Annotated in this window: 101 protein-coding genes and 1 pseudogene (1 of these 102 cut by a window edge); 36 read left to right on the top strand and 66 right to left on the bottom strand. The window is 59.4% G+C overall.

The annotated features are described in order from the left end of the window. The 3 genes and pseudogenes from ACP3TY_RS19995 to ACP3TY_RS20005 form a co-directional block, all read right to left on the bottom strand. Positions 1-405, bottom strand: a pseudogene (locus ACP3TY_RS19995) (Fic family protein) (its annotated part extends 690 nt beyond the left edge of the window); the annotation flags it as partial. Between the two features lie 709 nt (positions 406-1,114). Further along, on the bottom strand, positions 1,115-4,183 hold the full coding sequence (locus ACP3TY_RS20000; protein ID WP_212543960.1) for an efflux RND transporter permease subunit: 3,069 nt from the start codon (positions 4,181-4,183) through the stop codon (positions 1,115-1,117). Positions 4,184-4,189: 6 nt separating this feature from the next. Beyond that, positions 4,190-5,290, bottom strand: coding sequence for an efflux RND transporter periplasmic adaptor subunit (locus ACP3TY_RS20005; RefSeq protein WP_426618328.1), 1,101 nt, complete (start codon positions 5,288-5,290; stop codon positions 4,190-4,192). A gap of 94 nt (positions 5,291-5,384) precedes the next feature. On the opposite strand from ACP3TY_RS20005, the gene ACP3TY_RS20010 reads away from it, so the two are divergent. Further along, positions 5,385-6,020, top strand: coding sequence for a TetR/AcrR family transcriptional regulator (locus ACP3TY_RS20010; RefSeq protein WP_426618329.1), 636 nt, complete (start codon positions 5,385-5,387; stop codon positions 6,018-6,020). A 114-nt stretch (positions 6,021-6,134) separates the two neighbouring features. Here ACP3TY_RS20010 and ACP3TY_RS20015 read toward each other — a convergent pair whose 3' ends face one another. Then, positions 6,135-6,917 carry a class I SAM-dependent methyltransferase gene (locus ACP3TY_RS20015; RefSeq protein WP_426618330.1) on the bottom strand — a complete coding sequence of 261 codons (783 nt, stop codon included), beginning with the start codon at positions 6,915-6,917 and terminating at the stop codon, positions 6,135-6,137. A 92-nt stretch (positions 6,918-7,009) separates the two neighbouring features. Here ACP3TY_RS20015 and ACP3TY_RS20020 point away from each other — a divergent pair, with 92 nt between their 5' ends. Beyond that, positions 7,010-7,630 carry an energy transducer TonB gene (locus ACP3TY_RS20020; protein ID WP_159813050.1) on the top strand — a complete coding sequence of 207 codons (621 nt, stop codon included), beginning with the start codon at positions 7,010-7,012 and terminating at the stop codon, positions 7,628-7,630. A 3-nt stretch (positions 7,631-7,633) separates the two neighbouring features. On the opposite strand, the gene ACP3TY_RS20025 is transcribed toward ACP3TY_RS20020, so the two are convergent. The 7 genes from ACP3TY_RS20025 to ppc form a co-directional block, all read right to left on the bottom strand. After that, positions 7,634-8,326, bottom strand: coding sequence for an extensin family protein (locus tag ACP3TY_RS20025; RefSeq protein WP_426618331.1), 693 nt, complete (start codon positions 8,324-8,326; stop codon positions 7,634-7,636). Between the two features lie 2 nt (positions 8,327-8,328). Beyond that, a complete protein-coding gene (locus ACP3TY_RS20030; RefSeq protein WP_426618332.1) occupies positions 8,329-9,165 on the bottom strand; it encodes an isocitrate lyase/PEP mutase family protein in 837 nt (278 codons plus the stop codon). A 33-nt stretch (positions 9,166-9,198) separates the two neighbouring features. Then, on the bottom strand, positions 9,199-10,059 hold the full coding sequence (locus ACP3TY_RS20035; RefSeq protein ID WP_159813044.1) for a DUF72 domain-containing protein: 861 nt from the start codon (positions 10,057-10,059) through the stop codon (positions 9,199-9,201). Continuing rightward, positions 10,059-10,367 (bottom strand): hypothetical protein, encoded by a 309-nt coding sequence (locus ACP3TY_RS20040; RefSeq protein WP_053117564.1) that lies wholly within the window; start codon positions 10,365-10,367, stop codon positions 10,059-10,061. The genes ACP3TY_RS20035 and ACP3TY_RS20040 overlap by 1 nt, the downstream gene beginning before the upstream one ends. A 222-nt stretch (positions 10,368-10,589) precedes the next feature. Beyond that, positions 10,590-11,264, bottom strand: coding sequence for a tRNA (adenosine(37)-N6)-threonylcarbamoyltransferase complex dimerization subunit type 1 TsaB (gene tsaB / locus ACP3TY_RS20045; RefSeq protein WP_212543967.1), 675 nt, complete (start codon positions 11,262-11,264; stop codon positions 10,590-10,592). Between the two features lie 93 nt (positions 11,265-11,357). Continuing rightward, complete coding sequence (adk, locus tag ACP3TY_RS20050; RefSeq protein WP_400650166.1) at positions 11,358-12,008, bottom strand: adenylate kinase; 651 nt, start codon at positions 12,006-12,008, stop codon at positions 11,358-11,360. 300 nt (positions 12,009-12,308) lie between these two features. Then, positions 12,309-14,939, bottom strand: coding sequence for a phosphoenolpyruvate carboxylase (ppc, locus tag ACP3TY_RS20055; protein ID WP_426618333.1), 2,631 nt, complete (start codon positions 14,937-14,939; stop codon positions 12,309-12,311). A 213-nt stretch (positions 14,940-15,152) separates the two neighbouring features. Between ppc and ACP3TY_RS20060 the strand changes: the two genes are divergently transcribed. From ACP3TY_RS20060 to ACP3TY_RS20070, 3 genes are all read left to right on the top strand, one after another. Beyond that, positions 15,153-15,497, top strand: a complete 345-nt coding sequence (locus ACP3TY_RS20060) for a hypothetical protein (RefSeq protein ID WP_016983304.1) — start codon at positions 15,153-15,155, stop codon at positions 15,495-15,497. Positions 15,498-15,873: 376 nt separating this feature from the next. Continuing rightward, complete coding sequence (locus ACP3TY_RS20065) at positions 15,874-16,278, top strand: DUF4398 domain-containing protein (RefSeq protein ID WP_034154861.1); 405 nt, start codon at positions 15,874-15,876, stop codon at positions 16,276-16,278. 55 nt (positions 16,279-16,333) lie between these two features. After that, on the top strand, positions 16,334-17,122 hold the full coding sequence (locus tag ACP3TY_RS20070; protein ID WP_053117547.1) for an OmpA family protein: 789 nt from the start codon (positions 16,334-16,336) through the stop codon (positions 17,120-17,122). A 139-nt stretch (positions 17,123-17,261) separates the two neighbouring features. On the opposite strand, the gene ACP3TY_RS20075 is transcribed toward ACP3TY_RS20070, so the two are convergent. From ACP3TY_RS20075 to ACP3TY_RS20145, 15 genes are all read right to left on the bottom strand, one after another. After that, a complete protein-coding gene (locus ACP3TY_RS20075; RefSeq protein WP_426618334.1) occupies positions 17,262-17,591 on the bottom strand; it encodes a hypothetical protein in 330 nt (109 codons plus the stop codon). Next, the gene (locus ACP3TY_RS20080; RefSeq protein WP_053117543.1) at positions 17,588-18,493 is read right to left on the bottom strand and encodes an alpha/beta hydrolase; all 906 of its coding nucleotides are present in this window, start codon (positions 18,491-18,493) and stop codon (positions 17,588-17,590) included. The genes ACP3TY_RS20075 and ACP3TY_RS20080 overlap by 4 nt, the downstream gene beginning before the upstream one ends. Before the next feature lie 151 nt (positions 18,494-18,644). Further along, the gene (locus ACP3TY_RS20085; protein WP_172680080.1) at positions 18,645-19,895 is read right to left on the bottom strand and encodes a flavohemoglobin expression-modulating QEGLA motif protein; all 1,251 of its coding nucleotides are present in this window, start codon (positions 19,893-19,895) and stop codon (positions 18,645-18,647) included. A gap of 60 nt (positions 19,896-19,955) precedes the next feature. Further along, positions 19,956-20,510 carry a hypothetical protein gene (locus ACP3TY_RS20090; RefSeq protein ID WP_282358160.1) on the bottom strand — a complete coding sequence of 185 codons (555 nt, stop codon included), beginning with the start codon at positions 20,508-20,510 and terminating at the stop codon, positions 19,956-19,958. Positions 20,511-20,663: 153 nt separating this feature from the next. After that, positions 20,664-21,377, bottom strand: coding sequence for a TetR/AcrR family transcriptional regulator (locus ACP3TY_RS20095; protein ID WP_159813794.1), 714 nt, complete (start codon positions 21,375-21,377; stop codon positions 20,664-20,666). 105 nt (positions 21,378-21,482) lie between these two features. Continuing rightward, positions 21,483-22,985, bottom strand: a complete 1,503-nt coding sequence (gene lysS / locus ACP3TY_RS20100; RefSeq protein WP_016983551.1) for a lysine--tRNA ligase — start codon at positions 22,983-22,985, stop codon at positions 21,483-21,485. A gap of 111 nt (positions 22,986-23,096) precedes the next feature. Beyond that, a protein-coding gene (prfB, locus tag ACP3TY_RS20105; protein WP_102358477.1) for a peptide chain release factor 2 occupies positions 23,097-24,192 on the bottom strand; the annotation gives its coding sequence in 2 pieces (ribosomal slippage) (positions 23,097-24,119 and positions 24,121-24,192; 1,095 coding nt in all). A 209-nt stretch (positions 24,193-24,401) separates the two neighbouring features. Then, on the bottom strand, positions 24,402-25,403 hold the full coding sequence (locus ACP3TY_RS20110; RefSeq protein WP_053117527.1) for a response regulator: 1,002 nt from the start codon (positions 25,401-25,403) through the stop codon (positions 24,402-24,404). A 48-nt stretch (positions 25,404-25,451) separates the two neighbouring features. Beyond that, positions 25,452-26,462 carry a chemotaxis response regulator protein-glutamate methylesterase gene (locus tag ACP3TY_RS20115; protein WP_053117522.1) on the bottom strand — a complete coding sequence of 337 codons (1,011 nt, stop codon included), beginning with the start codon at positions 26,460-26,462 and terminating at the stop codon, positions 25,452-25,454. Further along, positions 26,459-28,729 (bottom strand): hybrid sensor histidine kinase/response regulator, encoded by a 2,271-nt coding sequence (locus tag ACP3TY_RS20120; RefSeq protein WP_426618335.1) that lies wholly within the window; start codon positions 28,727-28,729, stop codon positions 26,459-26,461. The genes ACP3TY_RS20115 and ACP3TY_RS20120 overlap by 4 nt, the downstream gene beginning before the upstream one ends. Further along, the gene (locus tag ACP3TY_RS20125; RefSeq protein ID WP_426618336.1) at positions 28,726-29,409 is read right to left on the bottom strand and encodes a chemotaxis protein CheW; all 684 of its coding nucleotides are present in this window, start codon (positions 29,407-29,409) and stop codon (positions 28,726-28,728) included. The genes ACP3TY_RS20120 and ACP3TY_RS20125 overlap by 4 nt, the downstream gene beginning before the upstream one ends. Continuing rightward, positions 29,406-30,677, bottom strand: a complete 1,272-nt coding sequence (locus tag ACP3TY_RS20130) for a CheR family methyltransferase (protein ID WP_426618337.1) — start codon at positions 30,675-30,677, stop codon at positions 29,406-29,408. Before ACP3TY_RS20130 ends, ACP3TY_RS20125 begins: the two co-directional genes overlap by 4 nt. Then, complete coding sequence (locus tag ACP3TY_RS20135; RefSeq protein ID WP_212543978.1) at positions 30,674-31,210, bottom strand: chemotaxis protein CheW; 537 nt, start codon at positions 31,208-31,210, stop codon at positions 30,674-30,676. Before ACP3TY_RS20135 ends, ACP3TY_RS20130 begins: the two co-directional genes overlap by 4 nt. Continuing rightward, positions 31,210-32,832 (bottom strand): methyl-accepting chemotaxis protein, encoded by a 1,623-nt coding sequence (locus ACP3TY_RS20140; protein ID WP_212543979.1) that lies wholly within the window; start codon positions 32,830-32,832, stop codon positions 31,210-31,212. The genes ACP3TY_RS20135 and ACP3TY_RS20140 overlap by 1 nt, the downstream gene beginning before the upstream one ends. 335 nt (positions 32,833-33,167) lie before the next feature. Next, positions 33,168-33,890, bottom strand: a complete 723-nt coding sequence (locus ACP3TY_RS20145; protein WP_426618338.1) for a tellurite resistance TerB family protein — start codon at positions 33,888-33,890, stop codon at positions 33,168-33,170. Positions 33,891-34,066: 176 nt separating this feature from the next. On the opposite strand from ACP3TY_RS20145, the gene ACP3TY_RS20150 reads away from it, so the two are divergent. The 8 genes from ACP3TY_RS20150 to ACP3TY_RS20185 all read left to right on the top strand — a co-directional run bounded on the left by ACP3TY_RS20150 (position 34,067) and on the right by ACP3TY_RS20185 (position 44,189). Continuing rightward, a complete protein-coding gene (locus tag ACP3TY_RS20150) occupies positions 34,067-34,981 on the top strand; it encodes a LysR family transcriptional regulator (protein ID WP_426618339.1) in 915 nt (304 codons plus the stop codon). Positions 34,982-35,082: 101 nt separating this feature from the next. Beyond that, the gene (locus ACP3TY_RS20155) at positions 35,083-36,570 is read left to right on the top strand and encodes a gamma-aminobutyraldehyde dehydrogenase (protein ID WP_426618340.1); all 1,488 of its coding nucleotides are present in this window, start codon (positions 35,083-35,085) and stop codon (positions 36,568-36,570) included. A 112-nt stretch (positions 36,571-36,682) separates the two neighbouring features. After that, on the top strand, positions 36,683-37,834 hold the full coding sequence (ydcS, locus tag ACP3TY_RS20160) for a putative ABC transporter substrate-binding protein YdcS (protein WP_426618341.1): 1,152 nt from the start codon (positions 36,683-36,685) through the stop codon (positions 37,832-37,834). A 268-nt stretch (positions 37,835-38,102) separates the two neighbouring features. Then, the gene (locus ACP3TY_RS20165; protein ID WP_159813813.1) at positions 38,103-39,140 is read left to right on the top strand and encodes an ABC transporter ATP-binding protein; all 1,038 of its coding nucleotides are present in this window, start codon (positions 38,103-38,105) and stop codon (positions 39,138-39,140) included. A gap of 16 nt (positions 39,141-39,156) precedes the next feature. After that, positions 39,157-40,077 (top strand): ABC transporter permease, encoded by a 921-nt coding sequence (locus ACP3TY_RS20170; RefSeq protein ID WP_426620506.1) that lies wholly within the window; start codon positions 39,157-39,159, stop codon positions 40,075-40,077. Continuing rightward, a complete protein-coding gene (locus ACP3TY_RS20175; RefSeq protein ID WP_008081601.1) occupies positions 40,067-40,891 on the top strand; it encodes an ABC transporter permease in 825 nt (274 codons plus the stop codon). The genes ACP3TY_RS20170 and ACP3TY_RS20175 overlap by 11 nt, the downstream gene beginning before the upstream one ends. A gap of 162 nt (positions 40,892-41,053) precedes the next feature. Further along, positions 41,054-42,478, top strand: a complete 1,425-nt coding sequence (locus ACP3TY_RS20180) for a gamma-aminobutyraldehyde dehydrogenase (RefSeq protein ID WP_053117490.1) — start codon at positions 41,054-41,056, stop codon at positions 42,476-42,478. Positions 42,479-42,704: 226 nt separating this feature from the next. After that, a complete protein-coding gene (locus ACP3TY_RS20185; RefSeq protein WP_007908950.1) occupies positions 42,705-44,189 on the top strand; it encodes an APC family permease in 1,485 nt (494 codons plus the stop codon). A gap of 58 nt (positions 44,190-44,247) precedes the next feature. Here the strand turns inward: ACP3TY_RS20185 and ACP3TY_RS20190 are convergent, their stop codons facing one another. From ACP3TY_RS20190 to ACP3TY_RS20200, 3 genes are all read right to left on the bottom strand, one after another. Then, entirely contained in the window at positions 44,248-44,805 is a 558-nt protein-coding gene (locus ACP3TY_RS20190; RefSeq protein WP_064120574.1) for a hypothetical protein, read from the bottom strand. 5 nt (positions 44,806-44,810) lie between these two features. Next, a complete protein-coding gene (locus ACP3TY_RS20195) occupies positions 44,811-45,392 on the bottom strand; it encodes a ComF family protein (protein ID WP_426618342.1) in 582 nt (193 codons plus the stop codon). Between the two features lie 443 nt (positions 45,393-45,835). Beyond that, positions 45,836-46,021 carry a hypothetical protein gene (locus ACP3TY_RS20200; RefSeq protein ID WP_008081608.1) on the bottom strand — a complete coding sequence of 62 codons (186 nt, stop codon included), beginning with the start codon at positions 46,019-46,021 and terminating at the stop codon, positions 45,836-45,838. A gap of 403 nt (positions 46,022-46,424) precedes the next feature. On the opposite strand from ACP3TY_RS20200, the gene ACP3TY_RS20205 reads away from it, so the two are divergent. Next, complete coding sequence (locus ACP3TY_RS20205) at positions 46,425-48,053, top strand: glucan biosynthesis protein D (protein ID WP_159813822.1); 1,629 nt, start codon at positions 46,425-46,427, stop codon at positions 48,051-48,053. Between the two features lie 207 nt (positions 48,054-48,260). Here the strand turns inward: ACP3TY_RS20205 and ACP3TY_RS20210 are convergent, their stop codons facing one another. From ACP3TY_RS20210 to ACP3TY_RS20220, 3 genes are all read right to left on the bottom strand, one after another. Next, entirely contained in the window at positions 48,261-49,367 is a 1,107-nt protein-coding gene (locus ACP3TY_RS20210; RefSeq protein ID WP_008081610.1) for an NADH:flavin oxidoreductase/NADH oxidase, read from the bottom strand. Positions 49,368-49,623: 256 nt separating this feature from the next. Further along, positions 49,624-51,333: a single-stranded-DNA-specific exonuclease RecJ gene (recJ, locus tag ACP3TY_RS20215; RefSeq protein ID WP_426618343.1), complete on the bottom strand. Its 1,710-nt coding sequence runs from the start codon at positions 51,331-51,333 to the stop codon at positions 49,624-49,626. 55 nt (positions 51,334-51,388) lie between these two features. Continuing rightward, on the bottom strand, positions 51,389-51,931 hold the full coding sequence (locus ACP3TY_RS20220; RefSeq protein ID WP_158835993.1) for a YaeQ family protein: 543 nt from the start codon (positions 51,929-51,931) through the stop codon (positions 51,389-51,391). Positions 51,932-52,077: 146 nt separating this feature from the next. On the opposite strand from ACP3TY_RS20220, the gene ACP3TY_RS20225 reads away from it, so the two are divergent. Together ACP3TY_RS20225 and ACP3TY_RS20230 are read left to right on the top strand one after the other, a co-directional pair. Further along, positions 52,078-53,277, top strand: a complete 1,200-nt coding sequence (locus tag ACP3TY_RS20225; RefSeq protein ID WP_212543987.1) for a CaiB/BaiF CoA transferase family protein — start codon at positions 52,078-52,080, stop codon at positions 53,275-53,277. Next, positions 53,204-54,184: a TIGR02285 family protein gene (locus tag ACP3TY_RS20230; protein ID WP_426618344.1), complete on the top strand. Its 981-nt coding sequence runs from the start codon at positions 53,204-53,206 to the stop codon at positions 54,182-54,184. Before ACP3TY_RS20225 ends, ACP3TY_RS20230 begins: the two co-directional genes overlap by 74 nt. Before the next feature lie 176 nt (positions 54,185-54,360). Here the strand turns inward: ACP3TY_RS20230 and ACP3TY_RS20235 are convergent, their stop codons facing one another. From ACP3TY_RS20235 to xerD, 7 genes are all read right to left on the bottom strand, one after another. Further along, positions 54,361-54,642, bottom strand: coding sequence for a DUF3509 domain-containing protein (locus ACP3TY_RS20235; protein ID WP_053117463.1), 282 nt, complete (start codon positions 54,640-54,642; stop codon positions 54,361-54,363). A gap of 164 nt (positions 54,643-54,806) precedes the next feature. Next, a complete protein-coding gene (locus ACP3TY_RS20240) occupies positions 54,807-55,214 on the bottom strand; it encodes a response regulator (RefSeq protein ID WP_159813832.1) in 408 nt (135 codons plus the stop codon). Positions 55,215-55,331: 117 nt separating this feature from the next. Next, entirely contained in the window at positions 55,332-56,678 is a 1,347-nt protein-coding gene (locus ACP3TY_RS20245) for a transporter substrate-binding domain-containing protein (RefSeq protein ID WP_426618345.1), read from the bottom strand. A gap of 119 nt (positions 56,679-56,797) precedes the next feature. Further along, the gene (gene thrC / locus ACP3TY_RS20250; RefSeq protein ID WP_426618346.1) at positions 56,798-58,207 is read right to left on the bottom strand and encodes a threonine synthase; all 1,410 of its coding nucleotides are present in this window, start codon (positions 58,205-58,207) and stop codon (positions 56,798-56,800) included. Between the two features lie 109 nt (positions 58,208-58,316). Next, positions 58,317-59,621, bottom strand: coding sequence for a homoserine dehydrogenase (locus ACP3TY_RS20255; protein ID WP_007908972.1), 1,305 nt, complete (start codon positions 59,619-59,621; stop codon positions 58,317-58,319). A 131-nt stretch (positions 59,622-59,752) separates the two neighbouring features. Beyond that, positions 59,753-60,484: a bifunctional protein-disulfide isomerase/oxidoreductase DsbC gene (dsbC, locus tag ACP3TY_RS20260; RefSeq protein ID WP_053117452.1), complete on the bottom strand. Its 732-nt coding sequence runs from the start codon at positions 60,482-60,484 to the stop codon at positions 59,753-59,755. A gap of 242 nt (positions 60,485-60,726) precedes the next feature. Next, positions 60,727-61,623, bottom strand: a complete 897-nt coding sequence (gene xerD, locus ACP3TY_RS20265) for a site-specific tyrosine recombinase XerD (protein ID WP_053117450.1) — start codon at positions 61,621-61,623, stop codon at positions 60,727-60,729. Positions 61,624-61,731: 108 nt separating this feature from the next. Here xerD and ACP3TY_RS20270 point away from each other — a divergent pair, with 108 nt between their 5' ends. Continuing rightward, positions 61,732-63,540, top strand: a complete 1,809-nt coding sequence (locus ACP3TY_RS20270; RefSeq protein ID WP_426618347.1) for a cation:proton antiporter — start codon at positions 61,732-61,734, stop codon at positions 63,538-63,540. An 85-nt stretch (positions 63,541-63,625) separates the two neighbouring features. Here the strand turns inward: ACP3TY_RS20270 and ACP3TY_RS20275 are convergent, their stop codons facing one another. From ACP3TY_RS20275 to ffh, 6 genes are all read right to left on the bottom strand, one after another. Beyond that, positions 63,626-64,039 carry an acyl-CoA thioesterase gene (locus tag ACP3TY_RS20275; protein ID WP_426618348.1) on the bottom strand — a complete coding sequence of 138 codons (414 nt, stop codon included), beginning with the start codon at positions 64,037-64,039 and terminating at the stop codon, positions 63,626-63,628. 145 nt (positions 64,040-64,184) lie between these two features. Then, a complete protein-coding gene (gene rplS / locus ACP3TY_RS20280) occupies positions 64,185-64,535 on the bottom strand; it encodes a 50S ribosomal protein L19 (RefSeq protein WP_003175895.1) in 351 nt (116 codons plus the stop codon). Between the two features lie 45 nt (positions 64,536-64,580). Next, positions 64,581-65,333, bottom strand: coding sequence for a tRNA (guanosine(37)-N1)-methyltransferase TrmD (gene trmD, locus ACP3TY_RS20285; RefSeq protein ID WP_159813841.1), 753 nt, complete (start codon positions 65,331-65,333; stop codon positions 64,581-64,583). Positions 65,334-65,335: 2 nt separating this feature from the next. Continuing rightward, positions 65,336-65,872 (bottom strand): ribosome maturation factor RimM, encoded by a 537-nt coding sequence (gene rimM / locus ACP3TY_RS20290; RefSeq protein WP_007908985.1) that lies wholly within the window; start codon positions 65,870-65,872, stop codon positions 65,336-65,338. A 5-nt stretch (positions 65,873-65,877) separates the two neighbouring features. Further along, the gene (gene rpsP / locus ACP3TY_RS20295; protein WP_045059142.1) at positions 65,878-66,129 is read right to left on the bottom strand and encodes a 30S ribosomal protein S16; all 252 of its coding nucleotides are present in this window, start codon (positions 66,127-66,129) and stop codon (positions 65,878-65,880) included. Positions 66,130-66,380: 251 nt separating this feature from the next. Continuing rightward, positions 66,381-67,757, bottom strand: coding sequence for a signal recognition particle protein (gene ffh / locus ACP3TY_RS20300; RefSeq protein ID WP_053117442.1), 1,377 nt, complete (start codon positions 67,755-67,757; stop codon positions 66,381-66,383). Positions 67,758-67,967: 210 nt separating this feature from the next. Between ffh and ACP3TY_RS20305 the strand changes: the two genes are divergently transcribed. The 3 genes from ACP3TY_RS20305 (at position 67,968) to ACP3TY_RS20315 (ending at position 71,698) form a co-directional block, all read left to right on the top strand. Further along, positions 67,968-68,780, top strand: a complete 813-nt coding sequence (locus ACP3TY_RS20305) for a cytochrome C assembly family protein (protein WP_159813843.1) — start codon at positions 67,968-67,970, stop codon at positions 68,778-68,780. Between the two features lie 12 nt (positions 68,781-68,792). Beyond that, a complete protein-coding gene (locus ACP3TY_RS20310) occupies positions 68,793-70,034 on the top strand; it encodes a transporter associated domain-containing protein (RefSeq protein ID WP_400755686.1) in 1,242 nt (413 codons plus the stop codon). 347 nt (positions 70,035-70,381) lie between these two features. Continuing rightward, a complete protein-coding gene (locus ACP3TY_RS20315) occupies positions 70,382-71,698 on the top strand; it encodes an MFS transporter (protein ID WP_053117433.1) in 1,317 nt (438 codons plus the stop codon). Between the two features lie 97 nt (positions 71,699-71,795). Here the strand turns inward: ACP3TY_RS20315 and purT are convergent, their stop codons facing one another. From purT to ACP3TY_RS20340, 5 genes are all read right to left on the bottom strand, one after another. Next, positions 71,796-72,977 (bottom strand): formate-dependent phosphoribosylglycinamide formyltransferase, encoded by a 1,182-nt coding sequence (gene purT, locus ACP3TY_RS20320; protein WP_007908992.1) that lies wholly within the window; start codon positions 72,975-72,977, stop codon positions 71,796-71,798. 100 nt (positions 72,978-73,077) lie between these two features. Beyond that, entirely contained in the window at positions 73,078-73,545 is a 468-nt protein-coding gene (locus ACP3TY_RS20325; protein WP_053117431.1) for a VUT family protein, read from the bottom strand. A gap of 132 nt (positions 73,546-73,677) precedes the next feature. Next, positions 73,678-73,893: a DUF1289 domain-containing protein gene (locus ACP3TY_RS20330; RefSeq protein ID WP_426618349.1), complete on the bottom strand. Its 216-nt coding sequence runs from the start codon at positions 73,891-73,893 to the stop codon at positions 73,678-73,680. Further along, the gene (locus ACP3TY_RS20335; protein ID WP_426618350.1) at positions 73,890-74,414 is read right to left on the bottom strand and encodes a gamma carbonic anhydrase family protein; all 525 of its coding nucleotides are present in this window, start codon (positions 74,412-74,414) and stop codon (positions 73,890-73,892) included. Before ACP3TY_RS20335 ends, ACP3TY_RS20330 begins: the two co-directional genes overlap by 4 nt. A gap of 45 nt (positions 74,415-74,459) precedes the next feature. Next, positions 74,460-75,059: a CoA pyrophosphatase gene (locus tag ACP3TY_RS20340; RefSeq protein WP_053117428.1), complete on the bottom strand. Its 600-nt coding sequence runs from the start codon at positions 75,057-75,059 to the stop codon at positions 74,460-74,462. Between the two features lie 147 nt (positions 75,060-75,206). On the opposite strand from ACP3TY_RS20340, the gene ACP3TY_RS20345 reads away from it, so the two are divergent. The 8 genes from ACP3TY_RS20345 (at position 75,207) to nagE (ending at position 84,847) form a co-directional block, all read left to right on the top strand. After that, positions 75,207-75,761 carry an NUDIX hydrolase gene (locus tag ACP3TY_RS20345; protein WP_053117425.1) on the top strand — a complete coding sequence of 185 codons (555 nt, stop codon included), beginning with the start codon at positions 75,207-75,209 and terminating at the stop codon, positions 75,759-75,761. Between the two features lie 74 nt (positions 75,762-75,835). Continuing rightward, positions 75,836-76,351 (top strand): L,D-transpeptidase family protein, encoded by a 516-nt coding sequence (locus ACP3TY_RS20350; RefSeq protein ID WP_008081650.1) that lies wholly within the window; start codon positions 75,836-75,838, stop codon positions 76,349-76,351. 267 nt (positions 76,352-76,618) lie between these two features. Continuing rightward, complete coding sequence (locus tag ACP3TY_RS20355) at positions 76,619-77,020, top strand: hypothetical protein (RefSeq protein ID WP_426618351.1); 402 nt, start codon at positions 76,619-76,621, stop codon at positions 77,018-77,020. A gap of 401 nt (positions 77,021-77,421) precedes the next feature. Continuing rightward, positions 77,422-78,153 carry a GntR family transcriptional regulator gene (locus tag ACP3TY_RS20360; RefSeq protein WP_426618352.1) on the top strand — a complete coding sequence of 244 codons (732 nt, stop codon included), beginning with the start codon at positions 77,422-77,424 and terminating at the stop codon, positions 78,151-78,153. A 30-nt stretch (positions 78,154-78,183) separates the two neighbouring features. Then, on the top strand, positions 78,184-79,290 hold the full coding sequence (gene nagA / locus ACP3TY_RS20365) for an N-acetylglucosamine-6-phosphate deacetylase (RefSeq protein ID WP_159813851.1): 1,107 nt from the start codon (positions 78,184-78,186) through the stop codon (positions 79,288-79,290). Continuing rightward, positions 79,271-80,293: an SIS domain-containing protein gene (locus ACP3TY_RS20370; protein ID WP_110721222.1), complete on the top strand. Its 1,023-nt coding sequence runs from the start codon at positions 79,271-79,273 to the stop codon at positions 80,291-80,293. The genes nagA and ACP3TY_RS20370 overlap by 20 nt, the downstream gene beginning before the upstream one ends. A 304-nt stretch (positions 80,294-80,597) precedes the next feature. Further along, a complete protein-coding gene (ptsP, locus tag ACP3TY_RS20375; RefSeq protein ID WP_426618353.1) occupies positions 80,598-83,111 on the top strand; it encodes a phosphoenolpyruvate--protein phosphotransferase in 2,514 nt (837 codons plus the stop codon). A 23-nt stretch (positions 83,112-83,134) separates the two neighbouring features. Beyond that, the gene (gene nagE, locus ACP3TY_RS20380; protein WP_426618354.1) at positions 83,135-84,847 is read left to right on the top strand and encodes an N-acetylglucosamine-specific PTS transporter subunit IIBC; all 1,713 of its coding nucleotides are present in this window, start codon (positions 83,135-83,137) and stop codon (positions 84,845-84,847) included. A 248-nt stretch (positions 84,848-85,095) separates the two neighbouring features. Here nagE and ACP3TY_RS20385 read toward each other — a convergent pair whose 3' ends face one another. The 3 genes from ACP3TY_RS20385 to purL all read right to left on the bottom strand — a co-directional run bounded on the left by ACP3TY_RS20385 (position 85,096) and on the right by purL (position 90,762). After that, positions 85,096-85,458, bottom strand: coding sequence for a DUF6124 family protein (locus ACP3TY_RS20385; protein ID WP_053117409.1), 363 nt, complete (start codon positions 85,456-85,458; stop codon positions 85,096-85,098). 1,090 nt (positions 85,459-86,548) lie between these two features. Then, on the bottom strand, positions 86,549-86,860 hold the full coding sequence (locus ACP3TY_RS20390) for a YqfO family protein (RefSeq protein WP_127925941.1): 312 nt from the start codon (positions 86,858-86,860) through the stop codon (positions 86,549-86,551). 5 nt (positions 86,861-86,865) lie between these two features. After that, positions 86,866-90,762 carry a phosphoribosylformylglycinamidine synthase gene (purL, locus tag ACP3TY_RS20395; protein ID WP_053117403.1) on the bottom strand — a complete coding sequence of 1,299 codons (3,897 nt, stop codon included), beginning with the start codon at positions 90,760-90,762 and terminating at the stop codon, positions 86,866-86,868. A gap of 285 nt (positions 90,763-91,047) precedes the next feature. On the opposite strand from purL, the gene mltF reads away from it, so the two are divergent. Next, the gene (gene mltF, locus ACP3TY_RS20400) at positions 91,048-92,508 is read left to right on the top strand and encodes a membrane-bound lytic murein transglycosylase MltF (protein WP_082341386.1); all 1,461 of its coding nucleotides are present in this window, start codon (positions 91,048-91,050) and stop codon (positions 92,506-92,508) included. 84 nt (positions 92,509-92,592) lie between these two features. Here mltF and pdxJ read toward each other — a convergent pair whose 3' ends face one another. The 8 genes from pdxJ to lptF all read right to left on the bottom strand — a co-directional run bounded on the left by pdxJ (position 92,593) and on the right by lptF (position 100,967). Then, a complete protein-coding gene (pdxJ, locus tag ACP3TY_RS20405; RefSeq protein WP_053117400.1) occupies positions 92,593-93,339 on the bottom strand; it encodes a pyridoxine 5'-phosphate synthase in 747 nt (248 codons plus the stop codon). 48 nt (positions 93,340-93,387) lie between these two features. Continuing rightward, positions 93,388-94,077 (bottom strand): DNA repair protein RecO, encoded by a 690-nt coding sequence (gene recO, locus ACP3TY_RS20410; protein WP_426618355.1) that lies wholly within the window; start codon positions 94,075-94,077, stop codon positions 93,388-93,390. A gap of 114 nt (positions 94,078-94,191) precedes the next feature. After that, the gene (gene era / locus ACP3TY_RS20415) at positions 94,192-95,094 is read right to left on the bottom strand and encodes a GTPase Era (protein ID WP_007909024.1); all 903 of its coding nucleotides are present in this window, start codon (positions 95,092-95,094) and stop codon (positions 94,192-94,194) included. Continuing rightward, complete coding sequence (rnc, locus tag ACP3TY_RS20420) at positions 95,087-95,776, bottom strand: ribonuclease III (RefSeq protein ID WP_053117395.1); 690 nt, start codon at positions 95,774-95,776, stop codon at positions 95,087-95,089. The genes era and rnc overlap by 8 nt, the downstream gene beginning before the upstream one ends. 183 nt (positions 95,777-95,959) lie before the next feature. After that, positions 95,960-96,814, bottom strand: coding sequence for a signal peptidase I (gene lepB, locus ACP3TY_RS20425; RefSeq protein WP_053117392.1), 855 nt, complete (start codon positions 96,812-96,814; stop codon positions 95,960-95,962). Between the two features lie 5 nt (positions 96,815-96,819). Further along, on the bottom strand, positions 96,820-98,619 hold the full coding sequence (lepA, locus tag ACP3TY_RS20430) for a translation elongation factor 4 (protein ID WP_016986097.1): 1,800 nt from the start codon (positions 98,617-98,619) through the stop codon (positions 96,820-96,822). Between the two features lie 172 nt (positions 98,620-98,791). Further along, positions 98,792-99,853, bottom strand: coding sequence for an LPS export ABC transporter permease LptG (gene lptG, locus ACP3TY_RS20435; RefSeq protein WP_053117389.1), 1,062 nt, complete (start codon positions 99,851-99,853; stop codon positions 98,792-98,794). Next, entirely contained in the window at positions 99,846-100,967 is a 1,122-nt protein-coding gene (gene lptF / locus ACP3TY_RS20440; protein WP_426618356.1) for an LPS export ABC transporter permease LptF, read from the bottom strand. Before lptF ends, lptG begins: the two co-directional genes overlap by 8 nt. Before the next feature lie 308 nt (positions 100,968-101,275). Between lptF and ACP3TY_RS20445 the strand changes: the two genes are divergently transcribed. The 3 genes from ACP3TY_RS20445 to ACP3TY_RS20455 are packed head-to-tail and all read left to right on the top strand — an operon-like array spanning position 101,276 to position 103,659. After that, positions 101,276-102,766 carry a leucyl aminopeptidase gene (locus tag ACP3TY_RS20445; protein ID WP_426618357.1) on the top strand — a complete coding sequence of 497 codons (1,491 nt, stop codon included), beginning with the start codon at positions 101,276-101,278 and terminating at the stop codon, positions 102,764-102,766. Positions 102,767-102,826: 60 nt separating this feature from the next. After that, positions 102,827-103,255 carry a DNA polymerase III subunit chi gene (locus tag ACP3TY_RS20450; protein WP_053117380.1) on the top strand — a complete coding sequence of 143 codons (429 nt, stop codon included), beginning with the start codon at positions 102,827-102,829 and terminating at the stop codon, positions 103,253-103,255. A gap of 8 nt (positions 103,256-103,263) precedes the next feature. Then, on the top strand, positions 103,264-103,659 hold the full coding sequence (locus ACP3TY_RS20455) for a DNA polymerase III subunit chi (RefSeq protein ID WP_426618358.1): 396 nt from the start codon (positions 103,264-103,266) through the stop codon (positions 103,657-103,659). Between the two features lie 4 nt (positions 103,660-103,663). Here the strand turns inward: ACP3TY_RS20455 and ACP3TY_RS20460 are convergent, their stop codons facing one another. Then, entirely contained in the window at positions 103,664-106,624 is a 2,961-nt protein-coding gene (locus tag ACP3TY_RS20460) for an RHS repeat-associated core domain-containing protein (RefSeq protein ID WP_426618359.1), read from the bottom strand. A 194-nt stretch (positions 106,625-106,818) separates the two neighbouring features. Here ACP3TY_RS20460 and ACP3TY_RS20465 point away from each other — a divergent pair, with 194 nt between their 5' ends. Both ACP3TY_RS20465 and rlmF read left to right on the top strand, forming a co-directional pair. Continuing rightward, positions 106,819-109,665 (top strand): valine--tRNA ligase, encoded by a 2,847-nt coding sequence (locus ACP3TY_RS20465; RefSeq protein ID WP_426618360.1) that lies wholly within the window; start codon positions 106,819-106,821, stop codon positions 109,663-109,665. 225 nt (positions 109,666-109,890) lie between these two features. Further along, positions 109,891-110,910, top strand: coding sequence for a 23S rRNA (adenine(1618)-N(6))-methyltransferase RlmF (rlmF, locus tag ACP3TY_RS20470; RefSeq protein WP_426618361.1), 1,020 nt, complete (start codon positions 109,891-109,893; stop codon positions 110,908-110,910). A 191-nt stretch (positions 110,911-111,101) separates the two neighbouring features. Here rlmF and ACP3TY_RS20475 read toward each other — a convergent pair whose 3' ends face one another. Next, positions 111,102-111,383 carry an HU family DNA-binding protein gene (locus ACP3TY_RS20475; RefSeq protein ID WP_003221909.1) on the bottom strand — a complete coding sequence of 94 codons (282 nt, stop codon included), beginning with the start codon at positions 111,381-111,383 and terminating at the stop codon, positions 111,102-111,104. Between the two features lie 521 nt (positions 111,384-111,904). Here ACP3TY_RS20475 and yejK point away from each other — a divergent pair. Both yejK and ACP3TY_RS20485 read left to right on the top strand, forming a co-directional pair. Continuing rightward, positions 111,905-112,909 carry a nucleoid-associated protein YejK gene (yejK, locus tag ACP3TY_RS20480; RefSeq protein ID WP_053117368.1) on the top strand — a complete coding sequence of 335 codons (1,005 nt, stop codon included), beginning with the start codon at positions 111,905-111,907 and terminating at the stop codon, positions 112,907-112,909. After that, a complete protein-coding gene (locus ACP3TY_RS20485) occupies positions 112,909-113,259 on the top strand; it encodes a glutaredoxin family protein (RefSeq protein ID WP_053117366.1) in 351 nt (116 codons plus the stop codon). The genes yejK and ACP3TY_RS20485 overlap by 1 nt, the downstream gene beginning before the upstream one ends. Before the next feature lie 99 nt (positions 113,260-113,358). On the opposite strand, the gene ACP3TY_RS20490 is transcribed toward ACP3TY_RS20485, so the two are convergent. From ACP3TY_RS20490 to ACP3TY_RS20500, 3 genes are all read right to left on the bottom strand, one after another. Continuing rightward, a complete protein-coding gene (locus ACP3TY_RS20490) occupies positions 113,359-114,294 on the bottom strand; it encodes a glutathione S-transferase family protein (protein WP_053117363.1) in 936 nt (311 codons plus the stop codon). Positions 114,295-114,378: 84 nt separating this feature from the next. Next, complete coding sequence (locus ACP3TY_RS20495) at positions 114,379-114,681, bottom strand: GIY-YIG nuclease family protein (protein ID WP_008083651.1); 303 nt, start codon at positions 114,679-114,681, stop codon at positions 114,379-114,381. A gap of 39 nt (positions 114,682-114,720) precedes the next feature. After that, positions 114,721-115,191, bottom strand: a complete 471-nt coding sequence (locus ACP3TY_RS20500) for a nuclear transport factor 2 family protein (protein WP_053117357.1) — start codon at positions 115,189-115,191, stop codon at positions 114,721-114,723. Positions 115,192-115,343 lie beyond the last annotated feature (152 nt).

The following is a 115,343-nucleotide window of genomic DNA, read 5'->3' on the forward strand; positions in this document are numbered from 1 at the left end:
CTCATCCTCAATCAAATCATTAAGCAAATAACTGCAATGCGCCTGCTCTCCAATTTGCCGAGTCATGTAATCCAGAGCGGCAAAAGTCGTCTGCCGATCCACCAACGACAACGTGATCTGCGCCAACGGCGTCAGCACATATTTGCCCCACTGCACCGGCTCGCCCAACGGCAACAGATTGACGTACTGCGCCACCCGCGCCTTCTTGACCAACGCCCAACACACCTTCACATCCAACCCGGACGCCCAGCGATAACGCAACGCCTCGAAAGGCAGATAACGGCCCTGATCATCCAGCGGCTTGAGCAACGTCAGATAATCCGCCAGACGCTGCTTGTGTGGCGAGCGCAGCAGAAGATTGAATACGGAATCGGATCGGCCTTTGAAGACGGGTGGGTTTTTCATGAAAGGGTGAACTCGAGGCGGTTGAAAACAGACGCTGGAGTACAACACCCGAGGGGGGAAAGGCTCAATATCGGAGGTTTCTGAAAAAGATGTAGGAAGGAAATAGAGGCAACTCAGGCAGAGATTGGTCGGCTGTCAGGCCGCCTTCGCGAGCAGGCTCGCTCCCACAGTTGGATGGTGTTGAATCAGACAGAGCATGGTTGGCTGGCAGGCCGTTATCGCGAGCAGGCTCACTCCTACAATTGGATGGTGTTGAATCAGACAGAGCATGGTTGGCTGGCAGGCCGCCTTCGCGAGCAGGCTCTGCTCCTACAAAAGCAGGATCAAAAGATCGCAGCCTTCGGCAGCTCCTACAAGGAATCGTGGCGCACCCACGCCAACCACTAGGCCGAGTGTCAGCTCGCCTGCTTTTGATTTTGATCTTAGAGCCCGTCGGGAGGCTGAGTGGAGGGATTCATACGGGGAAAGCATCGAGAGGAGGTGCAGCGAAGCAAACCGTAGGCGATGCCCCCGGATGAACCCGGAGCGAAGGAACCCGAGCCTTAGCGAGGGCCGGACGTCAGGGCACAGACCTTTGGTTCCTTTGGGGCGTTTGCCAAAGGGACTCGCCGTAAGGGCGAAACCGCCAGCCGCAACCCCCGCAAAAACGGATATTCACAAAGAACACCCAGAACATGGTCGGCCCGAAGGCCGCCAAGTAACCGAAAGATCAAGCCTCCCGCCGAACCCTGAACCAAGCCGCATACAACGCCGGCAAAAACAACAGCGTCAAAGCCGTAGCCACAATCAACCCGCCCATAATCGCCACCGCCATCGGCCCAAAAAACACACTGCGCGACAACGGAATCATCGCCAACACCGCCGCCAGCGCCGTCAACACAATCGGCCGAAACCGCCGCACCGTCGCCTCGATAATCGCCTGCCAAGGCCCAAGCCCCGACTTGATATCCTGCTCAATCTGATCCACCAGAATCACCGAATTGCGCATGATCATCCCCGACAACGCAATCGTCCCCAACATCGCCACAAACCCGAACGGCTGACGGAACACCATCAAAAACAGCACCACCCCGATCAACCCCAGCGGCGCCGTCAAAAACACCATCGCCGTGCGCGAAAAACTGCGCAACTGCACCATCAGCAACGTCAGTACCACCACGATAAACATCGGCACCCCGGCATTCACCGACTTCTGCCCACGCTCGGAATCCTCCACCGTGCCGCCGACATCCAGCAAATACCCATCCGGCAACTCCGCGCGAATCGGATCGAGCGTCGGCATGATCTGCTTGATCAACGTCGCCGGCTGCTCCTTGCCATAAATGTCCGCGCGCACCGTTACCGTCGGCAACCGATTGCGGTGCCAGATAATCCCTTCCTCAAAACCATATTCCAGCGTCGCGACCTGCGACAACGCCACACTGCGGCCGTTATCCGTCGGCACCGCCAGACTCGGCAACAACGACAACTCGGTGCGCTCATGCACCGTGCCGCGCAGCAGAATCTCGATCAACTCGTTGTCTTCGCGGTACTGACTGACACTCGCGCCGGTCAGCGAACTCTGCAGAAACTTCGCCAGATTGGCCGTGCTCACACCGAGCGCCCGGGCACGATCCTGATCGATGTTCAGGTACACGACTTTGCTCGGTTCCTCCCAATCCAGATGCACGTTGACCACATACGGATTCTCGCGAACCTTGGTCGCCACTTTGCGCGCCAGCGCACGGACTTCTTCGATGTGTTCGCCGGTGACGCGGAACTGCACCGGGTAACCCACCGGCGGGCCATTCTCCAGACGCGTGACCCGCGAGCGCATCGCCGGGAATTGCTCGTTCAATGTGCTGATCAACCAGCTGCGCAGCGCTTCACGCTCCTCGATGGTTTTCGCCAACACCACAAACTGCGCGAAGCTCGCCGCGGGCAACTGCTGATCCAGCGGCAGATAGAAACGCGGCGAACCGGTGCCGATATACGCCACGTAATTATCGATGCCGGCGTGATCCTTGAGCATCGCCTCCAGGCGTTTGACCTCACCGGTGGTATTGGCCAGCGATGCGCCTTCGGCCAGTTTCAGATCGACCATCAATTCCAGTCGATTGGAGGCCGGGAAGAACTGCTGCGGAACGTAACGGAACAACATTACCGAAGCGATAAACAGCCCCACCGTCAGCACGATCACGGTTTTACGGTGCACCACACACCACTCGACCAGCCGCCGAACACGCTGATAAAACGGCGTGCCATACGGATCCGGCTGACCATCGCCCGTGCCGTGTTTGGCGGCGTGAATTTTCGCCAGATCCGGCAGGAGTTTTTCCCCCAGATACGGCACGAACATCACCGCCGCCACCCACGAAGCGAGCAGCGCGATGGTCACCACCTGAAAGATTGATCGGGTGTATTCGCCGGTGCCCGACTGCGCAGTGGCAATCGGCAGGAACCCGGCAGCGGTGATCAACGTACCGGTGAGCATCGGGAACGCGGTGCTGGTCCAGGCATAACTTGCCGCGCGGATGCGGTCGAAACCCTGCTCCATTTTGATCGCCATCATTTCCACGGCGATGATCGCGTCGTCCACCAACAGGCCCAGCGCCAATACCAACGCGCCGAGGGAAATCTTGTGCAGACCGATGTTCAGGTAATACATGCAGGCGAAGGTCATCGCCAACACCAGCGGAATGGTCAGCGCCACGACCATGCCGGTGCGCACGCCGAGGGAGAAGAAGCTCACCAGCAAGACAATTGCCAGCGCTTCGACCAACACCTGGACGAACTCGCCGACCCCGGTTTTCACTGCCGCTGGCTGGTCGGAAACCTTGCGCAACTGCATGCCGGCCGGAAGGTTTTTCTGGATCCGCGAGAACTCCACTTCCAGCGCTTTACCGAGCACCAGAATGTCGCCGCCGTCCTTCATCGCCACGGCCAGACCGATCGCATCCTCGCCCATAAAGCGCATGCGCGGTGCCGGTGGATCGTTGAAACCACGGCGCACATCGGCGACATCGGAGATGCGGAACGTGCGATCACCGACACGGATCGGGAAGTTTCTTATCTCATCGACTGTCTGAAAATTCCCCGACACCCGTAGCTGCAATCGCTCGCTGCCGGTTTCGAAGAACCCGGCGGTCGATACGGCGTTCTGCTCTTGCAGCGCCTGTTGCACCGCCGCCAACGGCAAACCGAGGGTCGCCAGTTTGACGTTGGATAACTCGACCCAGATTTTTTCGTCCTGCAAACCGAGCAAGTCGACCTTGCCGACATCCTTGACCCGCTGCAGCTGGATCTGGATGCGGTCGGCGTAATCCTTGAGCACCGCGTAGTCGAAACCGTCGCCGGTCAGCGCGTAGATATTGCCGAACGTGGTGCCGAATTCATCGTTGAAAAACGGCCCCTGAATATCCGGCGGCAACGTGTGGCGGATGTCGGCGACCTTCTTGCGCACCTGGTACCAGAGGTCGGGGATTTCCTTGGAATGCATCGAGTCGCGGGCGATAAACGTGACCTGCGATTCACCGGGGCGTGAGAACGAGACGATGCGCTCGTACTCACCGGTTTCCATCAGTTTCTTTTCAATGCGTTCGGTGACCTGGCGCGAGACCTCCTGCGCGGTCGCACCCGGCCAGCGGGTCTGAATGACCATGGCTTTGAAGGTGAACGGCGGGTCTTCACTCTGGCCGAGTTTGGTGTAGGACAACGCGCCGACGATGGCCAGCAAAAGCATCAGGAACAGTACGATCTGGCGATTACGCAGCGCCCATTCGGAAAGGTTGAAGCGCATCGGGACTTACTCCTTGTCCGCCAGATTGACCACACGGTTGGAGCGATCCACCGGACGCACCTGCTGACCTTCCAAAAGCACATGCACGCCGGCCGCCACCACCCAGTCGCTGGCGTTCAAGCCTTCAAGCACCGGCACGGTTTTTTCGCCGAACGGGCCAACGCGCACCGGGGTTTTCTTCAACGTGTTGTTGCCGTTGACCACCCAGACGTAGGTCGCACCGTTTTCAGCGGTGAGTGCCGAGAGCGGCACCGCCAGCGACACGGCATCGGCCGATTGCACAAACACACGAGCGCTCTGGCCCAGTTCGGCCGGGACTTTGCCGGCGGTGAACGAAATGCGCGCGGCAAAGGTGCGCGAGCGTGGATCGGCGGCGGGCGACAGTTCGCGAATTTGTCCGGCGAAGCGCTGATTCTGCTGCGTCCACAATTCGACGGACACTGGCTGACCGACCTTGAAGCGGCCGAAGCTTTGCTCGGGCAGGCTGATCAACACCTCACGCTCGCCATCGGTGGCGAGGGTGTACACGGTCTGTCCGGCGGCAACCACTTGGCCGACTTCCACCGAACGCTTGGCCACCACGCCGTCCTGCGGCGCACGCAGCACCGCGTAACTGGCCTGATTGGTCGAAACGTTGAATTCAGCTTTGATTTGTTTGAGGCGGGCTTCACCTGAGCGGTAAAGGTTTTCGGCATTGTCGTAAGCCGAGCGGCTGACCATCTGCCGATCCATCAGGGTCTTGTAGCGATCGCGTTCGGCGCGCACCAGATTGAGATTGGCTTCGGCGGCGGCGACTTGCGCACGGGTGGCTTCCAGTTGCAGGCGCACGTCTTGCGGATCGAGTTCAGCGAGCGGTTGATCGGCCTTCACGCGCTGACCTTCATCGACCAGTCGTCGGCTGACTTTGCCACCAATGCGGAATGCCAGATCAGGTTCGTAGCGGGCGCGCACCTCGCCCGGATAACTTTCCATCGCCTGCGCCGAAGGCTCTGGCTGCACCACCATGGCCGGTCGCACGGTGACTTGCGTCACTTCTTCCTGACCGCACGCTGACAAAAGGAACGCCAGACTCGCTGGCAACGCACAGGACAACGCATGGCGGAACATGGTGACGGACCTTTCGCTAATGGTGCTTGGAATAATTATACTGGCGGGTATGTTATTAATAGCAAACTCACCAGTCCAGTATTAAAAGCGAAGAATGTCGAACAATCTTTCAGCTCCAAACGGCCCGGGCCGCCCCAAGGATCTGGCCAAGCGCCAGGCGATCCTCGACGCGGCGAAAATTCTGTTTCTGAGTCATGGCTATGCCAACACCAGCATGGACGCGGTCGCCAGCGAGGCTGGCGTGTCGAAGCTGACGGTTTACAGCCATTTCAACGACAAGGAGACGCTGTTCTCCGCCGCCGTGATGGCCAAATGCGAGGAGCAATTACCCACATTGATCTTCGAATTGCCGGAAGGCATCGCCGTGAAAAATGTGTTGCTGAACATTGCCCGAGGCTTTCATCACCTGATCAACAGCGATGAATCGGTGAACCTGCATCGTCTGATCATGGCGCTGGGGGTGCAGGATCCGAAGCTTTCACTGATCTTCTTCGAAGCCGGCCCACAGCGCATGGTGCAAGGGATGGAGCGGCTGCTGACGCGCATCCACGAGACGGGCGCGCTGAGCATCGACCTGCCGCGTAATGCGGCCGAGCATTTCTTTTGCCTGATCAAAGGCGCCGGGAATTTCCGGCTGATGTTTGGTTGCGGGGAGCCGTTGAGCGAAGAGGCTGCGGAAAGCCATATTGAGGAAGTGGTGGGGTTGTTTATGCGCGCTTACAAACCTTAGCTTTTGCGCTGTTTGGGCTGGCCCTATCGCGAGCAGGCTCACTCCTACAGTGGATTTGTGTGCACCACAGATCAATTGTAGGAGTGAGCCTGCTCGCGATAAGGGCGACGCGGTTTAAGGCTTGAGCGCTTTCTTCGGGTAGATATCGTAGCGGCTCGATTTGCCATCCAGCGCATGGCTCGGTTTCGGCCCGTCAATGCACGGCGCCTTGCGCGGTCGTTTGACCACCACCCGGTGCGTCGCCAGTGCCAGCGCCGCCTGCAACAGCGCCGGCGCATCCGGATCATCGCCCACCAGCGGCCGGAACAGACGCATCTCCTTCTTCACCAGCGCAGTCTTCTCGCGGTGCGGAAACATCGGGTCGAGATAAATCACCTGCGGCGCCTCACCTTCCCAGTTCTGCATGACCTCGATGGAATTGCCCTTGAGCAGCTTCATCCGCGCCACGATCGGCGCTACTTCGAAATCTTCCGCACCACGCGCCAGCCCATCCTCCAACAGCGCGCCGATCAGCGGCTGGCGCTCGATCAGGCTCATCTCGCAACCCAGACTGGCCAGCACAAACGCATCCTTGCCCAGCCCCGCCGTCGCATCCAGCACGCGCGGGCGCACGCCTTGCGCGACGCCGACAGCCTTGGCGATCATCTGACCGCTGCCGCCACCGTATAAACGCCGATGCGCCGCGCCGCCCTCAACGAAGTCGACCCGCACCGGCCCCGGTGCGTCCGGGCCGAGCTGTTGCAGCTGCAACCCCTGCTCGCCGACCTGCAAGGCGAACTCGCCGTCAGCCACCTCGCGCGGCAGACCGAGACGCTCGGCCCACTGCGCAGCTTGCGCTTCAAACGTCGCGCCGAGGGATTCGACATGGATGCGGCAGGCCGCGGGTTGCTCAATCATGGAAAACACGCTCAAAAATTCAAGGAGCGGCAAAAACCGCCGATAACTCATTCAACGCACATTTTGCCAGAGCTGAGCGTCAACCGAAAAAAATGTCAGGCATTCTTCCCACATCGATTGGCTACATTTCGCCCCATGGCGACTTTAGCCGTCAAAACACTCAAGCACTGAGCGGCGTCAGTCACCTGTGGCAGGATTTTTTTGCCCAGGCGCTGGCCGAGCAGACGAGTGATGTGGTGCCGGCCTGCGGCACGTTTCCACCGGTTGACCTGAGCAGCAGCGAAGAGCCGACCGTCGGCAGCGACCTGCACGCGCACATCGTCAGCCAGCGCGAATGCGATGTGGTGGAAACTCAAGTGCGTCCGCCAGAGCCGCTGTTCCTGCCGATTGCCGAATTCGAAACCGAGTTGCTCGACAAGCCGTTCCCACCGTTCCCGGCAGAAGAACTGAAAGCGCAGCAAGAGCAGCAGGATTTCGACAGCAGCTGGGTTCGCCCTGTGGTTATCAACAACGGCCAGCCAATGCCAGAACCGGGCCCGGCGCCGCAGAAAAAGCCTCTGTACCTGCCGATTGCCGAGTTCGACCTCGACCTGATGCAGAAACCATATCCGCCGTTCCCGCCGGAAGAAATCGTCGAGCAACAGAAGGCGCTGGACTTCGATAACGGCTGGGCACGCCCGATCGTTCTGCAGAACCTGCGCCTCGCCGCGTAACCTCTAGCGACACACGCTCCAGCGCCCGACATCGACATGAAAGTGATTGCGATGGGCAGCGTTGTAATCCGGACTCAACACCACACTGAACGCTTCGCAGGCGCCGTCGCGCACCTGCCGTAGAAATTTCGCGTCCTGATTTTGCTTCGGCCAGTCCTTGAGCACGCTGATGCTGCGCCCGTCAGCCAGACGAAACCCGGCGATGTCCAGCGCATCGGCGCTGGCATGACGACTGAGTGCGCCGCTCTCGCGGTTGTAGACATTGCGGCAAGCGAAACTGCCGAGGTGGTCGAGGCGCGTGACCTTCTGGCCATAGATCGATTGAGCTGCCGGTTGCAACGTGTGGTGTTCAAACATCGCGTAGGCCACCGCCAGCGGACAACTGGCGAGGAAACTGCTGCTCAGCGCCACCTCACCGCCCTGCACGCGCAAGGCGCCGATCAGCGGGCACTTGGCGTCGGGGCTGTCGGATTGCCGGGTGACGCGCAGATCTGAACTGCTCAATGCCTGTGCACAAAGTTCTGGATCACTGCGCAAGCGCATCAGCTTGTAACCGGTGAGCCAATTGGGCGCGGCTTTCACGTCCAGCGGCGCCCACGGATTCCACTGCGGCGGCACCGCCAGCCAGCCGCGCCAGACACTGAACGCGGCACCGCCGATCATCAACAGCACCAGGCAAAATATCCATCGCCCCATGTTCAGCCTTTGAAGAACTGATTGGCTTTGGCGTACGGCATCGACTGCGAGGTGAAGCCGAACGTGCCGGATTGCTGGATTTCTTCAGCGGCGCGGAAGAACTCGCCGAACGCCGCCAGCGCCAGTGCCGAACCGGTGCTGATGCGGCGTACGCCCATGTCCTGCAATTCCTGCACGGTCAGTTTCAAACCGCCGGACATCAACACGTTGACCGGTTTCGGCGCCACCGCACGTACCACCGCCAGCACTTCTTCGGCGTTGCGTAAACCCGGCGCGTACAGCACGTCGGCGCCAGCGTCGGCGAAGGCTTTCAAGCGGCGGATGGTGTCATCGAGGTCAGGATTGCCGTGCAGATAGTTCTCCGCACGCGCGGTGAGAATGAAAGGAAATGGCAGCGTGCGCACGGCAGCGACGGCGGCTTCGATGCGCGCGACGGCATGTTCGAAACAATAGATCGGCGCATCCGGGCGGCCCGTCGCGTCTTCGATCGAACCACCGACCGCGCCCGCTTCGGCGGCACGCAACAAGCTTTTCGCGGACTCGGTCGGGTCATCAGAAAAACCGTTTTCCAGATCCACCGCCACCGGTAAATCGGTCGCAGCGACAATCGCGCGGACGTTGGCCAAGGTCTCTTCAAGACTCAACGCACCATCGGCCTTGCCCTGGGAAAACGCATAACCGGCACTGGTCGTGGCCAAGGCCTGATAGCCGAGGCTGGCGAGCATCTTCGCCGAGCCTGCATCCCACGGATTGGGAATGACGAAGACTTGCGCACGCTCATGCAGCGCTTTGAAGGCGTGGGCTTTACGGGTTTGTGCTTGAAGGTCAAAGGCGTCCATCGGCTGGCTCCCGGGCAGGAAAACGAATCCGCCTCAGAGCAGACCAAGTTGCTCGGCGGCGGGTTCTCTGTATAGCTCAGGCAGCGGTGGCAGGCCAGGCAAACGTTGCATCAATTGTGCGTGAAAACGTTGCGCCAGCTTCGCCGCCAACAGGTTGTCGGCGGTGTGCAGGAAGATGTACGGCGTGCGCCCCTCTTCGATCCACTCGGCGATTTTCGCCACCCAGGGCACGAGGAAGGTGTCGTTGGCTTCAAGCTCCGGATGGCCGATGAAGCGCACCTGCGGGAATTGCGTGAACGCCGCGGGGCGCGTCGGCACGCGGGGCTTTTTTGATTGCGCGTGGATCACCGAGGATTCGGTCGACAGGCAACTGAACAGCGCACGCGGATCAAGGCAGATGCGCTCGACGCCACGGTCGAGCAGCAAGCGATTGAGCAGGCGTTCGCTCTCACCCTTGGCGAAGAACTGTTCATGCCGCACTTCCACCGCCAGCGGGCAATCCAGCGCATCGATGAACGCCGCCAGTTCCGGCAGCCGATGTGGCGTGAAGCTTTTCGATAATTGCAGCCACAACGGCGAAACACGCTGACCGAGGGGTTTGAGTAATTGCAGGAAGGTTTCGGCGGCGGTCAGTTGCTCGCGCAAGTCGCCGCTGTGGCTGATGTCGCCGGGGAATTTGGCGGTGAAGCGAAAGTGTTCGGGCATGACTTCGGCCCATCGCTGCACAGTGGCCGGCGACGGGCTGGCGTAGAAGGTCGTATTGCCTTCGACGGCGTTGAACACTTGAGAATAGAGACCGAGGAATTCAGAGGTTTTTGCGTCTACCGGGTAGAGATACTCGCGCCAGGCGTTTTCGCTCCAGGACGGGCAACCGAGGTAGTAAGGCAAATCCATTAGATGTACAGATCGAGGCCCAGCACGTCTGCATCCCAATCGACAAAACCGGCAGTGCTCAGGTAGCTGGCGAGGGCCATCGCTACGCTTTTGCTCATGGCGCGGTGGTAAATCATGTCTTGTTGGCGGGCGGGCAGATTGGCCAGGCGTTGTGCGGAAGCTTTGGCAGCGCGGGCGGCCAGTTGCTCTTCAGTCGGAAATTCCAGCTCGCCGTCGATATCGTCGACGGATTCATCCACGGTCACATTGCCTTTGCGAGGCTTGCGCTTGATGGGATAGGACTGAGAGGAGAGGCCGTCTATACGCATAAATTCATGCTCGGTATCGATGATGGCAATTTAGCGGCACCGGGCCGACTTAGCAAACTGCCGAGTGATAACTAGAACACATAAAGCGCAAAAGGTTTAAAGCGAGGGGCTGGAAACTGACGATTGGTGTTTTGAAAATCAAAAGATCGCAGCCTTCGGCAGCTCCTACAGTTGGAATGTGATCCCTGTAGGAGCTGCCGAAGGCTGCGATCTTTTAAAGGCTCAACGAGCCTTGGGGGTGGCGACTTTGTCGCGCAGATAAACCGGTTGTGCGTCATCTGCCGGGATCGACTCGCCGCGCTCCCAAGCGAAGCGCGCCAGAGTCAGCAAGTCTTCAGCATGAGGCAGCATGCCCGCATCCGAGCCCGTCAGATTGACGGCAATACGCTCGGCATACCCCCAACCGGTGCCGGCACCAAACCAGTCGCCACTGGCATCCGCCGGCAGCGCGACCACTTCCGGCGGCAGCACCGCTTCGGCACCGACCAGACGCATCTCCCCCGCCGTCTCGCGGTAGCAGCCCCAATACACTTCATCCATGCGCGCATCGATGGCCGCCGCGACCTGGCTCACACCATGCTCACGCAACGCACGCTGCGCCAGCACCGCCAGGTTGGACACCGGCAACACCGGGCGATCCAGCGCAAACGCCAGGCCCTGCACCACACCAATGGCAATCCGCACACCGGTAAACGCACCCGGCCCGCGACCGAAGGCGATCGCATCGACCGCTTGCAACGTGGTGCCGGCGTCGGCCAGCAGTTGCTGAATCATCGGCAGCAGCTTCTGCGCGTGCAGGCGCGGGATCACCTCGTAATGGCTCGTGACCTTGCCGTCATGCAGCAAGGCAACGGAGCAAGCTTCAGTCGCGGTGTCCAGGGCCAGCAAGGTGCTCATCGATGTTTCCAAAACAGGGGTGGGAAAAAGTGCGTCAGTATAAACAACTACGGCCCGCAAGCGGGCCGTGGATGATGCTGCGATTCAGACTTTTCAGCTCAGCGCTGCCAGCACCTTGGCGGTGATTGCATCAACCGAACCAACGCCTGGAATGTGGCTGTACTTCGGCTTGCCAGCATTTTTGGCGGACAGGTTCTGATAGAACTCCACCAGCGGCTTGGTCTGCGAGTGGTAAACCGACAGGCGATGACGCACGGTTTCTTCAGTGTCGTCCTTGCGCTGTACCAGCTCTTCGCCGGTGATGTCGTCTTTGCCAGCGATTTTCGGCGGGTTGTAGACGATGTGGTAAACGCGGCCGCTGGCTTCGTGAACACGACGACCGGCGATGCGTTGAACGATTTCTTCGTCTTCAACTGCGATTTCAACCACAGCGTCCAGCTCGACGCCGGCGGTAACCAGTGCTTCCGCCTGCGGAATGGTGCGCGGGAAGCCGTCGAACAGGAAGCCGTTGGCGCAGTCAGCCTGAGCGATACGATCTTTTACCAGTGCGATGATCAGGTCATCGGACACCAGGCCGCCGGCATCCATGATGCTCTTGGCTTGCACGCCCAGCGGAGTACCGGCCTTGACCGCTGCACGCAGCATGTCACCGGTGGAAATTTGTGGAATGCCGAATTTTTCGGTGATGAACTTTGCCTGAGTACCTTTACCGGCCCCGGGAGCTCCCAGCAGAATGACGCGCATTAGATGTGCTCCTCAATTTTTTTATAAAAAGCTTTTACAAAACAAAGGATTCGCCTCTTGGGACGAATCCTGAAAATACGGGACGTGGCCGCAGAAACGGCCAAAGGCTGATCAAGATACACAGCAGGCTGCGCCCACACAAGACGCCAAAAGTCGGAGAAACCTTCGCCCGCCGCGACCCTGCGACGCGGTGACCCAAGTCGCAACCCCATCATTAACTGTCGCCTGGCGGCACTTTCACCCGTCAGGCAAAGCGGCAACCGACGCCTGTGGCCGGTGCCGCATGTCGCCACAAAATCGTTAGCCGGTGTTGCGCAAACCGGCGGCGATCCCCGCCACAGACACCAGCAACGCCTGTTCCACCGGGCTGCCCTGCTCGACATTCTGCTGCCGTGAACGGGCCAGTAACTCGGCCTGCAATAGATGTAGCGGGTCGAGGTAAGTATTGCGCAGACGGATGAATTCGAGGGTGTCCGGGCTATGCGCCAGCAGCTGCGACTGACCGGTCAGACCAAGCACCACCGCGCACGCCTGCGACAATAGGTCGCGTAACTGCGCGCCCAACGGCAGCAAATCCGCCTCGACCAGACGCTCGTCGTAGGACAACGCGATGTCCGCGTCGGCCTTGGCCAGCACCATTTCCAGCATGTCGATGCGCGTGCGGAAGAACGGCCATTGCTCGCGCATCTGCCCGAGCAACTCGCCTTCGCCGCGCTCCAGCGCTTTGCTCAATGCCGATTCCCAGCCGAGCCACGCCGGCAGCATCAGCCGCGTTTGCGTCCAGCCGAAGATCCACGGAATCGCCCGCAAACTTTCGATGCCGCCCGCACGGCGTTTCGCCGGACGACTGCCGAGCGGCAAGCGGCCCAACTCCTGCTCCGGCGTGGACTGGCGGAAATACTCAACGAACTGCGGATTCTCTCGCACCACCTGACGGTAAGCACTGACACCATCGGCCGCCAATTCGTCCATCAGATGGCGCCATTCCGGCGTCGGTGGCGGCGGTGGCAGCAACGTCGCTTCAAGCACCGCTGCCAGGTACAGATTGAGGTTTTGCTCGGCGATGTCCGGCAGGCCGAATTTGAATCGAATCATTTCCCCCTGCTCAGTGGTACGGAAACGCCCCGCCACCGAACCCGGTGGCTGCGACAGAATCGCCGCGTGCGCCGGGCCACCGCCACGGCCGACGGTGCCGCCGCGACCGTGGAACAGCAGCAATTCAACTTGCTGCTCACGGCAGATTTCCACCAAGCGTTCCTGCGCGCGATATTGCGCCCAGGCCGCTGCGGTGGTGCCGGCGTCTTTGGCCGAGTCGGAGTAACCGATCATCACTTCCTGCGGGCCTTGCAGCCGTGCACGATAGCCCGGCAGCAGCAACAGCCGCTCCATCACCGGCCCGGCATTGTCGAGGTCGGCGAGAGTTTCGAACAGCGGCACCACGCGCATCGGTCGCAACACGCCGGACTCTTTGAGCAGCAGTTGCACGGCGAGCACATCGGAAGCGGCGCCAGCCATGGAGATCACGTAGGAACCGAGCGAAGCGCCCGGTGCGGCGGCGATTTCCTTGCAGGTGTTGAGCACTTCGGCGGTGTCGGCTGACGGTTTGAAGTGCGCCGGCAGCAATGGCCGGCGATTAGTCAGTTCTTGCGTGAGGAAGCGGATGCGCTGTTCTTCATCCCAATCTTCGTAGCGACCGAGGCCGAGGTAGTCGGTGATTTCAGTCATCGCCGAGCTGTGCCGCGACGAATCCTGACGCACATCGAGGCGCACGAGGAAAAGGCCGAAGGTCACCGCGCGACGCAGGCAATCGAGCAACGGCCCGTCGGCAATCACGCCCATGCCGCATTCGTGCAGCGAGTTGAAACACAGTTCCAGCGGATCGAGCAGATCGCGATTGTTGCTCAGCACATCGGCTGGCGCAGGCGTTGGCGCGGTCAGTGCGGCGTGTGCCCAATTGCGCGTGGCACGCAGGCGTTCACGCAGTTGTTTAAGCACCGCGCGATACGGTTCAGCGCTGTCGCCCGCCTTGGCTTTGAGCGCATCGCTGGCCTGCTGCATCGACAGCTCGGCCGCGAGATGATCGACATCGCGCAGGTACAAATCGGCGGCCATCCAGCGCGCCAGCAGCAACACTTCGCGGGTCACTGCGGCGGTGACGTTGGGGTTGCCGTCACGGTCGCCGCCCATCCACGAGGCGAAGCGAATCGGCGCAGCTTCGAGCGGCAAGCGCAGGCCGGTCGCTTCAAACAAAGCCTTGTCGGCCTTGCGCATATGGTTGGGAATCGCCTGCCACAGCGAATGCTCGATCACCGCGAAACCCCACTTGGCTTCGTCGACCGGCGTCGGTCGCGTGCGGCGGATTTCTTCGGTGTGCCAGGCTTCGGCGATCAGCCGTTGCAGAGTGTTTTGAATTTGCTCGCGTTCGGCGCTGGTCAGGTCGCGATGATCCTGCGCGGCGAGTTGCGCGGCGATTGCGTCGTACTTCTGGATCAGCGTGCGTCGCGCCACTTCGGTCGGGTGCGCGGTCAGCACCAGTTCGATTTCCAGTCGCGACAGCTGGCGGGCCAGCGATTCAGCGCTGTGGCCTTCGTTGCGCAAACGTGCGAGCAACTCGGGCAACACGCGGGATTCGAACGGCGCCGGCTGCGACTCTTCGCGCCGATGAATCAACTGATACTGCTCGGCGATGTTCGCCAGATTGAGAAACTGGTTGAACGCGCGCGCCACCGGGAGCAATTCGTCCTCGCTCAATTGATTGAGGCTGGCGCTCAGTTCAGCGTCCATCGAGCCTCGGCGATCGGCCTTGGCGCCCTTGCGAATCTGCTCGATCTTGTCGAGGAACGCCTCGCCGTACTGGTCTCGAATCGTATTGCCCAACAGCTCTCCGAGCAGGTGAACGTCTTCGCGCAAGCGTGCATCAATATCGGTCATCAGCAATTCCCCAGCAGTAATCCGGACGGCTTAGAAACGAGTGCATGACCTAGAGAGTGCCGCTCTGCGCCGCTTCTTACAAGCATCCGACCAAGGGACTTTAAACCTTGTGGCCGAAAGCTAGTCTCAACAGTATGCCGTACAACGGCTTGCCGCCGGCCCCGGCGGACACTCACCCAGACCTGCCATGAGCAGGTGCGAAATGAGGTCATCATGAAAATTCGTGAACTCGCCCAGCATTGGGAAGAAAACGCCAAAGGTCGCCTGACTGACACTGGCTACACGATTCATCTGGACGTTGAAGCGGCTGCGCGACTGGCCGCGATTGCCGAGATGTACCCCAAACGGCATGCCGAAGAATTGCTCGGCGAACTGATTGGCGCAGCGCTTGAAGAGTTCGAAGCGAGCCTGCCGTATGTGAAAGGTTCGACGGTGGTGGCGACGGATGAGGAAGGTGATCCGCTGTACGAGGACGTCGGGCCTACGCCGCGTTTTCTGGCGCTGTCGCGGCGGCATTTGCATGACCTCTCGGCTGTTGAAGGCAAGCAAAAACACTGACCCAACACACATCAAACTGTAGGAGTGAGCCTGCTCGCGATAGCGGTGTATCAGTCAAAATTGATGGTGACTGGCACACCGCTTTCGCGAGCAGGCTCACTCCTACAGGGATCGTATTTCAATTTGAAAATCGTGTGTTACCTGGCTTCTAAAACCCCGCGCGTACCGCTCTATCCCGCCAAAGTTCCCGCTTTAGAGCCTTGTCCATTCAGTCAAAAATTATTTTGGCGATTAGCCATCTTTTCTGAACTTTTGAAAAATCACTCCGGTCGGAACCTGTAACCACGCCTGGAACGAGCGTTTCAAAAACGCCTTTCACACGACGCTTTTCGGCTCCTCGACCAGGATGGATTTAGATGTTTTCAGGAGATGCCTAATGGAGTTGAAGACCATGAAAAACCAAACCTCGTTTACCCACCTGCGCGGTCTGAAACTGGCTGCTCTGGCGATCGGCACCAGCTTCGTTCTGGCCGGTTGCGCCGGTAATCCACCGACCGAGCAATACGCCGTGACGCAATCGGCCGTGAACAGCGCCGTCAGCGCTGGCGGTACCGAGTTCGCAGCGGTCGAGATGAAGCAAGCGCAGGACAAACTGAAACAAGCCGAAATCGCCATGCATGACAAGAAGTATGACGAGGCCCGCACCCTGTCCGAGCAAGCCGAGTGGGACGCTCGCGTAGCCGAACGCAAAGCTCAGGCAGCCAAGGCTGAACAAGCCGTGAAGGATTCCCAGAAAGGTGTTCAGGAACTGCGTCAGGAAAGTCAGCGCACCGTGCAATAAGCGCGCATCCCGACCGCAAAGCTGAAACTTTTATCGATAGAAAGGACGACAAATTATGCGTAAGCAACTGATGATCCCAGCTCTTCTGGCCGCAAGCGTTGCCCTGGCTGCCTGTTCCACTCCGCCTAACCCGAATCTGGAAAACGCGCGCACCAACTACGCCGGCCTGCAAGCCAACCCGCAGGCGAGCAAAGTCGCAGCGCTGGAAACCAAAGACGCCAGCGATTACCTGGACAAAGCCGACAAGGCTTATCTGGACAAGCAAGACGCGGCCAAGGTTGACCAACTGGCTTACCTGACCAATCAGCGCGTAGAAGTGGCCAAGCAGACCATCGCCCTGCGCACCGCTGAAAACAACCTGAAAAACGCCGCCGCCCAACGTGCTCAAGCGCGTCTGGATGCCCGTGATCAGCAGATCAAACAGCTGCAGGACAGCCTGAACGCCAAGCAGACCGATCGCGGTACGCTGGTGACTTTCGGTGACGTGCTGTTCGCTACCGATCGTGCTGACCTGAAATCCAGCGGTCTGGTCAACATCAACAAACTGGCGCAGTTCCTTCAGGAAAACCCGGATCGCAAAGTGATCGTCGAGGGTTACACCGACAGCACCGGTACTGCCAGCCACAACCAGACCCTGTCTGAGCGTCGCGCCAACTCCGTGCGTACCGCACTGGTGAAAATGGGCGTCGATCCAGCGCGCATCGTCGCTCAGGGTTATGGCAAGGAATACCCGGTTGCCGAGAACAGCAACGCTTCGGGCCGTGCGCAAAACCGTCGTGTGGAAGTGACCATTTCCAACGACAACCAGCCGGTTGTGCCACGTTCGGCTGTTAGCTCGAACTAAGCTGTAGGCTGTAACGCAAAAGCCCCGCCTGAGTGATCAGGCGGGGCTTTTTTTCAGATCAAAAGATCGCAGCCTTCGGCAGCTCCTACAGGGAACGCATTCCAATGTAGGAGCTGCCGAAGGCTGCGATCTTTTGCTTTTAAGGCTGGAGTTTTTGCGGGGTCTCTTCACCCATGCAGCGCACGGCTTTTTTCTGTGCGTTGATCAGCACACCGGTCAAACCTTTCTGCTCGGTATCAAACAACACCAGCACGCCATCAATGCACTGCGCCACTTGCGCTGCCGGCTCCAGCGAGACTTTGTAGTCTTCACCGGGAACGGTCTTGAGCATGGTGAATTCGTTGAGCAGCAACGCATCCTCGGGTTTGGCGAAGTGCAGGTAACCGTAGTACCACAGCGCCCCGACGGTGCCGAGGATGCTGCAGATACCGGTGATGATCAGCGGGATGGCGTTGCGTTCTTCAATCATTGCGGACTCTCATCTTCAGAATTCGGGGGTGTCGGGTAATTGGGGATTTCACCGAGGCGGCGCAGGCCGTTGAAATGTTCGGGATCTTCCAGATAGCGCAGCATCACCTGGCGCCACACCGGGTCGCCGAAGGTTTGCACATGGCCGCCGCGAGTCAGTTGCAGCACGCGCGGTGGCGGCGCAGCTTGATACAGACGGATGCCGTTGGAAAGCGGAACCAGCGGATCGTCGATGCTGTGGAAGATCAGCTTCGGCACGCCATTCAGCTGCGGCATCGAGTTGATCGCACTGTCGCCATCCGGCACCAGCCACGACAGCGGTACCTGGAATGGCCAGGTCAGCCACGACGTGCTCAGCGCGTATTGGCCGACGCTGCGGTAACTGGCGGGCACGCCATCGAGCACCAGCGCTTTCAGCTGCTTCTGCCGCTCCGGATGCTGCACCAGCCAATGCACGGCCATCGAACCGCCAAGGCTCTGGCCGAGCAGCACCAGCGGCTTGCCTTTGACCTCGGGTGCCTTGTCCAGCCAGGCGAACGCGGCGTCGATGTCCTGATAGATCGCCGGCAGGCTCGGCTCGCCCTCGGACAAGCCATAACCGCGATAGTCGACCAGCAGCACTTGATAGCCGTTCTTCGGCAACCACCAACTGCCGCCCAAATGCATCGGCAGGTTGCCGCCATTGCCGTGCAGATGCAGGACGGTGCCTTTGACCTCGACGCCGGGCTTGGCCGGTAGCCACCAGGCGTTGAGCTTCAAGCCATCGGCGGTGACCAGCGTGACGGTGCGGTATTCGAGCTTGGCTTTTTCCGGGGTGAAGATCTGGCCCGGTTCGGGGTAGAACAATAACGAGCTGCAACCGCTGAGGGTCAGGAGCAGGCAGAAAATGCCGAGGATTCTCATCCGGTGAAACCTCGCAGAATTAGGGAAAACAAGCACCAATCATAACTGTGGGAGCGAGCCTGCTCGCGAAAGCGGTGTGTCAGCCAACATTAATGTTGAATGTGAAATCGCATTCGCGAGCAGGCTCGCTCCCACAGGGCATGTCAGTTGTTCAGAGGATATTGGAGTAATCCGCTTCGATCCGGTCCAGGCTCAGGTGATTGAGGAAGTTGGAGAAGCACATCCACGCCGACAACGCGTTCAAATCGCGGAACTGATCCGGCAAGTACTTCGGCGCCACCACCAATCCCTCATCCACCAACTGACGCAAGGTACGCATGTCTTCCAGCGTGGTCTTGCCGCAGAACAACAGCGGGATTTGCTCTAGCTTGCCCTTACGCACGGCCAACTGAATGTAGTTGTAAACCATGATAAAGCCCTTGAGATAGGACAAGTCTTTGGTAAATGGCAGCCCCGTCGGCGTCGATCCACGGAACACGCGGCTGGCGTTGCCGTAACTTTCCGCCATCTCGAAGCCCTGCTCGCGGAAGAACTCGAACACCTGCAAAAAGTCCGCGCCCTCCTCGACCATGTGAATCGCGCGGGTGCGGTTGGTCAGTTTGCGCAGGCGGCTCGGGTAGGAGGCGAAGGTGATGATTTCCATCAGGATCGCCAGGCCTTCCTGGGTGACCGTCGACGACGGCGGGCCTTTGGAGAGGAAGGTGCAAATCGGCTGATTCAAACCGTTGAGCGTGGTGCCGACGTGTACCAGCCCTTCGTGAACTTCCAGCGCGCGCACGTCGCGATCGTTGAACATCGCATCGGTGCGGATCTTGATGTAATCCGCGCCCGCCGCCGCGTCAGCGACGATGCCGTCGGACTCGAACACGCGAATGGTTTCCTCGGCCTCGCCAAAAACCTTGTTCAGACGCGTCTGCAACAGGTGCACGGCGTCTTTGGCGGTGAGGGTTTTCGGCTCGTCCTTCAGATCGCCACGGCCGTCAATGTTATTGAGGTAATCGGACATCATCAGGCCAAGGTCGGCCAGGGTCGGGTCGCCGGCGTGGAACGCATCCGACGCGGCGCCATACAGCTCTTGAGAGATCAGACCGAAATCCTCGGTGCCGCGCGCTTCGAGCATGCGCACGACCATGCGGTACTCCTTGCACATGCGCCGCATGATCTGCCCGACCGGGTTGAACTGACCGAGCTGGCGGGTGATGTCGCGCTCGATGTTCTGGAATTCCAGTTTGACCTTGCTCGAATCGAAACTCAGTGGCCGATTGAGGTAGTAGTCGCGGTCGATCGCCGGCATTTCCTTGCCTTTGGCCTTGAGAAACCCCTTGCGGATGTTCTCGTCCCACTTGACCGCGTCGAGGACACGGATCGGCGTTTGCGCCAGCACAATGCGGTCGGACAACATGCGTATCGTCTGCTGGTAATCGTCCACCCGAAACTCCTGTAGATACGTGACGTACTGAATTTATTTGGCGCGGGCCTGGCGCTGGTAGCGCACGGCCTCGACGAAGACATCGGAATTGGCCGGATCATCGAGGTAAGCAAAGACCTTGTCGAGGCTGCTGTCGACCTGCACGCCGTCGCCATCGTCGGTCTGGAATGGCTGACCGTCGAGGGCTTTTTGTTTGATCGCTTGATTGATCTGTTCGAGATCGAGGTTGTAGACCACCAATTCGTGTTTGTCGGTGAGCTCGAAACCGGCGATGGTGAAGTGGCCGCCGTACTGCGCCGGGACTTTCGCCGACAGGTACCAGCGGTTGCCGTGGCGCGAGACGGTGAACGGATAGGCTTCGCGCTCGCGGGGTTTGGCTTTGAAATACGTGACCGCCTGATAGCGATCATTGCCCAGGCGCGTCAGCTCGAGGTTCATCGGTTCACCCCAGGCATTGGTGCTCGACCATTTGCCGAGCAGGCCTTTGGGCGCCGGCTCACTGGCGGTCAGCGGCTCCTTGAACGTCACCAGACAACCACTGAGCAGCAGGAACGACAAGGCGATCAGCACGCTACGCCAGGCTTTCATTCGATACTCCCTATGAACATACGGCCTTCAAATGAACACTGCCCCCTGTGGGAGCGAGCCTGCTCGCGAAAGCGGTGTGTCAGCAACAAAGATGTTGAATGTCTGACCGCATTCGCGAGCAGGCTCGCTCCCACAGGGTGAAGCAACAGCCGATTACACCGACGCAAGCACCAGGTGCATGTAGCGCGTCAGAATGCCGAGCATGTCTTCTTCGGCCAAAGGCTCGGCTTCGTTGAGCAGGCCCTGATATTCCATCCGTCCGATAATCGCCGTCAACACCTTGGCATCTTGCTGCGGTTCACGCGAGCCCAGCACCTGAAACAACTGGCAGGTGCCCTGCAACAGAATCTGCTGATGCGAGCGCACCAGAATCGCCAGCCCCGGGTTAAGCAACGCTTCCTGCCGGAACGCCTGCTCGGCCATCAAATGCTCGCGACGGTTGACCAACTGCCGGTGCACATAGTCGGCCATCAACCGCGCAATATCGTCCGCCAGTTGCGAACGCGACTCCGGGCTGCCATCACCGCTGACGACCATCTCACGCAACAGGCCTTCGTTGTTGTTCCACAACTTGGCCATGTATTCAGCGCTACGCTCGACATATTGCGCGAAGGTATCGGTGAGCAGATCATCGATGTCCTTGAAGTAATACGTGGTCGCCGACAGCGGCACACCGGCCTCGGCCGCCACCGCACGATGACGCACGGCGCGCACGCCATCACGCACGACAATGCGCATCGCCGCGTCGAGAATGTCCTGTCGACGCTGCTCGCTGCCCTGTCGGCTGGCCTTGCGACCCTGGTACTGAACACTTTCAGCGACCGCAGTGGCGATACCCGCTGCACCTTCTTGAGCTATTGCACCCATCACGACCGGACTTCCTCTGCTAATTCCAAAGTAACCAATTGATACATTTGTACCAGACAGGCAATAAAAAGCCGCCTGTTTTAGGCGGCTTTTTAACTGAAACGTTTACGCTTGCGGTCGCATGTGCGGGAACAGGATCACATCGCGGATCGACGGTGAGTTGGTCAGCAACATCACCAGACGGTCGATGCCGATGCCTTCACCGGCCGTTGGCGGCATGCCGTACTCCAGCGCGCGAACAAAGTCGGCGTCGTAGTGCATGGCTTCGTCGTCGCCGGCGTCCTTGTCGGCCACCTGCGCCATGAAGCGCTCGGCCTGGTCTTCCGCGTCGTTCAACTCGGAGTAGGCGTTGGCGATTTCACGGCCACCGATGAACAGTTCGAAACGATCAGTGACGTTCGGGTTGTCGTCGTTGCGACGGGCCAGCGGCGACACTTCGAACGGGTACTGAGTGATGAAGTGCGGCTGTTCCAGCTTGTGCTCGACCAGTTCTTCGAAAATCATCACCTGCAGCTTGCCCAGACCTTCGAAGCCCAGCACCTTGGCGCCGGCCTTCTTGGCGATGGCGCGGGCCTTGTCGATGTCGTTCAGATCATCGGCAGTCAGCTCAGGGTTGTACTTGAGGATCGAGTCGAACACCGACAGACGCACGAACGGCTCGCCGAAGTGGAACACCTTGTCGCCGTACGGCACGTCGGTGCTGCCCAGAACCAACTGCGCCAGCTCACGGAACAGTTCTTCGGTCAGGTCCATGTTGTCTTCGTAGTCGGCGTACGCCTGGTAGAACTCCAACATGGTGAATTCTGGGTTGTGACGAGTCGAAACGCCTTCGTTACGGAAGTTGCGGTTGATCTCGAAAACCTTTTCAAAGCCACCAACCACCAGACGCTTCAGATACAGCTCAGGCGCGATACGCAGGAACATTTCCATGTCCAGCGCGTTGTGGTGGGTTTCGAACGGTTTGGCCGCTGCGCCGCCCGGAATGGTCTGCAGCATCGGCGTTTCGACTTCAAGGAAGTCGCGCTTCATCAGGAAGCTGCGGATGTGCGCGATCACTTGCGAACGCACGCGGAACGTCTGGCGCACTTCTTCGTTGACGATCAGGTCAACGTAGCGCTGACGGTAGCGCTGTTCGGTGTCGGTCAGGCCGTGGTGCTTGTCCGGCAGCGGACGCAGGGATTTGGTCAGCAGACGCACGCTGGTCATTTCAACGTACAGGTCGCCCTTGCCGGAACGCGCCAGGGTGCCTTCGGCGGCAATGATGTCGCCCATGTCCCAGGTTTTCACCGCGGCCAGGGTGTCTTCCGACAGGGTTTTACGGTTGACGTAGACCTGAATGCGACCGGTCATGTCCTGAATCACCATGAACGAGCCGCGGTTGAGCATGATGCGACCGGCAACCTTGACCGGGATTGCAGCCTCTGCCAGCTCTTCCTTGGTCTTGTCCGCGTATTTCTTCTGCAGATCTTCGCAGTAGTTTTCGCGACGGAAGTCGTTCGGGAAGGCGTTGCCCTTGGCGCGCTCGGCAGCCAGCTTTTCCTTGCGCAGGGCGATCAGGGAGTTTTCTTCCTGTTGCAGGGCTTGCGGGTCGAGTTGTTGGTCGCTCATGTCTTTAGATATTCCATCACAGGTTCGTTACCCCCGGCGTGGCGCCGGGGTTCGCGGGCAAGCCTTGCTCCTACAGGGTCGCGTATTACCGCGACCACTGCAGAGCAGGCCTTACAGCCCTGATTTCAGGCTGGCATACAGGTATTCGTCGATGTCGCCGTCGAGTACCTTGTCGCAGTCGCTGCGTTCGATGTTGGTGCGCAGATCCTTGATCCGCGACGCATCGAGCACGTACGAGCGAATCTGGTGACCCCAGCCGATATCGGACTTGGTGTCTTCCAGCGCTTGCGATGCGGCGTTGCGTTTCTGCATTTCCTGCTCGTACAACTTGGCCCGCAGCATTTTCATGGCGGTGTCCTTGTTGGCGTGCTGGGAACGTTCGTTCTGGCAGCTGACCACGGTGTTGGTCGGTACGTGAGTGATACGTACGGCCGAGTCGGTGGTGTTTACGTGCTGACCACCGGCACCCGAGGAACGATAGGTGTCGATCCGCAAGTCTGCCGGGTTGATTTCGATTTCCACCTTGTCATCGATCTCTGGCGAGACGAAAACCGCGGAGAACGAGGTGTGACGACGGTTGCCGGAGTCGAACGGGCTCTTGCGCACCAGACGGTGTACGCCGATCTCGGTACGCAGCCAGCCAAAGGCGTATTCGCCCTTGATGTGCACGGTCGCACCTTTGATACCGGCGACTTCACCGGCCGACAGTTCCATGATCGTGGCGTCGAAACCGCGTTTATCCGCCCAGCGCAGGTACATGCGCAGCAGGATGTTGGCCCAGTCTTGCGCTTCAGTGCCGCCGGAACCGGCCTGGATGTCCAGGTAGGCGTTGTTCGGGTCCATTTCATGGCTGAACATGCGGCGGAATTCCAGCTTGGCCAGATTTTCCTCGAGACGGGCCAGTTCGGCGACGACATCGCCCACTGCGCCTTCGTCGTTTTCTTCGACGGCCATGTCCAGCAGATCGCGGCAATCGGCCAGGCCGGCGTTCAGTTCATCGAGGGTGTCGACGATCTGCGCCAGCGCCGAACGCTCGCGGCCCAGCTCCTGGGCGTATTCAGGTTTGTTCCAGACACTCGGATCTTCAAGCTCGCGATTGACTTCAGTCAGACGCTCATGCTTTTGATCGTAGTCAAAGATACCCCCGAATAGTTTCGGAGCGCTCGGACAGGTCCTTGATGGTGTTCAGGATCGGGTTGATTTCCATGACGGGCAGCACTCGTTGGCGAACTTTTGAAAGCCGGCGAGTATAACGTAATCAGGCTGTGACGGCAGCCCGTCTGGCGGGTGTGGCGGCGATTCACTTGGCGCCTTTCACCTGTAGGAGCCGCCGAAGGCTGCGATCTTTTGACTTTGATTTTAAAAACAGATCAAAAGATCGCAGCCTTCGGCAGCTCCTACAGGGGATTGCGGTGGTTATTCGATCCCGACTTGGTTACGGCCATTGTTTTTGGCCAGATACAACCCGCGATCTGCCGCCGAAATCAGCAACCGGCAATCCGTGCCCGACTGCGGCACCATGGTCGCCAGACCAATGCTGATGGTCAGGCTTACGCCTTCCGCCGGGGTGTTGTGCGGGATTTTCAACGACGCCACGGTCTGCCGCAGCTTCTCCGCCACCAACCGCGCCCCGCCCGGCGAGGTGTTCGGCAGCACCAGCGCAAACTCTTCGCCGCCATAGCGCGCCGGCAAGTCCGACGGTCGCGCACTGGCGTCGCGGATCGCCGTTGCCACTTTGCGCAACGCTTCATCCCCTTCAACGTGGCCAAAACTGTCGTTGTAGGACTTGAAGTAATCAACGTCGATCATCAGCAGCGACAACTGGCTCTGATCGCGCAGCGAACGGCGCCATTCCAGTTCCAGGTATTCATCGAAGTGGCGGCGGTTGGACAGCCCGGTCAGGCCGTCAGAGTTCATCAAGCGTTGCAGCACCAGATTGGTGTCGAGCAACTGCTGCTGACTGACCCGCAACGCGCGATACGCCGCGTCCCGCTGCAGCAACGTCATGTACGAGCGCGAGTGATAACGGATGCGCGCCACCAGTTCGATGGTGTCCGGCAGTTTCACCAGATAGTCGTTGGCCCCGGCCGAGAACGCCGCGCTCTTGATCAGCGGGTCTTCCTTGGTCGACAGGACGATGATCGGGATGTCCTTGGTCGCCGGGTGATTGCGGTATTCGCGCACCAGGCTCAGGCCGTCGAGGCCGGGCATCACCAGATCCTGGAGGATCACTGTCGGCTTGATCCGTACCGCCTGGGCGATGGCCTGATGCGGGTCGGAGCAGAAGTGGAAGTCGATGTTTTCCTCATTCGACAGCCCACGGCGCACGGCTTCGCCGATCATCGCCTGATCGTCCACCAACAACACCATGGCGGCGTTTTCGTCGGTTTTAATGTCGTCGATCTGTAAATCAGTCATGGGCGGTCACCTGAGTACTGCGGGGGCCAGGATTGCGGATAAATCGGTTCATTTGGGGAAAATCTCCAGCAATCGTGGCGCTATCTTTTCCAAGGGGCGGATTTCTACGGCGGCATCGATCGCGGCGGCGGCCTTGGGCATGCCGTACACCGCACTGCTTTGCTGATCCTGCGCGATGGTCAGATAACCCTGTTGACGCAAAAGCTTAAGCCCTTGCGCGCCGTCGCGTCCCATCCCGGTCAACAAAACCCCGACCGCATCACCGTTCCAGTAGCTGGCGACGCTCTCGAAAAACACATCGATCGAGGGCCGGTAGATCTCGTTGACCGGTTCGGCGGTGTAGGCCAGCGTGCCGTTCTTGAGTAAACGAATATGGTGGTTGGTGCCGGCCAGCAACACCGCGCCGGCCTGTGGCGGCTCGCCTTCGCGGGCCAGACGCACATCGAGGCCACTGGCGCTGGCCAGCCATTCGGCCATGCCGGCGGCGAACACCTGATCGACGTGCTGCACCAGCACAATTGCCGCCGAGAAGTCCCGCGGCAGGCCTTTGAGCAAGACTTCCAGCGCCGCCGGGCCACCCGCCGATGAACCGATCGCCACCAGTCGCTGGCGCGAGCCCGAACTGCGCGGAGGTGTCGGTGCCGGGCGCGAGCGCGGTGCCTTGTCGCCGATCAGCCAGCCAATATTAAGGATCTTGCGCAGCAACGGCGCGGCGGCTTCCCGTGCGTCTCCGGCACCGAGGGCTGGGGTGTCGACCACGTCCAGCGCGCCGTGGCCCATGGCCTCGAACACGCGATGGACGTTCTGCTGGCGATCAACCGTGACAATCACGATCGCGCACGGCGTTTCGGCCATGATCCGCCGTGTGGCTTCGACGCCGTCCATCACCGGCATGATCAGATCCATGAGGATCAGATCCGGGGTGTTTTCGGCGCACAGTTGCACCGCCTCGGCGCCGTTGCGGGCGACCCAGACCACCTGATGCGCCGGCTCGAAGGCCAGCGCACGGCGCAGCGCCTCCACCGCCATCGGCATGTCGTTGACGATTGCGATCTTCATGCCCGCGCTCCTCCGATGAGCTCGACCACTGCGTCGAGCAGGGCGTCGTCATGAAAACTGGCTTTGGCTAAATAATAGTCCGCCCCGGCGTCCAGTCCACGGCGGCGATCCTCTTCACGATCCTTGTACGACACAACCATCACCGGCAGCGATTGCAGACGGTTGTCGCGGCGCAGCAAGGTGACCAGCTCGATGCCGTCCATGCGCGGCATGTCGATGTCGGTAATCAGCAAATCAAAATCCTCGGAGCGCAGGGCGTTCCAGCCGTCCATACCGTCCACCGCCACCGCAACGTCGTAGCCGCGATTGAGCAGCAGCTTGCGTTGCAACTCGCGTACGGTCAGCGAGTCGTCGACTACAAGCACGCGTTTGCGCGCCGCTTCCACAGCCTGATTGCCATGGCGGGCGATGCGCTCAAGGCGCCCGGTGTTGAGCAGTTTGTCCACCGAACGCAGCATGTCCTCAACGTCGACGATCAACACCACCGAACCGTCGTCAAGCAAGGCGCCGGCAGAGATGTCCTGCACTTTGCCCAGACGTTCGTCGAGTGGCAAGACCACCAAGGTGCGCTCGCCAATGAAGCGCTCCACGGCCACGCCATAAATCGCGTCGCGCTCGCGGATCACCACGACTTTCAGGGTTTCGCCGCTGTTCTGGCTGGCCGGGCGATTGAGCAATTGACTCGCCGCAACCAGCCCGACATGCCGGCCTTCGTGCCAGAAATGCTGGCGACCTTCGACCTGCACGATGTCTTCGGGCTCCAGATCGCACATGCGTTCGATGTGCGCGAGCGGAAAAGCGTAGGCCTCCTCGCCGACTTCCACCACCAGACTGCGCACCACCGACAGGGTCAGCGGCACCTCCAGATGGAAGCGACTGCCCTCGCCCGCCGTTTGCTCCAGCTCTACCGCGCCGCGCAACTGGCGCACCATGTGCTGCACCGCGTCGAGGCCGACGCCACGGCCGGAGACTTCGGTGACCGTGTCGCGCAGGCTGAAACCGGGCAGAAAGAGGAACGTCAGCAGTTCTTCTTCGCTCAACTGCGCAGCGGTTTCGGCTGGGGATAACTGCCGTTCAATAATGCTGCGGCGCACCTTTTCCAGATCGACGCCATTACCGTCATCGCTCAGCTCCAGCACCAGCAAACCGGCCTGATGCGAGGCGCGCAGACGGATCAGGCCTTCCTCGGATTTGCCCTTGAGCAGGCGCTGCTCCGGGGTTTCGATGCCGTGATCGACCGCGTTGCGCAGCAAATGCGTTAGCGGTGCTTCGAGTTTTTCCAGCACGTCGCGATCGACCTGGGTCTTCTCGCCTTCGATCTCCAGCCGCACCTGTTTGCCGAGACTGCGGCCCAGATCACGCACCATGCGCACCTGACCGGTGAGCACGTCGGCAAACGGGCGCATGCGGCAGGCCAACGCAGTGTCGTAAAGCACTTGCGCGCGCTGGCTGGCCTGCCAGGCGAACTCGTCGAGTTCGGCGTTTTTCTCGCTCAGCAGTTGCTGCGATTCGGCGAGCAAGCGCCGCGCGTCTTCCAGAGCTTCCAGCGCTTCAAGGCTCAGCGCGTGTTCCTTGAGGTGCACGTTGAGGTTTTCCAGTGCGCGCAGGCCGTTGTTCTGCATGCGCTTGAGGCGCTGCATGGTCGCCAGATGCGGCTTGAGGCGCTGGGTTTCGACCAGCGATTTACTTGACAGATCGAGCAGGCTGTTGAGGCGTTCGGCGGTCACGCGCAGCACGCGTTCGCCACCCTCGGTGGTGCGTCGGCTTTTCTGTGGCGTCGGTTCTGGCGTTTCAACCAGCGGTTCGAAAGCAGGCGCAGGCGGCGCTTCGAGTTGCAACTCGGCCATCACCGGCGCAGCGACGGCAGTTGGCAGTGCTGACGGATCGAGCAACTGCCCCATCAAGGCCACGTACGCTTCGATATCGCGCGGTTGCGGCGCATTCGCCGGCGTCGCAATGCGCATCAACAGATCGGTGCCCTGCAACAACGCATCGATGTGTTCCGGGCGCAACAGCAATCGGCCTTCCTGCGCGCTGACCAGACAATCTTCCATCACATGGGCGACGCTGACGCCGCTGTCGATGCCGACAATCCGCGCCGCGCCTTTGAGCGAGTGCGCGGCGCGCATGCACGATTCGAGTTGATCGGCCTGGGTTGGATTGCGTTCCAGCGCCAGCAGCCCGGTGCTGAGCACTTGGGTCTGCGCTTCGGCTTCGAGGCTGAACAGCTCCAGCAAGGAGGCGTCGCGCATTTGCTCGGGGGTCATGTGAGGCTCCGGGTCACGGCGGACAGCAACTGTTCTTCATCCAGCCAACGCAGGCTGCGACCGCGAAATTGCAAAACGCCTCGGGTGTATTTGGCACTGGCCTGCACCCCGGATTGTGAGGCGGCATCGAGGATGCGCTCGTCGATGGCATGAATGCCGTCGACTTCATCCACCGGCACCACCACCGGCCCGCCATGGGCGGCGATGATCAGCATGCGCGGCATCACCCGCCCGGTGCTGACCGGCACGGCATTGGCGTCCAGATCAAGCAACTCAACCAGCGACAGACACGCCACCAGCGCGCCGCGCACGTTGGCCACGCCAAGCAAGGCCCGTGAGCGCTGGTGCGGCAACGAGTGGATCGCCTGCATCGGCGCCACTTCGACCAGACTGCGCGTTGCCAGCCCAAGCCATTCTTCGCCGAGACGGAACATCAGCAACGAACGGGTTTTGACGTCGGTTTCAACCACGCTGGCGACCGGATCGCGCTCATCCTGCTGCAACGAGTAACGGTCGAGCAATCGCGTGGCGGCGGCGGAATACACCGCGCAGTTGCGGCAATGAATGTGTTCTTCCAGCAGCGGACAGGACTTGTCGCCATGGATGCCGATGCGGTTCCAGCAATCGTCGATGGCCCGGGCGTCTTCGTGGGTGACGTTCAAGGTGTCGGACGCGATCATCGTTTGCGCTCACTGTCGGCGGTGCGGCCGCTGCGGGCGGCGCGCTCCTGCAATCGTCTGGCACCGGCGCTGTCACCCTGGGCCTGCAGCAATGCGGCCAGGTGCATCAGCGCTTCGGGGTGTTGCGGTTCAAGGTACAAGGCTTTGCGGTAGAAGCCTTGGGCTTCAAGGGTCAGGCCGGCAACATCGCTGAGCAGGCCGAGCCAGTAAAACACTTGCGCCACCGGTTCGTGGCTGCGCAAATACTGTTCACACGCGACGCGGGCCTCGGCACTTTTGCCTTCGTTGGCCAGCGCGGCAATGTTCGCCAGCAGCGTTGCCGCGTCCGGGTTGGCGCTGGCGCGGGTGGTCGGCATTGGCGTCACTGCGCTGAACGGCCGATTGCGTACCGGCGTTGGCGGCGTGTTGCGCGGCGGTGGGCTGATCGGCAACGTGACCGGTTTCGGCGTCGGCAGTGGCTCGGGATGCGGATCGCTGTGACGACTGAACGCGAACGACTGCGGGATGCCGATCGAACGCATGCCCAGACGCCCGAGCAGACTGCCCTCGGCCGGGCCGATAAACAGCACGCCGTCGTCATGGGTGAGGCGTTTGAGCACTTCGAACACTTGCTTCTGCGTCGCTTGGTCGAAATAGATCAGCAGGTTGCGACAGAACACAAAATCGAACGGCGGATCGCTGGCCCACAACGTTGGATCAAGCACGTTGCCGACCTGCAAACGCACCTGCTCGCGAACGTTTTCGTTGAGCAAATGACCGTCCTGTTGCGCACTGAAATGGCGCTCGCGATAAGTCAGTTCATCGCCACGAAAGGAGTTCTTGCCGTACAGCGCGCGCCGGGCTTTTTCCACCGACAGCGGGCTGACGTCCATGCCGTCGACTTTGAATTGATGCGGTTTGAGCCCGGCATCGAGCAACGCCATGGCAATCGAATAAGGTTCTTCGCCGGTCGAACACGGCAGGCTGAGGATGCGCAGCGCACGCATGTTGTTTAACTCGCCAAGGCGTTTGTGCGCCAGTTTGCCCAGCGTCGCGAAGGATTCCGGGTAACGGAAAAACCACGTTTCCGGGACGATCACCGCTTCGATCAGCGCTTGCTGTTCATCGCGCGAGCCTTGCAGCAACTGCCAGTACTCTTCGGCGTTGGCCGCTTGCGACAACGTGGTGCGTTGACGCACCGCACGCTCGATGATCGCCGGGCCCACCGAGGTCACATCGAGGCCGATGCGCTCCTTGAGGAAGTCGAAAAAGCGCTGATCGCTGCTCATGGCTGCCCCTCGAACTGCGCCGGACTCAGCGGCGGATCGGGGAACAGCAAGGCGCGCACGCCGTCATCGAGCAAATCGTTGACCCGCACCCATTGCACCAGCCCCTGCGCATCTTCGCGCACCGGGCCGAGGTACGGCGCCTCTCGATTGTCGAGGCCGTACGGCTGAAAATCCTGCGGGTTGCAGCGCAGCGTGTCGGTGGCCTGTTCGAGAATCAGCCCGAGCCATTGCCCCGGCTGCGACTCGTCCGGGCGGTAATGCACCAGCACCAGTCGCGTGCTGGTGCGCGCCTCGGCCGGTTGACCGAATGTCAGCGCGCTGAGGTCAATCACCGGCACCACCGCACCGCGATAGGCGAAGACCCCGGCGACCCATTGCGGCGCCCGTGCGATCGGTTTCAATGGCAGGCGCGGCAGCACTTCCGCCACCTCGGTCGCGCGCAACGCGTAACGTTCGCTGCCAATGCGAAACAGCAGGAACAACGCCTGCTTCGCCACCGGGGCAACGTTGCGTTTGGCGATGATTTCGCTCATCAGACTTTAAATCGCGAGACGCCGCTGCGCAGCCCGACGGCCACCTGGCTCAGTTCGTCGATGGCGAAACTGGCCTGACGCAACGATTCGACGGTCTGGCTGCTGGCATCGCCCAACTGCACCAGCGCGTGGTTGATCTGCTCGGCGCCGGTGGCCTGCGCCTGCATGCCTTCGTTGACCATCAACACGCGCGGCGCCAGCGCCTGCACTTGATGAATGATCTGCGACAACTGCTCGCCGACCTGCTGCACTTCGGACATGCCGCGACGCACTTCTTCGGAGAACTTGTCCATGCCCATCACACCCGCCGACACCGCCGACTGAATCTCGCGCACCATTTGTTCGATGTCATACGTGGCGACCGCAGTCTGATCCGCCAGACGGCGCACTTCGGTGGCGACCACGGCAAAACCACGGCCGTATTCACCGGCCTTCTCGGCTTCGATGGCGGCGTTGAGCGAGAGCAGGTTGGTCTGGTCAGCGACTTTGACGATAGTTACCACCACCTGATTAATGTTGCCGGCCTTCTCATTGAGGATCGCCAGTTTGGCGTTGACCAGATCGGCGGCGCCCATTACCGAGTGCATGGTGTCTTCCATGCGTGCGAGGCCTTGCTGGCCGGAGCCGGCGGCCACCGAAGCCTGATCGGCAGCGGTTGAGACTTCAGTCATGGTGCGCACCAGATCGCGCGACGTGGCGGCAATTTCGCGGGAGGTCGCGCCGATTTCGGTAGTGGTCGCGGCGGTTTCGGTGGCGGTGGCTTGCTGCTGTTTGGAAGTGGCGGCGATTTCAGTCACCGAGGTGGTCACCTGCACCGATGAGCGCTGCGCCTGGGACACCAGCGACGTGAGCTCGGTCATCATGTCGTTGAAGCCGGTTTCCACCGCGCCGAATTCGTCTTTGCGGTCGAGGTTCAGGCGCGAGCTAAGATCGCCGGTGCGCATGATTTCGAGGATTTTCACGATGCGGTTCATCGGCGCCATGATCGCGCGCATCAACAGCAGACCGCACAAGCCGGCGGCCAGAACGGCGACCAGCAGGGAAATGATCATGCTGACTTTGGCGGCTGCCACAGCCTCATCGATATTGGCCATGGCCTGATCGGCGACTTTTTTGTTTTCGCCGATGATGTCGTTGAGCTTCATGCGGCCGGCGTACCAGGCTGGCGTGAGTTTCTCGTGGAAAACCTTGATCGCATCGGCTTCCATGTTGCGTTTGTGCAAGTCGAGCACCACGTCCTGAAGTTGCAGATAGGCGTCGTGATACTTCTCGAACGCGGCGAACTCGCGGCGATCCTCGTCGGTCGCCATGGTCTTGCGGTAATTTTCCATCTGCTCCAGCAGGCGCGCCTCGAACGACTTGTAATCGGCCTCGTCTTCGCTGCTGATGCCCTGCCCTTCCTTGAGCCCCAACAGTTCCTGAGTCTGCAAATAGCTGTCGACCCACGCGCCGCGAATCATCGAGCTGTAATAAACCCCGGGAATCGCGTCGTCGCGGACACTGTTTTCACTGGCTTCGATCTTCAACAGTCGCGAATAGGAGAGCACCACCATCAGCAACATGATGGCGATAATCACCGCAAAGCTCGCCAAAATGCGTTGGCGCAACGTCCAGTTCTTCACAGTGATTCCTCGTGCCTAGGTCGAAATGCGGGGAGTATAGCCGAGGGCGGTGTTTCATTTATAAGACGCTTTTTAACCCCCGGGCCTGCCCGAGTAGTTGGGCGAGAGGCTCTGGGTTAGGACTGTCCGACAATCAGGGGTGGCCGTGCCAGTGCTGAAATGGCAAAAAGAGGCGGCGCAATGGCCATTACGCAGATGACTGGGCTGCAGATGCGATCAACTGTAGGAGCCGAGCTTGCTCGCGAAAGCGGTGGATCAGTTGCCGATGATGTTGGCTGACACACCGCTATCGCGAGCAAGCTCGGCTCCTACAAATTTCAACTGCGTTGCGAGATTTAGGTCAACGCCTGGCGCACCTGCTTCTCCAGTTCGATTTTCAGACCGGGCTCCAGCTTCAACTGTCGCGCCAGTTCATCCAGATACGACTTCTCCATGAAGTTCTCTTCGTCCACCAGCATCACACTGGCGATGTACATCTCGGCGGCCATTTCCGGCGTACTCGCGGCGCGGGCGACGTCGGTGGGATCCAGAGGTTTGTTGAGTTCAGCGTGCAGCCAGTGTTGCAGTTCCTGATCGTTGTCGAGTTTGGTGAATTCACCTTCGATCAACTGGCGCTCACGATCATCGATGTGGCCGTCAGCCTTGGCGGCGGCGACCAGTGCTTTGAGAATCGCCTGACTGTGTTGTTCGACTTGCGCCGCTGGCAGGCGGTCGATCGTCTGCGGTTCAGTTTGCGGCGCGATGCCTTTCTGCGCGTTGTAGTTGCCATAAGCCTTGTAAGCCAGCACACCGAGCGCCGCGAGGCCTCCGTAGATCGCGACTTTGCCGCCGACCTTACGCACTTTTTTGTTACCGAGCAGCAATCCCATCGCGCCAGCCGCCAGCGCTCCGCCACCCGCGCCTGACAACAGGCCGCCGAGGCCACCGGAGCCAGATGCGCCACCGAGCAAGCCGCCCAAGCCTCCACCGGACAATTTGTTCTGCGAACCACCGGCCTTGTTCTGCAACAGATCCTGGCCGGACTTGAGTAGTTGATCGAGCAATCCACGGGTGTTCATGTTCCGCCTCCAAAACAGGGGTTATCCGGATCTATAAGGCCTCCAGCCTAGTTCGAAAGTGCCCGTGACCGGCCTGCGAGTGTGCTTCCAGATGTTGCTCGCTGCCCGCAGGCCTTCGTGAAAATAGATATACACTCAGATCCATCTATAAAAACCGCCCACCGGGTATTCCCGTCATGATGACCCTGCGTCAGATTCGTCACTTCATCGCTGTGGCCGAGACCGGCTCGATCTCCGCCGCCGCGCAAACCGCGTTCATTTCCCAGTCAACCCTGACGTTAGCGATCCAGCAACTGGAAGAAGAGATCGGCGTCAGCCTGTTTAGCCGTCACGCCAAAGGCATGACCCTTACGCACCAAGGTCATCAATTCCTACGTCAGGCGCACCTGGTTCTTGCGACTGTGGACAACGCCAAACGCAGTCTGCAACAGAGCACCGACCAAGTTGCCGGGCAGTTGATCGTCGGCGTGACCAGTCTGGTTGCCGGTTATTACCTCGCGGATCTGCTCACCCGTTTTCAGCGCGCCTATCCCAACGTCGAGATCCGCGTAATGGAAGATGAGCGCCCGTACATCGAGCATTTGCTGGTCAGCGGCGAGATCGACGTTGGCGTTTTGACCCTCTCCAATCTCGAAGATCGCCATGCCTTGCAGACCGAGGTACTGACTCATTCCCCCCATCGTTTGTGGCTACCGGCGCAGCATCCATTGCTGGAACACGACAGCATCAATCTCGCCGATGTCGCCCGCGAGCCGTTGATTCAGCTAAACGTCGATGAAATGGATCGCAATGCCCAACGCTTGTGGCGCGGCGCCGGCCTGCAACCAAAAATCACCCTGAGAACCGCGTCCACCGAGGCCGTACGAAGTCTGGTCGCCGCCGGTTTGGGCGTATCGATCCAGCCAGACATGACCTATCGCCCTTGGTCACTCGAAGGCGACATCATCGAAGCAAGACCGATTGCCGACTTGAATCAAACCCTCGACGTCGGCCTGGCCTGGCGCCGTGGCACCGCGCGCCCCGCTCTCGTCGATCCATTTCTCACTGTGGCCCGTGAGCAACCCCACGGCGGGCGCAAGCCATCTATTTAATCGAATGCTGCCTTCAGTATTTAGAATTTGTCGACCTCGGAGCCGCGCACTAGTCTTGCTGCATCTATAAGACGGTCGGCTCCCGATATCAGGGAGCAACAATGGCCACACAAGAAAAGAGAACGCGGAAAATGGCTGGCGCGCAGACCCCGATGTGTACCGCGTTGTTGATCGACGGCGAATTGGTCGCCGGGGAAGGTTTCGTCGAGCCGATTCTCAACCCGGCCACCGGTGAAATCCTCACCCACATCGCCGAGGCCAGCACCGAGCAAGTCGAAGCCGCCATCCTCGCCGCCCACCGCGCCTTCGCCGAATGGTCGCGCACCACGCCGCAGCAACGTTCGAACCTGCTGTTGGACATCGCCAACGCCGTCGAAAAACACGCCGATCACCTTGCCCGCCTCGAATCGCTGAACTGCGGCAAGCCGTTGCACCTGGCGCGTCAGGACGATTTGACCGCGACCGTCGATGTCTTCCGGTTCTTCGCCGGCGCCGTGCGTTGCCAGACCGGCCAGCTCAGCGGCGAATACCTGCCGGGCTACACCAGCATGGTGCGCCGCGATCCGATTGGCGTGGTCGCCTCGATTGCGCCGTGGAATTACCCGATCATGATGGCCGCGTGGAAAATCGCCCCGGCCCTCGCCGCCGGCAACACGCTGGTGTTCAAGCCGTCCGAACACACACCGCTGTCGATCCTCGCCCTGGCGCCAGCGCTGGCCGAAATCCTCCCGCGCGGGGTGATCAACATCATCTGCGGTGGCGGCGAAGGCGTCGGCAGCCATTTGGTCGGCCACGCCAAAGTGCGCATGGTCTCGCTGACCGGCGATATCGTCACCGGCCAGAAAATCCTTCAGGCCGCCGCGAAAACCCTGAAACGCACGCACCTCGAACTTGGCGGCAAAGCTCCGGTGATCGTCTGCAACGACGCCGACATCCAGGCTGTGGTCGAAGGCGTGCGCACTTACGGCTACTACAACGCCGGGCAAGACTGCACCGCCGCCTGCCGGATCTACGCGCAGGCCGGGATTCACGACAAATTGGTCGCAGAGCTTGGCGCCGCCGTCAGCAGCCTGCGTTTCGCCGGCAAACGTGATGCCGACAACGAGATTGGCCCGCTGATCAGCACCCGCCAGCGCGACCGCGTCGCCAGTTTCGTCGAACGCGCCCTCGGTCAGCCGCACATCGAACGCGTGACCGGTGCAGCGGTGCACTCCGGTGCCGGTTTCTACTATCAACCGACGCTGCTAGCCGGTTGCAAACAGAGCGACGAAATCGTCCAGCGCGAAGTGTTCGGCCCGGTGGTCACCGTGACTCGCTTCGACGAGCTCGCGCAGGCCGTCGACTGGGCCAACGACTCCGAATACGGCCTCGCCTCGTCGGTGTGGACGCAGAATCTGGACAAAGCGATGCAGGTCGCCGCGCGTCTGCAATACGGCTGCACGTGGATCAATAGCCATTTCATGCTCGTCAGTGAGATGCCCCACGGCGGGCTGAAACGCTCCGGTTACGGCAAAGACTTATCCAGTGATTCGCTGCAGGACTACAGCGTGGTGCGGCACATCATGGCCCGGCATAGCCGGGAGCTTTAAGCGGCGAGCTACAAGCCGCAAGTTAAAAGCAAATCCGCTGTGTCTTGCAGCTTGGGGCTTGCAGCTTGCGACTACTCTTAACAGAAATCTAAAAAACGAAGAGGTGTGTCTCATGTTCGTGCACAAGACCGCACTGCTCAGTGCAATCACCACGGCCCTGCTGGCCAGCGCCAGCCTGCAAGCCGCCGAGCCGTTGAAGGCCGTCGGCGCCGGCGAAGGTCAGCTGGATATCGTTGCGTGGCCGGGCTACATCGAACGTGGCGAGAGCGACAAGGCCTACGACTGGGTGACCGGTTTCGAGCAGGAAACCGGCTGCAAGGTCAACGTGAAGACAGCGGCCACCTCTGACGAAATGGTCAGCCTGATGGCCAAGGGTGGTTACGACCTGGTCACCGCGTCGGGCGATGCCTCGCTGCGATTGATCGTCGGCAAGCGTGTGCAACCGATCAACACCGCGTTGATCCCGAACTGGAACACCCTCGACCCGCGCCTCAAAGACGCGCCGTGGTACGTGGTCAACAACCAGACTTACGGCACCCCGTACCAGTGGGGCCCGAACGTGTTGATGTACAACACCAACGTGTTCAAAACCGCGCCGACCAGCTGGAACGTGGTATTCGCCGCGCAGGATCTGCCCGATGGCAAGCCGAACAAGGGTCGCGTGCAGGCCTATGACGGCCCGATCTATATCGCTGATGCAGCGCTGTATCTGAAGTCGACCAAGCCTGAATTGGGCATCAAAGACCCGTACCAACTCACCGAAGATCAATACAAAGCCGTGCTCGATCTGTTGCGCGCGCAGCAGCCGCTGATCCACCGCTACTGGCATGACACCACGGTGCAGATGAGCGACTTCAAAAACGAAGGCGTGGTGGCGTCGAGCGCGTGGCCGTATCAGGTCAACGGTTTGATGAACGAGAAGCAGCCAATCGCCTCGACCATTCCGAAAGAAGGCGCCACGGGTTGGGCTGATACCACCATGTTGCACGCAGAGGCCAAGCACCCGAACTGCGCGTACAAGTGGATGGACTGGTCGCTGAAACCGAAAGTCCAGGGTGATGTGGCGGCGTGGTTTGGTTCGTTGCCGGCGGTTCCGGCGGCGTGCAAGGACAGCGAATTGCTTGGCGCTGAAGGTTGCAAAACCAACGGTTTCGACCAGTTCGACAAGATCGCCTTCTGGAAAACCCCGCAGGCTGAAGGTGGCAAGTTTGTGCCGTATAGCCGCTGGACGCAGGACTACATCGCGATCATGGGCGGCCGCTAGCTCTCGACAACGACGCGGTCTGCTCCCTTTCCCCCCTCGCCCCCTTGGGGGAGAGGGCTGGGGTGAGGGGGTAGCTTTTGACTTTGCTCTTGATCTCAGAGCAATGGCCGAAACCGCCACCCTCACCCCCCGCCCTCTCCCGGAGGGAGAGGGAGCTAAAAGCAATCTCAGCGCCCTGCACACCTCCTGTAGGAGCTGCCGCAGGCTGCGATCTTTTCGACGCACACACGAATTTTTTTGAAAGCCCGCTTTACCGGAGCACCGCACCATGACGCTTGCAGTCCAGTTCACCAACGTTTCCCGGCAGTTCGGCGACGTAAAAGCCGTTGACCGGGTTTCCATCGATATCGAGGACGGCGAGTTCTTTTCCATGCTCGGCCCTTCCGGCTCGGGCAAAACCACCTGCCTGCGCCTGATCGCCGGGTTCGAACAACCGAGCGCCGGTTCGATCCGCATCCACGGCGCTGAAGCGGCTGGTCTGCCGCCGTATCAACGTGACGTCAACACGGTGTTTCAGGATTACGCGCTGTTCCCGCACATGAACGTGCTCGACAACGTCGCCTACGGATTGAAGGTCAAAGGCGTCGGCAAAACCGAACGGCACAAACGCGCAGAAGAAGCCTTGGACATGGTCGCCCTCGGCGGTTATGGCGCGCGCAAACCGGTGCAATTGTCCGGCGGTCAGCGCCAGCGCGTCGCCCTCGCCCGCGCCTTGGTCAATCGTCCGCGCGTGCTGTTGCTCGATGAGCCTTTGGGTGCGCTCGATCTGAAACTGCGCGAGCAAATGCAAAGCGAATTGAAGAAGCTGCAACGCCAGCTCGGCATCACTTTCATCTTCGTCACCCACGATCAAACCGAAGCGCTGTCGATGTCCGATCGCGTCGCCGTGTTCAACAAGGGTCGCATCGAACAAGTCGACACGCCGCGCAATCTGTACATGAAACCGACCACCACATTCGTGGCTGAATTCGTCGGCACCTCGAACGTGATTCGTGGCGATCTGGCGCGTGAAATCAGCGGTCATCCGCAGCCATTTTCGATCCGCCCCGAACACGTGCGTTTCGCCGAAGGCCCGCTGGCCAGTCACGAAATCGAAGTCAGCGGCCTGCTCCACGACATCCAGTACCAGGGCAGCGCCACGCGCTATGAATTGAAGCTGGAAAACGGCCAGACCCTGAGCATCAGCCACGCCAACAACCAGTGGATCGACAGCAGCGCACAACACCAGACCGGCCAGCGCCTGAGCGCGCGTTGGGCGCGGGAAGCGATGATTCCGCTGCATGACACCGTGGCGAGCGGGGTTTGATATGAGCACGCTCGCGATGACCTCATCGCCGCCGTTGCGCCGGTTTTCCAACCTGCTCTACCGCAAGCCGAACCTGTATCTGTCGATGCTGCTGGTGCCGCCGCTGCTGTGGTTCGGCGCGATCTATCTTGGCTCGCTGCTGGTGCTGTTGTGGCAGGGTTTCTACACCTTCGACGACTTCACCATGGCGGTCACGCCTGACCTGACCCTGGCGAATTTCGCCGCGCTGTTTCAGCCGTCGAACTTCGACATCATCCTGCGCACGCTGAGCATGGCCATCGTCGTGTCGATCGCCAGCGCCATCGTCGCGTTCCCGATTGCCTACTACATGGCGCGCTACACCACCGGCAAGACCAAGGCGTTTTTCTACATCGCGGTGATGATGCCGATGTGGGCCAGTTACATCGTCAAGGCCTATGCGTGGACGTTGCTGCTGGCCAAGGGCGGCGTGGCGCAATGGTTCGTGCAGCACTTGGGATTGGAGCCGGTTTTGCAGTTCATCTTGGGGATTCCCGGGGTGGGCGGCAGCACTCTGTCGACCTCGCATCTGGGGCGATTCATGGTGTTTGTGTACATCTGGCTGCCGTTCATGATTCTGCCGATTCAGGCGTCGCTGGAACGTCTGCCGCCGTCGCTGTTGCAGGCCTCCGCTGACCTTGGTGCGAAGCCGCGTCAGACCTTTATGCAGGTGATTTTACCGCTGTCGATTCCGGGGATTGCCGCCGGTTCGATTTTCACGTTTTCGCTGACCCTGGGCGACTTTATCGTGCCGCAACTGGTCGGGCCGCCGGGGTATTTCGTCGGCAGCATGGTCTACGCGCAGCAAGGTGCGATTGGCAATATGCCAATGGCGGCGGCGTTCACGCTGGTGCCGATCGTGTTGATCGCGATTTACCTGTCCATCGTCAAACGACTGGGGGCTTTCGATGCGCTCTGATTCTTCATCACAAGGGCATGCCTCTCTAGGCCTGAAAATCGCAGCCTGGGGCGGGTTGGTGTTTCTGCACTTTCCGATCCTGATCATCTTCCTTTACGCCTTCAACACCGAAGAAGCCGCGTTCAGCTTTCCGCCGAAGGGCTTCACGTTGCACTGGTTCAGCGTGGCGTTTTCGCGGCCGGATGTTCTGGAGTCGATCAAGCTTTCATTGCAGATCGCAGCCATCGCAACGTTGATTGCGATGGTGCTCGGCACGCTCGCATCGGCAGCGCTATACCGCCGCGACTTCTTCGGCAAACAGGGCATTTCGCTGATGCTGATCTTGCCGATTGCGCTGCCGGGGATCATCACCGGGATCGCACTGCTGGCGACGTTTAAAACCCTGGGGATCGAGCCGGGGATGTTCACCATCATCGTCGGCCACGCAACCTTCTGCGTGGTGATCGTCTACAACAATGTTATCGCCCGCCTGCGCCGCACTTCGCACAGTTTGATCGAGGCTTCGATGGATCTCGGTGCCGATGGCTGGCAGACCTTTCGCTTCATCATCCTGCCGAACCTCGGCTCGGCGTTACTGGCCGGCGGCATGTTGGCGTTTGCGCTGTCGTTCGACGAAATCATCGTCACCACGTTTACCGCCGGGCATGAGCGCACGCTGCCGTTGTGGCTGCTCAATCAACTGAGCCGACCACGGGATGTGCCGGTGACCAACGTCGTCGCGATGCTGGTGATGATGGTGACGATGCTGCCGATCCTTGGCGCGTATTACCTGACGCGCGGTGGCGAAAGCGTCGCCGGCAGCGGCGGCAAATAACCGAATAACCACAAACCCAACCGCGTGTAGGAGCTGCCGATGGTTGCGATCTTTTGATCTTGATCTTGATCTTGATCTTCAACAGCAACATCAAAAGATCGCAGCCTTCGGCAGCTCCTACAGGGGTTCGGTTTCGGCAGAACAATAAAGAGGACAACAGACATGCAAACCAAACTCTTGATCAACGGCCAACTGGTCAACGGCGAAGGCCCTGCGCAACCGGTGCTCAACCCTTCGCGTGGCGAAGTCCTGGTAGAGATCAACGAAGCCACTGAAGCCCAGGTCGATGCCGCCGTGCGCGCCGCCGACAACGCCTTCGCCGACTGGTCGCAAACCGCGCCGAAAGACCGCTCGCTACTGTTGCTCAAACTCGCCGACGCCATCGAAGCCCACGGCGAGGAGTTGGCCAAACTCGAATCTGACAACTGCGGCAAACCCTACAGCGCCGCGCTCAACGACGAGATTCCGGCGATTGCCGATGTGTTCCGTTTCTTCGCTGGCGCCAGCCGTTGCATGAGCGGTTCGGCCGGTGGTGAATACCTGCCCGGCCACACCTCGATGATCCGTCGCGACCCGGTCGGCGTGATCGCCTCCATCGCGCCGTGGAACTACCCGCTGATGATGGTCGCCTGGAAAATCGCCCCGGCGCTGGCCGCCGGTAATACGGTGGTGCTCAAGCCGTCGGAACAAACCCCGCTGACCGCGTTGCGTCTGGCCGAACTGGCGTCAGAAATCTTCCCGGCCGGTGTACTCAATCTGGTGTTTGGTCGTGGGCCTACCGTTGGCAGTCCGCTGGTCACGCATCCGAAAGTGCGCATGGTCTCGCTAACCGGCTCCATCGCCACGGGCGCCAATATCATTTCCAGCACTGCCGACAGCGTTAAACGCATGCACATGGAACTGGGCGGCAAGGCGCCGGTGATCATCTTCGACGACGCCGATATCGATGCAGCGGTGGAAGGTATTCGCACGTTTGGTTTCTACAACGCCGGGCAGGATTGCACTGCCGCGTGCAGGATTTATGCGCAACAGGGCATCTACGACAAGTTCGTCGAGAAGCTCGGCGCGGCGGTCAGCAGCATCAAGTACGGCTTGCAGGATGATCCGTCGACTGAGCTGGGGCCGTTGATCACTGCACAACATCGCGACCGTGTTGCCGGGTTTGTCGAGCGTGCTGTGGCGCAGTCGCACATTCGTTTGATCACTGGCGGCAAGGCTGTTGATGGCAATGGTTTCTTCTTCGAGCCGACCGTGTTGGCCGATGCGCAGCAGGACGACGAAATCGTTCGCCGCGAAGTGTTTGGCCCGGTGGTCTCGGTGACCAAATTCACCGATGAAGCGCAGGCGCTGGAATGGGCCAACGATTCGGACTACGGCCTCGCCTCCTCGGTGTGGACAGCGGATGTAGGACGCGCGCATCGCATGTCAGCGCGTTTGCAGTACGGCTGCACGTGGGTGAACACGCACTTCATGCTCGTCAGCGAAATGCCCCATGGCGGTCAGAAATTGTCCGGTTACGGGAAGGACATGTCCATGTATGGGCTGGAGGACTACACCACGGTTCGGCATGTGATGTTCAAGCATTAACGGCGAAAAGATCGCAGCCTGCGGCAGCTCCTACATGATGGACGCCGCTCCCCTGTAGGAGCTGCCGCAGGCTGCGATCTTTTCCGCGACACACGGATGATGTCGGCGATTCACCACCAGGCTTCACCGAAACCAAAACAACAACTACCGAACCGGACGGCGCCTGCATGGCCCCGCCACGGCCTCGGCCATCCGAAATCTGCCGATTTCACGGAGCAAAACACACATGAGTTCCTCACCCGATCTCGCCACAGCCGTTGCCGACAGCGATGCCGAACAACTGCGCAAACTGGGTTACACCTCGAATTTCAACCGCAGCATGAGCCTGTGGGAAAACTTCGCTTTGGGCTTCACTTATCTGTCACCGGTCGTAGGGGTTTATACCCTCTTCGGCCTGTGCCTCGCCGCCGGCGGCCCACCGATGTTCTGGGCCTACTTGCTGGTGGGTTGCGGCCAATTGCTGGTGTGCCTGATCTTCGGCGAAGTGGTTTCGCAGTTCCCGATTTCCGGCGGTGTTTACCCTTGGGCGCGCCGGTTGGTCGGTAAGAAATGGGCATGGATGGTCGGCTGGATTTACTCCATCGCCCTATGCGTGACCATCGCTGCCGTTGCGGTCGGCGCTGGCCCGTACCTGGCCGCCATGCTCGGTTTCGAGCCGAGCAACAACACCAACATCGTCATCGCCCTGGTGCTGACCCTGTTCGCCACACTGGTCAACCTCAGCGGCACCAAAGTGCTGGCGCGCATCGCCATGTTCGGTTTCCTCTGCGAACTGGTTGGCGCGGTGATCGTCGGCGTCTATCTGCTGGTATTCGAACGTCACCAACCGCTCAGCGTGCTGTTCAACACCTTCGACATCAGCGTCGACGGCTCGTACCTGCCGGCTTTCCTCACCGCGTCGTTGGCGGGGATGTTCCTCTACTACGGCTTCGAGGCCTGCGGCGACGTCGCCGAAGAAACCCCGAACCCGAGCGCGAAAATCCCGGTGGCCATGCGCATGACCATCTACATCGGCGGCATCGCGGCGATGTTCGCCTGCCTGGCGCTGATCCTCGCCGTGCCGGACATGCAAGCGGTGATCAACGGCACAGACAAAGACCCGGTCACTACCATACTCAACAATGCCTTCGGCCCGGTCGGTTCGAAAGTAGTGATGGGCGTGGTGATGATTTCCTTCATCTCCTGCGTCATCAGCCTACAAGCAGCGGCGAGCCGTCTGCTGTACTCCTACGCTCGCGACGAAATGGTCATCGGCAGCCGACTGCTGAAAAAGATTTCTCCTACAACCCAAGTACCGGTTGCCGCACTGTTCGTGTCCGGCGTCCTGCCGGCCCTGATCATCGCCCTCGGTTTCTTCCTGCAAGACGCCGTGGCCACCATCGTCAGCTTCGCCGCCATCGGCATCTACCTCGCGTTCCAGATGATCGTACTGGCCGCGCTGTACGCCCGCAGCAAAGGCTGGAAACCGAGCGGCAAATTCACCCTCGGCGCATGGGGCTGGCCGGTGAACATCGGCGCGCTGGTGTACGGCGTTGGCGCAATCATCAACATGGCCTGGCCACGCACACCGGATGCGGCGTGGTATGTGAACTATGCGATGGTGTTGAGCACGGCGATCGTGATCGGTTTGGGGCTGGTTTATATGTGGATTGGCAAGCCGTATGACCATGGCAAGGCCCCGGCTGGGGATGCGTGGAAAGTGAGTCGCTAAGAGCGTTTGATCCCGGCACCGACAAGGTGCCGGGGTTGAGGCAAGCCGTGAAACGTCATCAAAAAGAAAGCTCTGCCTGATCGTGCTTCAACAGGGAAATACGGTCGAACAATTTGATTTTTTCATTGGCTTTTTGCTTGGCGTGATCGGACATGAATGCAATCAATTCTTCGAGCTGACTGACGTCTCCGACCACTTTGAATTCCTTTTCCTTGTTGACGAAAACAAGCGACTTCTTCTTTCTCGACAACAGTTCAATGACGTTACTGAGCGTACCGGTGCTCTTTGCGTCCCAGATCATCAAACCGTAGTCAGCTGCTTCGGCCATGACGACGTCTTTCTCGGTGAAGAAGGCTCTCGACCCCTTGGAATGCTTGGAGTCGACTGTTCTGGCGGGCCACTGTCCAAGGTTATTCCTCGGAGCAGAACCGCTGCAGAACACCGTGGTTCTGGATCGTTCGAGACTCAGCAGGTACTCCTGAATGGAGGTATCGGCGCCACCTGCATCACCAACCACCACCTCAAAATCTGACGCGACGATATTATTGATGCGCTCTTTAACCTTCGGATCAAGGTTCTTGATGTTGATAGAGCCAGCAATAAATACAGTGGTCATTGAATTCACTTCCAAGTTAGCGCTGCGACGTAAATTTTCCCTACTTTCGGATATTTACGCAGAACAGCGCAGGCCGCGTCCATCGACGCTCCGCTATCAAACAAATCATCTACAACCAAAACATTCCAGCATCCATCGGTGGTGATTTCATCATTGACAGTGAAACTGTCTCCAATCGCGGCAACCTTGTCGGCCTTGGAATGTAAATCCTTCAGCGACTTTCCCGTGGTCGCTTTTCGAAGCAAATCCGTGAAAACCGGCCGACCGATAATTCGTCCCAACGCCAGGGCAACTTCAGTCACCGGTTGTCGCTGACGAATACTTGAAGCGGGCATAGGCACTACAAACCCGACCTGGTTCAGTTTTGGGAACACATTTGTCGCTACTGCCTGGGCAAGTGGACTGACCTGAGTCCAATCCTTCTGGTATTTGAGCTGGTAGGTCGCCTCACCAATCTCAGTACGCTGATTATCGAAGCATGGGTGTCCGCGATCATCGTTGCCAAGAAAGGTACTACTTACCATGTGTTTGTCCAGCACCCAGCCCTGATCCCATGGGCCGTTGATCTGCTTGAGAGACACCTTCATTGAATTCTCCTTTATTCGTGACAATCCTTTGAACCCTGAAACCAAGGGCCGAGCATCTGCAGCGATGCGCAAGATTCAAACAAATAACGGAAAAAACACAGGTTAGGGGTGGTCTCGCTGGTGCCAGTGCAAAAAAAGGCATTTCCTACAGAGACGACCCTTAGAGATGGATCCCTTTTCCTACAGAAGGTATCGACAGAGCCGACTTGGTGTCATACATGATCAACAGTTAGGCTTCTTCTCACCAGTCAACGGCCCGAATGAAAAAACCTGTGGCGAGGGAGCTTGCTCCCGCTTGGTCGCGTAGCGGCCCCTCTTGTAAAAAAGCAGGGTACTGCTGCGCAGTCCAGCGGGAGCAAGCTCCCTCGCCACAGGTTCATTAGAAGGTTGATTGATCTGTCCACCGTAAAAGCCAAATGGCTTTCACGGTGCCCACCCCAGCGTTAAAACCGCGAAACACTCCGCATCGCATCCACCAGATACCGCATCGCAATCCGGTCACTTTCCGAAAGCTCGCGATAGCGCTCCACCAGTTTCAGTTCCTCAGAGCTCAACCGACGCCTTCTGCGTCCGCTGCCCAGGCAGGGGAAAATGCCCAGCATATCGGTGATGCCTTGTATTTTTGCCATGGACGATGTCCTTCTCTAGTACTGCAAAGAATTGCTTAAACACCACATCGCCCTGCCCCTTACAGCAGCGCCGTGTGCCCTGCCGGCCAAATGGATCGCGCCGGCCATGCCCATAGAATAGAAATAAATTCGCCGCTGAAAAGCGGTTTTTAGAGTAATTAGTCAAGAAAAGCAGATATGCCGTGTAAATCAGAACGTCCTGTCAGATTTTTAACCGACATGTCTTGTTTCATTGACACACTGGCGCAGTGAATCAACGAATTTTGCATTGCGAGCGAACCGTTTAAGCTAGCCGGCATCTGTTTATAGTCCGTTGCGTTTGGCCGAAGGCTTGTCCGAACCGTTATTTCTGATCCAGCACGTGCCAGGAACGGCGCGGGATTGCACACGACAGGTTGTATTTATGCACCGCAGGAATTTGCTCAAAGCGTCCATGGCCATTGCGGCTTACACCGGTCTTTCGGCCACCGGCTTGTTGGCGACCCGTGCGTGGGCGGCCAATGGTGGCGCCGCCGATGGCGAGGCGCAGGCGTTTGACTTCGAAGCGCTGAAGCGCCAGGCCAAGCAACTGGCTGGCAGTGCCTATCAGGACACTAAACAGGTGCTGCCGCCGACGCTGGCGACCATGACGCCGCAGAATTTCAACGCGATCCGCTACGACGGTAATCATTCGTTGTGGAAGGAAAACAAGGGCCAACTCGACGTGCAGTTCTTCCACGTCGGCATGGGTTTCCGCCAGCCGGTGCGCATGTACAGCGTCGACCCGAAGACTCGTACCGCGCGTGAAGTGCATTTCCGCCCGGCGCTGTTCAACTACGAGAACACCTCGGTCGACACCCAGCAGCTCAAGGGCGACCTGGGTTTTGCCGGCTTCAAGCTGTTCAAGGCGCCAGAACTCGATCGCCACGACGTAGTGTCGTTCCTCGGCGCCAGTTATTTCCGTGCGGTGGATGCGACTGGCCAATATGGCCTCTCCGCGCGCGGTCTGGCGATCGACACCTACGCCAAGAAGCGCGAAGAATTTCCTGACTTCACCAAGTTCTGGTTCGAGACCCCGGATCAGAACGCCACGCGTTTTGTGGTCTACGCCCTGCTCGACTCGCCGAGCGCCACCGGCGCTTACCGCTTCGACATCGATTGCCAGGCCGAGCGCGTGGTGATGGAGATCGACGCACACATCAATGCGCGCACCGCCATCGAGCAACTGGGCATCTCGCCGATGACCAGCATGTTCAGCTGCGGCAACCACGAACGGCGCATGTGCGACACCATTCACCCGCAAATCCACGACTCGGATCGCCTGGCAATGTGGCGCGGCAACGGCGAGTGGATCTGCCGTCCGCTGAACAACCCGGCGACTCTGCAATTCAACGCGTTTGCCGATACCGATCCGAAAGGTTTCGGTCTGGTGCAGACCGACCATGAGTTCGCCAACTATCAGGACACCGTGGACTGGTACAGCAAGCGTCCGAGCCTGTGGGTAGAACCGACCACCGCATGGGGCGAGGGCTCTATCGATCTGCTGGAAATCCCTACGACTGGCGAGACGCTCGATAACATCGTCGCGTTCTGGACCCCGAAAAAACCGGTGGCTGCCGGTGATTCGCTGAACTACGGCTACAAGCTCTACTGGAGCGCTTTGCCGCCGGTGAGCACGCCGTTGGCGCGGGTGCAGGCGACCCGTTCCGGCATGGGTGGTTTTGTTGAGGGTTGGGCACCGGGCGAGCATTACCCGCCGGTCTGGGCACGTCGTTTTGCTGTGGATTTCACGGGTGGCGGCCTTGATCGATTGCCACAGGGCACCGGGATTGAGCCGGTGGTGACGTGCTCGAACGGCAAGGTGCAGGATTTCAGCGTGCTGGTGCTGGATGACATCAAGGGTTACCGGATTCTGTTTGACTGGTACCCGACCAGTGACAGCGTTGAGCCGGTGGAGCTGCGGTTGTTTATTCGCACCAACGATCGCACGTTGAGCGAGACGTGGTTGTACCAGTACTTCCCGCCGGCGCCGGATAAGCGCAAATACCCTTGATGATGTAGCGCCTACACGGGCCTCATCCCCTGTAGGAGCTGCCGAAGGCTGCGATCTTTTGATCTTGTTTTTAACAAGCAAAATCAAAAGATCGCAGCCTTCGGCAGCTCCTACAGGGGGTCATGTCAGCGGATTGGCGCAAGGAAATCAGAAAAAAACCCGCCGGTTCAATGGCGGGTTTTTTATTGGCTGGTAACGGAGCGTCAATCAATCGCGCAAATCAGACTCATGAATCGGCTGATCCCGATGCGTCGCACGCTGATACTGCGCCGGCCACACCGCTTTGCGCCCCCCGAGATCATCGTCGGCGTGCAGCGGCCAGTACGGATCACGCAGCAGCTCGCGGGCGAGGAAGATGATGTCGGCCTGACAGGTGCGCAGAATGTGCTCGGCCTGCGCCGGCTCGGTAATCATTCCCACGGTACCGGTGGCGATGCCTGACTCTTTGCGTACTCGTTCGGCGAAGCGCGTCTGATAACCCGGCCCGACGGGGATTTCGGCATTCGCTGCGGTGCCGCCCGACGACACGTCGATCAGATCCGCGCCAAGCGTGTGCAGCCGCCGCGCCAGCTCCACGGTTTCATCCGGATTCCAGCCGTCCTCCACCCAGTCGGTGGCTGACACGCGGACAAACAACGGCAACTCTTCCGGCCAAACCGCCCTCACCGCTTCAGTCACTTGCAACACCAGACGAATACGATTTTCAAACGAACCACCGTACTGATCCCGGCGTTGGTTGCTCAGCGGCGAGAGAAATTGATGCAGCAGATACCCATGCGCCGCATGCACCTCAACTACACTGAAACCCGCCTTCAGCGCGCGTTTCGCGGCATCGACAAACGCCTGGATGACGTCGGCAATCTGCCCTTCATCCAGCTGTTTCGGTTGCGTGTGTTGCGGGTCAAATGCAATCGGCGAGGGCCCGACCGGAGTCCAGCCGCCGTCATCGGGTTTAACGCTGCCATGCTTGCCGAGCCACGGCCGATGGGTGCTGGCCTTGCGCCCGGCGTGGGCCAGTTGAATGCCGGCGACCGCGCCTTGGGAGGTAATGAAACGGGTGATGCGTTGCAGCGGCTCAATTTGTTCGTCGTTCCACAGGCCAAGGTCTTCGGCGGTGATCCGCCCGTCGGCAGTGACCGCCGTGGCTTCGGTGAATACCAGACCGGCGCCGCCCACCGCGCGACTGCCGAGGTGCACCAGGTGCCAGTCGTTGGCCAGGCCGTCGACGCTGGAGTACTGGCACATCGGCGAGACGGCGATGCGGTTTGGAAGGGTCAGTTGGCGAAGGGTGAAGGGTTCAAGCAGCAGACTCATGGGGCACCTCTCAAATCAGTGGGCAGGCTCCAGGGTTCTGTTTGAATAGTCGACGAGTGACAGGAAAAAGGTGCAGCACCCGCCCCCGCGGGCAAAAAATTCGACAAGACGTCACAAGGCCAATCAAGCAGTGCTTAGAGCCTAGTCGACAACGGGGGATCGGGGGAAATTCAAGAAAAGATCGCAGCCTGCGGCAGCTCCTACAGAAAAGCGCATTCCCATGTAGGAGCTGCCGAAGGCTGCGATCTTTTGATCTTCAGCGCGGTTCGATATGGGCAATCATCAACTGAACGGTCTCATTACCCCGAAACTCGTTAACATCGAGCTTATAGGCGAGCTCAACCCACTTGATCGTCGGATTCGGCCAGATATCCCGGTCAATCCCAAACGCGATGCCATCCAGCTTCACCGAGCCACACTCGCTCTTCAGCACCACTTTCAAATGCCGCTCACCGACCACCCGCTGTTCAACCAACTGAAACACCCCGTGAAACAGCGGCTCAGGAAAATGCTGCCCCCAAGGCCCAGCGTGGCGCAGAGCGCGAGCCAGTTCGAGGTGGAATTCTTCCACCGCCAGCGTGCCGTCCGAGAGCATGCGCCCGGTCAGATCTTCCTCGCGAAGTTGCCTACGCACCTCAGCGTCAAAGGCCTCGGCGAAAAGCAGAAAATTCTCTTGCGGCAAGGTCAGACCGGCGGCCATCGCGTGGCCGCCGTACTTGGCGATCAGGGTCGGATGCTGCGCTGCAACAACGCTCAGCGCATCACGAATATGGAAGCCCTGCACCGAACGCCCCGAGCCCTTGAGCAAACCATCACCGGCATCAGCGAAGGCAATGGTCGGACGGAAGTAACGCTCTTTCATCCGTGACGCGAGAATACCGATCACGCCTTGGTGCCACTCCGGATCGAACAGGCACAGACCAAACGGCATCGACTCCACCGGCAAATCCTTGAGCTGCGCCAGCGCTTCACGCTGCATGCCCTGCTCGATGGATTTGCGATCCTGGTTCATACCGTCCAGTTGCGCGGCCATTTCCCGGGCAACGTTGGCGTCGGCAGTGAGCAGGCATTCGATGCCCAGGCTCATGTCATCCAGACGCCCGGCAGCGTTCAGGCGCGGGCCGACGATAAAACCGAGATCGGTGGACGTGATGCGAGTGGCGTCACGCTTGGCCACTTCAAGAATCGCTTTGATCCCCGGCCGTGCGCGACCGGCGCGAATGCGCTCCAGGCCTTGGTGCACCAGAATCCGGTTGTTGGCGTCCAGCGGCACCACGTCGGCAACGCTGCCCAGTGCCACCAGATCAAGCAGTTCACCGATGTTCGGCTGCGGCTTGTTCTCGTACCAGCCGAGGCTGCGCAAACGCGCGCGCAACGCCATCAACACATAGAAAATCACCCCGACGCCGGCCAGTGCCTTGCTCGGAAACTCGCAGCCAGGCTGGTTCGGATTGACCAGCGCATCGGCCTGCGGCAGCTCTTCGCCGGGCAAGTGGTGGTCGGTGATCAAGACCTTGAGGCCAGCCTTTTTTGCCGCCGCAACACCTTCGACGCTGGAAATACCGTTGTCGACAGTGACCAGCAAATGCGGCTCGCGAGTCAAAGCGACTTCGACGATTTCCGGGGTCAGGCCGTAGCCATATTCAAAGCGGTTCGGCACCAGATAATCGACGTGCGCGGCACCGAGCAAGCGCAAGCCAAGCATGCCAACCGTGCTGGCCGTCGCGCCGTCCGCGTCGAAGTCGCCGACGATGAGGATGCGCTGGCGTTGCTCCAGCGCCGTCACCAGTAAGTCCACCGCCGCATCAATGCCCTTGAGCTGCTGAAACGGGATCAACCGTGCCAGGCTCTTGTCCAGCTCTGCCTCGGACTGCACGCCCCGCGCCGCGTACAGGCGGGTCAGCAGCGGCGGAATATCACCGAGAAAAGGCAGAGTTTCGGGCAGTAGGCGAGGTTCGATGCGCATGGGGTGACGGAGACTTCTCTTTAATACGTGGGATTAATCAGCTACAGGCGCGGGATCAGTCGCGCTCACCTTGTAGCCATTGCAACTGGACTTCGTGCTGACCACGGTCGTCGGTGACGAAGATCGTCCCTTCACTGATCATCACGTCCCACTTGATAACGCGGGGCATGTCCTTGGCCAAGGTCTCCAGCACTTCCTGCGGGACGGCGGCGATGTTGACGTTTTTCAGATTCTTGATCGCCGGGATCACTTTGGTTTCCCAAACGCGCAGGCTGCCGTAGGCCAGCAGGCTGGTGCGCTCGGTGCGACGCGAGCACCAGGTCAGGCGATCGGCGTCTGGCTGGCCGACTTCGATCCAGTGCAGAACGCGATCGTCCAGGCTCTTTTCCCACAGCGCAGGTTCGTCCACGTCTGACAGACCGCGACCAAACGACAACTGCTCGTTGTACCAGAGGGCGTAGGCCAGCAGCCGCACGGTCATGCGTTCTTCGGTTTCCGAAGGGTGACGGGCGATGGTCTGCTTGACGCTCTCGTAGACACTGCGGTCGAGGTCGGTGAGGTTCAGTTCAAATTTGTAGGTAGTGGACGGCTGGGCCATGAACGGGCTTCTTGATACGAGGAAAGGCGGCAAGTCTAACCGATGCGGTAGGCAATCATCGAATTGATGGCGATCAACCTGCGGCGTCTGACAGCCGGCTATGTTAAAACGCTGTATCCGCACAGCCTTGTCCTACAGGATTCAGCATGCCGTTTTCCAACAAGCCGCTCAGCGGTGTGAAAGTCATTGAATTGGGTACGTTGATTGCCGGGCCGTTTGCCTCGCGTATTTGCGGCGAGTTCGGCGCTGAAGTGATCAAGATCGAATCGCCGGACGGCGGTGATCCGCTGCGCAAATGGCGAAAAATGTATGAAGGCACGTCCTTGTGGTGGTTCGTGCAGGCGCGCAACAAGAAGTCGCTGACGCTGAACCTCAAGCATCCTGATGGCCTGGCGATCCTGAAAAAACTGCTCAGTGAAGCCGACATCCTCATCGAAAACTTTCGCCCCGGTGTCCTGGAAAAACTCGGCCTGAGTTGGGAAACCTTGCACGCGCTGAACCCGAAACTGGTGATGGTGCGCCTGTCCGGTTTCGGCCAGACCGGGCCAATGAAAGATCAGCCAGGCTTCGGCGCGGTTGGTGAATCCATGGGCGGTTTGCGCTACATCACCGGTTTTGAAGACCGCCCGCCCGTGCGCACCGGGATTTCCATCGGCGATTCGATTGCCGCGCTGTGGGGCGTGATCGGCGCACTGATGGCGCTGCGTCATCGCGAGGTCAATGGCGGGCTCGGCCAAGTGGTCGATGTCGCTTTATATGAAGCTATTTTCGCGATGATGGAAAGCATGGTGCCGGAGTTCGATGTGTTCGGGTTTATCCGCGAGCGCACCGGCAACATCATGCCCGGCATCACGCCGTCCTCGATCCACACCAGCGCCGACGGCAAGCACGTGCAGATCGGCGCCAATGGCGATGCGATCTTCAAGCGTTTCATGTTGATTATCGGCCGCGAAGATCTGGCTAATGACCCGATGCTGGCCAGCAACGACGGGCGCGACAGTCGCCGCGACGAGTTGTATGGCGTGATCGATCGCTGGGTCAATTCGCAGCCGCTGCAAACGGTGCTCGATCTGCTTAATCAGGCCGAAGTACCGGTCAGCCGTATTTTCAGCGCCGAAGACATGTTCAGCGACCCGCAATACCTCGCCCGGGAGATGTTCCTGTCCGCCAAGTTGCCGGACGGCAAGGACTTCAAGATGCCGGGTATCGTGCCGAAACTTTCCGAGACGCCAGGCAGTTCCGAATGGGTCGGGCCGACGCTGGGTGAACACAATGCGCAGGTGCTCGCCGACCTCGGTTACGACGCACAGCAGATCGCTAGATTGCGCGAAGACGGAGCCATTTAAGCTGAAAAACCTGCATCCCTCAGACGCCAACCGCGCTCACCAATGGTGGACGTGGCGTCTGTTCGGCCTGTTGTTTTTGCTGGCCTCGCCAACGTGGGCGCAGGCGAAGCCGACGTTGATCTGGTTGCTGCGCGATTTACCGCCGATGACGATCTTCGAAGGACCGAAAAAGGGTCAGGGGGTGATCGATCATTTGATGCCGCAACTGATTGCCGGCATGCCGCAGTACGAACACAAGATCATGCGCGTCAACCGTGCGCGTGGTCTGCAGATGCTTCACGAAAACCCCTTCGCCTGTGACCCCGCGCTGCTGTGGAACAAGGAGCGCGCGCAGTGGGTGGCGTATTCGATTCCGGCGATTCGCGCTGTAGCCAATGGCCTGGTGGTGCGTCAGAAAGATCGCGCGGTGCTCGAACCGTATCTGGTGGACGGCGCGGTGGATTTTTCTGCGCTGCTGGCCAGTGGTGAGCGAAAAGTCGGCGTAGTTGCCGAACGCAGTTACGGCGAATACATCGACGGACTGTTGCGCCACGCCCCCAGCGGCGCATTGACCCCGCACTACGGCAATGATGCATTGAGCAATTTGCTGTCGATGCAGCGGCTGAACCGATTACAGGTGGTGCTCGGTTATTGGCCGGAAATTCGCTATCAGGCGAAACAGGCACAAATTCCGGAAGATGAGCTGGAGTTCTATTCGATTCGCGGCACCGAGAAATATCTCTCAGGCTATGTCGCTTGTTCCGACACCACGCAGGGCCGTCAGGCCATCAGCGAAATCAACCAACTGCTGCGCACCCTGCCCCACGAGCATTTGAATCAACTCTACGCGGCGTGGCTGGATCCCGAACGACAAGCGGATTATCTGCAACAGGCGCGGACATTTTTCGAGCAGCAAGCCGCGCAATAGGCAAACGCCAGACAAAAGAAACCCCGAGAAGTGGGGAGACGACTCGGGGTTAAACGTGGCCTACATAAAGACCAGTAGCAGCAAGCGACAAGCACCGGAGCACAATGCTTGATCCTGCTGTTACTGGGTCTGACTGACAGGGATGCAGGAAGGTTCCCACAAAAAATATTTCATCTTTACAGCGTCGGACGTTTATCCAGCGCTGCGTTGCGCAATGCCGCGATCACACAGGGTTCCAGCCGTCCTTCGGCAATCAGCACGTCACGGTGCAGGCCGTCGACGACATCGGTCAGCAAGCGTTTGTCGCTCAATTGCGCCTGATTGAATTCGCGTTCCACCACAATGGCGCCGTTGCTGTTCTTCAGGGTCACCAGGCATTCGCCATGGCTGCCGCGAGGGGTCAACGTCACTTGATACGGGCTCAGAGCCTCACCGAGCAATAGACTGATACTTTCCATCTCGATCTCCACTCAATAGTCCGAAAACACAGTGCCTGGGGCGTGTTCACAATAAATGACCACCGGCCCGAGAAGAAAGTTCTGCCTGCGATTGCTCCATCCCTGGAGCCTTACCGGTCTATGGAGCATGCACGGCGAAGATGACAGTAAAAATACCCGGCGTTTCAAGCCCCGACAGGCTGATGCAAAGCGCTGAGGTATTGATCAAGCAAACCGCGCATCAACACCGCCGAAACCGGCGTTTGCAAGCGTCCGAGCAGTTGCAGCTCATGCGCGTGCAGCAGCGTTTCAAGGTCAGTCAGCAGGCTCGGCGCCACGTTGCCCAGCAGAATCAATGCGCGTGATTGCTCCTGCCGGGTCAGATGATGGATCAACGCCAGGCCATCGCCTCCCTTGAGTTGCGGATCGCAAATAGCGATATCGATGACGCCGCTTTGCTCCAGCGAACCCAAGGCCGAACCCAGCGACGGCGCGGTCAGTACGTTGTAGATGCCGATGGCGTTGAGCATCTGGTGCAACGCCATCAACTGGAACGGATTGTGTTCAAGGATCAGGACTTTGAGCGAGCGCATAGGCGACCTCTGCAACGGCGGGTGCGGACTCTCACCGCAGACACCGTTCACTCTAGGGCAGCCGTCCTCAGCCTCCCATCGGAAAAGGCCTCAGGGGTTATAGGACTTTTCCCAAACTCAGTGCAGACGTCGGCTCATGTCTGTCCAGCCACCGAGCAGTCCGCGCAGTTTTCCGTCGGCGCTGTAAAACGGCACCGTCCATTGGTAGATCTCCCGCGAGCCGTTTTTGAATTGCAGTTGGCGCCGGCAGAATCGCGTCTTGCGCGTCTGCAACTGCGCCATGAATTCGTCGTGAAGCATGCGCGACGTGATCTGTGGCAGGGCATCAACCTCCATCAGCGAGCGTCCCTGAACCTGATCGAAACGAATGTCGAGCGCCTCCTCATAACTGCGATTGCACATGATCAAGCGACCCAGCAGGTCGCGGACGAACACCGGATCGGGCATTGAATTGATCAACGCATGCTGAAACGCCAACTGGTCGCCGAGATCTTTTTCAGCTTCAGTGCGTTGCCTGATTGCCGCGCGCAATCGGCGATTCCAGACCAGCGACAACAGACCGAACGTGCCAATCACGGCCATCGCCCAACAGCCCCAACTGGCGATGCGCTGCCACACAGAGGGCACCCGCAGCGGGGAAACACCGTCGAGCCATTTGAGCCGAATCGCGCGCAACTCCTCCGGGGGAAAAGCCTCAAGCGCCTTGTTGAGGATGCTCAACAACTGCGGCTGGCCCTTGCGCACCGCCAAGTGATCTGCCTCCCATTTTCCTTCGAGCAAATCGCCGACCCTGAGCAATCCGGAAGGAAACAGCTGCGCGCCAATCTCGTTTTCAATCGTGGCATAAGCCTCACCGCTTTCGACCAACGCCCGTGCTTCGGCATAGGTTTTCACCGAGCGGATCTCAATGGCCGGATAGTCTCGGCGAATGATGCCTTCCAGCGCGTGCCGGGCCGGCAGCACCAGTACACGTTTGGCCAACTGCTCCAGCGACTGAACCTGTGCTTCGCCAACACGCCCGACAAACACCCAGCCCGCACCGCCAAAGGCATGACTGAAATCGAGGAACGCCTTGCGCTCATCGCTCATGGCCAGCGTGGTGCTGATGTCCGCTTCACCGCGCCCCAGCCGTTCGAGCAGGTGGTCGGTGGAGAAAGACTCTTGATGCACAAACTGCAAACCGGTCATCGCGCTGATACGCTTGAGCACATCACTGTTCAGGCCGTTCCAGTGCGCATGTTCATCCTGGAACAGGTACAGCGGATACTGCACGGACGCGACGATGACACGCGGATTGTCGCGGATCCATTGCTGCTCTTCTGCGTTGAGCTCGATGGGCTGAACCTTGCTGACGCCAGCGTCATGCTGCATCAGTTGCGCCGCTACCCCCCAGCGCATGAACCCCAGCATTGCCAATAAAAACAGCCAGCACAGGGCTGGCTTCAAATCTCTGGAAAACCACATTGCCACTTCCTTCGTGATCAACTCACCCGTCCTTCGTGGGTGAAAACCCGAGCAGTGTGGCAGCAGAAACAAAAAAGCCCGTCAGGAGACGGGCTTCAAAATGTGACAGCTTTTGCGGCTTACAGCGGCTTGCCGCGGTTGCCATGCTCGCTGACAAAGGCTTGCACGGCTTTCAGCTCGTTTGGCAGAACGGTGCAGCGCTCATTTCGCTCAAACAAATCAGAAAGATGTGCAGGTAGTTCGAGCGCTTTTCCTACACCGGCTTTCTCTACGGCTTCAGGGAATTTCACCGGGTGAGCGGTGCCCAGGATCACCATCGGGATATCCAGGCTGCGACGGCATTCACGCGCAGCTTTAACACCGATGGCGGTGTGCGGATCCAGCACTTCGCCAGTCTGCTCGTAGACTTCAGCGATGGTTTCGCAAGTCTGCGCGTCATCCACGGCCAGCGAATCGAACAGCTTGCGCGCTTCGGTCCAGCGTTCTTGCTCGACGCTGAAACCGCCGCCCTGCTTGAACGAATCCATCAGACCGGCGATTGCTGCGCCGTTGCGACCGTGCAGGTCGAACAGCAGGCGTTCGAAGTTCGACGAGACCATGATGTCCATCGACGGCGACAGCGTGGCGTGCAGGGTGTCCTTGACGTACTGATTGCCGCTCATGAAGCGGTGCAGGATGTCGTTGCGGTTGGTGGCGACGATCAACTGGTTGATCGGCAGGCCCATGTTGCGCGCCAGGTAACCGGCAAAAATGTCGCCGAAGTTGCCGGTTGGCACCGAAAACGACACCGAACGCGCCGGTCCGCCCAACTGCAGGGCGGCGTGGAAGTAGTAAACGATCTGGGCCATGATCCGCGCCCAGTTGATCGAGTTCACCGCGACCAGACGCGTGCCTTTAAGGAAGCTCTGGTCAGCGAAGCTGTTCTTGACCATTTCCTGGCAGTCATCGAAGTTGCCTTCGATGGCGATGTTGTGGATGTTCTCGCCGAAGATCGTGGTCATCTGGCGACGCTGCACTTCCGACACGCGCTTGTGCGGGTGCAGGATGAAGATGTCGACGTTTTCGCAGTGCTTGCAGCCTTCGATGGCGGCCGAACCGGTGTCACCGGAAGTAGCGCCAACGATCACTACGCGCTCGCCGCGTTTTTCCAGCACATAGTCGAGCAAACGACCGAGCAGTTGCAGGGCGAAGTCCTTGAACGCCAGGGTCGGGCCGTGGAACAGCTCCAGCACCCATTCGTTGCCGTTCAGCTGACGCAGCGGCGCCACGGCGCTGTGGGCGAACACGCCGTAGGTTTCTTCAAGAATCTTTTTGAAATCGGCATCCGGAATGCTGCCGGTGACGAACGGGCGCATCACCCGGAAGGCCAACTCGTGATACGGCAGGCCGGCCCAGGAAGCGATTTCTTCCTGGGTGAAACGTGGCAGGTTTTCCGGAACGTACAGACCGCCGTCGGTCGCCAGACCAGCCAGCAGGACGTCTTCGAAATTCAGGGCCGGTGCCTGGCCGCGGGTACTGATGTAACGCATAAGGGCAAACCTTCGGTTTGGGCTTCAAGCTACGAGCTACAAGCTGCAAGTAAAAGCCAGACCGCTTTTCTCTTGCCGCTTGCAGCTCGAAGCTTGCAGCTGCTTCTATTTAGTTCAAGTGCTCGACGCGGATCCGTACTACCGGACCATTCACGCCGGCCAGCGCTTCGAGGGCGGCGATGGCATCGTTGATGCGCTGCTCGACCACACGGTGGGTCAGCAGGATCATCGGCACCAGACCGTCGTGTTCCTCGACTTCCTTCTGCATGATCGACTCGATGTTGATGCCGCGCTCCGAGAGGATGCTCGCCACTTGAGCCAACACGCCCGGATGATCCTTGGCCTGAATGCGCAGGTAGTAAGCGCTTTCGCAGGCTTCGATCGGCAGAATCGGGTGGGCCGACAGAGAGTCCGGCTGGAAGGCCAGGTGCGGCACACGGTTTTCCGGATCGGAGGTCATGGCGCGAACCACGTCGACCAGATCGGCGATCACCGACGAAGCGGTTGGCTCCATGCCGGCGCCGGCGCCGTAGAACAGCGTCGAACCGGCGGCGTCACCGTTGACCATCACCGCGTTCATCACGCCGTTGACGTTGGCGATCAGGCGATCGGCCGGGATCAGCGTCGGGTGTACGCGCAACTCGATACCGGCAGCGGTGCTGCGCGCCACACCGAGGTGCTTGATGCGATAGCCCAGCGCTTCGGCGTAGTTGACGTCAGCGGTGGTCAGCTTGGTGATGCCTTCGGTGTAAGCCTTGTCGAATTGCAGCGGGATGCCGAACGCGATGGAAGCCAGAATCGTCAGCTTGTGCGCGGCGTCGATGCCTTCAACGTCGAAGGTCGGATCGGCTTCGGCGTAACCCAGTGCCTGCGCTTCGGCCAACACGTCTTCGAAGGTACGACCCTTCTCGCGCATTTCGGTGAGGATGAAGTTACCAGTGCCGTTGATGATCCCGGCGACCCAGTTGATGCGGTTGGCGGACAGGCCTTCACGGATCGCCTTGATCACCGGAATGCCACCGGCCACGGCCGCTTCGAATGCGACGATCACGCCTTTCTCGCGAGCCTTGGCGAAAATTTCATTACCGTGAACGGCAATCAGAGCCTTGTTCGCGGTGACCACATGCTTGCCATTCTCGATGGCCTTGAGTACCAGCTCGCGGGCAACGGTGTAGCCGCCCATCAGCTCTATAACGATGTCGATCTCAGGGTTTGTGGCCACTTCGAAGACATCGTTGGTAATCGCAATACCGGTCGTCTGGAACTGAGGCTTTGGCGTGCGCATGGCAATTTGTGCCACTTCGATTCCACGCCCGGCACGACGAGCAATTTCCTCGGCGTTGCGCTGAAGTACGTTGAAGGTACCGCCACCGACGGTGCCTAACCCACAGATGCCTACTTTGACCGGATTCACTGTGAACTCCCCATAAAACGGCCGACGCTGGGTCGGCCGGAAAACAACCGCGTGCTCGCGGCTCTCTATTGATGGCCCGGCAATGTTGCTGCCGGACCATGATCGTCAGCGGCTGACCGTGACGATGCGAATTACTTCGCGCCCAGCGCCAGTTTGGCGACTTGTGGCGCAGGCTGGTAGCCCGGAATGACTTGTCCGTCGGCCAAAACGATGGCCGGTGTACCGTTCACGCCAATCGACTGACCCAGAGCGAACTGTTTGGAAACCGGGTTCTCGCACTTGGCGGCCTTGATTTCCTTGCCATCGACCATTTTGTCCATGGCGGCTTTCTTGTCTTTCGAGCACCACACGGCTTGCAGTTGCTCGTCACCCGGCGAACCGAGGCCCTGACGCGGGAACGCAACATAGCGCACTTCGATGCCGCGCTTGTTCAGCTCAGGCACTTCGGCGTGCAGCTTGTGGCAGTACGGGCAGGTGGTGTCGGTGAACACGGTGATATGCGATTTGGTTTCGCCGATGGCCGGGTAGACCACGGTTTCGGCAACCGGAATGGCGTTGACCAGTTTGGAGACGCCCAGGCGTTCGGTTTTCTCGGTCAGGTTGACCGGTTTGCCGTCCTTGAGCTGGAACAGGTAACCCTGAACGATGTACTGGCCATCGGCACTGGCGTAGAGCACGCGGCTGCCTTTGAGTTTGACTTCGTACATGCCTGGCAACGGGCTGGCATTGATGCTTTCTACCGGAACCTCGAGTTCGAGTTTTTCCAGGCTTTGACGAATCGCTTTGTCGGCCGCGTCATCGGCGACGGCAAAGGTGCTGACCAACGCAATGGCTGCGGCGGCGAAAATCTGGGTCAGACGCATGAGAACTCCTGAAGGCGGACAAATGGAACGATCAGAACGCCCGTGCCGGAACACCGGGTCATAACCGTCCATCGTGCAAACCGGCAAAGCCTAACACATAAGGCCACGGTGGCCGAATGCGCCTGTCGCCACTCATCACACCTGCTGTATGTAGGAGCTGCCGCAGGCTGCGATCTTTTGATTTTGTTTTTAAGATCAAAAGATCGCAGCCTGCGGCAGCTCCTACACGGGGAGGTATGGAGTTAACCGCGCGGGTGGTGTTTGGCGTGCAGCTCTTGCAGGCGGGCGCGGGCGACGTGGGTGTAGATTTGTGTGGTGGAGAGGTCGCTGTGGCCGAGCAGCATCTGCACCACGCGCAAATCCGCGCCATGGTTGAGCAGGTGCGTGGCGAACGCATGGCGCAACGTATGCGGCGACAACGACTTGCCAATCCCCGCGACCTTGGCCTGATGCTTGATGCGGTGCCAGAACGTCTGCCGGGTCATCTGCTCGCCGCGCTGACTGGGGAACAGCACATCGCTGGGCCGCCCGCCGAGCAGTTCACCGCGCCCATCGCGCATGTAGCGCTCGACCCAGACAATCGCTTCCTCGCCCATCGGCACCAGCCGCTCCTTACTGCCCTTGCCCATCACCCGCAACACACCCTGACGCAAGTTGACCTGTTCCAGCGTGAGGCTGATCAATTCGGTCACCCGCAGGCCGCAGGCATACAACACTTCAAGCATGGCGCGATCACGCTGACCGATGGCTTCGCTGAGATCCGGCGCCTTCAGCAGCGCTTCCACGTCAGCTTCCGACAACGACTTGGGCAGTGGCCGACCCAGCTGCGGCATTTCGACACGTAACGTCGGGTCGACAGAAATCATCTTCTCGCGCAGCAAGTAGCGATAGAAGCCACGTACGCCGGAGAGAAATCTCGCCGTCGAGCGCGGTTTGTAGTTTTGCTCAAGCCGCCAGGCCAGATGATCGAGGATCAATTCGCGACCGGCATTGATCAGCTCGAGATTTTTCTCCTGCACCCAGCCGTTGAACAACGCCAGGTCACTGCGATAGGCGTCACGGGTGTTGTCGGACAGGCCTTTCTCCAGCCATAAAGCGTCGAGGAATTGATCAATCAGCGGGTGGTCAATGGCAGCCATGGGCACTCTGCACGCACACGCAAAAGCGCTGTACGCAAATAGAAAATGAACAGTAATAATGCGCGCTAGTCTTTCACAGCGCGCCATTTCAAGGAACAGGGAGCTTCAATGAACGAGCAGCAAATCCTATTGGCATTCGGTGGCATCGGTGTCGCCGCATTGGGCTGCCAATGGCTGGCATGGCGCCTGAAGCTGCCGGCGATTCTGTTTCTGCTGGTAACGGGGATTTTGGTCGGGCCGGTGTTGGGCCTGCTCGATCCACAGGAAATGTTCGGCCCTCTGCTGATGCCGCTGGTATCGCTGGCGGTGGCGCTGATTCTGTTCGAGGGCAGCCTGACGCTGCACCTGTCGGAATGGAAGGAAATCGGCAGCGTCGTGCATCGTCTGGTGACCATCGGTGCGCTGTCGACCTGGGTCGTCATCGCCGTCGCCACGCACTATCTGCTGGGTTTCGACTGGATGCTGGCCATCCTCTTCGGCAGCCTGACGCTGGTCACCGGCCCGACGGTGATTGTGCCGATGCTGCGCGTGGTGCGGCCGAAATCTTCCATCGCCAACATTCTGCGCTGGGAAGGCATCGTCATAGACCCGATCGGCGCCCTCCTCGCCGTTGTGGTTTACAGCTTCATTATTGCCAGCACTGAAGGTCATGGGCTCAAACAGAGTCTGTTTACGTTTGGCGGGGTGATTCTGTGTGGCGCAGTGTTCGGCGTTGTCGGTGGCTGGCTGCTGGGGACGGTGATCCGCCGGCAATGGCTGCCGGAGTACCTGCATAACCTCGCGTCGCTGGCGGCGGTGCTGGGGATTTTCATTGCCTCCAACGAGGTGATGCACGAGTCCGGTCTGCTGGCGGTGACGCTGATGGGCATGTGGCTGGCGAATATGAAAGGCGTAGACGTGCGGCACATTTTGCACTTCAAGGAAAACCTCAGCGTGCTGCTGATTTCCGGGTTGTTCATTTTGCTCGCGGCGCGTCTGGATTTGTACGCGTTGATGGGCCTCGGGCCGTTGGTGCTGATTCTGTTGGTGGTGATTCAGTTCATCGCCCGACCGCTGAACGTGCTGCTCAGTACGGCCGGTTCGAGCCTGAGCTGGCGCGAGCGTGCGCTGCTGTGCTGGATCGCGCCGCGCGGAATTGTCGCGGCGGCAGTGTCGGCGATTTTTGCGATTCGTCTGCACGAGGCCGGACATGAAGGTGCGCTGCTGCTGGTGCCGCTGACGTTCGCGGTGATCATCGGCACGGTGGTGCTGCAAAGCGCGACGGCGCGCCCGTTGGCACGTTTGCTTAAGGTGGCCGAGCCGGCGCCGAGCGGCTTCCTGATCGTCGGTGCCAATGGCCCGGCACGCGAGCTGGCCAAGTCGCTGCAGCAATTGGGCAGCCGGGTATTGCTGACCGATTCAAGCTGGGAAAACATTCGTGCGGCGCGCATGGAAGGTTTGCCGACGTACTTCGGCAATCCGGCCTCGCAGCATGCCGATGCGCATCTGGATCTGGTCGGGCTGGGGCATTTGCTGGCGCTGTCGCCGTCGGGTGAGCTGAATACCTTGGCGGCGATGCGCTTCCGTCATGACTTCGGGCATCAGCGCTTGTTTGGCTTGGCGAGTGGTCAGGAAAGCCGTCGCAGTGACAAGCACCGGGCGAGTCTTGAGCATCGTGGCAATCAGTTGGGCAGCGAAGCGTTTACCTACGCGAAGCTGGCCAGTCAGATCGGCCAGGGGGCAGAGTTGTACAGCACGACGTTGACGGATGGATTCAGTTGGGATGATTACCGGGCGCTGCATGGTAATCGCGCGACGTTGCTGTTTATGCGCGATGACAGCGGCTGGGTGCATGTGGTGACGCCGGAGACTGTCGTGAAGCCGGGGTCGGGGTGGACGTTGTTGGCGTTGATTCAGCCTGAGGCACAACAGGCTTAAAAGCAAAAGATCGCAGCCTTCGGCAGCTCCTACAGGGAAACGCATCACATGTAGGAGCTGCCGAAGGCTGCGATCTTTTAAAAATTCAAGCTGCAAAACCCGGCAGCACCGGCACCGGGCGCTTGTCGTCATCAATCGCGACAAAGCTGAACTGCCCGTGGATCGCCTTCTCGCGACCATCACAGCTCATGCTTTCAACAAACACTTCCACCTCAACCATGAGGCTGGTGTTGCCGACCTTGATCACCTTGCCCACTAACTCAACGATCGAGCCTGCCGGGATCGCGTGGTTGAAGTCGATGCGGTCGGTGGACACGGTCACCAGCGGCAAGCGGCAGAAGCGTGTGGCGGTGATGAACGAGACTTCGTCCATCCACGCCAGCGCCGTGCCGCCGAACAGAGTGTTGTGGTGGTTGGTGGTCGGCGGGAAGACGGCTTTGGTGACGCGGGTCACCGAGAGTTCGGTGCGGCGTTCGATTTCCTGGTCGCGGGTGGTCATGTCGGGCAGCTCGTAAACAGTGGATTGCGGATCGAAAGCAAGATCAAAAGATCGCAGCCTTCGGCAGCTCCTACAGAGGATCGGTGAAATTCGGGCAACAAAAAAGCAGCCCGTAGGCTGCTTTTTTCTGCATCGGAAGCTGGACTTAAGCCAGTTTTTCCTTGATGCGAGCTGCTTTACCCGACAGGTCGCGCAGGTAGTACAGCTTGGCTTTACGTACGTCACCGCGACGTTTAACAGCCATGCTGTCGATCTGCGGGGAGTAGGTCTGGAAAGTACGTTCTACGCCAACACCGTTGGAGATTTTACGAACGGTGAACGCACTGTTCACGCCGCGGTTACGCTTGGCGATTACAACGCCTTCGAACGCTTGCAGACGGGAACGATCGCCTTCCTTCACTTTCACCTGAACGACAATAGTGTCGCCTGGGGCGAAGGTAGGGATTTCTTTGGTCATCTGCTCTGCTTCGAGTGCAAGGATGATTTTGTTGGTCATGCTGTGCTCCTAAGGTAAATCGTTCGATCTACCATCGATACGTTGTTAACTATCGTCCCGCTCGCGGATGTATTCCTCGAGCAGCTTCTTCTCTTCTCCAGAAAGCGAGCGGCTTTCCAGAAGATCGACGCGTCGTTCATAGGTCCTACCAAGGGACTGCTGTAAACGCCAACGCCGGATATGCGCGTGATTGCCACTTAGCAACACGTCGGGAACACGCTGATCCGCATACACCTCAGGTCGGGTGTAGTGCGGGCAATCCAGCAGACCATCCGTAAAGGAATCTTCCTCGGCGGAGTCCGCATGCCCTAAAGCTCCAGGCAGCAGTCGTGTAACCGCATCGATCATGACCATTGCCGGCAGCTCGCCGCCAGACAATACATAGTCACCAATCGACCACTCTTCATCGACATGAGCATCAATAAAACGCTCGTCAATGCCTTCATAGCGGCCGGCAATCAGGATCAATGCATCCGATTGTGCCAACTCGCGTACCGCCGACTGAGTCAGTTGACGGCCTTGGGGGGACAGGTAAATAACCTTCGCCGCCTCCCCGGCTGCTGCCTTGGCCTGAACCAGAGCATCTTCCAGGGGCTTGATCTTCATCACCATGCCCGGACCACCGCCAAACGGGCGATCGTCCACAGTGTGATGCCGATCCGTCGTGTAATCCCGCGGGTTCCAACAGGTCAGCTGCAAGAGCCCCTGTTTGACCGCTCGACTGGTGATGCCGTAGTCGCCGATGGCGGAAAACATCTCGGGAAACAAACTGATCACTTCTACGCGCAATTTAGCCACGCTTAGAAGTCCGCATCCCAATCCACCTTCATCTCGCCCGCTGCCAGATCGACTGCCAACACACACTGCGCCGTATAGGGCAGCAAGCGTTCGCGATCATCCAGGCTGCCAGCGCAAGGCTTGACTACCATTACATCATTGGCGCCGGTTTCCAGAAGATGATCGACTTTCCCGAGCATTTGCCCCAGTTGATCGATGACCTTCAGACCTTCCAGCTGGTACCAGTAGTACTCGCCGTCGGTCAATTCAGGGAACAGGTTGCGCGGCACGCAGATCTCATAACCGGCCAGAAGACGAGCTTCTTCACGATCATCAAGACCCTTGAGCTTTGCGACCAGGAACTTATCGCTCCCGCGTCCACTGACCAGCTCGACCTGTTTGACATTGCCTTCGCGCTTGAGCGTCCAGGTTTTGTACTGCAACAGGTTTTCAGTCGGATCAGTAAAGGAATAAACCTTCACTTCGCCGCGAACGCCATGAACAGAATAAATTTTGCCGATAACGATCAAATCATCAGCAACAGCTGGCGTCGCGTTCATATTGCTCAGGCCGCAGCCTTTGCAGAGTCCTTCAGCAACTGAGCAACACGCTCAGAAGGCTGTGCACCAACGCTCAGCCAGTAGGCAACGCGCTCTTGGTTCACGGACAGACGAACTTCCTGACCACGGGCAACAGGGTTGAAGAAACCAACCTGTTCTTTGTGGGAGCCGTCACGCGGGTTACGCGAGTCGGTTACGGTCAGGTGGTAAAACGGGCGCTTTTTGGAGCCGCCAAGGGCAAGACGGATTGTTAGCATGTGAACATCGTTCCTGTAGTCGGTGCTGCAAATCTAAATGCACAGCGGGCATGGGTGCCCGAAAGGCCGCATATTCTAAGGAATATCCGGACTTTTGCAAATGACTTTTTCCGGCGCCTATGGCAAGCCGTGCAGATCTGCATATAGAGCCGTCGATAAAAACGGCCGGTCAGCTCCCGCCGTGTGCGGGTTTGCTGTTGATCCTGCGTCCTTGCAGGGTCTGCGCCGGTGCGACGACCGGCGCGGATTCTTTACATTTTTGGCATGCCGCCGCCGGGCAACATGCCGCCCATGCCGCGCATCATTTTCGCCATTCCGCCTTTCGCGGTGAATTTCTTCATCATCTTTTGCATCTGCTTGTGCTGCTTGATCAAGCGACCGATGTCCTGCACCTGAGTACCGGAACCCATGGCGATACGGCGTTTGCGCGAACCGCTGATCAGCTCAGGGTCGCGGCGCTCGGCCGGGGTCATGGAGTTGATGATGGCTTCCATCTGTTTGAATTGTTTCTCTGCGGCGTTCTGGGCATTGCCCATTTGCGACAGGTTGACGCCGCCGATGCTCGGCAGTTTATCCATGAGGCCGCCGAGGCCGCCCATGTTCTTCATCTGTTGCAGCTGATCGCGGAAGTCTTCGAGGTCGAAGCCCTTGCCCTTCTTCAGCTTCTTGGCCAGTTTGTCGGCCTTGTCTTTGTCGAGGGTCGCTTCGGCCTGTTCGATCAGGCTGAGCACGTCGCCCATGCCGAGAATCCGCGAGGCGATACGCTCAGGGTGGAACGGATCGAGCGCTTCGCTCTTCTCGCCCATACCGATGAACTTGATCGGCTTGCCGGTGATGGCGCGAACCGACAGCGCAGCACCGCCACGGGCATCGCCGTCGACTTTGGTCAGGATCACACCGGTCAGCGGCAGCGCATCACCGAAGGCCTTGGCCGTGTTGGCCGCATCCTGACCGGTCATGGCGTCAACCACGAACAGGGTTTCGACCGGGTTGATCGCGGCGTGCAGCGCCTTGATCTCGCCCATCATCTCTTCGTCGATGTGCAGACGACCGGCGGTATCGACGATCACCACGTCGATGAATTTCAGTTTTGCTTCTTTAATAGCAGCTTGCGCGATGTCGACCGGCTTCTGGCTCAGGTCGGACGGAAAGAAGGTCACACCCACTTCACCGGCGAGCATTTCCAACTGCTTGATCGCCGCAGGACGATAAACGTCCGCCGACACGACCATGACCGACTTCTTCTTGCGCTCTTTCAGGAAGCGCGCCAGTTTGCCGGCGGTGGTGGTTTTACCGGCCCCCTGCAAACCGGCCATCAGAATGACGGCGGGCGGCACGGCGCTGAGGTTCAAGTCTTCGTTGGCCGCGCCCATCAGGCTTTCGAGTTCGGCCTGGACGATCTTCACGAACGCCTGGCCCGGCGTCAGGCTGCGCGACACCTCGGTGCCGACAGCGCGCTCCTTGACCGAATTGACGAAGTCCTTGACCACCGGCAGGGCGACGTCGGCTTCGAGCAACGCCATGCGCACTTCACGCAGGGTGTCTTTGATATTGTCTTCGGTCAGCTTGGCCTTGCCGGTGACATGGCGCAGCGTCTGCGAGAGACGGTCGGTTAAGTTTTCAAACATTGCGCGATCCTTTCAGGCCCTGTGTAGACCGGGATAATGGCGGCCCAGACCGGAATCAACATGTGCTCGGCGAGCCTGCGGCGTGGGCAGGTCGCGGATTATAGCGAAGACTGCGGCTGGCGGACACCTCGCCGTCAGCTTCCTGAGTCTTTCGTGCCATGGCGGTTCTATGCCAAACTCAGCCCCTTTCGGGCTTGCCTAACAGGATTTATGCTCCCCTTGTCACCCAGTTTGCTGACCACCCTCGCCGCCGCCCTTCTATATGCCGCTGCGACTCTCTATCAAGGCACGCGTCTGGCCGCCGGTGCCAAGGCGAACAAGCGCCTGCTGGTTTCCCTCGGCGTACTCGCCGTGGTGGCCCAGTTCGCCAGCCTGTTCACGCATTTGCTGACGCCGATTGGCCTGGGCCTGGACTTTTTCAGCGCCTCCAGCCTGATCTCGGCGGCGGTGATCGCCCTGACCTTGATCGCCTGCTCACGGATTCCGGTGGAGAACCTGCTGGTGCTGCTGTTCCCGCTCGGCGCGGTCACGGTGTTGCTGGCGCAGTTCGCGCCGACCGGCACTGTGCAGATCATCGACGAAGAACCGGGCATCCTCGCGCACATTCTATTGTCGCTGCTGGCCTACGGCATGTTCACCATCGCGGTGTTCCAGGCCTTGCTGGTGCTGGTGCAAGATCACCAGCTCAAGCACAAACACCCGTCCGGACTGATCAAGAACTTCCCGCCGCTGCAAACCATGGAAAGCCTGTTGTTCGGTTTCCTCTGGGCCGGCTGGACGCTGTTGTCGCTGTCGCTGATCTCCGGCTGGCTGTTCGTCGAGAACCTGTTTGCCCAGCATCTGGTACACAAAACCTTGCTGGCGTGTCTGGCCTGGATCGTGTTCAGCGTGCTGCTGTGGGGCCGCAACCGTCTCGGCTGGCGCGGTCATAAGGCGATTCGCTGGACTCTCGCCGGTTTCTGCCTGCTGATGTTGGCGTATTTCGGCAGCAAACTGGTTCGTGAATACATCCTGCACATCTGACGGGCGGCATAAATGGACGGTTTGCCCATAGGGCCGATGCTCGCGGTATTTGTCCTGCTGATTTTATGGTCAGGGCTGTTTACCGCCGTCGAAATCGCGCAGCAGCATCTGCTCGCGCAACGCACCGCCTCGCGCGCCAGCGATAAACCGCTGGCGAAGCTGAGCTTCCCGCTCGACAGCCTGATCCTCTGCAACACCTTGTGCCGAGCACTCGCGGTGATCATCGCGACGTTGCTGGCGATTTTCCTCTGCGAGGAAAACGGCCCATGGGCAGCGTGCCTGGGTGCCGGTGCGGTGTTGCTGGTGTTCGCTGATTATTTCCCACGCACCCTCGCCCAGCGTTATCCGGATGCCGTGCTGGCCTTCGGCAATTCGTTGTTGGCGGTTCCGCTGAAGATTGTTTACCCACTGGCCTGGCTGTTCAGCCGTGTCAGCGTTTTGCTGATCCGCCCGTTCGCGCGCAAGCCGCAAGTGGTGCAGCAGAGCGACGACGACGCGCCCGGCGATCGTCGTGATGACCCCGAGCATCCTGTTCACGCACACCCGGTTTCGGGAATTCATGCGCTGGACAACATCACCGTCAACGACATTCTGGTGCCGCGCAGTGACGTCGACGGCATCAACCTCGACGATTCGATTGAAGCGATCATCGAGCAACTGCGCCAGAACAAGCGCACGCGCCTGCCGATGTTCCACAGCGACATCAATCAGGTTGAAGCGGTGCTCAATACCCGTCAGATCCGTCATTTACTGAACAACGGCGATCTGACGCTCGAAGCGTTGTTGGCGGCGAGTTACGAGCCGTATTTCGTCCCGGAAAGTACGCCTCTGCAATTGCAGTTGCTGAATTTCCACAAACAGCAGCGGCGGCTGGGCATGGTCGTCGACGAGTACGGCGAAGTGCTCGGCATCGTTACGCTGGAAGATATTCTTGAAGAGATCGTCGGCGAGTTCGAGAGTGAGCACAGCCTGGAGAACCCGCACATTCATCCGCAGGCTGACGGGCGGATGGTGATTGATGGCACCGCTTCGATTCGCGAATTGAACAAGTGCCTGGGCTGGCATTTGCCGAGTGATGGGCCGAAAACGCTGAACGGGTTGGTGACTGAGGCGCTGGAGACGATTCCCGAGAGTGCGGTTTGCTTGAAGATCGGGCGCTATCGACTGGAGATTCTTGAGACTGAGGAGAACCGGGTGAGCAAGGTGTTGATCTGGCATACCTCGTCTGTGCCTGCTTTGGTGCCTGCCCGATAGAAGATCAAAAGATCGCAGCCTTCGGCAGCTCCTACATTGGAATGCGTTCCAAATTTCCAAATATTCCAAATGTCCCAAATGTCCCAAATGTCCCAATTGTAGGAGCTGCCGAAGGCTGCGATCTTTTGCTCTTGTTTGATTGTTAGCCCCCTTCCTATAATCAAATCCGCTTACCCAAGCGTTGCCAAACCGCGTGCTTACCCCGCACCAGACCGGTTTCGGCCATTTCCGCTGTACTCCGGCAACTGTTCCTACCTGAAACAGCGACCGCGCCTCATCCCACATCCCTGGGTGTTCGACCATAATAATTCGCTCCAACGGAGCTCATGACTGTCAGGGATCACCGCATGACGACCAGTACCGCTTTCAGCGACACCGCGCCTGCCCAACCGACCAACTCCGCCACCCGCGTGGCGACGGCGAGTTTTATCGGCACCGCGATCGAGTTCTACGACTTCTATGTTTACGCCACGGCGGCTGCGCTGGTGATTGGGCCGGTGTTCTTTCCGCAGACGTCCGGCACGGCGCAGATGCTTTCGGCGTTTCTTACTTTTGGCATCGCTTTTCTGGCCCGACCGTTGGGCTCGGCGCTGTTCGGCCATTTCGGTGACCGTATCGGGCGTAAATCGACGCTGGTCGCATCTCTGCTATTGATGGGCGTGTGTACGACGCTGATCGGCGTGCTGCCGGGTTACGCCACGATTGGCGCGTGGGCGCCGATTCTGTTGTGTGTGCTGCGCTTTGGTCAGGGCCTGGGATTGGGCGGTGAATGGGGCGGTGCTGCGTTGCTCGCCACGGAAAACGCGCCGAAAGGTAAACGCGCGTGGTTCGGTATGTTTCCGCAACTCGGCCCTTCGATTGGTTTTCTTGCGGCCAATGGCTTGTTCTTGACCCTGGCCATGACTCTCGATGACGAGCAGTTCCGCAGTTGGGGCTGGCGCATTCCGTTCCTGCTTAGCGCGGTACTGGTGATGGTTGGCCTGTACGTGCGCCTGAAACTCCACGAAACGCCGGTGTTCGCCAACGCCATCGCGCGTCAGGAGCGGGTGAAAGTGCCGCTGGTTGAGCTGTTCAGCCAGTATTGGGCTCCGACCTTGTTGGGCGCGGCGGCGATGGTGGTTTGCTATGCGCTGTTCTATATCTCGACGGTGTTTTCCCTGAGCTACGGGGTTTCAACGCTGGGTTATAGCCGCGAGACATTCTTGGGATTGCTGTGCTTTGCCGTACTGTTCATGGCGGCTGCGACGCCATTGTCGGCTTGGGCCAGCGATCGTTATGGGCGTAAACCGGTGCTGATCATCGGTGGCGTGCTGGCGATTCTGTCCGGGTTCTTGATGGAACCATTGCTGACGCAAGGCTCGACCTGGGGCGTGGCGCTGTTTCTGTGCATCGAGCTGTTTTTGATGGGCGTGACGTTTGCACCGATGGGCGCACTGTTGCCGGAGCTGTTTCCGACCCACGTGCGTTATACCGGTGCTTCGGCGGCGTATAACCTGGGTGGGATTGTCGGGGCCTCGGCGGCGCCGTTCTTTGCGCAGAAACTGGTGGCGATGGGTGGTTTGAGCTATGTCGGCGGGTATGTGTCGGGGGCGGCGGTGCTGAGTTTGATTGCGGTGCTGTGCCTGAAAGAGACGCGGGATAACGATCTGAATCGGGTGGCCTGACAGACCGCCATCGCGGGCAAGCCTTGCTCCTACAGATCAGCGTCGCAACGCGACCTTATGTAGGAGCAAAGCTTGCTCGCGAATGCCGCGACCCGGTTTAGAGTTCTACGACAACAGCCTGAGCAGCACGGGTCGCCTTGGCACGCGCAGCCTCGATCGACTCATCCCGCGCCAGCGCCACGCCCATGCGGCGCTGGCCATTCACTTCTGGCTTGCCGAACAAACGCAACGCCGTATCCGGCTCGCTCAACGCCGCACCCAGATTGGCGAACGCTGTCTGGGTCGACTGCCCTTCCACCAGAATCACCGCCGAAGCCGAAGGCCCGAACTGACGGATCAACGGCACCGGCAGGCCCAGAATCGCGCGAGCGTGCAACGCGAACTGCGACAGATCCTGGGAAATCAACGTGACCAGACCGGTGTCGTGCGGCCGTGGCGAGACTTCGCTGAACCATACCTGATCACCTTTGATGAACAGCTCAACGCCGAACAGACCACGGCCACCCAGCGCCTCAGTCACGGCTTTGGCAACACGCTCGGATTCAGCCAGGGCAATCGGGCTCATGGCTTGTGGCTGCCACGATTCCTGGTAGTCGCCCTTCTCCTGACGGTGACCGACTGGCGCACAGAACGTGGTGCCGCCGATGTGGCGCACGGTCAGCAGAGTGATTTCGTAGTCGAAATCGATAAAGCCTTCGATGATCACCCGACCTTTGCCGGCGCGACCGCCCTCTTGCGCGTAATCCCAGGCTTTCTGCACGTCATCGGTGCTGCGCAGCAAGCTCTGGCCTTTGCCCGACGAGCTCATCACCGGTTTGACGACGCATGGAAAACCGAGGTCTTCGACGGCTTTGCTGTAGTCCTCGAAGGTGTCGGCAAAATGATACGGCGAGGTCGGCAGATCCAGCTCTTCAGCGGCCAGACGACGGATGCCTTCGCGGTTCATGGTCAGTTGCGCAGCGCGCGCGGTCGGGATCACGGTGAAGCCTTCGGCTTCCAGTTCGACCAGGGTGGCGGTGGCGATGGCTTCGATTTCCGGCACGATGAAGTGCGGCTTCTCGGCTTCGATCACCGCGCGCAGGGCGGCGCCGTCGAGCATGTTGATCACGTGGCTGCGATGGGCGACTTGCATGGCCGGCGCGTTGGCGTAGCGGTCAACGGCGATCACTTCAACGCCCAGGCGTTGCAGCTCGATCACCACTTCCTTGCCCAACTCACCACAGCCACACAGCAATACGCGGGTCGCGGTTGGCGACAATGGAGTTCCGATACGGGTCATCTCAGGTCCTCAAAGCAGCGGATCATCGAGGAAAGCGACGCCAGACGCGCTTTCCATGGGGAGAAAGCGCGGCATTTTACATGAACCCGAGGCTTTGGCTTCAGCTGGCGACGGCCTGTTTGCGATCGCGCCAGGCCATGATCAGCCAGACGACGGTGACACCGGCGAATTTCGACAGCAGTGCGGTGATGATCACCGGTGGCGTCATGGCGTCGATCATGCCGAAAAAGATGAAGGTATCGAGGGGAATGCTCAGCGCCGAGCTGATCCACAAGCGGTCGCGCAACGGACGTTTGGTGATGCTGAACACCAGCCAGTCGATGATCTCGGAGACCGCGAACGCCGTGGCGCTGGCCAGCGCGATGGAAGGGTCGGAGGTGACGTAAGACAGCACCAGCGCCGCCAGCATCGCCGCGATCGCCCCGTGGCCGAAACGGATTTGCACCATGTCGCGCAGCACGAATACCAGACCGCCCCAGGCCGACCAGATGATGTCCAGGTGCGGCGCGGTGGAGAAGGCGAAGTTGATCAGCACGACACTGCTGATGTAGGCGATGAGGAAAATCATGGGGGCGACCTGGCAGATTGGCGCACAGATTACTTCAGCCAAAGCAGAATCAAAAGATCGCAGCCTGCGGCAGCTCCTACAAGGGAACGCATTTCAAATGTAGGAGCTGCCGAAGGCTGCGATCTTTTGATCTTAATGCCCGGGTGTCTTACCAATCATCCACACCAACCCACTCGCCTTCGCCCGTTCATGACACAACCCCAACACCACCCGGCGCTCGTCATTGTTCATGCGGCTCCAGCGGGTAATCTCTTCCACCGTACGCTGGCACCCGGTGCACACATCATCCTCATCCAGCGCACAAATATTCACGCATGGCGAGGCAACCGGTCTTTCTGGCGTGTTCATTCTTCCTGCTCAACCAGATCATGCGCATAACGCTGGGAGTTATGCACATAGTGCGCGGCGCTGGCCTCAAGCATCTTCTTCTGCGGCTCGGTCAGCTCACGCACAACCTTGCCCGGCGAGCCCATCACCAGCGAACCATCCGGAATTTCCTTGCCCTCACCAATCAGCGAGTTGGCGCCAATGATGCAGTTCTTGCCGATCTTCGCGCCGTTGAGAATCACCGCGTTGATACCGATCAGGCTGTAATCGCCAACGGTGCAGCCATGCAGCATGGCGTTGTGGCCAATGGTCACGCCCGTGCCGATGGTCAGCGGATAGCCCATGTCGGTGTGCATCACGGTGCCGTCCTGCACGTTACTGTTCTTGCCGATCAGGATCAGTTCGTTGTCGCCGCGTAGCACAGCGTTGAACCAGACGTTGGCGCCCTCTTCCAGTTTGACCTTGCCTACCAGCACGGCATTGGGGGCGACCCAGCTCTGCGGGTGGGTCTCGACACGGGCGTCGCCCAGGCGGTATTTCATCTTGTTTTCCTCAGGGCTCACGGTGATGGCCATTCGAACGATGGCTTAGGTGTTAATAAAGCTTTTAGGCGGAGTATGCAGACTGATCTTGGCGTCATAGAGCAGATTGATCAACTCGACGATCATGATGGCGGTCAGGCCCCAGATCTTGAAATCGCCGTAGCGATAGCTTGGCACGTACCAACTGCGACCTTGATAGTCGATGCGATGGGTGTGTTCGCGGGGGTCTTTGCGGAAGAATTCCAGCGGCACGCTGAACACCGCAGCGATCTCGGCATCATTAGGCTGATACTCGACAAAATCGGGGATTACGCCGACATAAGGCGTGACCTTGATGCCGTGCAGGGAGATCAGCGGGCTGAGCGGGCCGATGACTTCGACCAGTCCCGGCGGCAGGCCGATCTCTTCCTCTGCTTCGCGCAGGGCGGTGAAGATCAGATCCGGGTCTTCGGGATCGCGGCGTCCACCGGGGAAAGCCACTTCGCCGCCATGGGTCGAGAGCCCGCTGGCGCGCAGGGTCAGGACCAGTTCCGGTTGGTCACTGCGGGTGATCGGCACCAGAACGGCGGCCTCGGGGAAACGTTTGTCGGTCTCCAGCGTGCGCGGTGTGTGGTTGCTTACCCTATGCAGTAGCTCGTCCAGCATGAGTGTTCTCGATCGGTGCCTTACCCTGCATCATGCACCAATCATTGCAGCCGCCCAAGCCCCCGAATCCCGCCATGTCGCGAAACGACAACTTGCCGACCGACACCGCTGCACGCCAAGATAGGCGCAGCATTCAGGAAGCCCAGCATGAAATTTTGCAGCCACTGCGGTAACCCGGTCACCCAGCGCATTCCCGAAGGCGATTCGCGGCGGCGATTTGTCTGTGACAGCTGTCAGACCATTCACTACCAAAACCCCAATATCGTCGCCGGTTGCGTGCCGACCTGGGGCACAAAAGTGCTCTTGTGCCGCCGTGCCATCGAGCCGCGCCTCGGTTACTGGACGTTGCCTGCCGGGTTCATGGAGAACGGAGAGACCATCGAACAGGCCGCTATCCGCGAAACTGCCGAAGAAGCCTGCGCCCGCGTGCGTAACCTGAGCATCTATACGCTGATCGACGTGCCACACATCAGTCAGGTGCATGTGTTCTTCCGCGCGGAGCTGGTTGATCTGGACTTTGCCGCCGGCCCCGAGAGCCTCGAAGTGCAACTATTCGACGAAGCCGACATTCCATGGGACGAGCTGGCTTTCAGGACGGTGGGGCGTACCTTAGAATGCTTCTTCGCTGATCGGCGGGTTGAGGTGTATCCGGTGCGTTCGGAATCGATTCCGCCGTTGGTGCAGCCGGTGATTGTCGGTTAGAAGATCAAAAGATCGCAGCCTGCGGCAGCTCCTACACAACACTTATCTGCGTCACTCCTTGGGGAATCGTTTCAATGCGCTGGTTGCTTGCCCTGTTCTGCCTGTCGTTCGTTAGCGTTTCCCAAGCGTCCTTCGTGACCACCGTGACGCCGGCGAATACCCCGCTTATCGAAAAAGTCCTGGTGCTCAAATCGGCGCATCAACTGCAGTTGATCGCCGACGGCAAGCCGCTGAAGACTTATCGCATCTCCCTGGGCAAGGGCGCGAAAAAAGGTCCGAAACTGATTGAAGGCGACAAGCGCACGCCGGAAGGTTTCTATTGGATCGACTGGCGCAAGACCAGCGACAAATTCAACCTGTCGATGCACATTTCCTACCCGAACATCAGCGACTCGGCCCGCGCCCGGCGCGAAGGCGTTGAGCCTGGCGGGATGATCATGATCCACGGCACGCCGGATTCCGAAGAAACCCCGGAAGACCTGTTCCACACCCTCGACTGGACCGACGGCTGCGTCGCCATGCGCAATGTGGATATGCGTGAGGTGTGGAGCCTGGTGCCGGATGGCACGATGGTTGAAATTCGCCCATAGGCCACCCGGCGAACGCGAGATGAAACTTTGATAGGTATTGATGTCTCGCGACAACCCAGGATTCTGTTGAGTGTTAAGCGGAAGGATTGGATAACCATCTCCAGCTGTATAAGTTCACAACTAGAATTCCGGGCTTATCGCAACTAATAACAGTAAACAATCAGACTCATTCTAAAACGTTATAAAAACCTGTCAGATATTACAGTTATCACGTTCTGGCTTCCTGCGTAGGATGATCTTTCCAAAGTACGTAAGGAACTTCTGATCATGAACAAAGAACTTGATAAAAATCAAGAGAAGGCGAGCCCGTTTCCACTTGGCACTGTAGACTCACGGCGATTTGCAGAGCTCGTACGGGTCGATGACACTTACAAGGTAGCCGGCCAAACATACAGAATTACGGAAAAAAAATATATCGAAGTTAGCCTTGACAGCTATCACGTCGCAATAAGCTATAGTTTATATGTCACTGATAACAGCAGTGACAAAAAAAACGAACAGCATATTTTTGAATTCTCCCAGTTCTTTACCCGTGAACAACTTTCAACTTTCGCGAATGATGGTGATCTGCTTTTCAGTGGCGGCGTACTGTTCAGGCTTGGTAAAAGCCAATTCGAAAGACTTCCAAATGGCAGTTTTATTCACATATCCAACGTTACTCGGGAATAGACCGAGTTCCAAGGGACGTGGGATACCACATGGACATCATGAACACTAAAACGAATCTAGTGCTTATGCTTATGTGACGAGCTCGTCCCTTACGATTCGCAACCGGTGCCAAACCTGGATTTCGTACAACCATCGGTCGGCAAAAAAAATAAATCAAAAGATCGCAGCCTGCGCCAGCTCCTACAGAGGTGATACCACTTCAACGTGTAGGAGCTGCCGCAGGCTGCGATCTTTTGCGTTTACACCCCCACCCCTAATACCACTTAGAACCACCACCCTCAAAATCCTCGATCCACAAGGGTTTCCGGCCCTGTCACCACGTTGACATGGTATTCAAGTGGTATTAATTTTCGCTGCATTCACGGGCGACAACCACTCCAATACCCGCACCGGACACCGACATGAACGACCTTCAGGCCTTGCGCCCTGACGACCAACAAGCGACGCCGTTGTACCTGCAACTGGCGCGCAATCTGGAATCGGCAATTCATGCCGGCCAGTGGAAAGCCGAACAGGCGATGCCGTCCGAGCGCAACCTCAGCGAGTTGCTCGGTATTTCCCGCGTCACCGCGCGCAAAGCCCTCGAAGTCCTTCTCGATCAAGGCCTGATCCGTCGCCTGCAAGGCTCCGGCACCTTCATCACCCCACGCCTCGAACAACCGCTGTCGCGCCTGTCCGGTTTCAGCGAGATGCTGCGCTTGAAAGGTTTCGTGCCCAGTTCGCAATGGCTGGAGCGTGAAATCACCCTGCCGACCCACGAAGAACTGATCCGCCTCAGCCTGTCGCCGAACGACAAGGTCGCGCGCATGAAGCGTCTGCGCAAAGCCGATGACACGGTGATGGCCATCGAGATGAGCACCCTGCCCGCCTCGATCATGCCCAAGCCGCAACTGGTCGGCGATTCCCTCTACGAATACCTCGACGGCATCGGCAAACCGATCGTCCGCGCCCTGCAGCACATTCAGGCGATCAACGCCTCGGACGAATTCGCCGCACTGGTCGGCATCGCTCCCGGCACCGCGATGCTGCTGATGACCCGGGTCGGCTACCTCGAAGACAACACACCGATCGAAGTCACCGACACCTATTGCCGCAACGATTACTACGACTTTGTTGCAGAGCTTCGCCGCTGATCAGCAGCCGAGCCAAACGAGAGAAGCGAAATGTCCGAAGACAACATCCTCACCGCCAGCGGCTGGGTTCGCGGCCGGCTGATCCACGAACACGGCAAAGTCGTGTCGATCGAAGGCGTGCCTTGCGATCCGGCGAGCAATGACTTGCCGTATCTGCTGCCCGGTTTCATCGACCTGCACGTGCATGGCGGTGGCGGCAAAGACATCATGGAAGGCGCCAGCGCCTTCGAGACCATCACCAAAACCCACGTGCGTTTCGGCACCACCTCGCTGCTGGCCACCACCATGACTGCGCCGAGTGCCGAGATCTCCAGCGTGTTGAAGGAAGTCGGAGAGTTCTGCGAACAGCGTCCGAAAGGTGCCGCGCGCGTCCTCGGTGTTCACCTCGAGGGCCCATACATCAACCCCGGCAAACTCGGCGCACAACCGAACTTCGCCCACACCGCATTGATGGCCGAAGTCGAAGAATATCTGGCACTGGCGCCGATCCGCGTGATCACCATCGCTCCGGAAATCGCCGGTCACGACGGTTTGATCCGCGAACTCAGCAGCCGGGGCGTGCGCATGCAGATCGGCCACACCCTCGGCAGTTACGAGGAAGGCGTTGCTGCAATGGAGGCTGGCGCGACCAGTTTCACTCACCTCTACAACGCCATGAGCCCGTTGCATCACCGCGAGCCGGGCATCGTTGGCGCGGCACTGGCCCACGCCAAATTCGCCGAACTGATTCCGGACTTGCTGCACGTGCATCCCGGCGCCATTCGGGTGGCCCTGCGCTCAATCCCGTGCCTGTATTGCGTCACCGATTCGACCGCCGCCGCCGGCATGCCCGACGGTGAGTACAAGCTCGGCAGCCACACCGTGACCAAATGCCTGGGCGGCGTGCGCCTGCCCGATGGCACCTTGGCCGGCAGCACGCTGACCATGGATCAGGCCCTGCGCAATCTGGTGAAGATCGGTTTGCCGATCGCCGAAGCCTCGCAACGTCTGTCGCAATTCCCCGCCGACTACCTCGGCATCACCGAACGCGGGCGCCTTGCACCAGGTGCCTGGGCCGACTGCGTGCGGCTCGATCGCTCACTCACACTGACCGCCGTCATGGTCGAAGGAGAAGACATTGACTTCAAAAATGCTTGAGGAGGCACTGTCCTCGTTCGAGGCCGTGCAAGCCCAACTGCAACAGCTCGACCCGCAAATGATCGAGATCGCCGGACGCCTGCGCCGTCAGCCGCCGCAAGTGGCGATGACCGTTGCGCGTGGCAGCTCCGACCACGCGGCGAGCTACTTCGCCTACCTGACCATGCAGCAACTGGGCGTGCCGGTGGCGTCGTTGCCGATGTCGGTGGTGACCATGCAGCAAGCGCCGTTGAAGGTCAGCGGTCAGGTCGCGTTCGCGTTTTCGCAATCGGGGCAGAGCCCGGATCTGGTCAACAGCCTGCGTCTGCTGCGCAAGCGTGGCGCGCTGAGCGTGTCGATGGTCAACGCCGCCGATTCGCCACTCGAAGCCGCGTGTGAATTCAGCGTGCCACTGCTCGCCGGGACTGAAAGCAGCGTCGCCGCGACCAAGAGTTTTATCGCCACCCTCAGCGCCAGCGCCCGTTTGATCGCGCACTGGAAAGAAGACAGCGAATTGCTCGAGGCCGGTAACGCCCTGCCTGAAGGTCTGCGCGAAGCGGCAAAACAGGACTGGAGCGTGGCCATCGAAGCGTTGCGCGATTGCGAGCGTTTGATGGTCATCGGCCGTGGTGCCGGTTTCGCCATCGCTCAGGAAGCGGCGCTGAAATTCAAGGAAACCTCGGCGATTCAGGCCGAAGCGTTCAGCAGCGCCGAAGTGCGTCACGGCCCGATGGCGTTGATCGACGAACATTATCCGCTGCTGGTTTTCGCACCGCGCGGTGCTGAACAGGCTGGCTTGTTGAGCCTGGCGGCAGAAATGCGTCAACGCGGCGCTCGTGTGTTGCTGGCCGCGCCGGATGACGTGAGCGAACGCGACCTGACACTGACCCGCGCCGAGCACCCAGCGCTCGATCCGATTCTGGCGATCCAGAGTTTTTACGTGATGGCGGCAGGTTTGGCCGTGGCCCGTGGCATGGATCCGGATCAGCCGCGCCACCTTAGCAAAGTGACCCGCACGCACTGACACCCGTTGATCGATGCATAACCCTATCGGCGGACGCTAAACCGCTGATTGATGCACAACCCTGTCGGCGGACGCGAAAACCGCTGATGGGTGCACAACCCAATCGGCGGACGCTAAACCGCTGATTGATGCACAACCCTATCGGCGGACGCGAAAACCGCCGATTGATGCACAACCTCTGTAGGAGCTGCCGAAGGCTGCGATCTTTTGATTTTGATTCACAAAAAACAAGATCAAAAGATCGCAGCCTGCGGCAGCTTCTACAGGGGATATCGAACCGAGATTTAACCGATGAGACCGAGCCATGCACAACAACAATAAAGAGCTGACCCTCAGCGCCCCGCTCAGCGGCCCGGTGCTCACGCTCGCCAAAGTCCCGGACGCGGTGTTCGCCAGCGGCGCAATGGGTGACGGCATCGCCATCGACCCGATCAACGACACGCTGTACTCGCCGTGCGCCGGGGTAATCATCCACGTCGCCCGCACCGGCCACGCACTCACCGTGCGTGCCGACAACGGCGCGGAAATCCTCCTGCATCTGGGCCTCGACACCGTTGAGTTGAACGGCGAGGGTTTCTCGATGCTGGTCAAGGAAGGTGTTCGCGTAACCAAGGGTCAGCCGTTGTTGCGCTACGACCTCGACAAGGTCGGCCAGCAATGCAAAAGCCTCGTCAGCCTGTTGATCCTGACCAACAGTCAGGATTTCCAGGTGCGCCCGATCACGCTTAAAGCGGTGAAAGTCGGCGAACCGTTGCTGCACATTGTGGCGCGCAATGGCTCGGCAGCGAGCGCTGAAGTCGTCGACGGGCCGGAGGTTCAGGGTCATGTGTTGGTGGCGCATCGCGGTGGTTTGCATGCGCGCCCAGCAGCGTTGATTCGGCAGACCGCGCAAGGTTTCAAGAGCCTGTCGCAACTGCACTTCGCCGGTAAATCGGCGCCCTGCAACAGCCTGATCGGTTTGATGGGCCTGGCGGTTGGCGAGCAGGATGAAGTGCAAGTCAGCTGTCAGGGGCCGGATGCTGAGGCGGCGTTGCAAGCGCTGCTCACGGCGTTGGCCACGGCATTGCCGGATGATCATCACGCGGCGGCACCGGTCAGTGTTGCCCCTCTTAAACGCCCGGCCGAGGCTGGCGTGTTGCACGGGGTTTGCGCTGCGCCGGGATTCGTCGGTGGGCCGCTGTTTCGCTTGAACACGATCAGTTTGCCGGTGGACGCGGGCAATCACGATCCGCTGCAACAACAGCAAGTGCTTGAAGCTGCACTGCAACAGGTCAGCAGCGAAATCGACGGCACCCTCGCCCAAGCGAAGAAGCACAAGAATGCCGATGAAGAAGCGATCTTCGCCGCGCATTTGGCGTTGCTGGAAGATCCGGCGCTGCTCGACGCGGCACAGCAATCCATCGAACAAGGCACTGCGGCGACTCACGCCTGGAGCCAGTCGATCGATGTGCAGTGCGAAGTCCTGCAGCACACCGGCAGCGCGCTGCTGGCTGAGCGCGCCAACGATCTTCGCGACCTGAAACAACGCGTACTGCGTGCGTTGCTCGGTGAGGCGTGGAATTACGATGTGCCAGCCGGTGCCATTGTTGCGGCGCATGAGCTGACGCCGTCGGATCTGCTGCAGCTCAGCGCCCAAGGTGTCGCCGGGTTGTGCATGGCCGAGGGTGGCGCGACATCGCACGTGGCGATTCTCGCTCGCGGCAAAGGTTTGCCATGCATGGTGGCGCTGGGTTCGGCATTGCTTGATCAGCCGCAAGGTCAATCGGTGGTGCTCGATGCTGACGGTGGACGTCTGGAACTGACGCCAAACGCTGAACGTTTGGCTGAAGTTCAGCAGGCGCAAATCGATCGTCAGCAACGTCGCGATGCTCAGCAAGCCAAGGCTCACTTACCCGCCGAAACGCGAAATGGCGTGCACATCGAAGTCGTCGCCAATGTCGCCTCCAGCGCTGAAGCGGCAGATGCCTTTGCCAACGGCGCCGATGGCGTCGGTCTGCTGCGCACCGAGTTTTTGTTCGTCAACCGACAGACTGCTCCGGATGTGGAAGAGCAACGCAGCGCCTACCAAGCTGTGATCGATGCGATGGGCGATAAGTCAGTCATCATCCGCACCATCGACGTCGGCGGCGACAAACAACTCGATTACCTGCCGCTGCCGATCGAAGCCAACCCGGTGCTCGGTCTGCGCGGCATTCGTCTGGCTCAGGCCCGCCCGGAAATCCTCGATCAGCAACTGCGCGCGCTGCTGCAAGTCAGCCCGCTGCGTCGCTGCCGAATCCTGTTGCCAATGGTTACCGAAGTCGACGAACTGCTGCACATTCGCCAACGCGTCGATGCGTTGTGCCTGGAGATGAACATCGCTCAGCGTCCGGAAATCGGCGTGATGATCGAAGTCCCCGCCGCCGCATTACAGGCCGAACAACTCGCCGAACACGCCGACTTCCTCTCCATCGGCACCAACGATTTGTCGCAATACACCCTGGCCATGGATCGCGATCACGCCGGTCTGGCCGCCCGTGTCGACGCCCTGCACCCGGCGCTGCTGCGTTTGATCGCGATGACCTGCGAAGGCGCGGCGGTGCACAAGCGTTGGGTCGGTGTCTGCGGCGCCCTCGCCTCCGATCCGCTGGCCACGCCGGTGTTGATCGGTCTGGGCGTTACCGAATTGTCGGTCAGCCCGGTGCAAATCGGTGAAATTAAGGATCGCGTGCGCCAGGTGCACGAAGCCGAATGCCAGCGCCTCAGCCGCGACCTGCTCAAGTTGAGCAGCGCCGCCGCCGTGCGCCACGCCTGTCATCAACATTGGCCACTGCGCTAACAAAAACAACAAGGACAAACGCCATGTATCAACTCTTTATCGAAGGCCTGCAACGCCTCGGCCGCGCGCTGATGCTGCCGATCGCGATCCTGCCGATTGCCGGCCTGCTCCTGCGTCTGGGTGACACTGACCTGCTGAACATCGCGATCATCCACGATGCCGGCCAGGTGATCTTCGCCAACCTGGCAATGATCTTCGCCATCGGCATCGCCGTCGGTTTCGCCAAGGACAACAACGGCACCGCCGGCCTCGCCGGGGTGATCGGTTACCTGGTGATGATCTCCACGCTGAAGGTGCTCGATGCGAGCATCAATATGGGCATGCTCGCCGGCATCGTCGCCGGCCTGATGGCTGGCGCGCTGTACAACCGCTTCAAAGACATCAAGCTGCCGGAGTATCTGGCGTTCTTTGGTGGGCGACGGTTTGTGCCGATTGTCACCGGGTTCGCAGCGGTCGGTCTGGGCGTGGTGTTCGGCTACATCTGGCCGCCGATCCAGCACGGCATCAACGCCTTCGGCGCCTTGATGATGGAAAGCGGCAGCATCGGCGCGTTCGTGTTTGGCGTGTTCAACCGACTGCTGATCGTCACCGGCCTGCACCACATCCTCAACAACATGGCGTGGTTCGTGTTCGGCAACTTCACCGATCCGACTACGGGCGCATTGGTGACTGGCGACCTGTCGCGCTACTTCGCCGGCGATCCGAAGGGCGGCCAGTTCATGACCGGCATGTTCCCGATGATGATCTTCGGCCTGCCGGCGGCATGCCTGGCGATGTACCGCAATGCGCTGCCGGAACGCCGCAAAGTCATGGGCGGGATTTTCCTGTCGATGGCGCTGACCTCGTTTTTGACCGGGGTGACTGAGCCGATTGAATTCGCCTTTATGTTCCTGGCACCGCTGCTGTATCTGCTGCATGCGCTGCTGACCGGGTTGTCGATGGCGATTACCAACGCGCTGAACATTCACTTGGGATTCACGTTTTCCGGCGGTTTTATCGACATGATTCTCGGCTGGGGCAAGTCCACCAATGGTTGGCTGGTGTTCCCGGTTGGGTTGGCTTACGCGGTGATCTACTACTTCGTCTTCGACTTCTGCATTCGTCGCTTCAATCTGAAAACGCCGGGGCGTGAGGATGTCGCTGTCAGTGAAAAAGCCGTACTGACTGAAAACGAGCGCGCCAGTGCATACATCAAGGCATTGGGCGGCGCTGAAAATCTGCTGACGGTTGGCGCCTGCACCACGCGGTTGCGGCTGGAGATGGTTGATCGCAACAAGGCTTCGGATGCTGATCTGAAAGCGCTGGGTGCGATGGCGGTTGTGCGACCGGGTAAAGGTGGGAGTTTGCAGGTTGTGGTCGGGCCGATGGCGGACAGCATTGCGGATGAGATTCGTCTGGCGATGCCGGCGTTGGGGCGTGCTGTTTTGGTTGAAACCGCTGTTGTTGATGAGCCGAAAGTTATGGCCGTTGCCGGTTCCGAGGCGCAGCAATGGCTGAACGCGTTGGGCGGCGGCGACAATGTGCTGCAACTGGATTGCATTGCGATGACGCGCATTCGCCTGCAATTGGCGGATGACAAGGCGTTGTCCGAGGCGCAGTTGAAGGATCTGGGGTGTCACGGTGTCAGCCAGTTGGATGGCGGGATCTGGCATTTGCTGGTGGGGGATAAGGCGGCGAGTTTGAGTGGGGCGCTTGAAAGCCTGGTCAACCGCAGCGAAGTCAGCGCCAAAGTCTGACCCCACACATCACCCCTGTAGGAGCTGCCGCAGGCTGCGATCTTTTGATTTTGCTTTTTTACAATCATAAGCAAGAGCAAAAGATCGCAGCCTCGTTTCACTCGACAGCTCCTACAGGGAAGCTATCAATCCGAAGAATCAGGTCGTCATCGCTGGCAAGCCAGGCTCCCACAGGTTCTTCACTGTTCTCAAAATTGTGCACGACCTTGTGGGAGCCAGCCTGCTGGCGATGAACGATGACGCGGTCGTCAGGTTTGTGGATCGACTCGATCCAGTGCGCGGTTTACTGCGAGTTCGGCGAGCATGATGATTTGCTGGATGGCCAGTGCCGTGCTGCGTTGCAAGCCGCCTAGCTCGGTTGCGAAGTTGCTGGCCATGGCGTTCGCTGAGGCCAACGATTCACAAGCGTGGGCGAGCAGGCTTTCGGTGTCGACGCTGGGGTGGACGAGGAACATGGTGCTCGGTTGTCGGGGTTTGGCGGGTTCAGGGCTGAGGTAGAAATCGAGGGCGCGTTTGATGGCTTCGCGGTTTTTTGCCAAGTCTTCGGCGCGGATGGCGGCTTCGAGTGGGGTGGTGGTTTCGGGGGGTGGATCTGGTATTAGCTTGTCCAAAATTCAACTCCTGCTACTGCAAGTGAGGATGCCATCGTTCGCCGGATCTCACGCGGCGAAGAGGTGGCAGCTATGTGCAGGGTGAGATCCACCGGAGCAGGCAACCGGCCAGACCGAAGTCTGCCCGCACACAGCCGCCATAACACAGGCAGCAGATTGAGCTGGCGCCAATTATCGTAGTGTTGGCGCTAGTTGCAAGCTTTCCGGGGATCTCACGCCCGGTCGCTGAATTGGCAGCGACAGGCAAAGACTAGAGAGCGCGCGTCCGACGGACAACCTGAAAACCTTGTGGGAAGGTTCTGCTATTTCTACACATATCTAAACAGACCAAAGCAAACCCTCACCCTAGCCCTCTCCCAGAGGGAGAGGGGACTGACCGGGGTGTTTGGTGGATCTACGCCGACGTGAAATACCGAGTCGAATTCAGATCCTGAAACAGATCAAAAGCCCCTCACTCCCCCCCTCCCCCAGAGGGAGAGGGGACTGACCGAGGTGTTTGGTGGATCTACGCTGACGTGAAATACCGAGTCGAACTCAGATCCTGAAAAGCCCACAAATCGGCTCCCTCTCCCCCGGGAGAGGGCTGGGGTGAGGGGCGAATCCACCACAAAACCAAAGCCGATCGCGCAGTGCTCCTCACCACTCAATAGGCCGAGTGTCAGCTCGCCTGCTCTTGATCTTGATCCACAGGCCCCGTCGGCAGGCTGAGTGGAGGGATTTATCCGGGGGTGGGAGCGCAGCGACCGTTTGGCGCAGCCAAATGCATCGAGAGGAGGTGCAGCGAAGCAAACCGGAGGCGATGCGCCCGGATGGATCCCGGAGCGAAGGAACCCCGAGCCTTAGCGAGCGGGCCGAACGTTGGGGCACAGACCTTTGGTTCCTTTGGGGCGTTTGCCAAAGGGACTCGCTGTAAGAGCGAAACCGCCAGCGGCAACGCCCGAAGAAACGGATATTCACTCAGCCAGACAGAGCTTGGTCGCCTGTCAGGGCGCCATCGCGAGCAGGCTCACTCCTACAGAAAAGCAGATCGCAGGCAACAAAAAACCCGCAGACGATCTCTCATCTGCGGGTTTCTTGTAATAAGCGGCTATCAGAAATCTTCCAGCCGCCACACCTCATAAGCCGGTGTCTCGTAGGGATGACTAAGCTTCAAAGCCGCCACAACAGCAACAATCAACTCATCCGCCACCACCAGCTCAACCTTCCACTCCTCGACCCGCTCAACCTGCCCCGCCTCACCCATAAACGGCTGACTGCCGTCCAAAGGTCGAAACTGGCCCAGACCGAGCACCTGCCAGGCACAGTGGTCATAGTCACCGATCCGCCCACCACCGGCAGCGAACACAGCCCCTTTGACCACCTCGACATGACTGTCAGGAACAAAAAACGCCAGCTTATACACAGGCCTTAGTTAACCCAGACGCGTGCATTACGGAACATACGCATCCAAGGTGCGTCCTCGTTCCAGTCCTCCGAACGCCACGAGTTCTGCACCGCGCGGAACACTCGCTCCGGGTGCGGCATCATGATCGTCACACGGCCATCACGGCTGGTGAGACCAGTAATCCCGCGCGGCGAACCGTTCGGGTTAGCCGGATACTTCTCGGTGACCTTGCCATGGTTGTCGACGAAACGCATCGCCACGCAACCCGACAGATCGGCTTCCAGCAGTGCTTCTTCGCTGGAGAACTCGGCGTGACCTTCACCGTGAGCGATGGCGATCGGCATACGCGAACCGGCCATGCCCTGCAGGAAGATCGAGTTCGATTCCTGGATCTGCACCATCGCCACCCGTGCTTCGAACTGCTCGGAGCGGTTGCGCACGAAGTGCGGCCAGAACTCGCTCCCCGGGATCAGCTCGTGCAGGTTGGACATCATCTGGCAACCGTTGCACACGCCGAGGGTGAAGCTGTCGTTACGCTCGAAGAAACCCTGGAACGCATCGCGGGCACGGCTGTTGAACAGCGCCGACTTGGCCCAGCCTTCACCGGCGCCGAGCACGTCGCCGTAGGAGAAACCACCGCACGCCACCAGACCTTTGAACTCGTTCAGGTCGACACGGCCGGCGAGAATGTCGCTCATGTGCACGTCGATCGCGTTGAAACCAGCGCGGTCGAACGCAGCGGCCATTTCCACCTGACCGTTGACGCCCTGCTCACGCAGCACGGCAACCTGTGGGCGAATGCCTTTCTTGATGTAAGGCGCGGCGATGTCCTGGTTGACGTCGTAGCTGAGCTTGACGCTCAGGCCCGGGTTGTCCTCTTCCAGCAGCACGTCGAACTCTTGCTCGGCGCAGTCGGCGTTATCACGCAGACGCTGGATCTGGTAGCTGGTTTCAGCCCAGGTACGTTGCAGCAGACGACGCTGGCCTTCGAACACGGTGTCACCGTTGAAGGTGATGTTGATCTGGCCATTGTTGATCGGCTGACCGATCACCGACACGCAGTCGCCCAGACCGGCCGCGCTGAATTGCGCGAGGATGTCTGGCGTGGCGTCCTGACGAACCTGAATCACCGCACCCAGTTCTTCGTTGAACAGGATGGCGGCGATGTCGGCGGTGGTTTCTGCCAGACCGTCGAGGTTCAGGCTCAGACCGCAGTGGCCGGCGAAGGCCATTTCCACCACGGAGGTCAGCAGACCACCGTCGGAACGGTCGTGGTACGCCAGCAGGTGACCGTCGGCGTTGAGGCCCTGAATCACCGCGAAGAAGGCTTTCAGGTCTTCGGCGTCATCAACGTCCGGCGCGTGTTTGCCGAGTTTGCCGTGTGTCTGAGCAAGGATCGAAGCACCCATCCGGTTCTGACCGCGACCGAGGTCGATCAGGATCAGGTCGGTGGTGCCCTTGTCCATGCGCAGTTCCGGGGTCAGGGTCTGACGGATGTCAGCCACTGGCGCGAAACCGGTCACGATCAGCGACATCGGCGAGGTCACGGTTTTTTCTTCGCCGTTATCGCTCCAACGGGTGGCCATGGACATCGAGTCCTTGCCCACCGGAATGGTGATACCCAGCTCAGGGCACAGTTCCATACCGACCGCTTTCACGGTGTCGTACAGACGCGCGTCTTCACCCGGGTGGCCGGCAGCGGACATCCAGTTCGCCGACAGTTTGATGTCGGAGATCTTGTTGATGCGCGACGCGGCGATGTTGGTCAGAGTTTCGCCGATGGCCATGCGGCCCGACGCCGGAGCGTCCAGCAGAGCCAGCGGAGTGCGCTCGCCCATTGCCATCGCTTCACCGGTGTAAACGTCGAAGCTGGTGGCGGTGACGGCAACGTCGGCCACCGGAACCTGCCACGGGCCGACCATTTGGTCACGGGCCACGAGGCCGGTGATGGTGCGGTCGCCGATGGTGATCAGGAAGCTCTTGCTCGCCACGGCCGGGTGATGCAGAACGCGTTCGATGGATTCGCTGATGTCGAGGTTCGACGGATCGAAGTCATCGCCCATTTCAGCTTCGCGAACCACCGAGCGGTGCATGCGCGGGGCCTTGCCCAGCAACACTTCCAGTGGCATGTCCACCGGGTTATTGCCGAAGTGGCTGTCGGTCACGGTCAGTTGCGGCTCGGCAGTCGCCTCACCAACTACGGCAAACGGGCAGCGCTCGCGCTCGCAGATCGCCTGAAAGCGCGCGAAGTCTTCAGGGCCGACGGCCAGAACGTAACGTTCCTGGGATTCGTTGGACCAGATTTCGTGCGGGGCCATGCCCGGCTCGTCGTTGGGAATGTTGCGCAGTTCGAAACGGCCACCGCGATCGCCGTCGTTAACCAGTTCCGGGAAGGCGTTGGACAGACCGCCCGCGCCGACATCGTGGATGAAGCTGATCGGGTTCTTGTCACCCAGCTGCCAGCAACGGTCGATGACTTCCTGGCAACGACGCTCCATCTCAGGGTTTTCACGCTGTACGGAAGCGAAGTCGAGATCCGCCGAGCTGGTGCCGGTGGCCATGGAGGAAGCCGCGCCGCCACCCAGACCGATCAACATCGCCGGGCCGCCGAGGACGATCAGCTTGGAGCCAACGACGATCTCGCCTTTCTTGACGTGCTCTTCGCGGATGTTGCCCATGCCGCCGGCCAACATGATCGGCTTGTGGTAACCACGAACTTCGTCACCATGCGGGGTGGTGATCGACTGTTCGAAGGTACGGAAGTAGCCAGTCAGGGCCGGACGACCGAATTCGTTGTTGAACGCGGCGCCGCCGAGCGGGCCTTCGATCATGATGTCCAGGGCGGTAACGATGCGCTCAGGCTTGCCGTACGGCACTTCCCACGGTTGTTCGAAGCCCGGGATCTGCAGGTTCGATACGGTGAAACCGGTCAGGCCAGCCTTTGGCTTGGCGCCACGGCCGGTTGCACCTTCGTCACGGATCTCGCCGCCGGAACCGGTCGATGCACCCGGGAACGGGGCAATCGCGGTCGGGTGGTTGTGGGTTTCAACCTTCATCAGGATGTGCACCGGCTCCTGCACCGCGCCGTACTGGCGGGTCTCAGGGTTCGGGAAGAAACGGCCGGCGACGTTGCCGACGATCACCGAGGCGTTGTCCTTATAAGCCGACAGAACGCCTTCGCTGTGCATCACGTAGGTGTTCTTGATCATGCCGAACAGGCTTTTTTCCTGGTTCTCACCATCAATATCCCAACTGGCGTTGAAGATCTTGTGACGGCAGTGTTCGGAGTTGGCCTGGGCGAACATCATCAGTTCGATGTCGTGCGGGTTGCGCTTCAAACCGTTGAAGGCGTCGACCAGATAGTCGATTTCGTCTTCGGCCAGGGCCAGGCCCAGCTCGGTGTTGGCTTTTTCCAGCGCGGCGCGACCGCCACCGAGGATGTCGATCGCGGTCAGCGGCTTCGGTTCGGCGTGGCTGAACAGACCGGCGGCCTGTTCAAGGTTGGCCAGCACGATTTGCGTCATGCGGTCGTGCAACACGTCGGCAATCTGCTGGGCTTCGGCATCGCTGAACTGACCAGCAACGTAGAAGGCGATACCGCGCTCCAGACGCTGGATCTTGCTCAGGCCGCAGTTGCGGGCGATGTCGCTGGCCTTGCTCGACCATGGCGAGATGGTGCCGAAACGCGGCAACACCAGAAACAGACGACCGGTCGGCTCTTGTACCGGAACGCTTGGGCCGTACTTCAGAAGGCGCGCTAGCACCTGCTGTTCGTCGCCGGTCAGGACGCCGGTGACTTCGGCGAAGTGAGCGAATTCAGCATACAGGCCACTGACAGCTGGAACCTTCTGGCTCAGTTGCTCAAGGAGTTTGCTGTGGCGAAAGGCAGAAAGGGCAGGAGCGCCGCGCAGGATCAACATCTTCGGGACAGCCTCGGGAAGGGGTGTGCTTTGAGGCCGTGCATTCTAGCCTAAACCGCCCTCAACATCACCCGAAACGCTACGCACGGTTGCACTCGGGTATCAATCTGTGTTTCCGACTCCGGAGTCAGGTAAATCGGCGGTTTGAGAGCTGCTTATTTTTACTGTAACAAAAACCCGCGAAGCCCCGTGCCTGCTGGGTTTCGTGCGATTTTGTGACGGCCAACAGAGTCATCCTGCACTGTCGAGATATGGCGCCAGTGGCCGTTTGCGTATACTGCGCACATGTTTTTCCCAACGGCTTTGCGTCCGCGGTACGCCAAATGGCTGATCGCAACCGGACTCTTCCTGATGCTCAGTGGCTGTGTTGATAAACCCAACACGCTGGAGCGCATAAAGGAGGATGGTGTGCTGCGCGTGATTACACGCAACAGCCCCGCCACCTACTTTCAGGATCGCAGCGGTGAAACCGGCTTCGAATACGAGCTGGTGAAGCGTTTCGCCGACGATTTGGGGGTCGAGCTGAAGATCGAGACCGCCGACAACCTCGACGATCTTTTCAATCAGATCGGCAAACCCAACGGCCCGGTGCTGGCCGCCGCCGGTCTGGTCAGCAGCGAGCATCGCAAGCAACAGGTACGCTTCTCCCACTCTTATTTAGAAGTCACCCCGCAGATCATTTATCGCAACGGCCAGTCGCGCCCTACCGACGCCGGCGATCTGGTCGGCAAGAAGATCATGGTGCTCAAGGGCAGCACCCACGCCGAGCAACTGGCGGAGCTGAAAAAGAAATTCCCCGGCATTGAATACGAAGAATCCGACGCGGTTGAAGTGGTCGATCTGCTGCGCATGGTCGATGAAGGCCAGATCGACCTGACCCTCGTCGATTCCAACGAAGTGGCGATGAACCAGGTGTACTTCACCAACATCCGCGTCGCCTTCGACCTTGGCGATGCCAGCAACCAGAGCTGGGCCGTGGCCCCGGGCGAGGACAACAGCCTGCTCAACGAGATCAACGCGTATCTGGACAAGGTGCAAAAGAATGGCACCCTGCAACGCTTGAAAGATCGCTACTACGGCCACGTTGACGTACTCGGTTACATGGGCGCGACCACCTTCGCCCAGCACTTGCAGCAGCGCTTGCCAAAGTACGAACAGCACTTCAAGAATTACGCGAAGAAAGAGAAAGTCGACTGGCGTCTGCTGGCGGCGATCGGTTATCAGGAATCGCTGTGGCAGCCGACCGTCACCTCAAAAACCGGTGTGCGCGGGCTGATGATGCTGACGCAGAACACCGCGCAGGCGATGGGCGTGTCGAACCGACTTGATCCGAAGCAGAGCATCATGGGCGGCGCCAAGTACTTGGCTTATATGAAGGATCAGCTCGACGATTCGATCAAGGAACCGGATCGCACGTGGTTCGCCCTCGCCGCGTACAACGTCGGCAGCGGCCACCTCGATGACGCGCGCAAACTGACGGCCAAAGAAGGTTTGAACCCGGACAAGTGGCTGGACGTGAAGAAGATCCTGCCGCGTCTGGCGCAGAAACAGTGGTACAGCAAAACCCGCTATGGCTACGCCCGTGGCGGCGAACCGGTGCATTTCGTGGCGAACATTCGTCGTTACTACGACATTTTGACTTGGGTGACACAGCCGCAGCTTGAGGGTGATCAAGTGGCTGAGGGCAATCTGCATGTGCCTGGCATCGACAAGTCAAAACCCGCTCAAGAACCTGCCCCTCTTTAAAAGCAAAAGATCGCAGCCTTCGGCAGCTCCTACAGGGTTATGTGTACACCTGTAGGAGCTGCCGAAGGCTGCGATCTTTTGATCTTAGCCCTTGAGAGCAGCAGCCAGAATCAGCGCTTTCATCTCGGACACAGCGGACTTGAAGCCGACGAACAACGCATGCGCCACCAGCGCATGGCCGATGTTCAGCTCGTTGATCCCTTTGATCGCCGCCACCGCCTCAACGTTGTGGTAATGCAGGCCATGGCCGGCATTGACGATTAAACCCTGCGCCAAACCAAACGCCACGCCATCCGCAACGCGCTTCAGTTCTTCAGCCACTTCCGTCGGCGTTTCAGCATCGGCATAACGCCCGGTGTGCAGTTCGATCGCCGGTGCGCCAACGCGCTTCGACGCTGCAATCTGCCGCTCATCAGCATCGATGAACAGCGACACTTCGCTGCCGATCTTCGACAGACGCTCAACCGCAGCCTTGATCCGTTCTTCCTGCCCCGCTACATCCAGACCACCTTCAGTGGTCAGTTCCTGACGGGTTTCCGGCACCAGGCAGATGTGCGCCGGACGAATGCGCTCGGCGAACGCCATCATTTCTTCGGTGATGCCCATTTCGAAGTTCATGCGGGTTTGCAGCACATCCTTGAGCAGCAGTACGTCGCGCTCCTGAATGTGCCGGCGGTCTTCACGCAGGTGAACAGTAATGCCATCAGCGCCCGCCTCTTCCGCGTCCAGCGCAGCCTTGACCGGATCCGGGTAGCGCGTACCACGGGCCTGACGCAGGGTGGCGACGTGGTCGATGTTCACGCCAAGAAGAATGCGATTGCTGGTGGTCACGGGTGCGCGCTCCTGAAGAAAAAGATTCGGCGCACAGCATACACGGGGCTAGGGCTTGCGAAACAGCTCGCGACTGACGAGAGGACGGCCGCCCAAGTGGACGGCGAGGGCTTGGCGCATCAGGCGCTTGGCTGCGGAGAGTGCGCCCGGTGCAGTCCAGTCGGCTTCGGCCATGGCCAGTAATTCGACGCCGTTGAACAGGCCGGGTTGCAGCAGAAAAACGCGCTCCAGGCCGGCATCCACTTGCAGGCGATAGAGGCCGTCTTCGGCTATCGCTTCGCCGTGGATATCGGTGTTCAGCGAGAACCCATAACCGAGATCATCCAGCAAACGCCATTCGAAGGAACGCAGCAGCGGCTCCAGCGGACGGCCTTCGGCCAACGCCAACAAGGTCGCGGCGTAGTGATCGAAAACGCCCGGGTGCGGGTCTTCGGCGGGGAGCAAACGGATCAGCAGTTCATTGAGATAGAGTCCGCTGAACAGCGCCTCACCATTGAGCCACGCCGAAGTGCCGGCACTTTCCATGCGCCCGACATTCTTCAGCTCGCCCTTGCCACGGAACTCGACTTCCAGCGACACGAACGGCCGCGCCAACGTCCCGGCCTTGCCCCGCGCACTGCGCAACACCGCCCGCAGCCGACCTTGCGGCGTGAGGAAATCCACCAAGGCACTGGTTTCGCGATAGGCGCGAGAGTGCAGGACGTAGGCGGGTTGGGCGGGAGGCGGGGTTTGCGACATAAACGTTGTTTCCCGATCAGGGATTGCAAAAAAGATCGCAGCCTTCGGCAGCTCCTACAGGTGTACGTCATGTAGGAGCTGCCGAAGGCTGCGATCTTTTGATCTTCGAATCGCTTACAGGTCGCCGTAACCCAGCGAACGCAGTGCACGCTCGTCGTCGGACCAGCCGCCCTTCACCTTCACCCACAGGTTGAGCATGATCTTGGAGTCGAACAGCAGCTCCATGTCCTTGCGCGCTTCGGTGCCGATGCGTTTGATGCGCTCGCCCTTGTCGCCAATGATGATCTTCTTCTGACCGTCACGCTCAACGAGGATCAAGGCGTGGATATGCAGGGTTTTGCCCTGCTGCTTGAACTCTTCGATCTCGACGGTGATCTGGTACGGCAGCTCGGCGCCCATCTGGCGCATGATTTTCTCGCGCACCAGTTCGGCGGCGAGGAAACGGCTGCTGCGGTCGGTGATCTGGTCTTCCGGGAAGAAGTGATCGTTCTCCGGCAGGTGATCGGCGATGACTTTTTCCAGCGCGTCGAGGTTGTGCCCGTGCTGTGCGGAAATAGGAATGATCTGCGCGTTCGGCAGTTGTTCCTGCAACCAGCTCAGGTGCGGCATCAGCTCGGCTTTGTCTTCGATGCGATCGGTCTTGTTCAGCGCGACGATCAGCGGGCCGGTCACGTACTGCACGCGTTCCAGCACCATCTGGTCTTCGTCGGTCCACTTGGTGCGGTCAACGACGAAGATCACCACGTCGACGTCTTTCAACGCCGCCGAAGCGGTTTTGTTCATGTAACGGTTCAGGGCCTTTTCGCCACCCTTGTGCATGCCCGGGGTGTCGACGTAGATCGCTTGCACGTCACCCTCGGTTTTGATCCCGAGCATGTTGTGGCGAGTGGTCTGCGGCTTGCGCGAAGTGATCGCGAGCTTCTGGCCGAGGATGTGGTTCAGCAGCGTCGACTTACCGACGTTGGGACGGCCGACGATGGCAACATAGCCACAGCGAGTTGCGTTTGTATCAGTCATTGCCATTCTCCACGCCCAGGGCAATCAGTGCTGCAGCGGCCGCTACCTGTTCGGCAATACGACGGCTGACACCCTGACCTCGGCTTTTTTCATTCAATAAGACAACTTCGCACTCGACGAAGAAGGTTCGGCAGTGCGGCTCGCCCTGGATATCCACCACTTCATAGCGTGGCAGATCGCAACCGCGCGATTGCAGGTGTTCCTGCAGGCGGGTTTTCGGATCCTTGTTGGTGTCGACCAGCGTCAGACCTTCGAACTCGCCAGCGAGCCAGGCCAGGACGCGTTCGCGCGCCATGTCCATGCCGGCATCGAGGTAGATCGCGCCGATCAAGGCTTCGAGGGCATCGGCCAGAATCGATTCGCGACGGAAACCGCCGCTCTTCAGTTCACCGGAACCCAGCCGCAAATAATCACCAAGGTCGAAACCGCGCGCCAGTACGGCCAGCGTCTCACCTTTTACCAGACGTGCGCGCAAACGCGACAATTGGCCTTCGCGGGCCAGCGGGAAGCGATCGAACAGCGCCTCGCCAGCGACGAAGTTGAGGATGGCATCGCCGAGGAATTCCAGGCGCTCGTTGTTGCGCCCGGCAAAACTGCGGTGCGTAAGGGCCAGCAGCATCAGCTCCTGATCCTTGAAGGTGTAACCGAGCTGTCGCTCGAGACGGCTTAATGAGGCGCTCACGGTTTACCCACGCTGTGTTCAAAGCTGGATTCCACCGCCATCGCCGGGGTACGGCGCGGGCCTGGGACAATTAACGCTGTGTTCAAAAATTACATCCTGAATATCGTTGGCTTCATGCCCCGGAGCCGATTGTGTCGACGCCAGAAATGCATTCGGCGCTGTGTTCAACAGCGCCGTGTGTGATTACTTGATCAGGCCAACCCGCGAGAAATTCGGCAGGTGACTGAGTTTCGGTTCCGGCCAGCTCATCCAGACCGCGAAGGCCTTGCCGACGATATTCTGGTCGGGAACCATGCCCAGCAGATCCTTGGGAATCTTTGGATCATCCCAGTAGCGACTGTCGTTCGAGTTGTCGCGGTTGTCGCCCATCATGAAGTAGTGCCCGGCAGGCACTGTCCACGAACGATCCGGGGTGGCGCGGTAGCGGCTCATTTCCTTGCGGATCAGGTGCTCGGCAGCGCCGAGTTTTTCCTTATAGAGCTCGGCACTGCCCAGGGTGCCCGGCTCGGAGCCGATCATCTGCTCGGCAATCGACTCGCCGTTGACGAACAGATGCTTGTCAGCGGTGTAGCGAATCGTGTCGCCCGGCAGGCCGACTACACGCTTGATGTAATTGACGTTCGGGTCGCTCGGGTAGCGGAACACCATGACATCGCCACGCTGTGGGTCACCGACTTCGATGATTTTCTTGTCGATCACCGGCAGGCGGATCCCGTAAGAAAACTTGTTCACCAGAATGAAGTCGCCGACGTCCAAGGTTGGCTTCATCGAACCGGACGGGATCTGGAACGGTTCCACGAGGAACGAACGCAGCACCAGCACGATGAACAACACCGGGAAGAACGACTTGCCGTATTCAACCAGCAGCGGCTCTTTGTTGAGTTTCTCGACCACCACGACATCTGGCTGACCGACACTGCCCTGATAAGAGGCAATGGCGGCACGCCGACGCGGTGCAAGGATCAACAGATCAAGCAACGCCAACAGGCCGCAGACGAACACGGCGATGACCAGCAACAGCGGGAAATTTAGTGACATAGGACCTAACTATCCAACCTGAGCACTGCAAGGAAGGCTTCTTGTGGAATTTCCACGTTGCCGACCTGCTTCATGCGTTTTTTACCGGCCTTCTGCTTTTCAAGCAGTTTTTTCTTACGGCTAACGTCACCGCCGTAGCACTTGGCCAATACGTTCTTTCTGAGCGCCTTGACGGTTGTCCGTGCCACGATCTGACCGCCAATGGCGGCCTGGATCGCCACGTCGAACATCTGACGAGGAATCAGTTCTTTCATCTTCTCGGTCAACTGGCGACCTTTGTAGTGCGAGTTGTCACGGTGCACGATCAGCGCCAGAGCGTCGACCTTGTCGCCGTTGATCAGCACGTCCAGTTTCACCAGATTAGCCGATTGGTAACGATCAAAATGGTAATCCAGCGAAGCATAGCCGCGGCTGGTGGATTTGAGACGGTCGAAGAAGTCGAGCACCACTTCGTTCATCGGCAAGTCGTAAGTGACCTGCACCTGATTGCCGAGGAACAGCATGTCGACTTGTACGCCACGCTTCTCGATGCACAGGGTGATGACGTTACCCAAGTGCTCCTGCGGCACCAGGATATTGGCGCGCACGATTGGCTCGCGCATGTCTTCGATCGACGACACATCCGGAAGCTTGGATGGGTTGTCGACGTAAATTGTTTCACCGGTCTTCAAAACCAGTTCGAAAATTACCGTTGGCGCCGTGGTGATCAGATCCAGGTCGTACTCGCGCTCGAGGCGCTCCTGGATGATTTCCATGTGCAGCATGCCGAGGAAACCGCAACGGAAGCCGAAGCCCAGTGCGTCGGAGCTTTCCGGGGTGTATTGCAGCGACGAGTCGTTCAGGGTCAGCTTCTGCAGCGCTTCGCGGAAATCCTCGAAGTCGTCGGAGCTGACCGGGAACAGACCGGCGTAAACCTGTGGCTGGATGCGTTTGAAGCCAGGCAGCACTTCAACGTCCGGGGTCGAACTCAGGGTCAGGGTGTCACCGACCGGTGCACCGTGAATGTCTTTGATGCTGGCGATGATGAAGCCCACTTCGCCGGCCTTCAGGTCAGCAGTAGCGGTGTGCTTCGGGTTGAACACGCCAACGCTGTCGACCAGATGGATCTTGCCAGTGGACTTGACGAGGATCTTGTCGCCCTTCTTCACGCGGCCATGACGCACACGCACCAAGGAGACAACGCCCAGGTAGTTGTCGAACCAGGAGTCGATGATCAACGCTTGCAGCGGATCTTCGATGTTGCCGGTCGGCGCAGGAATGGTGTGCACCAGACGCTCGAGCACTTCGTCGACACCCAGGCCGGTTTTGGCGCTGCAGGTGACGGCGTCGGTGGCATCGATGCCGATGATCTTCTCGATTTCGTCTTTGACGCGATCAGGATCAGCCTGTGGCAGGTCGATCTTGTTCAATACCGGCATGACCTCAAGGCCCTGCTCGATGGCGGTGTAGCAGTTGGCCACGGACTGGGCTTCAACGCCTTGACCGGCGTCGACCACCAGCAGTGCACCTTCACACGCGGCCAGGGAACGGCTGACTTCGTAGGTGAAGTCGACGTGGCCCGGGGTGTCAATGAAGTTCAGCTGGTACTTGATACCGTCTTTGGCGGTGTAATACAGGGTGACGCTGTGGGCCTTGATGGTGATCCCGCGTTCACGTTCCAGATCCATGGAATCCAGTACCTGGGCTTCCATTTCACGCTCGGCCAGGCCGCCGCACATCTGGATGAAGCGATCGGCCAGCGTCGACTTGCCATGGTCAATGTGGGCGATGATGGAGAAATTGCGGATATGACTCAAATCACTCACGGATCAACACTCAAAAAGGCTGCAGGCATAGCCCGCCGAAAAATAGCCGGGAATTGTACCTGATACACGGCGCAAGCGTCACGTTCACCTGTCACCCGGATTGCATGCAAAAACGCCCCGGTCTGTCGACCGAGGCGTTTTCGAGGTTAAAACACTGGCAAAACCGGCGGCATCAACCCGCCCGTCTCAGCAGCCAGACACCGAGCAGCGCACACACGCCGGCCGGCACCAGCACCGCAAACAGCGGCGAGAAACCGAACACCAGGCTCGAAGGGCCGAGCAAATCCTGGACAATGCGGAAGGTGAAGCCGACCAGCACACCGGTGAACACACGCTGACCGAGGGTCACGGAACGCAGCGGGCCGAAGATGAACGAGATCGCCATCAACACCAACGCAGCAGTCACCAGCGGCTGCAACACTTTGACCCAAAACGCCAGCCAATAACGGCCGTTGCTCAAGCCTTGTTCAGACAGATAGTGGATGTAACCCCACAGACCGCTGATCGACAGCGATTCCGGCGCCATCACCACCGTGCTGAGCAACTGCGGGCTCAGGGACACGTCCCAACGCTCGGCCGGCACATTGACCACTTCGGTTCTGCGCTCATGGAAAACCGTGGTGGTGACACCGCTAAGCTGCCAGTGATCCTTGTCGAATTCGGCTTTTTTGGCGAAGCTCGAACTCAGCAGATGACGCTCTTTGTCGAAGTGATAACGGGTCACGCCGTACAGCAAACCGTTGGGTTGAACGGCGTTGATGTGGATGAATTCTTCACCCTGACGGTGCCACATACCGTGCTTGGCACTTTGCGCATCGCCGCTGCCCTGAGCCAGCGAGCGATTGGCCTGAGCCATGCTTTCGGTGGCCGGTGCGACGTATTCGCCGATCAGCAAACCGGCCAGCATCAGCACCAGCATCGGTTTCATCACTGCCCAGACGATGCGCCCGATCGATACACCAGCGGCACGCATGACGGTGAGTTCGCTGCTGCTGGCCAGACTGCCGAGACCGATCAGACAGCCAATCAGCGCGGCCATCGGCAGCATTTCGTAGAGACGGCGCGGCGCGGTGAGCATCACGAAGCTCAGCACATCCATCAGTGTGTAGGTGTCGCTGACGTCGCTCATTTCATCGATAAAAGCGAACAACGTCGCCAGACCCAGAATGATCGCCAGCACGGCGATGATCGCCATGAACACGCTGCTGCCGATGTAGCGGTCGAGTTTAACCACGAGCCACCTCCAGCGCAGCGCTGCGACGGCTGGCCATCTTCAGGCGCAAAGGCTCCCAATAAAGCAGGCCGAGACCGATAAACAGGAAGATCGCGTGCACCCACCACAACCCGAGGGTCGGCGGGATCTTGCCTTTTTCGAGGGCGCCACGGGCGGCAATCAGGATGGTCAGGTAAGCCATATAAAGAAGAATCGCCGGCAGCAGCTTGAGGAAACGCCCTTGTCGCGGATTGACCCGCGACAGCGGCACCGCCATCAGGGTCACGATAAATACCAGCAGCGGCAGGGAAAGACGCCATTGCAGTTCGGTTTTGGAGCGGATGTCATCACTTCCAAGCAAGGCTGAGGTCGGCATGGCGTCACGGTCGGTGACTTCTTCGCTGACTTCCGGCTTTGGCAGTTGCACGCCATAAGTCTCGTAATGAATCGCTCGATAATCAGCCTGCCCCGGACTGCCATCGTAACGATAGCCATTGTCGAGAATCAGATAACGGGTACCGTCCGCGCGAGCTTCCTGACGACCTGACTCTGCGACCAGAATGGAAATTCCACGATCCTTCTTGTCGGCACCCAGATTCTTTTGCGAAATGAACACGCCGCCCAAGTGGATCCGGTCGTCGGTCAGGCTCTCGGTGTAGGTCACCCGCGTACCGTCGCGCAGCGCCTGGAAGCGGCCCGGTTCAAGGGTGTCGAACTCGGTCAGCGCATCTTGCTTGTTCAGCAGCAGCTGGAACTGGTTGGCACCTTGCGGCGCCAGACTCAGACTCAGCCACGCCACGACCAGCGCCACCAGGGTCGCCGGGAACAGGGTCATGCGAAACAGCTTCTGCTGGCTCATGCCGGTGGCCGAGAGCACGGTCATTTCGCTTTCGAGGTACAGGCGACCGTAGGCCAGCAGGATCCCGAGGAACAGGCCCAGCGGCAGAATCAGTTGCAAGAACCCCGGCAGACGAAAGCCCATGATCAGGAACAACGAGCCCGGATCGAGCTGGCCGGCAGCGGCCTGAGCCAGATATTTGATGAAGCGACCGCTCATGATGATGACCAGCAGCACGGCACTCACGGCGCTGAGGGTCAGCAGGACTTCGCGGGACAGATAACGGAAGACGATCAAACCAGACACTCCAGGGTTGTCAGGCTAAGGCGGCCAAACAAGCAAACACACCGACCGGCACGCAACGCAGAGCCGTCGGAAAAAGATGCGGCATTATCCTGTGATTGGGGGCGCCTGTCACTGCGCACACTCATCCATGTCTGTAATCCGTTGCAGATCGTACAACCGAGGGTTGTCAGGCGCGGGGAGCGAGGTTCAAACTGCGGCCCTTGTCGCAGGCTTTGGCCTGCGCCTCTTCTATTTATAAGCAGGCGACTGCGGACACCGTCGAACGCCTGCATGTTGACCATTCATTCAGGGATCCGGACATGGAACTGGTTGTAAAAAGCGTTAGCCCAGAAACGTTGAAAACCGCCACCCTGGTGGTTGCCGTCGGCGAAGGCCGCAAACTCGGCGCCGCCGCCAAACAGGTTGACGAGCTGAGCGGTGGCGCGATCAGCGCCGTCCTCAAGCGTGGCGATCTGGCCGGCAAAGTCGGTCAAAGCCTGCTGCTGCACAGCCTGCCGAACCTGAAAGCCGAGCGCGTGCTGCTGGTCGGCGTGGGCAAGGATGAAGAACTGGGCGACCGTCCGTTCCGCAAAATCGTTGCCGGCATTCTCAACACATTGAAAGGCCTGAACGGCAGCGACGCCGTGCTGGCGCTGGATGAAGTTATTGTTAAAAACCGCGACAGCTACGGCAAAACCCGTCTGCTGGCGGAAACCCTGGTGGACGGCGAATACACTTTCGACCAGTTCAAGAGCCAGAAAGCCGAACCGCGCGCACTGAAAAAAATCACCCTGCTGACCATCAAGGCTGCCCAGGCTGAAGTGCAGCGCGCCGTGAGTCACGCCACCGCGATCGCCAACGGCATGGCCTTCACCCGTGATCTGGGCAACCTGCCACCGAACATCTGCCACCCGACCTTCCTTGGCGAACAAGCCAAAAACCTGGGCAAAGAATTCAAGGATCTGAAAGTCGAAGTCCTCGACGAGAAGAAGATCAAATCTTTGGGCATGGGTTCGTTCTACGCCGTCGGCCAAGGCAGCGAGCAACCGCCACGTCTGATCGTCATGCAATACAACGGCGGCAAGAAATCCGAGAAGCCGTACGCACTGGTCGGTAAAGGCATCACTTTCGACACCGGCGGCATCAGCCTGAAGCCGGGCGCCGGCATGGACGAAATGAAGTACGACATGGGCGGCGCTGCCTCGGTGTTCGGTACCCTGCGCGCCGTGCTTGAGCTGAAACTGCCGATCAACCTGGTGTGCATCCTCGCTTGCGCGGAAAACATGCCGAGCGGCAACGCGACCCGTCCAGGCGACATCGTCACCACCATGAGCGGCCAGACCGTGGAAATCCTCAACACCGACGCCGAAGGCCGACTGGTGCTGTGCGATGCGCTGACCTACTCCGAGCGCTTCAAGCCACAAGCGGTGATCGACATCGCCACCCTGACCGGCGCTTGCGTCGTCGCACTGGGTGCGCACACCTCGGGTCTGCTGGGCAACAACGACGAACTGATCGGCCAACTGCTCAGCGCCGGCCAGGCTGCTGACGACCGTGCCTGGCAACTGCCGCTGTTCGACGAGTACCAGGAGCAACTGGACAGCCCGTTCGCCGACATCGCCAACATTGGCGGCCCGAAAGCCGGCACCATCACCGCCGCGTGCTTCCTGTCGCGCTTCACCAAGAACCTCAACTGGGCGCACCTGGACATCGCGGGCACCGCATGGACCAGTGGCGGCAAGGACAAGGGCGCCACTGGCCGTCCGGTGCCATTGCTGACCCAGTACCTGCTGGATCGCGCCAAAGCCTGAACCCGCTGATGGGCGGCGGCGTCACTCTCCGGTGACGTCGCTTGCCGCTCTGGAACCGCAATGACCAAAGTCGATTTTTACATTCTGCCCAGCGCCGACCCTTCGGCTCGCCTGGACTTCGCTTGCAAGCTCACCGAGAAAGCCTGGCGCATGGGTCACCGCATCTATCTGCATTGCAGCGATGCCGCCCAGCGTGACGATCTCGATGCGCGCCTGTGGGCGTTCAAGGGCGAAAGCTTCGTGCCGCATGGCCCTGCCGACAGCGAACCGGACGGTTTGATCGTGCTGGGTGTGGGTGATGACTGCGGTCAGCATCAGGATTTGCTGGTCAACCTCGACCTGAAAGTCCCGGCCTTCGCCAACAAGTTCGCCCGGGTGGCGGAAGTGGTGGTCGAAGACCCGACGATTCGTGCCGCGGCGCGGGAGAGTTTTCGCTTCTACCGCGAACAGGGCTATCCTCTGCAAGATCACCGTTTACAGCGACTCTGAGCATTCCAATGGACACTCCGAAACCGCAGCAAAAGCCGACACACCTGCTCGACGATCTCGAATCGATTCGTCAGTTGCTCGGCGACGACAACCTGCAACCACCGCTGTTGACCGATACGGTCGATGAAGGTGAACAGGAACAAATTCCGATGTTGTTCGAAGCGGTTGGCAATGAACTGCAAGCCGTCGAACCGCAACCTGCGCCAACGCCAGCGCCGGCCGCGCAACCTGCGGCAGCGGTGAATAAAGGCCCGGACGCCCTGCTCCACCTCGACAGCGAACTGCGCGCCGCCGCGCAATTGATCATGCAAGACGTGATCGACGACTTCGCGCCGCACATCGAAACCGAAATCAAACGGCGCCTCGATGCGCGGATGGAAAGGCTGCTCAGCCAATACGAATAAGCTTTCAGACTGTATTTGCCCTGCGGAACTTATCCAGAATTTTCGCGTGCCGGGGAGTGGCGACCATTGCCCCTCCTCGCCCCACAAATTCTTGCGCCCAGTGTTCCGGAACAACGGTATTGGTAGAGCCGTAGAACTCGAACAGCTCATGGCTATTCTCCAGAATGCTCCACCGCCCTTGGTGCACCATCGCTATCGGAAACGGGCCTGGCCGCGCCACTGCACCGAGATAACCATTGTCGGCCTGGACTTTTTCAAACTCGTTTTTCCACATATAAGATACGAAGTTCACTTGCGGCCCATGACGAACAACATTCATCGAGACGTCTTCGAATGACCTCGCCGGGTCAGATGCCGCAACGCCAAGATTGATCAGATCCTTTATTTCTTTCTCATCGACACTTCCCGATTCAGGGACATGCCCCTTGTCACCGCTGAAACGAATGATGTCATGCATGTCGTAATCGCCCGTATAAGGCGTGACGATCTTGAACTTGATCCAGGAATCAACCAGTTCGTGCTCTACGGGGCTTTGCAAATTGATGTCGTAAGTCGTGTCTTCAAAACTTACGTTATTGCGCGCATAAACACCCTGCAGGCCCGCCTTGTTCCACTTGCCCACTCGCCCGGCAAACCCACTGCTCTCGGCCCTCTGAAGCATGGCGCCAGCCTGTTCACCATAAACGCCCGTCAGCGAACTTTGCTTTATGGTTTTTTCAAGAATGTTATGCCCTTTGGCGGCCGCGCCTTCACCCAGCGCATTGAGTGTGTAACTGCCTGATTCACGAACGCTCAGGGCAATATTTTGCACCCTTGAAATTCTTTCAAAGACAGGCATATGCCGAGGATGAACAAAGGTCTCACCCACGCGCCGCGCTGCCTCCCGACCCTCTTTCAATAACCCGTTGCTGTCACGGAACGTGACCGGGTTGTTGCCGGCCATGACATACAGGTTCATCCCGTCAATCGTTCCGCCCGGATCAGCACTCAACCAGCGTCCAATCCACGGCTGGTAGTAGCGCCAGCCATAGTAGTAAAGCCCCGTCGCATCGCGCTCCTTGCCTGAATACCTGACGGTTTTGAAACTCGCCTCCACTGCATTTCTCGCCGTCCAGACTGCCGTACCGCCGTAAGGAAAGTATTCTTCGCGGCTGATCACTTTCCCCTGCGCATCGACTTCCAGCCCGCTGCTGCCGATCAGATCATCATGGCTGTAACGCAATTGATCGTTACTGATGTCTTCTGGTCTTCCGCTCTCCCAGTGCAATACCCGCACCGACGACTGACCGCTAGCTCCCACGCTGATGACCTGTAAACGCTGCGCTTCAGTGCCGTTGATTTTCATAGTCCTTAGCTCCAGCGCGGGCAGGTAAATCACCTGCTGCTCCCGCGTGGCGCTGATGGTGTTCTGGGTAGTGATCTTCAAGAGCCGTTGACTGCCGCCGTCATAGCGGTAGCTCTCGACGTCATCTTTTGCGCCACCTCGCTCAACCGGAGTGACCTTCAGAATTTCGTTGCGGGACGTCCAGGCCAGCGGTTGACCGGGTTGCAGGATTGTTTGCTGGCCGCCTGCGGTGAACCAGCCGTCCACTTCTCGCGGATCAGTGCAAAGGAGACTTGTCACGCCGCGATTGCTGCGGTGACTGACCGTAACGGTTGTGGTGTGGCAGTGATCGGACACTGGCGCGCAGTGGCGAATCCGCGTCAGATTGCCCGCCTCGTCGTAGCTGTAAGTGCGCGTATAAGCCGTGTAAGTGGCACTGTCGAAACCGGATACGACAGGAAAGCCACGCTGCCGGCCGGCATTCGCCATCTCACGTCCGGTGGCGCTGACCAATTGATAGAGACTGTCATAGACGTAAGTGTGCTGCGGCACGACTTCCTGATTACGCCAGTAGCGGGTTTCTTCTGCATCGTTATGTACGCCGAGCACATTACCGACCGGGTCATATTGATATTTCAGATCTTGCAAGACTTTCGCCCCGGACACGTGACCGACCGGCCTTTGTACATTTATCCCCAGCAAGCGTTGCGTCTCTTCCTCGTATCCCCAACGAGTCACCACGCCATTAGCGTGTTCTTCGCGCAGCGTTTGGCCGGCCGCCGAGTAAGTCAGGGATTTCACAATATTTTTCTCGACCCGATTTTTCAGGGTTAGCCAACGGCTCGTGAGCAAACCTTCCACGTCATATGCCATGCGCTGTCGGTTGCCCGCAGCGTCCGTGGTGGTCTGCTCCGCGCCCGTCGCATCGGTGGTGGTCTGGTGGGTGAAGCCCTTGGCCGCCAGCAAGCCATCCCAAGCCTGAGCGTCTTCGCCCTGCCAATCGGCAACGGCGTCCGGGTCATCGGCGTGCGCCAGCAGACGACGAGTAACGGACAGCGCTACGCCGCTTAGCGCCAGACTGTCGACTCTGACCAGACCCGCCGTGTCGTAGTGGCTCACGCATTGCCCGGCCAGGTTCTGCGACGCTTCAAGGTCACTGTTCCCCGCATATCGCCAGCGCTCGCTGATTCGGCGGACACCCTCTGCGTTCTGCTCGACAAGGCTAACCGGGCGTCCTCGCAGATTATTGCTTTCGTATTGAAAGATTCGGGTCACGGCATGCCGATTGATGTCTGCGCCATCGTCACCGGAGTGAATGTTGCTCACCACCCTGAACGACCGGCCAGCCGCGTCATTCATCGTCACGACAGTGCCATTGTCGACGCCTTCCTGGCACAGCACAGTGCCGGAAAGGCTCGTGATATGGATGAAGTTGGCCAACCCTGCCTCATTCAAACGCGGGTCAGCGCTTCGAACGTTGATGCCGCGCGCATCGAACTGATGACAGGTAATGCGTGCCTGGGTGATCGCTGGCGATTCGGGATGGCGGTGATATTGCACTTCTCGCACCGACAGACCACGGGCATCACAGGCCACGACCGACGGCGTATAGGTATTCAGTGAAGTCTCGGACAGTTTCATTCAGTCACTCGAAGTCAAAGAGGCGCGGCAGAAACCCTGCGATTCACCGCCGACCAGAACGTCACAATGGGTATAGGCGTACAACTCATTGCGCGCACGGACAGACACTCGATCCGCCCCGCTCGCCCTCGGCCCCATGCCCCGCTATACTCGTCGGCTTTTCCTGAATTAATGCCAATAGGGTCCCGCCGCGCATGGATAAGACCTACCAGCCGCACGCCATTGAAACTTCCTGGTACAACACCTGGGAGTCCGAGAACTACTTCGCCCCGCAAGGCGCGGGCGACTCCTACACCATCATGATCCCGCCGCCGAACGTCACCGGCAGCCTGCACATGGGTCACGGTTTCAACAACGCGATCATGGACGCCTTGATCCGTTTCCGCCGCATGCAGGGTCGCAACACCCTGTGGCAGCCGGGCACCGACCACGCCGGTATTGCCACGCAGATGCTGGTGGAGCGTCAACTCGAAGCCCAAGGCCAGAATCGCCACGATCTGGGTCGCGAAAAATTCCTCGAGAAAGTCTGGGAATGGAAGGATCAGTCCGGCGGCAACATCAGCCGTCAGATCCGCCGCCTCGGCTCGTCCGTTGACTGGAGCCGCGAGCGCTTCACTATGGACGATGGCCTCTCGGAAGCGGTTAAAGAAGCGTTCGTGCGTCTGCACGAAGACGGTCTGATCTATCGCGGCAAGCGTCTGGTCAACTGGGACACCAAGCTGCACACGGCGATTTCCGACCTCGAAGTGGAAAACCACGACGAGAAAGGTTTCCTGTGGAACCTGAAGTATCCGCTGGCCGACGGCGCGAAAACCGCTGAAGGCAACGACTTCCTGATCGTCGCGACCACCCGTCCGGAAACCATGCTCGGCGACTCCGCCGTTGCGGTTAACCCGAACGATGAGCGCTACCAAGCCCTGATCGGCAAGTTCGTCGAGCTGCCACTGGTTGGCCGCCGCATCCCGATCATCGCCGACGATTACTGCGATCCTGAATTCGGCACCGGCTGCGTGAAAATCACCCCGGCCCACGATTTCAACGACTACGAAGTCGGCAAGCGCCACAATCTGCCGCTGCTGAACATCTTCGACAAGAACGCCAACGTGCTGCCGGCAGCCCAGGTGTTCAACCTCGACGGTACGCTGAACGACAGCATTGATGGCGCAATTCCAGCTGAATACGCCGGTCTTGAGCGTTTTGAAGCGCGCAAGCAGATCGTTGCTGCGTTCGACGCCGCCGGCCTGCTGGTCAGCGTCAACGACCACGCCCTGAAAGTGCCGAAAGGCGACCGCTCCGGCACCATCATCGAGCCGTGGCTGACCGACCAGTGGTACGTGTCGACCAAGCCTTTGGCCGAGCCTGCGATTGCTGCCGTTGAAGACGGTCGCATTCAGTTCGTACCGAAGCAGTACGAAAACATGTACTTCTCGTGGATGCGCGACATTCAGGATTGGTGCATCAGCCGTCAGCTGTGGTGGGGCCACCGGATTCCGGCCTGGTACGACGAGTCGGGCAAAGTCTATGTCGGTCGCGACGAAGCCGAAGTGCGCGCCAAAAACAATCTTGGCCCGGACGTAGCGCTGCAACAGGACAACGACGTTCTCGACACCTGGTTCAGTTCCGGTCTGTGGACGTTCTCCACCCTGGGCTGGCCGGAAAAAACCGAGTTCCTGAAGAAATTCCACTCCACCGACGTACTGGTCACGGGCTTCGACATCATTTTCTTCTGGGTTGCCCGGATGATCATGCTGACCATGCACCTGATCAAGAACGAGGACGGCACGCCGCAGGTACCGTTCAAGACCGTATATGTACACGGTCTGGTGCGTGATGGTCAGGGCCAGAAGATGTCCAAGTCCAAGGGCAACGTCCTTGACCCGCTGGACATCATCGACGGCATCGAACTGGAAGACCTGGTGCAGAAGCGCACCTCGGGTCTGATGCAGCCGAAACTGGCGAAGAAGATCGAGAAGCAGACCCGCGACGAGTTCGCCGACGGCATCGCCAGCTACGGCACCGACGCCCTGCGCTTCACCTTCTGCTCGCTGGCTTCGACCGGTCGCGACATCAAGTTCGACATGGGCCGCGTTGAAGGCTATCGCAACTTCTGCAACAAGATCTGGAACGCCGCGCGTTATGTTCTGGACAAGGGCGAAGATTGCGGCCAGAACGGCGAAGCCTACGAACTGTCGCTGGCGGATCGCTGGATCATCTCGCAACTGCAACGCACCGAAGCCGAAGTGACCCGTCAACTCGATCAGTTCCGTTTCGACCTGGCGGCGCAAGCGCTGTACGAGTTCATCTGGAACCAGTACTGCGACTGGTACCTGGAACTGTCCAAGCCAGTGCTGTGGGACGAGAACGCGCCGGTTGAACGTCAGCGCGGCACTCGCCGTACGCTGGTTCGTGTGCTGGAAGTGGCGCTGCGTCTGGCGCATCCGTTCATGCCGTTCATCACTGAAGAAATCTGGCAGCGCATCGCGCCGCTGGCCGGTATTCAGGGCAAGACGATCATGCTGCAACCTTGGCCAGTGGCCAACGAAGAGCGCATCGATCCGGCCGCCGAGAACGACATCGAATGGCTGAAGGAACTGATGCTCGGCACGCGCAACATCCGTGGCGAAATGAACATCGGCCCGGGCAAACCACTGCCGATCTACCTGAAGAACGTCAGCGCTGAAGACCAGCGCCGTCTGACCGAGAACGAAGCGCTGCTGAAGAAGCTGGCGCGTCTGGAATCGATCACCGTTCTGGCGGCTGGCGAAGAAGCCCCGCTGTCCGCGACCGCTCTGGTTGGCGAGATGGAAGTGCTGGTACCGATGGCCGGTCTGATCGACAAGGGCGCCGAGCTGGCACGTCTGGACAAGGAAATCTTGCGTTTGCAGGGTGAAGTTCAGCGTGTTGGCGGCAAATTGTCCAACGCCGGATTCGTTGACAAGGCCCCGGCCGAAGTCATCGAGAAGGAACGCGCCAAACTGGCCGAGGCTGAACAAGCCCTGGCCAAACTGGCTGAGCAACACGCGCGGATTGCCAGTCTGTAACGGCAAATCGCATTGAAAAAGGGAGGCCCAAGTGGCCTCCCTTTTTCATTCCCGCCACATTCCCCCCTGTAGAAGCTGCCGCAGGCTGCGATCTTTTGATCTGGCTTTTAAAAACCAAGATCAAAAGATCGCAGCCTGCGGCAGCTCCTACATGGGATCGGCGCATAGCTCGTCAATGTGGGACAATACCCGCCACTTTCAGCCATACCCGAATCGATCACGCCCATGAACGCCCCCCGCACACCCAAACCTGCGCGCAAAAAGCCTGACTCCGCGACCCCGGCCAAGACCGTCGAGCCGCGTGAAAAGGCCAGCCTGCACCCGCGCAATCGCCATCAGGGTCGTTACGACTTCCCGGCGCTGATCAAGACCACGCCGGAACTGGCGAAGTTCGTGATCACCAACCCGTACGGCAAGGAAAGCATCGACTTCGCCAGCCCCGACGCGGTGCGCGTGTTCAACCGGGCGCTGCTCAAGTCGTTCTATGGCATACAGCATTGGGACATCCCGGCAGACTACCTCTGCCCGCCAGTGCCGGGCCGTGCCGATTACGTGCACTTCCTCGCTGACCTGCTGGCGAGCATGAACGACGGCAAGGTGCCGCGTGGCGCAATCATCAACGTGCTCGACATCGGCATGGGTGCCAACTGCGTGTACCCGCTGATCGGTAACAGCGAATACCGCTGGCACTTCCTCGGTTCAGAAATCGACCCGACGGCCGTGGCTGCCGCCAAAGCAATCGTTCAGTCCAACGACTTGAACAAGGTGATCCAGTTGCGCTTGCAGGAAAACCGCAAGCACATCCTGATTGGCTTGCTGGAGCCAGGTGAGCGTTTCGACCTGACCATGTGCAACCCGCCGTTCCACGCCTCGATGGACGAAGCGACCAAGGGCAGCGAGCGCAAATGGCGCGCCCTGGGCAAGGCCGATCCGAAACGCAAACTGCCGGTGCTGAACTTCGGTGGCCAGTCGGCCGAGCTGTGGTGTGAAGGCGGCGAAGCGCGTTTCGTGACGCAACTGATCGCCGAGAGCGCGAATTTCCAGCACAAAGTGCTGTGGTTCAGCACCTTGGTGTCGAAAGCCTCGAACCTGCCAGCCATCGAAACCGCGCTGAAAAAGGCCGGCGTGCTGGAAAGCCAGGTCGTGGAGATGTCGCAGGGCCAGAAGCAAAGCCGTTTCGTGGCGTGGACGTTCCAGACCAAGTCCGAGCAGCAGATCTGGCGCCGCGAGCGTTGGGTTCGCTAACGCACCGCAGATCCCCTGTGGGAGCGAGCCTGCTCGCGAATGCGGTATATCAGTCGAGATTTAGGGTGACTGACCTAGCGCTTTCGCGAGCAGGCTCGCTCCCACATTGGCCCGCGACTTGACCACCAAATCGCAGGCACAAAAAAACCGTGCCCGGATCACTCCGGAGCACGGTTTTTTATTGCTGCGTCTTACTTGTTCACAGCGTCGGTCAGGCCTTTGGCCACAACCAGCTTGATCACTTTCTTCGCAGGGATTTCGATGGCAGCGCCAGTCGAAGGGTTACGGCCAGTGCGGGCAGGACGCTCGGTCACTTTCAGCTTGCCGATACCTGGCAAGGTGATTTCGCCGCCGTTTTCCAGCTGATCGGCAACGATTTGGCCCAGTTGGTCCAGAGCGTTACGCGCGGTGGTTTTCGGCGCGTCGATAGCTTCAGCGATGTCGGCGATCAGTTGGTCTTTAGTAAGAGCCATGTAGTGTTCCTTCCCTATCAAATTCATATGGATTGCAGAGTGCAGTGTCAGCCATCGAGCCCGATCTTCTGGATCTGGCACCCTCGGCGATAACCACGACGAGTCGGGTTATAGATACCGAAATCAGGGTTTGGTTCGACCTGACAAATGCTGATTGCACGCTTAACGCAGTGACTTCGCGTAAGACCGGGCAAAACTAGCACAGAGACAAGGAAATATCCGCCTCTAGCTACCCATTTGGTCAGCTTTATTGCTCTAAACCGCGAAAAAACTGCATAAGCCCGGTCGCACGCCCCGGTTTTACCCTACAACCCCACGTTTACGCTGCCGCTGACGCGGTTTCCCGCTTATGTAGGAGCTGCCGCAGGCTGCGATCTTTTGATCCTGTTTTTTTTTAAAATGCCAGATCAAAAGATCGCAGCCTGCGGCAGCTCCTACAACAGGCCCGTGCCGAGAATCGGGTACACTTAGCGCTTTTTCGGGGGAGCCTGCCCTCCTCCCTTCCAACAGCCGAGAAGCCCATGCCGATCCGTCATTGCATCGTCCACCTGATCGACAAAAAACCCGACGGCACGCCCGCAGTTCTGCACGCCCGTGACACGGAACTGGCCGAGTCCGCGGCCATCGAGAACATGCTCGCCGACCTCAACGAAAGCTATAACGCCAAACAGGGCAAAGCCTGGGGCCTGTTTCACCCGGAATCCGGCGCGTTCCCGTTCAGCGGCTGGCTGAAGGAATACATGGAGGGCGGCAAGGACTTCACCGCATTCAGCAAAGTCGCGGTCGAGCACCTGCAGAAGCTGATGGAAGAGTCGAATCTGTCGGTCGGCGGCCACGTGCTGTTCGCGCATTATCAGCAAGGCATGACTGATTACTTGGCGATCGCCCTGCTGCACCACAGCGAAGGCGTGGCGGTGACCGACGAGCTGGACGTGACCCCGTCGCGCCACCTCGACCTCGGCCAGCTGCACTTGGCGGCGCGGATTAACGTCTCCGAGTGGCAGAACAACAAGCAGTCCAAGCAGTACATCTCGTTCATCAAGGGCAAGAATGGCAAAAAGGTCTCGGAATACTTCCGCGACTTTATCGGCTGCCAGGAAGGCGTCGACGGCCCGGGCGAGACGCGCACGCTGCTCAAGGCCTTCAGCGATTTCGTCGAGAGCGAAGACCTGCCGGAAGAGTCCGCGCGCGAGAAGACCAAAACCCTGGTCGATTACGCCAGCAGCCAGGCCAAACTCGGCGAGCCGATGGGCCTGGAAGAACTCTCCGAGCTGATCGACGAAGAGCGCCCGAAAGCCTTCTTCGATCACATCCGCAATAAGGACTACGGCCTGTCGCCAGAGATTCCCGCGGACAAACGCACTTTGAATCAATTCCGCCGCTTCACCGGCCGCGCCGAAGGCCTGTCGATCAGCTTTGAAGCGCACCTGCTGGGCTCGAAGATCGAGTACGACGAAGAGGCTGGCACCCTGGTCATCAAAGGTTTGCCGACGTCGCTGACCGATCAGCTGAAGCGGCGCAACTGATGCTCGCCAATGTGCTGAAAAAGGTTGCGCTGGTTCTGCTGGTGGTCGTGGTGTATCAGAATTGGGGCAAGATCGAGCGGGTGTTCAATCCGTCGCAAATGGTTGCCGAGCAGACGCGGGCGCAAGCCAACGTCGTGCTCTACGCCACCGACTGGTGCGGTTACTGCAAACAGACCAAGCGTTTTCTCGACAGCAAGGGGATTGCGTTCAAGGAGTTCGACATCGAGAAGGATGCCGATGCGCGCAAGGCGTATGAGGCATTGGGTGGACGCGGGATTCCGTTGATTGACGTCAACGGCACCTTGATTCGCGGGTTTGACCCGGACGAAATCCTCGCCGCCCTGAAATAAAACTCTGTAGGAGCAAGGCTTGCCCGCGAAGAACGATAACCCGGTTTGTCAGAGATACCGCGTCATCGCTGTTCGCGAGCAAGCTTTGCTCCTACAGATTTAGCGGGCTTCGATACGGAAACCGAAGCGTGGAAAGTGCACGTGCACCACGCCGCCGCGCTCGTCTTCGCGACGAATGATCAGCTCTTCGCTACCGGCAAACAGCAACTCACCGACCACTGGATCAACACCGTAATCCGTCGCCGAGATCGCCACTTGCTGGCCTGCCTTGAAACCATTCGGGTCGATGAACTGCTCTTTCGGCAGATCCGCTGGCGTCGCACTGCGTGCAACTTCCAGCGCTTCCTCAGAAGTCATCGCACTCGCCGCGCCATGGCCAAAGCCCAACACTCGACCCAACCACGCGGAAACAGCCGGATACTCATCCACCAACGGCGCGGTGACGTGAGTAGCTTTGAGGAACCACAGCGGATGCGCCAGCGCGAAGTCGGCAATCGACGGCTCGCCGAACAGGAAGTCGCCCTGCTCGCGCTGCAGTTGTTGCTCCAGACGCAGCATGATCGTCGGCCATTGATGCTTGGCCTGCTCAGCGGACAAACGTGTGGCGCTGCCGCCACTGAACAAACCGGCGCGGTCAGCCATAAACGCTTTGATCGCTTCCGGCGGCAGCTTGCCGAAACGCACGGCAACCGACTCAGGCTGGAACACCAGGCTCACCGCATGCTGGAACACCACCGAATCAACCCAGGTGGCGAAACTCGCGGTGGTCATTTCCTGGCCTTCAGGGAAGAAGCTCGGCAGGGCTTTTTCCTGCTCCAGGCGACGGGCGATCAGAGAAGTGTCGCAGTAGATGTCGGCGCCGATTTGCAGCACCGGGGTTTTGCGATAGCCGCCAGTCAGTGCGGTCAGATCCGGCTTGGGCATCACCGGCGAGATATGCACCGAGCGCCACGACAGGCCTTTGAAACCCAGCAGCAGGCGGGCCTTCTCGGCAAATGGAGAAGTCGGGTAATGATGCAGAATCAACTCGGACATGCTCGGCTCCGCCGCTCAGAAAGTGAGCCGGCAGCTTAGCGTGCATTTGCTTAGCAGCCTACAGATCTGGCTGATGGGAACCGATCAGTCAGATTGATAAGACGCGACCAGGCATTCCTTGGCGCTCTTGCGCAGTTTTTTGATCAGCCGCTCCTGACGCAAAGCATCGCTTTTATCGCGACAAAGCTCGGTGTAGACCAACGCCATCGCCGGGCTGGAGAGGAAGAACCGCGCGCCTTTGCCGCTTTGATGCTTGGCGAAGCGGCGCACCGGGTCGTCGCTGATGCCGCAGTACAGCGAACCGTTGGCCGCGCGAACGAGATAGACGAACCAGGACTTGCTCACCGGTTCGGCCACATCGACAGATTTTTCGCTAAGGCTGGTCACTTTGGGATCAAGGCGTGTAGGAAACAGGTCGCGATCTTATCAGCGACCGGCCTGAAATGCCTTCAGTCCCTTCAATGCTTGAGCACGCACGGCGTTGCGTACCAGGGGCGTCCAGCCCAGCAGCAGACCTTTAAAACCCAGAGCCTGACGCGACCAGCGCCACAGATCGAAATGGTCGTGGTGCTCGCAGATCTTGCCGTCACGGAAGACGAAACGGGCCTGGATATCGTTGATCACAACGTTGCCGGTCTGGCTGAACAGGTAGGTCGCAACCCAGTGCGCGCCGCCGCTGCGCTCATCGGCGCGGACGTTGTCGAAGGTCAGGGAGAAGTCTTTGGCGCGGGTGGTGAGCATGCGCCACATGTCGCCGGCATCGCGCCCGCGCAGTTCGCCGAAGGCCGGATCGCTGAACACCACGTCATCGGTGTAGCACGCGGCCATAGCCTCGGCGTCCAGACGTTTGAAGGCTTCGTAGAAGCGGGTGATCAACGCGCTGTGGGCTTCGCTCATGGGCAATCTCCAAAATAGGTACAGATTGCCAGCACGATAATCCGCAATACGAAGAAACACTATCGGCATTCGCACACCGAATACGGCAACACACAAAACCCTGTAGGAGCTGCGGCACGCTGCGATCTTTTGATGTTGATTTACCAAAGATA

The organism is Pseudomonas rustica (assembly GCF_049959085.1).
GTDB classification, from domain to species: Bacteria; Pseudomonadota; Gammaproteobacteria; order Pseudomonadales; family Pseudomonadaceae; genus Aquipseudomonas; species Aquipseudomonas rustica.

What these genes read in the sequence shown, in the direction of transcription:
- ACP3TY_RS20500 (WP_053117357.1), bottom strand. Translation starts at nt 115,191, where the DNA reads ATGAGCGAAGCCCACAGCGCGTTGATCACCCGCTTCTACGAAGCCTTC.
- ACP3TY_RS20205 (WP_159813822.1), top strand. Translation starts at nt 46,425, where the DNA reads ATGCACCGCAGGAATTTGCTCAAAGCGTCCATGGCCATTGCGGCTTAC.
- ACP3TY_RS20095 (WP_159813794.1), bottom strand. Translation starts at nt 21,377, where the DNA reads ATGGGTGCAATAGCTCAAGAAGGTGCAGCGGGTATCGCCACTGCGGTC.
- ACP3TY_RS20355 (WP_426618351.1), top strand. Translation starts at nt 76,619, where the DNA reads ATGAACAAAGAACTTGATAAAAATCAAGAGAAGGCGAGCCCGTTTCCA.
- ACP3TY_RS20075 (WP_426618334.1), bottom strand. Translation starts at nt 17,591, where the DNA reads ATGATTGAAGAACGCAACGCCATCCCGCTGATCATCACCGGTATCTGC.
- ACP3TY_RS20475 (WP_003221909.1), bottom strand. Translation starts at nt 111,383, where the DNA reads ATGGCTCTTACTAAAGACCAACTGATCGCCGACATCGCTGAAGCTATC.
- ACP3TY_RS20230 (WP_426618344.1), top strand. Translation starts at nt 53,204, where the DNA reads ATGCGCAGGTGCTCGCCGACCTCGGTTACGACGCACAGCAGATCGCTA.
- ACP3TY_RS20085 (WP_172680080.1), bottom strand. Translation starts at nt 19,895, where the DNA reads ATGTTGTCCGACCGCATTGTGCTGGCGCAAACGCCGATCCGTGTCCTC.
- recO (WP_426618355.1), bottom strand. Translation starts at nt 94,077, where the DNA reads ATGTCGCAAACCCCGCCTCCCGCCCAACCCGCCTACGTCCTGCACTCT.
- ACP3TY_RS20010 (WP_426618329.1), top strand. Translation starts at nt 5,385, where the DNA reads ATGTCGAACAATCTTTCAGCTCCAAACGGCCCGGGCCGCCCCAAGGAT.
- ACP3TY_RS20490 (WP_053117363.1), bottom strand. Translation starts at nt 114,294, where the DNA reads ATGTCCGAGTTGATTCTGCATCATTACCCGACTTCTCCATTTGCCGAG.
- ACP3TY_RS20340 (WP_053117428.1), bottom strand. Translation starts at nt 75,059, where the DNA reads ATGCTGGACGAGCTACTGCATAGGGTAAGCAACCACACACCGCGCACG.
- ACP3TY_RS20360 (WP_426618352.1), top strand. Translation starts at nt 77,422, where the DNA reads ATGAACGACCTTCAGGCCTTGCGCCCTGACGACCAACAAGCGACGCCG.
- ACP3TY_RS20450 (WP_053117380.1), top strand. Translation starts at nt 102,827, where the DNA reads ATGACCAAAGTCGATTTTTACATTCTGCCCAGCGCCGACCCTTCGGCT.
- ACP3TY_RS20465 (WP_426618360.1), top strand. Translation starts at nt 106,819, where the DNA reads ATGGATAAGACCTACCAGCCGCACGCCATTGAAACTTCCTGGTACAAC.
- tsaB (WP_212543967.1), bottom strand. Translation starts at nt 11,264, where the DNA reads ATGAGCACCTTGCTGGCCCTGGACACCGCGACTGAAGCTTGCTCCGTT.
- ACP3TY_RS20270 (WP_426618347.1), top strand. Translation starts at nt 61,732, where the DNA reads ATGAACGAGCAGCAAATCCTATTGGCATTCGGTGGCATCGGTGTCGCC.
- ACP3TY_RS20170 (WP_426620506.1), top strand. Translation starts at nt 39,157, where the DNA reads ATGACCTCATCGCCGCCGTTGCGCCGGTTTTCCAACCTGCTCTACCGC.
- nagA (WP_159813851.1), top strand. Translation starts at nt 78,184, where the DNA reads ATGTCCGAAGACAACATCCTCACCGCCAGCGGCTGGGTTCGCGGCCGG.
- ACP3TY_RS20315 (WP_053117433.1), top strand. Translation starts at nt 70,382, where the DNA reads ATGACGACCAGTACCGCTTTCAGCGACACCGCGCCTGCCCAACCGACC.
- adk (WP_400650166.1), bottom strand. Translation starts at nt 12,008, where the DNA reads ATGCGCGTCATTCTGCTGGGAGCTCCCGGGGCCGGTAAAGGTACTCAG.
- ACP3TY_RS20190 (WP_064120574.1), bottom strand. Translation starts at nt 44,805, where the DNA reads ATGACCACTGTATTTATTGCTGGCTCTATCAACATCAAGAACCTTGAT.
- era (WP_007909024.1), bottom strand. Translation starts at nt 95,094, where the DNA reads ATGACTGATACAAACGCAACTCGCTGTGGCTATGTTGCCATCGTCGGC.
- ACP3TY_RS20235 (WP_053117463.1), bottom strand. Translation starts at nt 54,642, where the DNA reads ATGGAAAGTATCAGTCTATTGCTCGGTGAGGCTCTGAGCCCGTATCAA.
- ACP3TY_RS20080 (WP_053117543.1), bottom strand. Translation starts at nt 18,493, where the DNA reads ATGAGAATCCTCGGCATTTTCTGCCTGCTCCTGACCCTCAGCGGTTGC.
- ACP3TY_RS20335 (WP_426618350.1), bottom strand. Translation starts at nt 74,414, where the DNA reads ATGAAATACCGCCTGGGCGACGCCCGTGTCGAGACCCACCCGCAGAGC.
- thrC (WP_426618346.1), bottom strand. Translation starts at nt 58,207, where the DNA reads ATGCGTTACATCAGTACCCGCGGCCAGGCACCGGCCCTGAATTTCGAA.
- ACP3TY_RS20225 (WP_212543987.1), top strand. Translation starts at nt 52,078, where the DNA reads ATGCCGTTTTCCAACAAGCCGCTCAGCGGTGTGAAAGTCATTGAATTG.
- ACP3TY_RS20110 (WP_053117527.1), bottom strand. Translation starts at nt 25,403, where the DNA reads ATGACTGATTTACAGATCGACGACATTAAAACCGACGAAAACGCCGCC.
- ACP3TY_RS20240 (WP_159813832.1), bottom strand. Translation starts at nt 55,214, where the DNA reads ATGCGCTCGCTCAAAGTCCTGATCCTTGAACACAATCCGTTCCAGTTG.
- mltF (WP_082341386.1), top strand. Translation starts at nt 91,048, where the DNA reads ATGTTTTTCCCAACGGCTTTGCGTCCGCGGTACGCCAAATGGCTGATC.
- ACP3TY_RS20165 (WP_159813813.1), top strand. Translation starts at nt 38,103, where the DNA reads ATGACGCTTGCAGTCCAGTTCACCAACGTTTCCCGGCAGTTCGGCGAC.
- ACP3TY_RS20130 (WP_426618337.1), bottom strand. Translation starts at nt 30,677, where the DNA reads ATGAGCAGCGATCAGCGCTTTTTCGACTTCCTCAAGGAGCGCATCGGC.
- ppc (WP_426618333.1), bottom strand. Translation starts at nt 14,939, where the DNA reads ATGACCGATATTGATGCACGCTTGCGCGAAGACGTTCACCTGCTCGGA.
- ACP3TY_RS20330 (WP_426618349.1), bottom strand. Translation starts at nt 73,893, where the DNA reads ATGAACACGCCAGAAAGACCGGTTGCCTCGCCATGCGTGAATATTTGT.
- ACP3TY_RS20150 (WP_426618339.1), top strand. Translation starts at nt 34,067, where the DNA reads ATGATGACCCTGCGTCAGATTCGTCACTTCATCGCTGTGGCCGAGACC.
- ACP3TY_RS20035 (WP_159813044.1), bottom strand. Translation starts at nt 10,059, where the DNA reads ATGGATTTGCCTTACTACCTCGGTTGCCCGTCCTGGAGCGAAAACGCC.
- ACP3TY_RS20185 (WP_007908950.1), top strand. Translation starts at nt 42,705, where the DNA reads ATGAGTTCCTCACCCGATCTCGCCACAGCCGTTGCCGACAGCGATGCC.
- ACP3TY_RS20020 (WP_159813050.1), top strand. Translation starts at nt 7,010, where the DNA reads ATGTCAGGCATTCTTCCCACATCGATTGGCTACATTTCGCCCCATGGC.
- lysS (WP_016983551.1), bottom strand. Translation starts at nt 22,985, where the DNA reads ATGAGCGACCAACAACTCGACCCGCAAGCCCTGCAACAGGAAGAAAAC.
- recJ (WP_426618343.1), bottom strand. Translation starts at nt 51,333, where the DNA reads ATGCGCATCGAACCTCGCCTACTGCCCGAAACTCTGCCTTTTCTCGGT.
- purT (WP_007908992.1), bottom strand. Translation starts at nt 72,977, where the DNA reads ATGACCCGTATCGGAACTCCATTGTCGCCAACCGCGACCCGCGTATTG.
- rplS (WP_003175895.1), bottom strand. Translation starts at nt 64,535, where the DNA reads ATGACCAACAAAATCATCCTTGCACTCGAAGCAGAGCAGATGACCAAA.
- ACP3TY_RS20090 (WP_282358160.1), bottom strand. Translation starts at nt 20,510, where the DNA reads ATGAAAGCCTGGCGTAGCGTGCTGATCGCCTTGTCGTTCCTGCTGCTC.
- nagE (WP_426618354.1), top strand. Translation starts at nt 83,135, where the DNA reads ATGTATCAACTCTTTATCGAAGGCCTGCAACGCCTCGGCCGCGCGCTG.
- ACP3TY_RS20345 (WP_053117425.1), top strand. Translation starts at nt 75,207, where the DNA reads ATGAAATTTTGCAGCCACTGCGGTAACCCGGTCACCCAGCGCATTCCC.
- ACP3TY_RS20180 (WP_053117490.1), top strand. Translation starts at nt 41,054, where the DNA reads ATGCAAACCAAACTCTTGATCAACGGCCAACTGGTCAACGGCGAAGGC.
- ACP3TY_RS20325 (WP_053117431.1), bottom strand. Translation starts at nt 73,545, where the DNA reads ATGATTTTCCTCATCGCCTACATCAGCAGTGTCGTGCTGATCAACTTC.
- ACP3TY_RS20350 (WP_008081650.1), top strand. Translation starts at nt 75,836, where the DNA reads ATGCGCTGGTTGCTTGCCCTGTTCTGCCTGTCGTTCGTTAGCGTTTCC.
- ACP3TY_RS20135 (WP_212543978.1), bottom strand. Translation starts at nt 31,210, where the DNA reads ATGAGCGAAATCATCGCCAAACGCAACGTTGCCCCGGTGGCGAAGCAG.
- ACP3TY_RS20445 (WP_426618357.1), top strand. Translation starts at nt 101,276, where the DNA reads ATGGAACTGGTTGTAAAAAGCGTTAGCCCAGAAACGTTGAAAACCGCC.
- ydcS (WP_426618341.1), top strand. Translation starts at nt 36,683, where the DNA reads ATGTTCGTGCACAAGACCGCACTGCTCAGTGCAATCACCACGGCCCTG.
- purL (WP_053117403.1), bottom strand. Translation starts at nt 90,762, where the DNA reads ATGTTGATCCTGCGCGGCGCTCCTGCCCTTTCTGCCTTTCGCCACAGC.
- lepB (WP_053117392.1), bottom strand. Translation starts at nt 96,814, where the DNA reads ATGTCACTAAATTTCCCGCTGTTGCTGGTCATCGCCGTGTTCGTCTGC.
- ACP3TY_RS20275 (WP_426618348.1), bottom strand. Translation starts at nt 64,039, where the DNA reads ATGACCACCCGCGACCAGGAAATCGAACGCCGCACCGAACTCTCGGTG.
- ACP3TY_RS20245 (WP_426618345.1), bottom strand. Translation starts at nt 56,678, where the DNA reads ATGTGGTTTTCCAGAGATTTGAAGCCAGCCCTGTGCTGGCTGTTTTTA.
- rpsP (WP_045059142.1), bottom strand. Translation starts at nt 66,129, where the DNA reads ATGCTAACAATCCGTCTTGCCCTTGGCGGCTCCAAAAAGCGCCCGTTT.
- ACP3TY_RS20220 (WP_158835993.1), bottom strand. Translation starts at nt 51,931, where the DNA reads ATGGCCCAGCCGTCCACTACCTACAAATTTGAACTGAACCTCACCGAC.
- ACP3TY_RS20145 (WP_426618338.1), bottom strand. Translation starts at nt 33,890, where the DNA reads ATGAACACCCGTGGATTGCTCGATCAACTACTCAAGTCCGGCCAGGAT.
- ACP3TY_RS20115 (WP_053117522.1), bottom strand. Translation starts at nt 26,462, where the DNA reads ATGAAGATCGCAATCGTCAACGACATGCCGATGGCGGTGGAGGCGCTG.
- ACP3TY_RS20310 (WP_400755686.1), top strand. Translation starts at nt 68,793, where the DNA reads ATGGACGGTTTGCCCATAGGGCCGATGCTCGCGGTATTTGTCCTGCTG.
- ACP3TY_RS20060 (WP_016983304.1), top strand. Translation starts at nt 15,153, where the DNA reads ATGAAAATTCGTGAACTCGCCCAGCATTGGGAAGAAAACGCCAAAGGT.
- ACP3TY_RS20065 (WP_034154861.1), top strand. Translation starts at nt 15,874, where the DNA reads ATGGAGTTGAAGACCATGAAAAACCAAACCTCGTTTACCCACCTGCGC.
- ACP3TY_RS20485 (WP_053117366.1), top strand. Translation starts at nt 112,909, where the DNA reads ATGCTCGCCAATGTGCTGAAAAAGGTTGCGCTGGTTCTGCTGGTGGTC.
- rlmF (WP_426618361.1), top strand. Translation starts at nt 109,891, where the DNA reads ATGAACGCCCCCCGCACACCCAAACCTGCGCGCAAAAAGCCTGACTCC.
- ACP3TY_RS20175 (WP_008081601.1), top strand. Translation starts at nt 40,067, where the DNA reads ATGCGCTCTGATTCTTCATCACAAGGGCATGCCTCTCTAGGCCTGAAA.
- ACP3TY_RS20025 (WP_426618331.1), bottom strand. Translation starts at nt 8,326, where the DNA reads ATGGGGCGATGGATATTTTGCCTGGTGCTGTTGATGATCGGCGGTGCC.
- ACP3TY_RS20195 (WP_426618342.1), bottom strand. Translation starts at nt 45,392, where the DNA reads ATGAAGGTGTCTCTCAAGCAGATCAACGGCCCATGGGATCAGGGCTGG.
- ACP3TY_RS20210 (WP_008081610.1), bottom strand. Translation starts at nt 49,367, where the DNA reads ATGAGTCTGCTGCTTGAACCCTTCACCCTTCGCCAACTGACCCTTCCA.
- ACP3TY_RS20305 (WP_159813843.1), top strand. Translation starts at nt 67,968, where the DNA reads ATGCTCCCCTTGTCACCCAGTTTGCTGACCACCCTCGCCGCCGCCCTT.
- ACP3TY_RS20000 (WP_212543960.1), bottom strand. Translation starts at nt 4,183, where the DNA reads ATGCGCTTCAACCTTTCCGAATGGGCGCTGCGTAATCGCCAGATCGTA.
- ACP3TY_RS20005 (WP_426618328.1), bottom strand. Translation starts at nt 5,290, where the DNA reads ATGTTCCGCCATGCGTTGTCCTGTGCGTTGCCAGCGAGTCTGGCGTTC.
- ACP3TY_RS20070 (WP_053117547.1), top strand. Translation starts at nt 16,334, where the DNA reads ATGCGTAAGCAACTGATGATCCCAGCTCTTCTGGCCGCAAGCGTTGCC.
- yejK (WP_053117368.1), top strand. Translation starts at nt 111,905, where the DNA reads ATGCCGATCCGTCATTGCATCGTCCACCTGATCGACAAAAAACCCGAC.
- ACP3TY_RS20030 (WP_426618332.1), bottom strand. Translation starts at nt 9,165, where the DNA reads ATGGACGCCTTTGACCTTCAAGCACAAACCCGTAAAGCCCACGCCTTC.
- ACP3TY_RS20455 (WP_426618358.1), top strand. Translation starts at nt 103,264, where the DNA reads ATGGACACTCCGAAACCGCAGCAAAAGCCGACACACCTGCTCGACGAT.
- ACP3TY_RS20155 (WP_426618340.1), top strand. Translation starts at nt 35,083, where the DNA reads ATGGCCACACAAGAAAAGAGAACGCGGAAAATGGCTGGCGCGCAGACC.
- xerD (WP_053117450.1), bottom strand. Translation starts at nt 61,623, where the DNA reads ATGGCTGCCATTGACCACCCGCTGATTGATCAATTCCTCGACGCTTTA.
- rimM (WP_007908985.1), bottom strand. Translation starts at nt 65,872, where the DNA reads ATGAACGCGACGCCAGCTGTTGCTGATGATTTGATCGTTATCGGCAAA.
- ACP3TY_RS20120 (WP_426618335.1), bottom strand. Translation starts at nt 28,729, where the DNA reads ATGACCCCCGAGCAAATGCGCGACGCCTCCTTGCTGGAGCTGTTCAGC.
- ACP3TY_RS20015 (WP_426618330.1), bottom strand. Translation starts at nt 6,917, where the DNA reads ATGATTGAGCAACCCGCGGCCTGCCGCATCCATGTCGAATCCCTCGGC.
- ACP3TY_RS20040 (WP_053117564.1), bottom strand. Translation starts at nt 10,367, where the DNA reads ATGCGTATAGACGGCCTCTCCTCTCAGTCCTATCCCATCAAGCGCAAG.
- ACP3TY_RS20200 (WP_008081608.1), bottom strand. Translation starts at nt 46,021, where the DNA reads ATGGCAAAAATACAAGGCATCACCGATATGCTGGGCATTTTCCCCTGC.
- ptsP (WP_426618353.1), top strand. Translation starts at nt 80,598, where the DNA reads ATGCACAACAACAATAAAGAGCTGACCCTCAGCGCCCCGCTCAGCGGC.
- ffh (WP_053117442.1), bottom strand. Translation starts at nt 67,757, where the DNA reads ATGTTTGAAAACTTAACCGACCGTCTCTCGCAGACGCTGCGCCATGTC.
- ACP3TY_RS20125 (WP_426618336.1), bottom strand. Translation starts at nt 29,409, where the DNA reads ATGATCGCGTCCGACACCTTGAACGTCACCCACGAAGACGCCCGGGCC.
- dsbC (WP_053117452.1), bottom strand. Translation starts at nt 60,484, where the DNA reads ATGCGTCTGACCCAGATTTTCGCCGCCGCAGCCATTGCGTTGGTCAGC.
- ACP3TY_RS20460 (WP_426618359.1), bottom strand. Translation starts at nt 106,624, where the DNA reads ATGAAACTGTCCGAGACTTCACTGAATACCTATACGCCGTCGGTCGTG.